The sequence below is a fragment of the Acetobacterium wieringae genome, from assembly GCF_026646375.1.
GTDB classification, from domain to species: Bacteria; Bacillota; Clostridia; order Eubacteriales; family Eubacteriaceae; genus Acetobacterium; species Acetobacterium wieringae_A.
The window spans coordinates 57672-173014 of record NZ_JAIPPU010000005.1; the positions used below are offsets into that span (position 1 = coordinate 57672).

Genomic DNA, 115343 nt, shown 5'->3' on the forward strand with positions numbered 1-115343 from the left:
TAATACTCTTCTCCATCCAGAGGGACTGAATACATCGAAGTATAAAGCACACCGCCGTCCATCAGTGCCTGCTTGATCGTCGATGGCAGTTTTGGAATCGATTTCACTTCCTGAACATGATAAGCCGGAGCTAATCCGGTTTTTTTCGGAGTATCATAAGGATCACTGCTTTCACTCACCGGACCACTCCAACGGGCCAGATAAGCAGTTGCCATAGAATAATTTCCCCCGTCTCCAGGATTTTTGTCAAAGCCGCTGTTCCACATCAGGTTATTTTCTGAAAAATCAACGGTTGTATCTTTTTTTAAATAGGATTCCAACGAAGCCAGGCTGGCAAAAGCCCAGCAACTGCCATAATCGCCCTGACTGCGAACCGCCGTAATCCGGCCCGTATCTCGAAGGTCAAAGGCGGCTGGCAAAGCTTCCGCCGAGGTGATCGCTGTATCAATCGGTCCTTCATTACGTTTTAGTGGTGGCGGGATATAACCCCGACCATAACCATCAATAGTTGATGTGTTAATGGTTCCCGCATTAACATCCTCCTGGTACTTAACAAAAGCCGGATTTAGTGAGGCCATACCCGGCTCGGTAATTTCTTCTTCTGCCCAGGTGGTACCCGGAATCAAAACTGTCAGCATTAAGCTGATCAGTAGTAATGACAGTAACTTTTTGAAATTGTCTTTCATTTTCACTTCGCTCCTCATTTAATTGGATCTCAATACGTTTGTTTCCCAGTCCCAGAATCCTTTCCATACTCAATTTTTTCAAGTAACTCATTGAATTTTTCGGTGAGGGTATCGACGTTGGTTTTTAATTCGTCATCTCCCGGAGTACAGTTCCCGGGGAAGCCATAGATACGTCCGCTTCCCACTTCCTTCAATAAATAAAGAATTTCTGCGATTTCCTGGGCATATTTGTTTCTAATGTTCGTAACTTTCTCCATTCTCTCCTCCTGCAATCGACTTATGTTTTTTGACACTGATTAGAATAATTTTATCCGCTCTGTTTAAAAAAATAACCGCCAGGTTTTTCGGCGGTTATTTTTTCTTGATCCAGAACCAGTGTCTTACTAATCAATACGATCATGATCAACCTCCCCTTATTCTACTCTAGGAAGTTATACCCCATAATCCAGTATATAAACACCCTACATCACTTCCCGGATTACATCGTATTTAGTGTCATCACTTTCGACAAAGCCTTCAACAGGGGATTTGATATTGGGGGCCTTGACATACTCCACAAAAGCTTGTCTTAATAAATCGGTAAACTCTTTTGGTAACTTGAGATTAGCGGCAATCGCATCTTTGGGAATATCCGGGGTTTTGGAAATAATCCGAATATCACTGAGATTCAAGCCGTCTGCTTCGGCTTCTTCCATCGCCTCGTTATAGGTGGCTCCAGCATCATACTCGCGCGACAGCACTGCTTTGATAACACTGTCATGGCTACCCAGATAAGCCGTTTTGCTGAAAATAGTATTCGGATTCAAACCTTCGGATTTAATACTATGCCGGGCATAAAGATAGCCGGAAGCACTGCCCTCATCAACATAGGCGAAACTACGCCCTCTTAGACCGCTTAAATTGGTAATACCACTGTCCTTGCGGGTGATAATACAACCATTGTAGGATACCTTTCCGTAAACTCTGGGGGTCACCAGCGGTTCAATGCCAATTTTTTCATGGGCATTAACGTAGGCAAAGGGTGAGAACCAGGCCACATCAATGATGCCTTCTTTCATGCCTTCACTGAGCGCATCGTAATCCTTGACGATCATCGTACGGACCTTATAACCGATTTTTTTGAAAACCGCATTTAAGATCGGCACATACATGGTTTTGATGTTCTCAGGCGAGGTAAAAGGATTAACTCCAAAAATTATTTCGTTTTTATTCTTATTCTTGGCCGTCAGTTTCTGTACACTACTGGCCATTTCTGAAAGCTTGGTGCAATAATTCAGCAACTCAATATTTTTTGACTTCTGCGTCACAATGGTGCTGATGGTATCGGTGGTCACCCGATGGGTCGTATCCACGGCATCTGACACCTTGGCAACCGATGACTGGATACCCTGGGAAGTATTCACTTGAACACTGGAAATGTCTTTGATTTCATTCATCGACAGATTCAGCTCAATCAAAACTTTCTGAATATCCTCGATGACGTCCCCGGATTTCTGGGCCGCCCCTTCAATATCTTTGGTTCGGGTGGTACACCGTTCAATTGCGCTATTGGAACGATCCACTTCAACAATTACCTGATTAACGATCTGTTCGATTTCGGTGGCAAAGTTGGCTGTACTGTCTGACAATCGTTTGATTTCTTCCGCCACTACCGAAAATCCCTTGCCAGCGGCTCCGGCTCGGGCGGCCTCAATGCTAGCGTTCAGTGCCAGCAGATTGGTCTGGCGAGAAATATCCTTAATATAGTCAACAAACTTGCTGATTTGCTTCGACGAACCGTCCAATTCATCGTTAATTCCCGAGGCCTGATTAACCCCATCAATCAGGTCCAACAACAGATCCGAAATGCTGCTGATGGTGGATCGGTTTTCGTTGAGCATTTCAACGGACCGGCTGGAGTTCTCTTCAATTCTGACAATATTTCCCTGAAGTTTACTGGACACCTGCGTAAAATGATTGATTTCCGAATTGATTTCATAGGTGCTGGAAGCATTTTCTTCACTGAGTTTGGCAATTTCATGAGCCTGGTCGACAATCGCATTAAAAACCTTGACATTTTCTTCGGAAAACCAACTCAACTTTTTGATGTCAAAATCCATCGTCTCAAGCAGCGAAAAAAGCTCACTGTTGACATTTTCTTTTTCCTCGTCGTCCAAGGTTTTTTCTTTATCTGTAATGGCGGTGAGCAACTCTAAAATGCTATTCATCGTAGCTTTGTTTTCGTTTAGTATTTCCACTGACAAGGCTGAGCTTTCTTCCAGACTCATCATGTTGCTTTTCAGTTCATCCGAAGCTTGGGCGATAGTTTTGACTTCCTGGTGAATATTTTCCAAATTGATTCCATTATTCGTTTCGTCCATAATCCTTCTCCATTCTTTTAATTCTTCATTCGGCTTTAAGCCCAGTTGCCATTTATAAAAACACAGATTTCCTGACCATCACCGGTAATTCCGGTAATTTCCAGATCATTGGTGCCGATCATAAAATCTACATGGGTATCAGACTGGTTACCACCTGCGGCAAGCAATTCTTCTTTGGACATTTTAACCCCATCTTTGATATTGGTGGGATAACACTCTCCCAGGGCAAAATGACAGGCCGCATTTTCATCAAACAAGGTATCATAAAAAAGGATCCCGGTATTGGAAATCGGTGAATCGTAGGGAACAAGGGCCACTTCTCCCAGCCGCCTTGATCCCTCGTCGGTTTCAATCAGGGTCTTTAAGTATTCTTCGCCTTTTTCAGCCTGATAATCGGTCACTTTGCCCTCATGAAAGGTCAGACTAAAATTCTCAATCAGGTTTCCCTGATAAGAAAGTGGCAGCGATGAAACCAAGGTCCCTTCAGCCCGGAAACAGTCTGGGGCGGTGAAAATTTCTTCGGTGGGCATATTGGCAAAAAAGTAGACCTGATCTGGAGTGAACTCTCCGCCCCCTTCCCAGATATGATTTCTGTGAAGACCCACGGTAAAATCAGTCCCCAGACTATTTTTATAGCGCAAGGCATCAAAATGAGCCGCGTTGAGACTTTGGCATTTTTTAGCCAACTTGATCTTATGGTCATCCCAAGCTTTAACTGCGTCACCTTCTCCAATGCGTACGGCCTCAAAGATGGCGTCCCAGAGTTTGTCCATCGCTTCCTGTTCGTAAAGTCCCGGAAATACCTTCATGGCCCATCTGGCCTCGGGGACCGCTGCGACACACCACTGAAATTCACTGTTCATCATTTTTTTATAATATGGCTCAAATGCCTTGGCTGAGGCCTTACTGCTGGTTTGCAGTTTTTCGCTGGCCACTCCTTTATAGGCTTCTGGATCATGGCCGACAATGGAAATGACGGCAGCTTTCTGCTCCGCATAATAGCGCCGGGATTCTGCCAGCCAATTGGGGATGTTGCCCAACACCTCGAGGCTGACGTGATCGTAACGCAAACGGCTGATTTTAACATCGTTCCAGAAGACGATTACATCCTTGGCGCCAGCCTTATAGGCCTCGCCTACAATCATCCGCCCAAACTCAAAATTCTCTACCGAACAATTCACCACCACCAATTGATCAGGCTGTACATTTGCTCCGGTACGAACAATCAGTCGGGCATATTCCCTTAGTTTCTCCATATGGTTCATCTATTTTCCTCTTTTTCTGTGGTATCGTAATAAAACAGGAAAGCCGTTTTTTTGTAGAAAGTCACCTTCCTGCACAAAACATCATAAAACTCGTTTTTGCCTATATATATCGTTTCTTTTTATGTGCACTTCTTTTCTTATTATGTACAGTTATGTTAAAAATTATATCACGTTCAGAAAATAATGAAACTAGAAAAATTTGTAAAATGCACTTTAATTTTAATTAAAGCGGGAGCAGTTTGTCAACGGCTGTCTTTGTAAAATGCTTTCAGATCATTTTTTACTGCTTCATTCAGATCATGCCAGCGGACTCCCCGTATAGCCCCTTCAAGAGCACAAAGACGATTATAGCATGCTGAAGAATTGATCGCCCGGATCTTGAGCCAAGCCTCGTGGCTGCCAACCGCTGCCAGATCCTCTGGCGTATTTATTCCCACTGCTTGCAGCTGCTTCTTTATTTCTTTGCCAATATTCGGTAATTTGGTCAGATTGACGTTTTCGGAATTATTTGGATTACTGTGGTTATTATCCATCATCTGCTGCTCCTCTTCTAATGCTATTTGCTACTGGCGAAATTGCTCACAACGTTCATGCCTTTTGGCAATTAATAATTAAGCTGTTTTTTCTCCATGGCCAGAATTATTGCCGGCCTAACGGGGGAATATCCGGGGTTCTTCTTCTCTTCTTAACAGCCGCAGTCCACCCAGAGCCAGGGCTTCCATTTCGTTTTCTCCCGGCAGACATTTTACTGGGCCCAGAAAGGCAATGTATTCCTTGATCATCATGGTGAGTTTCTCCGAATAGGCCATCCCGCCAGTAAGGATAATCCCATCGATGTCTCCTTTTAACACTGTGGCCATTTCGCCAATGCCTTTGGCAATCTGATAGGCCTGGGCTTCATAAACCTGCTTTGCCCTCTGATCACCAGACAAAATCCGTTTTTCAATAACCCGGATGTCTCCAGTACCCAAATGGGCTTTCAAGCCCCCCAGCCCCCGGATTTTTTTTAGCAGCTCAGCTTTTTTATAATCTTTCTCATAAATCAGCTCCATCAGGGCCAATAGGGGAATGCCACCTGACCGTTCTGGCGAAAAAGGGCCGGCATCATCGGCAATCACATCGATGATCCGTCCCTGTTTGTGAGCACTGATAGAAATTCCCCCACCCAAATGGGCGATGATCAGATTCACCTGTTCATAACTTCTTCCCATATCGCTGGCATATTTCCGGCCCATCGCTTTACTATTTAAAACATGGCAAAGGCTTTTTCTTTCAATTTCCGGAAAGCCGGTGATCCGAGCGACATCAGCCATTTCATCCGACGACACGGCGTCATAGATAAAAGCGGGAATCCCCAACGGCTCGGCAACCGACGCCGCCAGTAGGGCCCCCAGATTGGCTGCATGAGGCGAAAGCTGCCCACTCAGAATCAGATCTTTCATGGTCTGATTAATCAGGTAACCACCAGCATGGATCGGTGGTAACAAACCACCCCGGCCAACCACTACCGCCAGTTGATTGAGATCAAAGTGATGATCATGTATGATTTGTATTACCGTCTTTTTTCTGAACTCAAACTGATCGTTTACGGTTGTAAAACCCTCCAGCTCGTTACGATCATGTTCAACTACTTGGGAGAAAAGTTCGGCTTCATTTTCAAAAACCGCAATTTTGGTCGAGGTTGAACCTGGATTAATGGCTAAAATATAGTACGTCTGCATGAATCACCTTCCGCCTTGTCTGATGGATTTCTTTTTATTTTAAACCCAATTCTTACGTTATGCAAATTTTATTGTCAGCCTGCCCTGATCATATCTGGCACTTTGCACAGTTTTATTTAAAAAAACATCTGGTAAGGTAAAACAACGCTTTTCATTCTTAATTTGAATCATCAGTTCATTACCTTTTTGGCCCATATCCATGTCCCTCTTATCGGCAAAAGGAATGTTCAAAACAAATGCATAACCATCAATTTCTTTTTTCACTTCAAAAATAGTATCTTTAAATAAGACCCCCGCCGGATCGGTTTCACCAAAAATTTGCTCGGCGGCTCCCTGCAGAATCGTTTCACCGACTAATTCTCGATCCAGTAGCATCAGTGTAAAGACCGGCACCGGGGAAAAGCTCTCACGAATTTCCTGAAGCCCTTCTTCCTGAAGATTGATCCATTTGCTGAAATACCCGTCAAGAGCCACCGCCGGATAAACCTTGTTGACGATCACGGCATCAATCGTATAATTGTATAGATGCAGATAAGTAAAATTTCGTTTGGCTTCTTTGATGACAATCCGCTCCGGCGTGGTGACGATGCGGATGCTAAAAATTTCTTTATTGGTCATCAGCGCCTGCAGCTGGTATAGTTTTTCATTTAATTGCTCCACATCATCAAAGACATTATCCTCAGGCATCGGAATTTTCATAACTTTTTCAACCATCGGACCAGCCACTTTAACGGCCTTTTTTTTCATTGGCAACACGTTTTTAATCATATTGCCAAACATTTCCGGAAACTTCAATAATGACAGAGTTTCGCCAGTAGGCGCACAATCGACAATCAACACATCATACTGGTTTTCTTCAAAAATATCGATAATTTTAAACAACGCAAACAATTCTTCCAGTCCCGGAAAAACAAGCAATTCCTCGACTTCAATCCCCCCTTGAGCCCGTGCTGTCAACAATTCCTTCAGATAGTTTTTCATATTTCCCCAGGCACGTTCACCTTCCAGGATGGTATCTATTTCCAATCCCCAGAGCATATCACTGATCTTAACCGGAGTGTTCTCCAGCTTGACACCAAATGAATCGGCTAAACTATGGGCCTGATCGGTGCTCATAATCAAAACCCTTTTGCCTTCTTTGGCCAGTTTAACCGCCGTTGCAGCCGCAACGCTCGTTTTACCGACCCCGCCTTTGCCGGTATATAAAATAATTCGCATGTTTTTCCCCCTATTTTAATCTTCACGAAATCATACTAATCGATGGATACTTTTTTGACTGTTTTATCATGATCAGATTCTGTAGTTTTTTGCTGTTTCGTCGAGCTAACCGCTGCGCTAACATCCAACGCCCATTCCTTGGCCAGATCAACGACAATCCCTTTTACTTCCTTTTCGATCACCGTAACATGTTGAGCGATCGATGGGGACAGCAGGGACAAGAACGCATCCCGCTCATATTGCTTGGCCAGGATCATGTTTTTGATAAATTCACGGTTCATTATTAGACCTCCTCTTGATCTCTTGATAATCTTATTGAAAGGCAATGACCAAGGTACTCTGGTCAAATTTTGCCGAGCTGACAGTCATCCCTCTAAGACTATTGGGTAGCGGGATATTCCGTTTATAATTGCCGATTTTGACAATCACATCCGACCCGGCCAGATGAACGGCCACCGCATCTTTGGTAATATTTGGTAAAAAAAGTTTCAGTTCATATCCCTCTTTTGTTTGCTCATATTCTTCCCCTGCAATATCTGCTTTGATCGCAAATAACTCACTGCTGTCGGTGAAGACATCAGTACAGATCCGGTTGATGGCATCCAGCCCCAACAAATCAGTGTCATACCAGGGAATATAATACTTGGGAATTTGATCAAAACAAGCTTCAATTTCGGCAATATACTTTTTCTGGATGGTAATCCATTCTGCAAAAAAGGGGTTTTCGATTTCCCGGGGCAAGATCCGGTTGATAAAAATGCCATCGACATTGTAGTTGTAGAGCTTCATGTACATATAATTCCGTTTGGTTTCTGCCACCACCATTTTTTCCGGGATGGTCACCAACCGTACCGAGGATACTTCCTTGTTTTTTAACAGCTCCTGGAGTTCAATCAACTTCACATAGAGGGTTTCAATGTCACTCATAGCATGACGGTCAGGTAATTGAATTTTAAATAATGACTTTGAAACAGGCGACAAAATCCGCACCGCTACCTTGCCAACAGGAAAGAACTTATCCATATACCAGCACATCAGCTCTGGGAATTTAAGCAACGACAAGGTCTCTCCCGTCGGGGCACAGTCCACAATAATCCGCTGATAGTCGCTGTTATTGTATAATTCCTGAATTTTTAGTAAGGCGAACAGCTCATCCATCCCCGGCATCATCGAGAACTCATCCATTTCAGCACCATCCGGATTTATTGAGCTAATCATGTTATTAAAGGCCTGCATCAGATTTTTAAAATCCTTTTCCATGACATAATTCGGATCGATTTCAAGAGCATCAAGATTGTCAGCTACCGTAACCGCTTCTTTACCAATCGGATGATCAAACAAATCCCCCAGATTATGCGCCATATCCGTACTGACGATCAGCGTTTTTTGTCCTTGTTGTGCTGATTTAAGCGCATGGGCGGCCGCCACACTGGTTTTGCCCACCCCGCCTTTGCCGGTAAAGATCATTATCCGTTTCATAAAATTCCTCCTGTATTTTAATTCTTTTTTCGAATAGTTCGCTGTTCGAAGTATTTTATTGAAAAGATGCTGCCCGAAGGCAGCCGATTTATTCAATGGTAATTTTCATGATTTTTGAATTGGTTTCTGTTTTAACCGTTTTGTCGGTATCCTGATTGAGTATATCGATAACCTTATCCACCAGTTTGAATACCAGATTGACTTCCTCGGTGGTGAAGCTATCCATTATCAACTGTCCGAAACGGATCATCTCGGTGAGGATATTCCGGATCGACGCTCGGCCGACTTCGGTCAGTTTAATGGTGACCACCCGTTTATCTTCTGAGCTTCTTTCCCGAAGAACAACCTCCCGTTTTTCCATCCGAGCCACGATCCCTGTGGCCGTATTAAGCGGTACACTTAGATAATCAGCAATCTGGGTCATATTCACATCACTGCGTCGATACAAAAGCAGCAATACAAACACTTCATTCTTCGAGCAATTAAAAATTTCATTACCCCAGATCTCTGGTGATAAAAGATATTTTATTTTATCCAGGTATTCAAATATCAATGTTTCCAGATTGCCATTAAGACGGTTTTCCATTCAGCTGTTCCTTTATTATATATGTAAAATACTTCACTCTTCGAATTAATTTAATTCTACATCCGAAGTACTCTGTTGTCAACCCCTTTTTTCTAAAGTCCCTCTTGAATGACCTTGCGATTCTAGACCTTTCTCAAAATTTTCTTGCTTATTAAAGACCCTTTAAAGCTTGCGGGTTATAATGCAAAGAGCCGAAAGGAGTTACGATGAAATTTGGAAAATTCTTACTGATCACAACCATTGCCTTAGCCTCCCTTTTAGTGGGCTGCTATCCTTATGCCCGATACATTGAACCCAATCTCTTAATGGTTAATCGGGAAAACCTGGTCAGCAGCAAACTTAAGGCCCCCCTTAAAATCGTTTTTTTTGGTGATACGCATCTGGGTGAATTCAACGACAACGACCAGCTTAGGCAAATTGTCGAAAAAATAAATGCACAAAATGCTGACCTGGTTGTTTTTACTGGTGACCTGATTGGATCCAGTGGCGATTTCACCGTCAATCCGGATACAATCGCCCAGAGTCTGGCTGGAATCCACGCCACCTATGGCAAGGTTGCCGTTGTCGGAAATCATGAATATGCTTTATCAGATCAGTACAATTATTCTGATTTGATGAACGCTGCCGGTTTTGAGGTTCTCATTAATGACTGGCTGGATGTTTCCGAACTTAATTTGCGGGTGCTTGGCCTGGATGATGTCTACCGGGGTAATCCTGATTTGAATCTGACTGATGATGCCAGGGACGGCGCTTATAATATTCTACTGACCCATGAGCCAGATATTGTCGATGATATGAATAGTGATGCGGTTCAGCTGGTTTTGGCTGGCCATACCCATGGCGGTCAGATTTCACTGCCTTACCTCACCGAAAAAATTCTGCCCGCCAATGGGAAAAAATATGTCAAAGGCTTGTATGCAATTGGCAGCCAGGGACAAACCAACCTCTTTGTCACCAAGGGTACCGGCATGACCAAATTACCCTTCCGCTTTCTGAACGTACCTGAAATTGTCGTTATCGAAGTCAGTCCTTAACTTAATGATTGCTTTTGAGCATGAAGCTGTTTACGGATCTGTTCGACAATCTGCTCAATGGTGTAGTATTCTACCTCAATCACATTGATCGTTGTATCGTAGCCATCTGCTTTAATAATCTGGGGCGCAAAAATCAATCTGATTTTATTGCCAGCTTCATCGTTCCAGTCGGCTGTTGTTATTTCCCGTTTTAAACTTCTGAAAAACAATTCACTTTGCTTGTCATTCCAGGGCAGATAAAACCCTTCCCGATTCAGCGTTTCATTAATGTCTCTGACTCGTTTACCGATTCCTTTAATATTCTGTATCCGTTTTAACATCGCTACTCCTTTTCCAGCCCTGTTATTTGACTGTTTATAATTTTAAGCTTTTTTCCAGATCTTTACAATTTATTTTAGCTGGTATGCCTGATCCCATCGCTATTCGAATAACTTTAAAAAAACACCCTCGACGAGTGTTTTTTTGTATTGGTTGGTTTATTTAATCATTTTTCAAATTAAAAAATACTCTGTGTGGTTTCGTTGGTTATCCTGCATCTTCATATAAACATTAGGAAAATAAGCCCTTACTGCTTCAGGTTTTTCCTCCTGAGTCGTCACAATTTCCGGTTGATGAATTTCAATATGAGTCGACATTCCCCGTTTAATTTTTTGCAATTCCTCTCGCGTCATTTTTAAATCCGTCGCCAGTTTAACCTGTTTGCCAAACTGTATTTCTTTTCCCATCTGACTTTCGAGATTTTTAATGGCGGCTTCAAGTTTTTCCATTTGTTCTAACATTCCTGCTTGTTCACCTTTTTCTATCGGTTCTTCATTTTTTTTCTGACTTTTAACATTCCAGACTGGAAATGGTTTTCCAGCAATCTGGATAAAAAAGTTTTCATAAATTTGATCCAGATCCATACCATCAATCTTCAATGACAAATCATCAGTGTTCATCCAATTCGTCTGATAATAGTTTTGGCAATTGAACAGACCCGTTTGGGGATTAAGTGTCTGATGATCACAGCACCAGAGCTGCCCCCACTCTTCGTATCGAACCAGGAAGACTGCATATTGATCAATTTCACGGTTGATAATTTCAAGAATCGTGGAACTGACCGCCTGACGGTTTAGAATAATTTCGACGATGGCGATTTCTGCAATATTTTGCCCAGTTGGATGTGTTATTGTTTCGGGTGAAAGTGTATTGATCCAGATGATGCTACGAATTTCATCGGTGAAAAATTTTTTTGACGCGCTGTCGTTATTTAAATATTTATAAAACAATTCTTTGGGCAATCGCTTGTATACTTTGGAGGTTTCTGGCAAGTCAATCATGGCATCTCCTTCTCAAATTTTTTGTGTACTGATTATAAAGACAATAGCTTCTCTGTATATGTAATCGACTAACCGTCCAAAATACTTAGGTCTTTTTGAACAACTATCTGATAAACACCCCTTAATAAGCCATGCATACTTTTATCTACACTTTAGTGCCTTTTGCTCAAATTAGCTTTATACTTACCCATAAATCCCATTACTATTTATACTAATTCACCTTATCTGTTTCCACTCGTTTGTTTAAGCGCAATATTTATTGGTATAAAGTTATTAAGACTGTTAATTGGAGGCTAAATCAATGAAAAAGCTGCGTCTTATATTGTTCATATTCTTTACTGGTCTTTTTTGTTATCAGCTTTCTCCAGCGGTCTTCGCAACGACCAATGATCTGGGAATCTATTCCAAAGAAATTCTGATTGTTCAATCCTATCAACGGGATTATTATCATACTCGGGTTTTGGAAGAAGGTATTGAAGCAGTTCTTTTTGATTCCGGGGAAAAGGTTCGCATCCGGTATGAATTTCTGGATACAAAAAGCAGTCTTGATGCCAATAATTTTAAAGCCTTAGCTGAATTAATGGCTCAAAAATATCAGCAGGTTTCACTGGATGGTATTATCCTTTGTGATGATGATGCCCTGTTGTTTTACAACCAGTATGGCAAAACAATTTGGCCCAATACCATTTACGTCGTTAGTACTGGCATCAATTCTCTGAGGCCATACAGTCAGGGAATTCCGGGAATGGTGATTATTGAAGAACGACCAGATGTAGAAAAAAATATTGCGCTGGCTTTAGAGCAAAATCAAGCAAAAACTATTAAAACACTGCATTTTATTTATGATGAAACCACCACCAGTAACGAAATGCGCTCGGACATCGTGACCATGCTTGCTGAAAAATATCCAGAATATGAAAGTCAACACTACTTCGACAAAACACCGGAGGAGCTTAAAACAATCGTTGATAATAGCAGTGACACCGATCTGTTTTTCTATGTCTTGTATTCTCGGGATCGTAATGGTATAACCTACCATTATGATGAAGTTCCCCGTTACATTTTAAAAAACGCCAAAAATCCAGTGTATGGACTCTGGGATTTTTACCTTGGTACCGGAGTGGTTGGAGGCTATGTCGCTTCTTCATATAAGTATGGCGAAAGTGCCGCCAATACGCTGCTTGATCTCTGGGCAGGGGAATCCGTTTCGCCGTTGATTTATGAGGATGGTTCCCATTATCAATATATGTTTGATTATAACGTTCTAAAAACTTACCATCTTAGTTATATTCCGGAAGGTGCTACTGTAATTAATAGACCGGTTTCCTATTTTGAAAAAAACAGAAACCTGATTATTTTATTCGCAGTAATCACCGGGGTACTGATCACCATTATTGGTCTCCTCCTTTATGCCATTCGTGAAAAGAATAGCCTTAACCAAAAAACGGTCGAAATCGCTGATTTGAATCAAGAAATTGTGGATACCCAGAGGGTTTTGATTTCAAAACTGGGAGCTGTCATTGAAACCCGCTCGTTCGAAACCGCTAACCATGTTAAACGAGTCGCCCGGGTTTCTGCATATCTTGCCCAAAAATACGGACTCTCCGAGCGTGAAGTAACAATTCTCTCGGCGGTGTCACCGATGCATGATGTCGGAAAAATCGGGATCGGTGAAAATATCCTTCATAAGCCCGGCCGCCTTTCGGAGCAGGAGTTTGAAATCATGAAATATCACACCAATATTGGTTATGAAATTCTAAAAAGCTCCGAGCGAGAAATGCTCCGTTATGCTTCTCTGGTAGCTCTGGAACATCATGAAAAGTGGGGCGGCGGTGGCTATCCCAGCGGCAAATCGGGACAGGACATCCATATCTTTGCTCGAATTACAGCGATTGCGGATGTCTACGATGCTCTCCGCAGTATCCGCTCGTACAAAGAGGCCTGGTCCCAGGAATCTGCCTTAGCTTATCTCCTCGAAGAAAAAGGAAGATTTTTCGAACCCAAACTGGTTGATATTTTTGTAACCAATATAAATGAAATAGAGACCCTTCGCAGTACAACATCCGAGAATGAACTCAACGATTTCAGTCAAATGTATAAATATTTAAAGGAACAAATGATGGATGAAAAAACGGTTAATAGGGATCAGTAGTTCTTGTTTTGCAATTTTCCATTAATGGGTATTTTTTAACACTAGTAAAATTTTTAAGTTTTATTTGACTATTTCCGAATGCCATCCAACTATAGTTATTTCAAAATGAAAATAACGATGTTTTATCGTTATTTTTTCTTTTTTGCCATATCTTGTTTATTCATCTTGAAAAATAAACCTGTTAAATGTTACAATATGAGCCATATCATCCAGACTCCGGGAAAATACTGTATCCTTTAGTCGTTTCATGGTTAATCCCATCAAGATGTTTATATTTATAGAGGAGGCCGAGTTTTGCATTCAAACAAGAATTGGTACATTCACATCATCTCATACTTATGGGTTGCCGTTGTCGTTTCATCATTAGTGACACTGATTAATCTGTTTTTTTCCAATCTGGATCCCCAATCCTTTTTTGTGGAACGCTTTCTATTTCCACTTTTACTTGAGATCATTATCATTATTGTTTTAAAAAAGCTGATCAGCTTAAATACAACAGTTACTCCTTATTTTATCATCGTTGGATCTCAAGCCATGGTCACGATTCTGTTCATGGTCCATTATCCCGTATTTTACATAATGCTATCGCTTTTTTTGATGCCAGTACTTATATCGATTTTTTTCCTGAATCTCAAACTAATCGACTTTGCTTTTTATCTGACTTTTGCCATATTTATTGGCATGAAGTTATTGTTCCCACCCTTGTCAATGATGTCAGAAATCGAAGTTACAACGTTTTCCGCTATTCTGGTAAGCTCATATTTTCTCTCCAGAGAATTGACAAAACGATTTTCTGTCGTCTATACCGATATGGTTATCTCGGTGGAGAAAGAAAAAGAACTATTATATCGAAACATTTATATGGAAAAGCTCACAAAAATGGACTTGACCACAAATTTATATAATCATAAAACATTTCACGAGTATCTGGATGAGTTGGTTGCCCAATGCCGTAAACAACCCTTCAATCTTTCACTGGGATTAATGGATCTTGATCGTTTCAAAGGGATTAATGACCGTCAAGGTCATGGCAACGGGGATAAGGTTATTGCCACTGCTGCTGCCATCATACTTGATAACCTGGAATCCAATGATTTTGCTGCCCGCTACGGCGGCGAAGAATTCGCCGTTATTTTTACTGAAAAATCACCGGAAGCCTGTCTTGAAATTCTCGAACGAATACGAACCGATCTTGAGACGGCAGTTTTTGATACCATGCCGGATGAGGTTGTAACCATGAGCATCGGTTTTACCCCATACACCTCTGAAATGAGTAAAACTGACTTGTTCGAAATAGCTGATGCTAATTTGTATTTAGCAAAAAAAAATGGCCGTAATCAAATTCAATGTGTATCGTGATTCCAGCACTGTTTGATTATCTGGTCGTTCCAACTTAAAAAAACACTAACGACCACATCCTATTTTTAGCAGCAAAAAAAGACTAATGCCGATTCTACGCTTTTACCTGTAGAATCGGCCTAGTCCAAAATCTCTGTTGTCATCCGTTTGGATTCCTCCTATGATTTTTTATCAAAAACCTTCTTTTTCACTTATTCAAGTAAATTTCTCCAATTTTAGGATGCTCTTACTTTTAAAATTCGATTTGTTTGATACTCACCCGATTATTATTTACTAAATTCTTTACTTGATATTTTTGACTAAAGAACATTTTCTCATTTCCAATTTAATATCGGATATGGCTTTCAGAAACCGTGAGAACTTTTCTTTTTTCATTGATATTTTTCATTCATTGTTCATTTAATTCGTTGTGAGGTTACCTTCTGGTTTTAATTTCATTACAATCGGTTTTAAATTATTTAAACCAATTTCCCTTTGCCGCTAATTTATTTGATTTAACCAGTCTCGATTTTTTAAGTTGATACTGATTATCTCATTTATCTTATTGGCAACTTGAATCTAATTTACTTATAAATGATCAGTTGATCTTTGATTAACTGTATTATAGCACCTTTTTAAAATAAGTAAATAGATTTTTTGTAAACGTTTGTACAAAAATTATGAAAAATTTGTAAAGCCGATTTAAAGCCATTCTCATTGCTGGAGTACCAAAACCGTTCGCCACTTTTTTAAGCATTATTTAAGATCCTCATGAATGGATAAAACAGGGCACGGTGCTTCTGAAATGACCCGTTGGGTCACCGAGCCGGTAAAAAAGCGCTTGATTTTTGACATCCCCCGGTTGCCCATAACAATCAAATCAAAGCCTTCTTCCCGGGCCAGTTCTAAGATCTCAATGGATGGTTCCCCGGTTACCACTGATTTTTCCAGCTCAATCCCGGAAAAGTCAAATTCTGACACAATAGTATCCAGCATTTCTACCGCTCGTTCTTCCAGTTGTGACATAATCTCCATTTCGACGCCACCGGATGAAATGATGGATCCATCCACCTGATGCCAGAAATTCTGATTTCTACTATAACCGGTCACATGATTTTCTTCCACCACCATCAGCAGCGTCATTGCAAAATCATACTTTCGGGCAATCTCCAAAGCTTTTTTAAGAGCATTAATGGATGCCCTGGAACCATCGATGGGTACCAGTAATTTCATGATTCGATCCTCCTTTTTTCTTGTCCTGCAATAAATTATGATTCTTCTGTGCTTTGATGTTTCTCATTATACCCCATTTCGTTTTTCAAAAACAGCATGGTCATTAAAACGATAAACAACTAAATCCGGCTTCGATTCGTTTTAAATACTTTTTCAATATTTTTAAAATATCATTACTTTGATAGAAGCAAAAAAAGACTAAGACCGATTTTACATTTTTATTTGTAAAACCGGCCTAGCCTAAAATCTCTGTTGTCATCCGTTTGGACTCCTCCTATTGATTTTATCAAAAATCTTCTTAATCACTTTTTTAGTAAATATCGCCAACTTTTGGAATCATCTTACTCTTTAGATTGGATTGATAACCAATACAATCGTTTAGAAATCTTTTCGTCATCATCTTCACCGAATGGTATTTCCTGATCCCCAATGATCTTTGACTATTTCTACCAGAGTTGTTAAGGTTATTACCGCTCTTCATTTCGGAGCAATCTGTTTTCTCATTCAAATTTTTCCCACTGCCATTAAAACGAACAATTGACCATTTGCTAATATTTTACTTTAGTCTGGTAATTTTTATTTTTCTGGTGAGCTGTGCGATTATTTACTTTTCAATGATCGAAATCACTAAAATTTTAAAATGATTGATGATTTTTGATTTAGATATAGTATATCACGTTATTATAATATGTAAATAGATAAAGTGTAAATGTTTGTATAGCTTTTACGTACGTTCACATCAAGCCTGTAAATATGCATCAATTTTACTTTAAAAAATACACCATCCGCTTTTCAAAAACAAAACGGTGGTGTATTTAAAATGACTTCTCAAAACCAAGCGTTGATGCTTTTCCCGATTTAGGAGTTTTTTAGAATAATGCTGGAAATAATATCTGCTGCATCCTCGAAAGAATCACAGCTTTCTTCAAAATAATCATAAATACGAATTAGGGCAATGGTTTCGATATGATCCCGTTTATCTATAAATAACTGTCTTACCGAATGAACATAAAGGTCGTCGCCCTCATTTTCTAATCGATTGATGGTAATAATCGCCTCATTTAAAGCTTTTGGTTTCTTAAAAGATTTCAGTTCTTTGATCGCTTCATGCAGACACGTTGCACTTCTGACAATCAGATCCATAAACTTAAACATTTCCGGGGTAATCTTTTCAATCTGGAACATATCTAAATATTTGAGGATGTCTTCAAGCAGATCGATAATGGTATCCAACGCACAGGCAAGATTGATAATATCTTCTCGCTCAATGGGCGGTAGAAAATCACTGTACATAAATTCCATCATCTCATATTTGAGGTTATCCGCAGTTCGTTCCACTTCGTGAAGTTTGACCAGTTTCTTCTCCAAACTTTTAAGATCATAGTCCTGAAGCGTTTCATTGAGCATTTCGGATGCTTTCATAATCAAATTAGAAACAGCAACAAATTCCTTGTAATAGTTATACCCTTTTGTTTTTACTTTTTTTGACATAATGTCTCCCTTTTCAAGATAGTGTTATTTTAGAATATTTGCATAAAAACCCAGGCCATGATAAATCCGACCAGGCCACACCCCGGGAAGGTCAGTACCCAGGCTAAAAGCATCTCTCCAACTGTCGACCAGTTCACCGAGGAAAACCGTTTAGCGGCACCAACACCCATGATTGCTGTTGTTTTGGTATGAGTGGTACTGACAGGCAATCCGAAAACTGATGAAATCAGCAAGCAGATTGCTGCCGCAAGATCAGCACTGAAACCCTGAAAGGATTCCAACTTAACCATATCCATTCCAACCGTTTTGATAATTTTCATCCCTCCAATAGAGGTTCCCAGAGCCATAACCAATGAGCAAAGAATCATCATCCATACTGGAATCACAAAATTTGTAGCATCAGCATTCCCCTCTGCCAAAAATATCCCAAGCATGAAAATTCCCATGAACTTTTGTCCGTCCTGGGCACCATGCATAAAAGCCATGGCCGCTCCAGCGCCAATTTGACCATTTTTAAAAAAAACATTCGTCTGCTGTCGCGACAATTGTTTACAGATCAACATCACTATCTTTACGACCAGAAAACCCAGTCCAAACCCTAATAGTGTCGATGTCCCAAGCCCATAAACGACCTTAATCCAGGCCTCTCCGTTAATCCCGCTGATGCCTCCCTGTAAGGCAATCGCCGCTCCTGAGATTCCGGCAATCAATGCATGGCTTTCACTGGTTGGAATCCCGAAATACCAGGCGGCTGTCGCCCAGAGCACAATGGCAAAGAGAGCTGCGCACAAAGCGATGAGTGCATCATCTGAACCGCTGAAATTTACCATGTTGGCTACGGTTTGAGCCACCGTTGCATTGATGACTGTCATGACGAAAACCCCCAGGAAATTGAAGATGGCCGCCATGACTATTGCTTTTCTCGGCTCCATTGATCGGGTGGACACGCAGGTTGCAATGGCATTTGGCGCATCGGTCCATCCATTAACCAAAATTACCCCAAGGGTTAAAACTACGATGATGAGCAAAGCTGGATTGCCAGCGATGCTGCTGATAAAATCCGAAAAAGTAATTGTCATTTTTTTAAGAATACCCCGTTTCTCTCTACGCATTCAAAAGTTTTTTTTGAATGTCATACTTGACTGTTTTTTTGCCGTACTCATTCTACACCATAAGTTCCCAAAATAGAACGCTTTTAACATAAATTTAACATAGTTTTAATCTGACACTCCTTTAAAAACGTTTTTTGTTCATATTTTAATGTCTAAATGTGAAATACAATCGAGCTTTATGTGACAGTTTTATGATTTTGCATTTTCTGTTTTTTTTTGTTGTAATCAAAAGTAAATCATTGCAAAATTTATAATTAGGGTGTAAAATTTAAGTAACGAATTGTAACCGAATTAATTGGAATTACTGTAAATTAGGCCGATTATTTCTAAATTACTCATTAATCGATACGAAATTCATCATATTTATTAAACTGTGATCTGGGAGGATACTGGAAATGAAGTTTTATCGTGGTGTCTTTATTTGTTTTGTTCTAATTATAGCTCTGGGTCTTGTCCCGGTTGCTGTATTGGCTGAAGATAGTAATAATAGTGGAACAATGGTTACGACCATCGATGCCCAACCATTTGTCGAAACCCGGGAAATGCTCCCCGGTGATGTTGCCGTCGATCCCGGTTGGCCAGATGAAGCCTACCAGAATGATGGTATAACTAGTTCGTCGGTATTTTCACCTCGACTCAGTGCGCCTACTTCTGATAATGATTTCTACTTTTCTAAAAATATATTTTATCTGGCTGGCTATGGGATGCCAAACTGCACCGCATACGCCTGGGGCCGAGCCTACGAAATTCTGGGCAGCAAACCGAATTTAAGCAATGGTAACGCCAATGAGTTTTGGGATTATAACCTCAGAAGCGGTGCCTATCCCCACGGCAGCACTCCTGAAGTCGGCGCAATTCTCTGCTGGGACGGCAGTTCCTGCGGTCATGTTGCGGTTGTTGAAAAAATTGAAGGAAATAAGGTTACTGTTTCAGAGTCTTCATGGAGTGGTTCTTACTTTTATACCACCACCTTCACCGCTGGTACCGAAGACTCGGTTTCCGTGGGCGGATTCCAGGGCTATATCTATCTCGGCGATTTTGATCCGGAACCAGCTCAGGACACGACGCCACCAACCATCACCAACGCCCAGATTACGGATGTAACTGATGACGGTTTTACGATTACCTGTCAGGTTTCTGATGCGGACTCTGGTATTGCGTCCGTCCTCTTCCCCACTTGGACTGACGCCAACGGGCAGGATGACCTGGTCTGGCACCGGGCTACAATAGACGGCAACACTGCATCTTACCGGGTTTCATATAGCCAACATAACAACGAGCTGGGCACTTACTCTGTTCACGTTTATGCTTATGATGGTGCAGGAAATACAACTGCTACAGCGTTAAGTGTTTCCGCTCAAAAAAGTATTACCTGTTCCTACCAAACTCATGTTCAGGATTACGGATGGCAGCGTTGGAAAATGAATGGTCAAACCAGTGGTACTTCTGGAGAATCCAAACGACTGGAAGCGATTGAAATTCAAGTTGACAATAAGGGTTATGATCTGGGCATCGAATACCGTACCCATATCCAGAACATCGGCTGGCAGGATTGGAAACATGACGGTGAAATCAGCGGTACTTCCAATCAGGGGCTGCGCTTAGAAGCGATCCAGGTTCGCCTGACTGGTGCGGATGCTTCCCGTTACGATGTTTATTACCGGGTTCATGCCGAAAACATTGGCTGGCTGGACTGGGCTAAAAACGGCGGCAACTCCGGTACTGAAGGCTTTGGTTATCGACTGGAAGCGATCGAAATCATGGTTGTCCCGGCCGGTTCCCCGGCACCAGGATCAACCTTACGGGCCTTTGAAAGCAATAATTAACGAACTTAAAAGCACCTCAATCCGAGGTGCTTTTATCTTTTAACCCTAAACCATATGCCACGTTTATTTTTTAAACTTTTCTTTTAACTCCTCAATGGCTTTTTCGGCAGCTTCCTTAGTCATTCCATATTTTTCCTGAAGTTTATCGCCCAACACTTTGGCATTGCCTTTAACTGCTTCCAGATCTTCAGTCGTCAGTTTCTCCCATTTTACCTGAACATCCTCTTTCATCTGTTCCCATTTTTCTTCAAATGTGTCTTTATTCATTTTTTTCCTCCCTTGTATTTAAGTGTAATTATTTTATTCGCTTATTTACCCTACTAAAAGCAATCTAAACAGATCAACTGGTTCAGTCATTTATAAATCATACTACTAAAAAAACTTTAAAAGCACCCTTGACTCTCCCCGTGGAGGAGCATTTATACTGCAACATATACAAGAAATGATTGGAGGAAGCAATGGAAGACTGTATTAAAGTGAAAAATTTAAACAAATCCTATGGTAACCGGGTTGTGGTGAATAATTTAAGCCTCACCGTCAAAAAAGGCGAGGTGTTTGGTCTATTGGGCCCTAACGGCGCCGGGAAGTCAACCACCATCGACTGTATCCTGGGACTGAAGTCATTTGAAAACGGATCGGTGCGGGTTCTGGGGATGAATCCGCACACGGACCGAAAACGACTTTTTGAGCGAGTCGGGGTACAGCTGCAGTCATCCAGCTATCAGGGCAATATCCGAGTGGGCGAAGTCTGTGAGGAAATCGCCGCTCTTTACCAGTCACCTGCTGACTTCCGGGACTTATTGGTACAATTTAAGCTGGATCACTACGTCAAGCAGCCAGTGGCCAAACTCTCCGGTGGTGAAAAACAAAAGCTGTCGGTGTTGCTTGCGCTGATCCCTCAGCCCGAGGTGCTCTTTCTAGATGAACTCACAACCGGGCTCGATACCGTGGCCCGGCGGGAGGTCTGGCAGGTTTTAACGGCGCTTAAAGAAAACGGACTGACGCTGTTTCTCACCTCTCATTACATGGACGAGGTGGAGGTGCTCTGTGACCGGGTCTGTATCATTAACCGGGGTAAAGCCCTGGTAACCGATACCGTCCCGGAGCTGATTCTAAAAAGCCCATATAAACGGCTGGAAGAAGCCTATCTCTGGGTCATGAAGGAGGAAATCGCCATATGAAGAAATTCTTTACCCTACTCAAAATCGAAGGCAAACTGTCGCTGCGCTGCGTGGACAGCATCTTTTTCGGTATCTGTATGCCAGTGGGTATTATGATCCTAATCGGTCTGATTGTCGGACAAAACCCGGCACCCAACGATGCCGGGTACACCCTGATTCAAAGCTCCTTTGGGGCTCTGATCACCGTAGGAATCTGTGCCACGGCTTTTATGGGTATTCCCCTAACCATCGCCGACTATCGGGACAAGAAAATTCTCAAACATTTTTTTGTCACACCAGTGAGTCCAACTATGTTATTATGGGTCCATGCCGTTATCAATATGCTACTATCGATTGTTTCAGCACTGCTGATTTATACGGTCGCACGAATCTTCTTTGGATATGAAATCATTGGCGGAAAGCTCTCATTTATCGGATCTTACTTGCTGGTGATGGTTTCGATGTATAGTCTTGGACTACTCATTGCCAGCCTGTGCCGCACCGTTAAAACTGCTAACGTAGTCTGCAGCATTGTCTATTTTCCGATGCTGTTTTTATCCGGAGCGACCATTCCCTTTGAAATTTTTCCCCAACCGCTTCAGAGCCTGGCCAGTTTTCTGCCCCTAACTCAGGGTATTGCTCTGCTAAAATCAACAAGTTTGGGACTGGAAACCAGCCTACTGATTCCCCTGATCGTGTTAATTGGATCGCTGGTCATTGGCATTATTCTGTCAATCCGATTCTTTCGCTGGGAATAAGAAAGGAACGTAAATGAACGAAATCTATCAATGTCAACGCGTCGAAACTGTTTATTATAAGATCGGACTGTTTTCAAAAATCAACCGGGTCACCATCAAAGCGCTGCGCCACTATGACGAAATCGGCCTGCTGCCGCCGGCGTTTATCGAAGAAGCAACGGGCTACCGGTATTATACCTCGGCTCAACTCCCGGTACTCCACCAGATTCTGGCCCTGCGGGATATGGGCTTTACCCTGGACGAGATTAAACAAGTCCAGGGTGGGATTCCGGAAAAAAAACTGCTTCAAAAAAAGCGGCTGGAGCTCATTCAAAAAATCGCTGACGATACTCTTAGACTGGCTCAAGTAGAATCCTACCTGGCTAAAAAAGATACAGACACCGGCGATTATCACATCATTTTAAAAGACCTGCCCGAGGTGATTGTGGCATCCGTGCGAACGGTGATCCCAAGCTATGACTCTCTGTTTGATGTGGTGCCGTCGATGGGGGCCGAAATGGAACGACTGGGCTGTGTCTGTGCGGTTCCAGAATACTGTTTTAATATCTATCATGATGGTGAATACCGGGAAACCGATGTCGATGTTGAAATCTGTGAAGCCGTTACGGAGAAAAAAGTGGATTCAGAAATGCTGACGTTCAAAGTCATCAACAGGGTTGAGCAGGCTGCCTGCGTCCTTCACAAAGGCCCCTATGATGGCTTCCCCAAAGCCTACAATGCAATACTGAAGTGGGTTGAGAACAATGGTTATGAGATTACTGACAATCCCCGGGAATCCTACATCGATGGTGCCTGGAACAAGGATTCTGCTGAAGACTGGCTGACAGAAATTCAGTTCCCGGTGAGAAAAATCAGCTAACTTTTTTATTACATTTAGTGCTCGTTTAAGTGCTCACTAAAGAAAATTGATAGAATGATAGGATAAGATAGCGTTTATTAAATCACCCGATTGGAGCTGTTAAAATGAGGAGAACTCTTATCCTATCAAAACAACTGACCACCTTGGAAAAATACGAACAGAAATTTTTGAATCAGACTGACAGTCCGTTTATGAAATCAAATTTTACCCCATTGGTCAATAAAATTGAGCATAAAATACCAACCAGGCTGCAATCAACCCTTGATGGTGCCTTTTACGTGGGCTTTCATCTGGTCTTTGAAAAAGGCAGTTCGTTAATCGAAAAAACGTATAATAAAGAAAAAATAGCTGTCGAATACGATTTGTATAATTACGCGATTGAAAAATATATGAATCGAAAATATCTGACGAAGTTGGACAAATCGTCAAAGCACTCCCAAACCATCAATGAATCCATTGCCGCCATTGAAGGCGGTGTTCTGGGGTTGTTGGGGATTGGGCTTCCGGATATCCCCCTGTTTCTCGGCGTCATTGTTAAAACCATCAATGAAATCGCCTTGTCCTATGGTTTTCAATACACCACAGCAGAAGAAAAAGCCTACCTGCTTTATCTGATCTGCGCCGCCATGACCAAAGAAGATCTGCGCAAAGCCTATGATCAGAAAGTCGAGCGCTTGGGTCTGGATATTGACACCCACGCCCACAAAAGTATTGATCTGGAGGCGGTGATGAAGGAGACCTCCGATCTTTTATCCAACACCCTGTTAACCGCCAAGTTTATTCAGGGATTGCCGATTGTCGGCGTCATTGGTGGGGTGGTTAATCCCCTAATGATCAATAAAATCGGCAAGTACGCCCGGATCAAGTATAAGAAGCGTTATTTGCTTGGCAAAATAAAGACGACACCCCAGGCGCAGTCCTGACTACTTTATAAAATTTTTTACCATTCGTTATTTTATCTGAACCAGCACATAAAAGTCAGCATTATATATTGTCTCAACTTCTGATTTTTCAATGGCTAAAAAAATCGCTATCATCGAAATTTTTGCCTTATCATTTTCCACTGTAAACATAGCCTCGTCGGCATTCATATTATCTTTACTAACCTGGTAGCTGCCACCCTGGGATGTATCAAAATGATCGAACACTTCTTGCATATCAATCCGCATCAGTTCCTGACCATTTGTCTCAGTCAGCACCAACTCCCCAATCCTACCAGTTTTTTCACGAGCCAATGTATAGCTTTTTCCATTTGACTCAAAATTGCAGATTATCGGATCCATTCTATCATCCTGCATGTAGAAATTTGCCACTACAAAGGTATGATACCCAGAGATATCAATCGGCGACTGCGGATTTAGATTGAGATAAATTGATTCGGATCGATATGGGCCTTCCTCGTAACGATAAAAACCGAAAGTGTTATAAAAATCTTGATACAGATCAAAATCCTTGCCAAGAAAAGAAATTTCGTTGGTGTATTCCATCATGGCCAGATAGTTGATTGAATCAGAAATAATTTTTTTATCTACTTCCGATATTGAAGCGTTCGGGAAAACGGTATCGTCTTGGATCATACTATTTTCAACCAGCGTTTCGGTCAATCGACCAATTTGATTGGTGCGACTGATCGTAAAAGCATCCACTGGCGGAATAATAGAAAATACTGAAAAGCCGATCAATAGCGCAGCGATGATCCCATTTTTTCGCACTGGCAAAAAACACATCAGAATCCCGGAAATAGCTGCAAAGATACCAAAAATAATGACATAGTACCGACCATGAGTGATTCCTGTATCTTGAATCCGCAATGCTGAGGCAATAATCTGAAAGATAACAATGGGAACCAGGATTTTAGGGAAAATTTTACGGTACCATTTAGCAATTATATTTTCCAGATTACTGGCTAAAACATAAATCAATATGACTGCAATGGCGAAACCCACCAGCATCGGTTCCAGCCGGTTATCTGTCCAGAAATCTCCGGTGATATTTCTGGCAATATAAATAACCAGTATCACCGTGTAAACCGCCAAAAGCGGGATTATGATATAGGAAAGCAGCACCTCCAAAAATCTCGGACACTGACAGGATCGTGCCAGCTTTTCCCGGTTATACTCCCGTTGCTCCAGTGACCGATTTTTATCGGATACCCCCGGATAGAAGGGAATCAGCGACAAAAAATAAATCGGAGCAAAAAGTATTCCAACAATGTTCAAGATATGCAGATAGGCGTTTTCCGAAACCCGAAACAAAAGTAAATCAATAGCGGTAATAATCAGTGTCATCCCAATAAACAGCACTCCCGAAAAAAGGAGGGCATTAAAGAAGGCTTTAAAAGTTGCCATGAAGCTTTGGTTAAAGCTGAACTCGCTTTTAATAACCGGAACCCAGATATAAGCAATTAACAAGGCAAAAAGTGCAACCGAAGTGCGAATCCAGGTTTCCATGCTGGTACTGGTATACTGTCGTACAATCAAAAAATAGCCCAATGTCAATAGCAGACCTAAACCCATTGCGGCCAGCCGAGAGCTTATTTTATCAAAAAAACGCTCCCAGACCGCCTCGAGGGTAAACCCCAGAAAGGCTCCAACTAAACAGGTCAATAAATACCGGGTATAATCGGCGTCTTGCTCAATCGCCATGGTGTTAATCGCCGCCGCTACCACCAAAAAAATAACCGTCACCGGATAACGGGATAATGCTGCAACCAGACCACCTAATTTTTCTTTGATTTTATCCATCAGTTTCATCTCTGCTCCTAATCTAAACTTACTTGATACATCCAAAAGACCATTCGCCCTATCAATGATAATGATATTTTTTATATACCCTTCCTGGTTTGATATAATTAATAAATCCGGTATCTTTGTATAACCGTCTTTCTGACCTTTTTTTGATCCATTTTTCTTTGCACAAAAAAGTTCAATTGTTTTCATCCAATTGAACTTCTCAGCATGTTACTCGTTTGTTTTAAATAATTCAGTCAGAGGCACCGGGCGCTTGAAATAATACCCCTGAAATTCTTTGGGTTCAAAGGTCTTGATGATTTCAAACTGTTCCCGGGTTTCCACCCCTTCCACGGTGACCTCAAAGGACAGTTCATGAGCCATTTGGATCATTGTTTTTAATAGCTTGCGACTTTTTATATCTTCCAATCGTTTGGCATAACTCTGGTCGATTTTTAACCGGTCGATCGGCAGATTTTTGATATAATCAATGGACGCATACCCAGTACCGAAATCATCAAGGGTGATCAGGAATCCCAGTTCACGCAATTCAGACAAAATGGCAGCGCCATACTCTTTGTTTGCAATTAAAGCAGTCTCAGTTATCTCAATCTCCAGTAAGTGTGGCGGAATATGATAACGGTTGACAGCATCCAGCAATTTATACAAAATATCTCGACTGGCAAAATGCTGACCGGAAAAATTAATAGCAACCGGTATTTCTTTATTAACCAGATTATACTCGACAATGGACTGACAAACCCGCTCGATTACATAAAAACCAATGTTGATAATTTGACCAGACTGTTCGGCAATATCAATGAAATAGCCAGGCGATTTAAGTGAGCCATCCTTTTGTTGCCAACGGATCAACGCCTCCAGTCCCAACATGGTCGTTCCATCACTGGCATACTTGGGTTGATAATAAAGCACAAATTCTTTGGCTTCAAGTGCCGCTTCAATTTCATTTTTAATGGCATTTTCATGTAGGATATTATCCATAATTAATTGATCGTAGTGTGAGACGTTAATCAGAACATTATTGATCACCGGTGTAATTGCCAGCCGGCTCATTTGTAGTAGTTCTGAGTAGGACTCGGTCTGCAAGGGGTAATAGGCGATGCCGATTTTGTATTTGATAATGACCGTAAACAGATCTAACACCAGGGGCTTATCAAAAAAATTGATCATCTGGCAAATTAACTGTGATTCTTCTTTGTGAATACCTTCCGCCGCAATTAAAAAGTCGTTATTACTGGACAGACCGATCAGATCCCGTTCTTTTGTAATGCCTTCTAAAAATTCCGCAATACTTCTGAGAATAGCACTATAAATTTCTTTGCCATGGCTATATGTCAACTCATTGAGATTGGTAATGGTTAAATTGATAATGGTAATATCCTGCTCTTTCAAAAAATTGGTTTCCAGCAGTGTATTAAACCGTATTTCATTGAGCACACCGGTTAACTGGTTGTAATCCAGCAGATATGAAATCTTTTGATTGGCATTCATCAATAAATGAACATTCCGGGTCAACTCGTCCTGACTGATCTGTAGCTTCTCACTTTTTTGCTCCAGTTCCTTTTTTTGGCGATATAATTCATCATTGGCGTTTGCTAAGGCGAGGTGGGACTTTTTTCGAATTGTCATAATGATCAGCAACGCAGAAATAATGACTGCCATCAGAATCATAATAAAGCTGATCAGAATCACCTGATTCAAGGTCAAAACGTAATTGCTCTGCGGTTTATTAATGATGCTACTATTGGGTGGCAGACGCTCCTCGGAGAGATTAAATGCCTCCATGCCATAATAATTAAAAATTTTTTGTTGCACCGGTTCTTCAATAATCGGTAAGGATTCAATAGAACGACCTGCCGATAATGCCAGGATATCTTCTCCAATAATACGCCCGTGCTCATAGGGAGACACCACAAATCCACCAATTACCTGGTTGGTGATCGATGTTGAGACACCACAAAATGTCGGCAAATTCGAATTCTCCGACAACATATTGGTGTACTGATCGTGATTCAACACACCGAATGAACCCGCAGTATACAAGGCGGTGGACGCTTCATCGTATCTGGCTATTTCTTCCAATTGCTGGTCATAATCCTCTATTTTTATAAGATGCAATCCAAAGTTTCGTTGATCCTCCTCAAGATTATTGTACGCCGCCTCCATTTGTTCATAGGTGCCCTGGGTCGTTGTTGTATCTGCTCCACAAATCAATAGATCCTTAATTTGTGGCATAGCCGAACCCAACCACTCAAAAAACGCTTCATAGTCGACATTCTGAAGTATTCCCTTTACGTCATTAAAGGGTAGCTCCAAAGGCAGTCCCCCGTTTACTCCAGCAAATAAAACCGGAACGTTTGGAAAATGTTCATTCTTTAAGGATACAATCAATTCAAAAGCCGTATTATCGGTAACAACAATGGTAGCAATGTCTTTGGTTGCGTAATGTTTGATTTTTTCAATGGTGTTTTGATCCAGGGGATTATCACGATAGGCATCCAAATACTCCGTGTAAATAGTGTATTTGGTATCTGAAAGGTTCTCAGTAATGCCTTGGTGAAGCGAGTCGGTCCAGGAAAATCCCTGATTATATGAATGGATAATCAAAATATTTTCCCGGGAAGCCACATCATCACCATCCGTGGCATATACGCCTGAAATAGCCCTACCCGAAAGAAAGCAAAAAAGAACCAGCATTGCTAACGCTCTTATCCAGACCCTCCAACTCCGCTGTGAATAGTGCCTCTGTTTCATTAATGCCCTCCGTTATTCTCCACCACTGAAAATAGAATTATCGTATTAGTTCTTATACCCATTCTAAGCTTCAATAAATGCAAATTTCCCTATCAACATAGCTGTAACACGATAAATTTTTAGAGTTATTTGGTTTTTGCAATCAATAAAAAGACCAGCCTAAGCTGGTCTGAGGTTGTCGCTAAGCTACCGTACCGATCAATTGTTAATCTGTTGTTCGCTGCGGAATCGAACAGGCTATGCCATGTTCGCTCCGATGCGTAGGGTCTGACCCCTAGGTCACAACATGATGTAACAACTGTCGCTACTAGGTTATCTTTTTTGACAGTCTAAAACCAACCTAAGCTGATCCAAAAAATTAATTGATCACTTTTCAATATATGGGTTAACCGTTGAACCGGGTGCTGCACTGCCTTTAGGAACAATCTCAATCCGAATGCCCTCCAGTCGATAGCTAAAACCAGCGGTTCCGGCAGATTGACCATTACAAGCCCAACCCATCCAACCAATATTCTGAGCATGCACCTGGTAGTATACATCAAAAAGATCAGCATCGCTTCCGCTTAATTCGATGGCAATGGCTTCCAGTCGCAACGATTTTCCTTCGGTTCCGCTTAAAGCGCCATCAGCCACAAAATTCTGCCAGCCGATGTTCTGGACATGGGTTTTATACTTCACCCCCAGATCGTAGTTTTTTGTAATGGTATTGATCTCGATGGCCTCCAACCGCAGGGACTTCCCTTCGGTTCCGCTGACGGCTCCGTCCGCTACCACGCTCTGCCAACCGACATTTTGGACATGGGTGCGGTATTCAATGGCTGGTGCGACCTTTTCTTTGATTACATAATTGACAATGGACTTTTTAACGGTATTACCCTTATCATCCAGCACCTGCACCGACAAGGTATAAATTCCCGCAACCGTTGGCGTAAAGACCGCCGTAGCAGAGCTGCTATAATCCTGAATGGTCGTGGTTTGACCATTTATATCATAATAGAATCCGTATTGATAATCCCCTTCACCACCGCTGGCAGTCGCCGTTAACGTCAGTTGCGTTCCCAGTGTTTGTCCGGTTGGTTTATCAATCATAAACGTATCAATCGTTAACGGATTACTTGGAGTCACCCGTGACAGAGCAGCATCCAACTGAATCATCCCATAACCATAGTAATCATCTCGACCTTTGGCCCCAAAATCCAGCGCTGTTTCTTTCAGTAAGGATTCGACCTGGCTACTGGTCAGGGTATGATCTGCCGCCATTAAAACCGCACAAGCTCCGGCGGTGATGGGGCTGGAAAACGATGTTCCGGAGGATTCCTCATATGTCCCATCATGGGTGGTCGAATAAATCTTCTGACCTGGGGCACATAGATCAACCAAACTGTTGTGTTGTGAAAAATAGGCAATTTTATTGGTATTATCAGTAGCACCCACCGAGATGACATTATTGTACGATGCCGGAACTGCCAGCTCACCACTGTAATTGGCGTTATCGCCTTCATTTCCCGCTGCAGCTACCAGCACCTTTCCGGCATTGGCTGCATTTTCCACGGCAGTCCGCAAAGCTGCTGAAACCATATAACCGCCGAAACTCATATTAATCACTTTTACATCCGTTCGGGCCGCTGCTTCATACAAGGCCGCGCAAATATAACCGACATCCAGATTCCTGTCACCATCCGACAAGCCACCAACCCGATAGGGAGCTACCTTGATATTTGCCGTCCCGGTGATTCCGGCCATACCGATACTATTATTGGCCACTGCCGCCACACAACCCGAAACCAGGGTGCCATGTCCAGATAAATCCACCATCGCAGTGGTTCCTTCGACATAATCATAACCAGTTACCACATTATCGGCTAGATCCGGATGCTGCGTATTTAAACCGGTATCAATAACCGCCACCACCACGGTTTCTGAATTATTGACCTGATTCCAGGTTTCATCGGCACCAACTCGTTCAAACTGCCAGGCCTTAGACAAGTCGGGATCATTCGGTAGTGCTGAGGTTTGGAGATATGAATTTTTTTCAGCTACCAGAACATTGGGGTTTTCTGATAATTGAGCAACCAGGGCATCAACATCCGCCGATTTGGCCACTTCAATGATATCCACTTGTTCATTTAACGACTCACCACTCTTGATATCTCGAGTGGTCAAGCCAAGACTTCCGATGGTAGCCTGATCTTTATAAATAACAATAATTTGATCTGTGATATCTGAGCTGGCATCAAGATTTTCGACTTCATCCAGACTTTGAATGACCATGGTCTGGCCTTCAGCAAGAACCCCCAAAGGACATGAACTACCGACTAACACCATAACCAGCAGCAAGACCAGCGCTTTTTTAAATCTCATCAACGTTACCTCGATTGCTTTCTGAATATTTTTACCTGACTAACACGATTAGAAGATTGTCCCGACATTTTTTTTATGCTTGCCGAAAAAACCTTCTCAGGAATTTTTATTATTACTAAAATTATAACCGTAACGGAAGCTTTTATCAATCGTTAGTTATTTATCTCCTTGATGTATGTTTGATATTTCTTAATAATTTCTGAATTCCAAGTTTCGCTAAAGGTTTAAGGGGTATCATTCATCTAAGAGATAAACATCTCCCCTTTTTCTTTTCATTCCTAATATAAAAAAAGCAGCGCATCCATTCGGGATCACTGCTTTTTTTGTTGTGTTTTTCCGATTTTTCCTTGCTCAACCTGTCATTTGTTCTTTAAACTATGTTAAAATAAATTGATTATGACCAAAACCTCAGTGTGAAAAGGAGCAAAGCAAATGGCAATAGAAAAAGTACGAGACTATTTTAGTCAGTGGAATTTGGACGCTCGAATTCAGGAATTTGAGACGTCTTCGGCAACCGTGGAACTGGCCGCTCAAGCGTTAGGATGCGCTCCAGAGCGGATCGCCAAAACCTTATCCTTTAAATTGGAGGAGAAATGTGTGCTGGTCGTGACCGCAGGCGATGCGAAAATCGATAATGCTAAATTCAAAGCTCATTTTAAAACCAAGGCAAAAATGCTTACTCCGGACGAAGTTGATCGCTACATCGGTCACGGTATCGGCGGTGTTTGCCCTTTTGCTGTAAATGATGGTGTGGACGTTTATCTGGATCATTCGCTGCAGCGATTCGAAACAGTCTTTCCCGCCTGTGGCAGTAGCAACAGTGCCATTGAACTAACAATTGACGAGTTGGAGAAATATTCAAATAGTGTGGCCTGGTCTGATGTTTGCAAAAACTGGCAGCTTCAAGCTTAACGAAGTTTAAACTCGGTATTTAAAAAGCCCCCGATGATAACATCATCGGGGGCTTTTTTATAATCTACTGTATCTCTCTGTATTAATCTACGAAAATAAAAACATTACGGCAATACCGGCAATAACGCTACCGACGGCAATCGCCAAGGCTACAAATTTTTCATTTTTAACGTCGTCCAGTAATTCTTCTTCAGATTTATAAGTCACATGGGATGGTTTTTTTGTGGTCACCGACCGCCCCACATAAAGCCGGTTGCCCCGCTTATGAATTTCACCCAGGATATACATCGGCTGATTTTCTGGTAATATTTCTTCAAAAAAGCGATACCCTAGAAAACGGGAGCCCCGGGGATTTGAAAAGCTGAAATTAAAATTATCCCTGACCCAGTTAGAATCTGCCGATTCCATCCGGTTGCAACCGGGCATTAAATCCACATCAGCGCCAAAACTTGCCATATCGATATAAACTTTTTCATCAGAGCTGCTGTCTGAAAGATAAACTTCCACCGGACTCTTTTCGCTGGACAATGAAGTTTCTACCTTGTCGGTAATGGTTCGGGTATTGCCTTCATCATCCCGCTCGGTTCTGGTTTCCTCATGAACGGAAAAGACTTCGTTTTCATAATAAGCCACCGACCGCTGAGAAAATGGTGCCTCCACATCGCCCGATACACTGTGAAGGTGTCCCTTCACCTCGCTGTAATGTCGGTAATTCTCATCCAAACTGGATAAGTCCCCAACAATATCCAACACATCTTTTATGCAGGTCGTCTGCTGAAACTGAATTTCCTGCGCTTTCGCTTTGCTTTTTTTTAAAACGAAAACAGCATAGCAAATCCCTGCAATCATAACCAGTAATCCAAATATATATGCCATGATTCTATTCGATTCCTAATTCAGCTTTTAGCTTGGCCAATTCATCATCAACCGCAGCATTTTTTTCCAGGGCTTCGAATTCATCTTCCAAACTGGTGTTTTCGCCAGCCATTTCAGTAAATGCCTGGGCTTCTGCTTCTTTGGCGTTAACCTTCTGTTCCATTTTATCGAGCTTGGTGAAGGCACTGGTGCTATCGGTACTGTTTAAAGATGTGCTGACGCTTTTCTGCGCATCAGCCATTTTTGAACGGGCGATTAGCATATTCTGTTTCATCCGGGCTTCTTCGAGCTTCGCTTTCAGCTGACGCACCTGATCTTTTAACTGACCAACTTGCATGCTCATCGAGTCATAAGCTGCCTGAAATTGAGCCAGATCCGCATCGACACTGGTTTTTTGAGCCAGCGCTTTTTTGGCCAATTCTTCATTACCAGCCTTTAATGCTGTTTTTGCTTTGTCACTCCAGTCTGCTGAAGATGCTTTAGCGGATTCCAACTGTTTTAAAGCCTGTTTTTCACTGCCCATCGCTGCGCCCAAAGCCTGGGTGGCACTGTTTACCTGTGCTTCCATATCAATGATAATCTGTTTTACCATTTTTTCCGGATCTTCAGCCTTATCCAGCATGTCGTTTACATTCGCCTTTAACAAGTCACTTAGACGTTCAAAAATTGCCATTTCTTCCTCCTGCTATCTGTTTTTTTGTTTGAGGCATTAAATGCCGAGGTGATTTAAATTGTTTCCGATCTTCGCCGGGCTTCAATTCCGCCACCTTTTTAGGTATGTTTATCTTAACAAATCAGGGAAAATAAGTCTATTGCTTTTTTGTTTTAAGCGCAAATAAATACCACTTAATTTGCGGAAATCTCATTCGTAATCTTCCACCATTTTGGGGCCTGGTCATACCGATTGTCAATCTGCGAATGTAATTATCATTTCTGGGTATACAAATAATAATCAGGTAATTGTTTAAAAATTACAGAACCTGGCCGAATTCACCATTGATCAACCTGATAAAAACGGTTACACTACCAATTAATTCCTATCGTTTTTTTAATCATTGGATTCATGGATGATTACAGCGGATAATTGCGCTTCGACAAAAATCAAACTAAGCGCAAAACGTTTGCAATTACCTTAGATTATTATTTTAAAAGGAGTGGTGTAATGAAAAGCATTCGAACAAAACTCATGGTTTATTTTTCCGGACTGATTCTGGTAGTCTGCGCTATCTTTACCTTTGTTTCGATAAACGCCTTAACAAATGCAGTGGTGTCCGAAGCTGAGAAATCGCTGAAAACCCAGGCGCAAAATTCAGCAGATATCATCAGCAGTCGCAACGAACAGAATTATATTTATCTTGAAGGGATTGCTTCCCGGGATAAAATTTTTTCTGGTAGCGTCCCAATCAATGAAAAAATGGCGATCCTGAAAAATGATGTCAACAGCTCCAATCGCTTCCTGCGGATTGGTGTTTCTGATCTTAATGGTAACCTCTACCTGTCTGACAGCTACGGTGACCGGGGACAAATTGTTGATATTACCAAACGCGATTATTTCCATGCTTCCGCCGCAGGTGAGCGGGGCACCATGAATCCGGTGATCAGCGTCAATCCTGATGACAACGGGGCTTTAATCATGGCCTACTCAGTACCGATTTATGAAAACGGTGCTATCACCGGCGTTCTGGTTGCAGTAGCCAACGCCTGGTTTCTTAATGATATCACCGATTCGATGAAGTTTGGCGAAACCGGTTATACCTACATTGTCGATTCCTCCGGAACCATCATCTCTCATCCTGATCGAGATAATGTAGTCAACCAGATGAATCCCATTACCCTGGCGGAAACCGATGCCAATTTTAAAGAATTAAGCACCGCCATCGGGGCGGCCCTGGAACAGGAATCAACTGCATCAACCTATACCCTGGATAATCAGGAGTATTATATGGCCTCGTCAAAAGTTGATGGTATGGATTGGACCGTCATCCAAACCATTGAGTCAGATGAAGTTCTGTCAGCCTTGCCAAGTGCTATTTTAAATAGTGTCCTGATTTCGATAATGGTTTTGGCAGTCAGTCTGATCTTCTGTTATTTAATTTCTAAACGGATTACTGACCCGATTAAAAAGGTCAACCACATGATTAAAGAAATGGGCCTCGGTCATTTGAGTACCCGACTTAATATGGAATCCAAAGATGAAATTGGTGAGATGGCACTGGCCATGGATAATTTTGCCGAAAATTTGCAAACCGATGTCATTGAGGTGATGAACCAGATCTCTGATGGCAACGTTTCAGCTGACATTGACGTTCTTGATGCTCAGGATGAGATCAAACCGGCGCTTAAAAAGACTATTGAATCGATTCGGGGTCTGATTAGTGAAGCAACCATGCTCTCTCAGGCCGGGGTTGCTGGAGAACTCTCGACCCGAGGCGATACCGAAGCCTTCAAAGGCGGTTTTAAAGATATTGTTGTTGGTGTCAATAACACCCTTGACGCCGTTGTTGGCCCCCTTAATGTGGCGGCTGATTATGTAGAACGGATCGGCAAGGGACAGATCCCTGAAAAGATCGCCGCTACCTATAATGGCGATTTTAATACCCTGAAAAATAGCATCAATGCCTGCATTGATGGCCTGGGAGCCCTTAAAGAAAGCAATCGGGTTCTTGGTAAAATGAGTCTCAATGATTATTCTGAAACCATGCCGACGAATTATCTGGGTATCTATGCTGAAATCGGCCATTCCATTAATGATGTCCACACCCGACTGACCCGAATCGTTGAAATCTCCACCAATATCGCCAACGGGAACATGTGTGATCTGGAAGTATTATCAAAAATCGGTAAACGTAGTGACAACGATACGCTGATTCCCGCCCTTGTGGCCATGATTCAGAACATTCTTAACCTGGTCAACGAAACTGAAAAAATGGCTGGTATTGCCATTGAAGGTGATTTAGGCAACCGCGGCGATGTCTCCGGCTTCCCGGGTGACTTTGGAAAAATCGTTACCGGATTTAATCAGACACTGGATGCAGTGATTGCCCCCATTGAAGAAGCTTCGGCGACACTTACCCAGTTGTCCCAGGGCAATCTCCATACTCAAATGAGTGGCGACTACCGGGGTGACCATGCTCAGATCAAAGAAGCATTAAACCGTACCATCAACTTCCTAAACCAATACGTTAGTGAAATAACCAGCACCCTGGAAGAAATGGGCCGAGGTAACCTCAGCCAGGAAATCACCAGTGATTATCTGGGCGACTTCCAGGCCATTAAAACATCGCTCAATGATATTAATACCAACCTCAGCACAACCATGACCGACATCGATGTGGCAGCTGGTCAGGTTGAAGTGGGGGCCCGTCAAATTTCTGATGGTGGTCAGGCGCTGGCCCAGGGTACCACTGAACAAGCCAGCTCAATCCAGGAATTGACCGCATCCATCGAAGAAGTCGCCGGAGAAACCAAGAAAAACGCCATCCGGGCTAACGAAGCCAACGAGCGGGCCATTGAGGTACGCACCAATGCCGAAGTCGGCAACACGCAAATGACAAAAATGATTGCTGCCATGAGTGATATCAATATGTCATCCAATGATATTTCAAAGATTATCAAGGTGATCGACGACATTGCCTTCCAGACTAATATTCTGGCGCTGAATGCCGCCGTTGAAGCAGCCCGCGCCGGTCAGCACGGCAAAGGTTTTGCCGTTGTTGCTGAAGAAGTCCGAAGTCTGGCCGCCCGAAGCGCAGAAGCCGCCAAGGAAACCACGGGACTCATCGAAGGCTCAATCGACAAGGTTAACCTGGGCACAAAAATCGCCGACGACACCGCTATCAGTCTCAAGGAGATTCTTGATGAGATCGAAAAAGTAACCGGTCTGGTCGGTGATATCGCCCAGGCTTCCAACGAACAGGCTTCAGAAATCGCCCAAATTACCCAGGGTATCGAGCAGGTTTCCCAGGTGGTTCAGACCAACTCTGCGACTGCTGAAGAGAGTGCCGCCGCCAGTGAAGAGCTGACTGGTCAGGCTGAAATGCTAAAAGAAATGGTGGGTGCCTTTAAGCTTAAAACTGCCACCCAAACCACCTTTAAAGCTACTACGCCTTTAAAACCTGAGACCCCGGTTCCCGAACCTGCAGTGCAAATCCTTCTGGATGACATGGAAATGGATAAGTATTGACATCCGCTTCTTGATCATCCCAGAAAATTTTACTCACCCTAAAACTCATTCCAACCATAATTTAGCCCTGGCAATGCCTCAGGTTGTCCGATCACGACAGCCTGAGGTTTTTATGTGATAAGCATTTCTATTCTCCCAAGACATTTGTAGTTTAAATAATTATTTTATGCGCTTATGCTGTTACTGTTTTTCTGATTTGGGTAAATAAACCTCGAAAGAGGAATTATTTATCCGATATAAAGGGGGAATAAAAAATGCGCTGGATTCTTAATTTAAAAATTGGTACAAAACTGATTGTGAGCTTCATGATTGTGGCTCTAATTACCGGTGTTGTTGGTCTCGTCGGTATTATGAATATGCAGACGCTGCAAAATTCAAACAAACTTCTCTACGAAAAAATGACCTTACCAATTGCCGAGGTTGGTCAAATTTCCACATCCTACCAAAGGATGCGGGTGATCGTCCGGGACATGATCATCGAAAACAGTCCCGAGCTGATTCAGTCCAATGCTGACAAGGTTATTATCCGTAATGGCGAAATTGACGAGGCCGCCGCTGCTTTTGCAGAAACCATCGTCGACCCCGAAATGCAGGCCGTCTTTGATAAATTTGTAGAGGCCCGAAAAGTTTTAGCTCAGGAATTTGAGAAGGTCAAAGAACTGGCTATCCAGAATCGGGATGCTGAAGCCTTTGCCCTGCTTGCCGATACCGGTTCTTATGAAATTGCCGCATCTGCACAAATGGATTTAATTAATGAACTGGTACCGTTAAAGCTGGAAGAAGCCCAGCGAACTGAAGAAATGGATAATGCCACAGCCGATGCCGCCATGACTACCATGATAATCGTCACTCTTGTGGCCTTTGCGGTAGCGATTGCCTTTGGTTTAATCCTTCGTTCGATGATCAGCAAGCCCCTGCAACAGGCTAATCATATGATCAAAGAAATGAGTCTGGGACATTTCACAATACGCCTGAACATGAAACGAAAAGATGAAATCGGCGAAATGGCCGAATCCATGGATACCTTCTCCGATGACATTCAAACCGTTGTCATTGGCACCATGAACCAGATTTCCAATGGTGATGTCAGTACGGATGTAGAACCAAAGGATGCCCAGGATGAACTTTCACCAGCACTTAAACTGACCATTGAAACCATCCGTAATCTAATCAGTGAAGCCACTATGCTATCAAATGCAGCTGTCGCTGGACAATGGGAAACCCGTGGCGATGCCGATGCATTTAATGGCGGTTTTAAAGAAATAGTGGAAGGTGTTAACGCTACTCTCGATACCGTTGTCGATAAAATGGTCTGGTATGAAGCAATTGTTGATGCTATTCCATTCCCGCTTCATGTTACCGATAATGATATGAAATGGACCTTTATGAACAAGCCGTTCGAGGAGTTGATGATTGCTAATAATGTAATTAAAGATCGTACTTCCGCCTGTGGTATGGACTGCTACAATGCCAATGCCGATATCTGCCGCACCGAAGGCTGTGGCATTCGACGACTGGTTGACCAGGGCTTGAATGACAGCTATTTCGAATGGGTCGGACGGAGTAATAAACAGGATACCGCCTATCTCAAAAACAAGAAAGGTGAAAATATTGGCTTCGTCGAAATCGTCACCGATTTAACTCCGATTATTCGGGTTAGTGACTATACCAAAACAGAGGTGTCACGATTGGGCAACAATCTGATCCGTCTATCAGCAGGCGATCTGAACTTCGATCTGAATGTTGGTGAGCCCGATGAATATACCACTGAAGTCAGTGCACAGTTCCATGAGATTGGTAATACTCTGGGCGAGGTAAAAAATTCAGTGGACAACCTGATCAGCGATGCCACCATGCTGGCCGAGGCTGGTATTGCCGGCCGCTTGAATACCCGGGCTGATGCCAGCCGACATCAAGGCGATTTTGCCCGGATTGTCGACGGCGTCAACGCCACTCTGGATGCCGTTGTGGAACCGGTTCAGGAAGCATCGACGACCTTAAAGGAACTGGCCCAGGGCAACCTGAATACCGGTATGGTTGGTCACTATAATGGTGATTACTCTTTAATTAAAGACAACATGAATCAAACCATTGCTTTCCTGAAACGGTATGTAGATGAAATTACGATAACACTGGAAGAAATTGGTCGTGGCAATCTGGATCAACAGATTACCACTGAGTATCTGGGTGATTTCCAAGCCATTAAAACAGCTCTAAATGAGATCACCAGCACCCTCAGCAACACCATGACCGAAATCAACGTGGCTGCCGGCCAGGTTGACATGGGGGCCAAACAGATATCTGATGGTGGACAGGCCTTATCTCAAGGTACCACCGAACAGGCCAGTTCCATTCAACAACTGACGGCCTCGATTGAAGAGGTCGCTGGCGAAACCAAGCGAAATGCCATGAATGCCAATGAAGCCAATGAACTGGCTGTCAATGTCCGAGCCAATGCCGAAAAAGGAAATAGTCAGATGGCTACCATGATCGGAGCGATGGGTGACATCAATGATTCCTCAAACAATATTTCGAAGATTATCAAGGTAATTGATGACATTGCTTTCCAGACCAATATTCTGGCTCTGAATGCGGCAGTGGAAGCGGCCCGTGCTGGTCAGCATGGTAAAGGGTTTGCTGTCGTCGCTGAAGAAGTTAGAACCTTGGCCGCCCGAAGTGCTGAAGCCGCCAAAGAGACAACGGGCTTAATTGAAGGTTCGATCGATAAGGTCAGCGTCGGAACAAAAATTGCCGACGACACTGCCGAAAGCCTGAAAGAGATTCTCAGCCAAATTGACAAAGTTGCAGGCTTGGTTGGCACCATTGCCCGGGCCTCCAATGATCAAGCCTCAGAAATCGCCCAAATTACTCAAGGCATTGAACAGGTTTCACAGGTTGTGCAAACCAATTCCGCCACCGCCGAAGAAAGTGCCGCTGCCAGTGAAGAGCTTTCTGGTCAAGCTGAGATGCTAAAACATATGGTCGAAGCGTTTAAATTAAAAACCACGAGTGATTCCAGCAAAACTGCACGATCAGCTTCCAATTCCGCGGTAAAACCGGTTATCACTCCGGCGTCAGAACCAAGCATCATTCTTGATGATATGGATATGGATAAGTATTAACAGTTGTCACCTCACCATTTCGAGGCCTGGTTTATCCAAACCAGGCCTCATTTTCATCCGGGAAATCTGTTCTTGATTCAATACCGGCGACTCTAATTTTTTAGAATGTCCGATAAAACCATGTCGTTGACATGGTTTGTTTATCTTGATTATAATAAAAATGACTCCCCTCCTGATCATGACGCCAAGTTAAAGGAGTTTATATGAAAAAACTGATTGATAACCTTGTTCTTCTTTTTATTTTTACCGGTTTCTGGCTTATTTTAAATGAAAGTCTGGCTTTATCCCAGATTCTGGTGGGCCTGTTTTTTTCCTCAATCGCCCTATTTTTCACCAATCGTTATTTGCTGGAAAATGATTATCAGGGGTCTTATGGAATTAAGCCCGAGGTGCTTTTTCGTTACGCTATCTATTTATTTTTTCAGATTTACCGTTCCGGCTTTTTCGCAATTTTAAAAATCCTTAAGGGTGAGGATACTGTCAAGATCATTGAGTATGAAACCTGCATCCATAATGATCTGGGCATCTGTCTTTTGGCCAATGCCATTACCCTGACACCCGGCACAGTGACTCTTGGTAAAAATGGGCGATTGCTTCAAATTTTGGCTTTCGCCGATGAAAAGAGCCTTACTGATATTACCGAAGGAAAAAGCTGTTCCCCTTATGAAATGATATTAAGGAGTTTGGATCGATGACATTTTTAGAAACAGCCTTATTGATTATTGCCATCTATATTGTTCTGGTGCTTATCCGGGTTATTCTGGGGCCAACGATCTGGGACCGCCTGCTGGGACTAAATACTATTTCTGCAAAAATTATTATGTCAATCGTTATCCTGGCTCTAATTACGGATCAATCCTTTTTAATGGATGTGGCCCTGGTTTATGCACTTCTGGGGTTTATCGGTACGGTGCTGATTGCCCGATTCATTGAAAAGAAAGGAGACCTGTCATGATCGACTTACTAGCTAATCTGCTTATCACCGTTGCCCTTATTTTTATGGCACTGGGGGTCATTGGTCTGTTTCGTTTTAAAAATTTTTACTCCCGTATTCTTATTTCTGCCAAAATTGAAACGGTTGGTTTTTTAACGATCATGATCGGTCTCGTTATTTTGTCCGGATTCAGTTATGCTGCTCTGAAAATCATGTTAATTACCCTACTGGTAATGATCACCAATCCCCTTTCCACCCACGCCATCGCCCGATCAGCTTTTTTAAGTGGTAATACCATCAATCAGGATACCCGACTATGACAACAAATATCCTTCTGATCACTTTGGTTGTTCTGGCCATTATTGCTCTGAACACACAAAAATTACGGCGGGCGGTTGTCTATTTGGGGGTTTTTTCGCTCATCAGTTCTTTTCTTTATCTGCTTTATGGAGCCCCGGATGTGGCCATAGCCGAAGCCGTTATCGGTACGACCATCACGACCGTTTTATATCTGGTGGCACTCAAAAAATATCAGGTCTTCACTATTTATTTTTGTAGTGATCCAAATGATCCGAATAGACGCAACTTAACGAATAATTCCCCATTCATAAACAATCTTGAATCTTTTCTGATCAAACAAGAAATGGAACCTCAGATCATTTATTCTGAGAAACCCTTAAAGACCATTCTGACTCAGGATAAATTTGATCTGGCCATCTGTCAAACTAACCAGAAAACCTTGATTTATGGAAGTGTTGATGACTATCAGCTGGATGCCCTTGAAGATTATTTGTTGACAAACCATGGCGACCTGAACATTCATTTGATTCGCTATACCGAAGGAGACGATAATGAAGCGTAGAATTATAACCCTGATTTTTGCTACTACCCTTGCCGGTCTGGTTCTTTTTGTCAATCTTGATGCCCCACTGGTCGCCGCCCCAGAAATTGCCCGTTTTTATCTTGACCACTTCAACACCGATACCCATACCCAAAATGCAATAGCCGCAATTTATTTAAACTACCGGGTATTTGACAGTATCTTTGAAACCCTGATTTTGCTCGTCAGTGTATCCGCAGTTGTCAATTTATCCTGGAGGCGCAGCGATGACTGATAATTCTGAAATCATTACCCGGATGACCGGACTCTTATATCCCTTTATTTTATTATTTGGTTTTTACATTATTATAAATGGTCATGCCAGCCCCGGTGGGGGATTCCAGGGCGGGGCTGTACTGGCTGCAGTATTTATCACCCGGTATCTGGTCGATCCAAATCGGTGTATCCAACTCAAAACATTAAAAACCGCAGAAAAAATTCTTTTTGTCTGTATTATCCTTTACCCAACCTTTTTTTTGTTTTCTACCTCCGCCAGCCATACAGAACTAATGAATCTGATTTATCTTATCGCTATGAATTTTTTAATCGGTTTAAAAGTCTGCAGTGGTTTTACCATTATCTTTTTCCGATTTGTCTTTTATGAAGGAGGAATTTTATGATTGCGCTTAATGGTGAGACCATCAGTATTGTACTTTTTTTTGTGGGCGTTTACGGACTGATCGCCCGAAGAAACATCATCAAATCAATCATGTCCATCAGCATCATACAGGTGGCGATTATTTTATATTTTATTTGTACCAATGCAGTTCCTGGGAGCGTCCCGCCGATTGGTGATGTAGTCCAGACGCAACAGGTCGCCGACCCGCTTCCCCAGGCCTTGATGATTACGGATATTGTCATTGGCATCGGGGTGACAGCGGCGGGTTTAACACTATTTATTCATCTCTATCATCGCTTTGGATCAACCAACTGGCAAAAAGTTATGAAAAAAAGGAATCGCCATGATTAGTCTCCATTGGCTTATTTTATCACCGCTCATTATTGGCACTGCTGCAAAACTGATGCCCATTAAAACCGCCAAAAAAATCATGGTTCTCTTTCAGACCGCCTTATTGGCTGTTGTTACCATGATCTTTGTTGAGGTACGCCAAAATGGTCCGCTACTGGAAAACATCGGGAGCTGGCCAAATACCATCGGCATCACTCTAAGGGCAGATTTACTGGCCACTGCCTTAGTTTTTTTAAGCTGTTTTTTATTTCTGGCAATGATCATATTTGTTCACAATAAAAACTATGCCGACCACCTTTTCTTCTTTCTTTTTCTTGGCCTGGAGAGTCTGATTATAGGAATTTTCCTTTCCAATGACTTGTTTAACATTTTTGTTCTGATTGAAGCCGCCACTCTGATCATTACCATATTGATTATGTATAAGCAGTCAACTGTTGCTGTATACGATGGGATGATGTATTTTTTGATCAATGTGGTTGCTATGTCATTTTTTTTAATGGGTTTGGGAATGCTTTATAAAAAAATCGGCGTTCTTGATTTTTATGCTCTGGAAGCAGCACTCCGTCAGGTTAACAATCCCGCCAGCCTGATTCTGCCATATGCCTTTATGATCACCGCTGTTAGTTTAAAAGCTGCCTTGATGCCACTTTTCAGTTGGCTGCCCAAAGCTCATGGAACCCCCAGCGCCCCGTCAGTAGTTTCGGCTGTCCTGTCAGGCCTGTATGTTAAGACTGGCATTTACATTTTCCTCCGGTTACAGACCGCCTTTTCGCCCCTGATTGATACCTCTGAATTCTTTGTGATCCTCGGTTTTATCACCGCTATCGTCGGTTTTATACTGGCTTTAGCCCAAACTGATATTAAACTGCTATTGGCTTATTCAACAGTATCGCAGATTGGGGTTATTATGATCGGCATTAGTTTGAACAATCCGACTGCTTACTGGGGCGGCCTTTATCATCTGATGAATCACGCTATTTTTAAATCAACATTATTTCTCACAGCTGGGATGATCATCTCCGAGTACAAAACCCGAAAGATTAGCGAGATCCATGGTGTTTATTCACACATGCCCGCCGTCGGGGTAGCAACGATTTTATCAATTTTAGGGATCATTGGGGCGCCGCTGTTTAATGGCAGCATCTCTAAATTTTTGATCGCCGCTGGTGCCAGTGGTAGTTGGATCGAATCTGGTCTGATTCTGATCAATCTGGGAACCATAATCGTTTTTATGAAATATGGTCAGCTTCTGTTCGGCCATTCCGGCAAAAAAGAAGCAGCCAACTCCGATATTCTTGAGAAGGCCGTCGTATTAGCCCTAAGCATGCTGTGTTTTCTCGGCGGAATTTTTGGCAGTGACCTGATTGCCATCCTTTTTAAGATCAATTTGTCTATAAACCCGTTATCCGATGGTGAAAAAATGTTGCTTTTTGTGGGCTCAATTTTGCTGGGACTATTGATTTACCGCAGCTTATTCAAAAAAAGAAATCCGTTAGCTTTCATCCGTTCTTTTGAACTCGGTTTTAATGAAATCTGTCTTTCGATCACTTTATTTTTTGCCTTTATGGTCGTCTACTTAAAAATAACCCTTTAACGATATTTTGCAGTTTCAACCTGAATTTTAGCAACAATCTCATAACCCAGCGCCAGCTGACTCCCCAATAGCTCAATGGTCATGGGTCCCTGATGCTCGGTGGAAATGACTTTATGCACCGCACCGCGAATCAGCCCCATGCTGTAAAGCCTTTTTGACAGTTCTTCATCCAGACTTAACGCTTTCACAATAACCGTACTACCTATTCGACACATGGATAATGGCATATCTCTCTCCTCGTTTTTAATCGCTCGGATGATTCTCTTTCTGTCGGCTTACTTCGTTTAATGAGATCATCTAACAAAAACACAATTCGTCCATCCAGTAGCTGGGGTGATTCGTTAATGATTTCCTGAAATGCCAATTCATAGCTCAACGCTTCCCGGTAATTGCGCTTACTGGTCATGGCATCAAATACATCCGCCACGCCGACAATCCGCTGATACAGATGGATCTCATCCCCAATCAGATGCCTGGGATAGCCGCTCCCATCCAATCGCTCATGATGATTATGAACAATATCGATGCTCGCCTGGGGCAGCCATTTCTGACCGCTGAGTACCTGATACCCAATTTCTGAATGAGTTTTAATTACTTCAAATTCCTGATCACTAAGTTTGCAGGGTTTGTCCAGTATTTCCCGGGGAAGAAAAAGTTTGCCAATGTCGTGAAGCAAAGCGCCTGCCCCGATTTCGGTGATTTCCACTTCCCTTAATCCCAGCTCCTGCCCCAGACTCATAGCCACTAAGGCGGTTCGGATTGAGTGACCTGGCAGACAATTACTGGCACATTGAGGATTTCGGTATTTTTCCAGATCTATAAAAGATGTCAACTTTAGTTTGGCAATCATCCGCTTGAGAAAACTCCTGAAATTTTTGGTAAATAGTTCCTGTTTACCAGCCAAACGATAGCGCTGATCCACTTCGTTTAAATACCTGGAAAAAATATAAATATCTTGGGATGCTTTTTTTTCAGTCATCAAACTATCCTCTCCTCGTTTTGTCTCATTTAAATTGGGCGCTGGTAACCCGATTCTTGCCGTTTCTTTTTGAACAATATAAAGCTTCGTCGGCCTGATCCACCAGCATCGTCTGTTCTCCCCGGTTGAAGGCCACCGTAGAATGACAAACCCCGGCAGAAAGGGTTATCCGCATCGTCTGATGGTCAAATTCGAAAGGGTATTTCGCAACCGTTTTGCAAATGCGTTCGGCGATTCGCTGGCCAAAGGGTTGCCCCGTTCCCGGTAACACTATTGCAAACTCTTCCCCGCCATATCGTGTCCCAATATCTGAGCTGCGAAGCTGTTTTTTTATTATCTGAGAAACCTCCCGGATCACATAGTCTCCTGATAGATGGCCATAGACATCATTGACGGTCTTAAAATCATCAATATCCAAAAGAATCAGGGTAATTGATGCATGTTTTTCGGCAATCACTTCCAATGAGCTTGATGATTGGACAAGTCGGTCAAAAAATCGGTCGTCGCCCGGTACTCCAGTAATTGGTTTTTATATTCGATTTCTTCCATTGCATAGTGGTTTCGCTTGTAAACATCACTGATTAGCTGGTTCAATTCACCAACAAAAAAACTAAAACCCATCAGCAACACTCCCTGAATAAAAATGACACCTCCAGAAAAATAATTTGTCGAAATTCCCACCAACAGATAACCAAGCGACGCAAACAACCCATGTATGATACTTTTCGTACGATCATTCGACAGACTGGCCGTCAGGATAAATAGGCAAAGAATCGGCAGAACCAGGAAAAAAAGCTGTTCAGATAGATACTGCAGATGGAAATAAAAAGAACGTCCACAATACTTTGAAAATAACCACCTAACAAATTTTCCAGTTTCAGGATTTTCCCGATGGCAAGCAGGTAAAGTTCAAAACCAATAAAGATTCCATAAGTAATTAGCATGATCGTCATCATCCCTGTCATCTTCTGAGAAAAAAAATAATAAACCAGTACCAATAGCACCAATATGCAGTGTATACCCATATATATTTCAGTAAAGATCTGATCCTTTTTTGTATTCACCATTGTTAACTCCCGCATTTTTTATTAGTATAAACTAACATAAAGCCCAAAACAAAAAGTTAGTAATTGCTAACTTATTTTTTCAGTATATCACTGTGTTTTAATTTTATCAAGCTCTTTTATTGGTTATTGTACGTAAAACTGTTTAAACAATGATAATGCAGTTTCTATCAATCGCTCAGATTAAACGTATGATAGCCGCAAATCATAGCTTTTATTCTCTGGCAAAAGTCTGCTTATCTTTAACCATAAATCCTAAAGTTATTATAAACTATGGCGATATTAATAGTAAGAACGAATCAATACGATTCAAACCATCTCAGCTGAAAACCACATCGACCAACACGTCTCCCTTACAAAAAACTATTACTGGAAAACAGGAGGTTCATCAAATGAAGTGGATTCAAGACATTAAAACAAGCACCCGGCCATGGTTGGCATTCTTATCGGGCTTTGTGACCATCACTCCTGATGACCCCGATGAAACAGCAATTATTAACGATTACTTTGCGACTTACCTGCAAAACATTGCAGCGGACCAAATAAAATTGGTTTCTTGTGAAACAGAACAACTAAAACATGAAACCAATGAAGCGCCATCACAACACTCCGAAAAGTCATTGCGCACCTTGTCGCCCTTAAAACAGATCGGATAAAAAATGTCCTTTCAATATTGTAATCTGAAAGGACGTTTTTTAACTGTGCTATTTAAAATAAATGTTATTTTTGACCGAATTATGTCGATATAGTTTAGAGAAGCTCGTTACTATTATATTAAATAAGGAGGCTGTTATGAATACAAATGCAATTGATGCCAACAAGTCCTTGAATCAAGCGATTCAAACCAAAGGCGTTACTCAAAATGCTGATGTTAAAGTTGAACCCGAAGCTGCAGATAAGGTTCAGCCAGTTGTGCAAAAACTTGACTCCATTGAACTTGGCACAGCAACTTCACAAGACATCGGAACCTACACGGTCGACCGTAAAAAGATCAACGAAATCAAACAGGATTTCGCCCGTAACACGGAGTCGTTCAAAAAAATGGTTGAGACCATGATTGAAAAACAGGGCAAAAAAGTCAGTCAGGTTCTTAAAGATTTGGCAGAGGGAAAAGATGTTCAAATCACGATCGATTCTGAAACCCAGGCAGCAGCTCAGGAAGCGATTTCTGAAGACGGCTATTTTGGCGTCAACAAAACATCCGAACGAATTATTGATTTTGCTAAAGCCCTCTCCGGCGGTGATAAAAGCAAGATCGAAACCCTGAGAAACGCTTTTAAAGAAGGTTTTGAAAGTGCCAAAAAAGCCTTTGGTGGCGAACTCCCTGAGATCTCCCAGCAAACCTATGATAAGGTTATGCAGGGTTTTGATGATTGGGCCAAAGAAAAATAATATTGTAGCTGTAAAAATACTTTTATCCTGGAGCGATGCTCCTCTATCAACAAAAAGACAAGGAAAAATGCTTCCTTGTCTTTTCTTAGTCTTATCTTTTAAGTTTAAACCGTGATATCATTTCTTTTAGTAATTGCGATTGACCCGATAATTCTTCGCTAGCAGCGGCTGACTGCTCGGCTGTTGCGGTATTTCCCTGGACAACCTGGGAGACCTGATCAACCCCCAGTATACCGGTAACCACCAGAATCAGTGCATCAAAAAACGAGATCAAACTTAAGATCAGTCCCATATTTTTCCGGATTTATACTTGAAACGATTTTACCCTATTAATCCTGTCTTTACTCGGTTTCGTCTGAAAAGACATCACCATAGTCTGAGTTTTCACTGAGCACCTTTTCGGCATAGGAACAATAGGATACAATTTTTAGCTTGTTTTCCCGGGCGAACGCCACTGCCTTGGCCACAAGTCTGACTCCCAGTTCCTGACCTCTGAGGGCTTTGGTGACATAGACATGCTCAATAATCAAGCGTTGGCCTTCGAGATGATAACTTAATAAACCGACGGGTTCGTCTTCATTGACACCCATGTAAAACTTATTTTTCGCTTCATGAATGGTTTCCATTTAGTTCCTCCTTCTATCCTTAACTTTCAGCGACCACACGATTTCGCCCCAGACTCTTGGCCTGGTAGAGGGCCTGATCCGATCGGATTAGCAAGGCATCAATCGTTTCGTTTTTACGCAATTGGGATACTCCAAAGGAGCAGGTCTTATTTCCCACCTGTCTAAACACATGCGATTCAATCATTTCCCGAAGTTTTTCGGCCAGAACCATGGCCCCAGAAAGATCCGTATCGGTACAGATAATGATAAACTCTTCGCCACCCCATCGACCTAAAACATCGATTCTTCGGATTCCTTTGGCCAAAATCTCGGTGATCTCAGTTAATACTTGATCACCAACCTGATGACCAAATTGATCGTTTACTTTTTTAAAGAAATCAATATCCACCATAATAACCGATAAATCCTGTACCCTATCATCAGCCGCAGACTTTTGCTGCATTAGCACCTCATCAATCTTGCGACGATTATAAAGGCCGGTAAGCTGATCTTTAATGGCTAACTCTTTTAACTCTTCTTCCAACCGTTTACGCTCTGTTACATCTCGTTCCATATAAAGTACACCAATGGGATTGTTGTTATTATCCCGGAGAATATTCGCATTAACCTCACAATAAAAGTAACTACCGTCTTTTCGCACCATTAGATATTCAGCTGCTCCAGTTAAATTTCCCTTGATCATTTCGGTGACATAATAAATTGCCTTCTGATGATGGCTTTCATGAATAAATTCCAGAATATTTTTACCAACACATTCCGCCATGGAGTCAAGACCCCACATTGAATACGATTTTTCCGTTGCAAACTCCACGATCCCATCCATGGATGAAATCGCAATCCCATCTGGAGACGTCTCAATAATGGCTTTGAATTTTTCTTCGCTGGCTCTGAGGGCTTCTTCAATATATCGTCGTTCAATGATTTCATCCTGAAGCCGTCGATTGGTTTCGATGGTTCGGGCATGTGATTCTTTTTCTTCTGTAATGTCCCAATTCGTACCAATCATCCGCACAGCGTTTCCAACGTCGTCGTACTGCACCGTTGCTAAAGCACGAATAGTATGAATGGAACCATCCCGCCAGACCACCCGGAACTCAAAATGGTATTCTTCTTTATTTTGAATCGCCTGCTCTAACGCTGCGCTTAATTGTTCTAAATCATCCGGGTGAATCGCCTGTTGCCACATTTGTTCAGGGACACAATAGTTTTTTTCTGGTAGATCATAAAGCTCCAGCATTAAGTCATCAAAAAGCATTTGATTGGATAAAATGTCCCAATCCCAAATCCCAACCCGTCCAGCTCGAGTTGCCAGTGTAAGCCGGGTCGATGTCCGTTTTAGTTCTTCTTCAGCCTGCTTTTGCTCTGAAATATCTAGAAGGACGCCATTCCAAAGACTATCACCATTGTTCAACGGGGTTAACTCCGATTCGAACCGAATCCAACGGATCGCTCCCTCGATATAGCTACGCCCTTCCCAGCGAAAACTCTGACCACGCCTGGCAGCCCCTTTTTTTGCTGTTCTCAGCGACTTTCGATCCTCTGGATGAATGGCCCGGTCAACCGCATCGGTGTTTGCCAATACCTCAGCTACCGATAACCCGAGCATCTGGCAGAACTTTTCACTACAATATTCAAACCGGGTTTCGCCCGTACTTTTTCTGCGCATGGTATAGATCCCCACAGGAATCCGTTGTACCAGCTTATCATAGCGGGCGTTACTTTGGGCTAACGCCTGTTCCGCTTTTTTTGCATCGGTAACTGACCAGACATTTTCCATTAATAAGGTGATGTTCAATAAGTCACTTTCGACATAATCTGTCGCTTTATTGGCCAATCCCACCACCCCGACAATTTGCTGATTCTTAAAAACAGGAATTGTTAAAAAATTATTCAGTGGGACATGTCCTTTGGGATAACCTTTTTTGAGCGGATTTTTTTGCTGAAAATTGTTTATGACAATTGGACGTCGTTGGCGCACAGCTTCGCCCCAAATCCCGGTTTTATCCAACTGATAGATGGTCTCCATCTTTTCGAGATGACATGCTTCCATGACTTCTTCAGACCATGTATTTAAAATAAATTCTTCTCGGTCTTCATGATAATGATAGATGTATCCAACCTGACTGCCAGTGAGTTCGATGGCCTGGGTGAGTGCGTAATCCAAAAATTCCTGAATGGACTCCGAAGGATGTTTAAGAATATCGACCAATCGTCTTAATCGCTCTTCGCTGTCTTTATCGTCGCCGATGACTGTTATGGCGCTTCGTGTTTCTTTCTTATTCATAGTATCTTCCAGTCCTTTTGCAAAAATTCAACCCAGAAATGGCGTCCGTAAAATAATTGATAATCATTCTCTGCCTACGTTCATTATAAACAGGACAGGTAGAAATTACCATCATTTTTATTCGACTTGCCCATTTGTTTTCGTCATTTTTTGTTTGAATAGTTAATTACCCAAATCGATACCCATGTATCAACGATTTAAAATTTAACGGTAAATTAATAGAATTGCAAAAAAGTCGGATTTTTTATTCATCCGACTTTTTTGTTCTTGATTTTTAATAATTATTCCGCTGATTTTTCGAGCTCCATGGCCTTGATCCTTTTTTGGAGAGCGAGTGTCTGTTCAATCGTCTCTTCATCCAGGTCGTTAAAATCAATGTAGTCACCGGTGACGATATAAAAGACCGTTTCAAAAATATTGGTAGCATGATCGCCAATTCGCTCCAGATACGAACCGACAAAAATAAATACCGAACCCTGATGGATGTTTTTCGAATTGTCCATCATATAGGCCAGACATTCATGATGAATCTGGACATTAAGGGCATCAATCTCATCTTCCATATCCACCACTTCTCTTAAGCGACTGATGTCTTCATGAACAAAGGCAGCAATGGCCAACTTCAGCAACTTCTCAGCCAGTTCACAGGCCCTCGGAATATCAACCAGTCGCTTCATGTAAACCACTTCCGACAGTTCCAGCACCCGCTTGGAAATATTCACCGCTAAATCAGCAATTCGCTCCAGATTGGTGATAATCTTGTAGGTCGATGCCAGCCGTCGCAGATCCGTGGCCACCGGCCCCTGGGTCGCAATCACTTGACTGACTACCAGCTGCAGTTCAATCTCTTTGGCATCCACCAGATCATCCCGGTCGATGACCGATCGGGCCAGTTCACAATCCTGAGATTTTAGCGCATCCACCGAATCTGACAGCATTTTTTCAGTCATCGCCGACATCAGTAAGATTTCATCTTTAATCATTCGCAGTTCTTCATTATATCCAATTCGCATGTTCATTCTCCTTATCAACCGAAACGTCCGGTGATGTAATCCTCAGTCCGCTTATCATGGGGGTTTGTGAATATGATCGGTGTTTCATTGAATTCGATCACTTCGCCCATCAGAAAGAAGGCGGTTTTATCCGATATTCGTCCCGCCTGTTGCATCGAATGGGTGACGATAATAATGGTATAATCTTTCTTTAAACTGGACATCAGATCTTCGATCTTGGCCGTGGCAATAGGGTCGAGGGCCGAGGTTGGTTCATCCATTAAAATCACCTCCGGGTTCATCGCAATGGTTCGGGCAATACAGAGCCGCTGCTGTTGACCACCTGATAATCCCAGTGCCGATTTATTGAGTCGATCCTTGACTTCATCCCAGAGGGCTGCCTTTGTCAGGCTTTCCTTTACCAGAGCATCCAGTTGGTTTTTATCCTTCATTCCCTGACATTTCGGGCCATAGGCGATATTTTCATAAATACTCATCGGAAATGGATTGGGTTTTTGAAACACCATTCCCACTCGAGTTCGCAGATTGATGACATCAATTGGTCCGTTAATATCTTTTCCGTCAAAAAGAATCTCACCGTTAATTTTGACCGAGTCAATCAAATCGTTCATGCGATTGAGGCAGCGTAAAAAAGTCGACTTACCACAGCCAGAAGGGCCAATGAACGCCGTCACTTCCTTCTCCCGTATTTCCATATTGATTGATTTAAGAGCCTGAAAATCGCCATAGAACAAATCCAGGTTTTTAGTATTAAACTTTATATTTGTGTCCATATTACTCCTCATTTTTTATTAAAGACGTCCAACTTGTCAGAAGTGATCCGGGACAAGATGTTCAGTACAATAACAATGACAATTATGACTATGCCAATCGCACAGGCCAACTCGATGTTCCCTTCTTCCTTGGCCACATAATAGGCTTGTACCGTCAGGGTACTGCCCGGTGAAAAAAGCGTTCCGGGAATTTGCGCTACCGTTCCGGCCGTGAGTAACAAAGCAGCCGATTCTCCGACCACCCGGCCAATGCTTAGCAGCACTGCGGTCGCAATTCCTGGAACTGCACAAGGCAACACCACCTTGAAGATGGTTTGCAGCTTGGTGGCGCCTAGAGCCAGAGAGCCTTCCCGAAAGGCCATCGGCACAGTTTTCAGTGCTTCTTCAGTACTTCGGATGATAACCGGAAGTAGGATTATGGCCACAGTCAGACTGCCGGAAATCAATGAGATCTGTAAATTCATAGCGACTACAAAGAAGGCCATCCCAAACAGACCAAAAATAATCGACGGAATCCCTGCCAGACATTCCGCTGCGAAACGAATCGCATTCACCAGTCGTCCGGGTTTGGCATATTCGGTCAAGTAAATTGCTCCAAAAATACCCAGTGGCAAAGCCACAATCAGTGACAACAAGACCATATACAACGTTGTGATGATATTCGACTTGATGCCGCCACCAGGTTGAACAACTTTTATTTTCAATTCGCCTGATTCTGCTGAGATTGTTTTTGATACTTCTTCCAGCGTCATATCGCTAAAATCAGTGCCATTAATGCTCTGAAGAATATAATCGGTGCCAATAATGATTGCTTTACCGGTAGAATCAATGGCCCCGTTTAGCGGCGAGTCTTTTTCAATGTAACTAATCACAATCTGTTCCCGTTCGGTGCTGTGATTTTTATAAGAAACCTTGGAAATGGCAGCCCCGATATTTTCCACATAGATGGGGCCTTCCAGCAGTGTTTCATAGCGTTGATCATAGGGCTGCTTATTGTTCAGGTTTTCTTCATCAATGCTCAGTGGTACATCACCGGACTCCATAAAGGCATAGACGACCTTTTCATTATAATCCCGGGTCAAGAAATCCCAGTTTACCAGACTAATTCCCTTTACAAAAATGAACCCGACAATCGATAGCAAGACACTTAAGGTGATGCCAGTGGCCAGATAAATAATCCCTTTAACTAAACTATCTTTTGCTGTTCTTCCCATTTAACTACCTACCTTTGCCTTAATCAATTTATTGACAGCCAGATTGATGATCATAATAAAAATAAATAAGACCACCCCAGTTGAGTAGAGCAGCTCCTGGTGAACCCCGGAGGCGTAGCCCATTTCCAAGGCAATATTGGTCGTCAGTGGCCGGATCTGATCAAACAGACTGGTGGGAATCCCCGCAATGGGATTTCCGCAAACCAGCATCACTGCCATGGTTTCGCCAATAGCTCGACCAATCCCCAGAATTACCCCAGTCATAATCCCGGACCGGGCTGCCGGTACGACCACTTTGAAAATCGTCTGAATTTTAGATGCCCCCAGAGCATAGGAACCTTCCCGATATTCTTTCGGAACGGCGCTGATGGAGGTTTCAGAGATGCTGACCACGGTTGGCAAAATCATAATTGCCAATACCAGGATCGTCGCCAGCAACGATTCACCCTGAGCCATCGGAGAAATATTAAGTACATAGGGTACAACGATTCCCAAGCCAAAAACCCCATATAAAACCGATGGAATCCCTGCCAGTAGTTCCACTGCAAAGCGGATCTTTTTACCAATTCGGGAACTGGCCATTTCAGAAATATAAACAGCGGTAAGAATCGCTACTGGTACACCAATCAGAATTGCCCCAAAGGTTGCATAAACGGATCCCACAATCATATAAAAAATTCCGTACAGATTTGAACCCGGTCGCCATTCAACCCCGGTTAAAAAATCCCATAAAGGGTAACTGTTGGAAATAAAGGGTTTTAATCCATTGTAAAAAACGAAAGCTGTGATTGCCAAAACACTGACTACAGCTACGAAAGCACAGATCAAAAAAAAGCCTTCAATGATTTTCTCTTTTTGTTTCTTACGTTTAATTGCCTGCAAAATAAACGCTCCTTTTCATACCCACGCTGATTACTTGCTGTCATGGGATTATTTTAATGAAGAGAGACTCCTTTTCAGGAGTCTCAGTTTTTTGGTATTAAACTGCGATACCACCGTGTTCTTCTACGATCGCCTGCCCTTCGGTACTCATCAGGAAGTCAAGGAATGCCAGGGTTGCATCATCAACTTTTGACTCATCATACATAGCCAGGAATGGTCGTGAAATAGGATAGGTTTTGTTTTTAACATTATCAACGGTTGCCTTAACACCGTCGACATCAATGGCTTTAACGGTTTTATCTACGAAGGTTAATGAAACATAGCCAATGGCATTAGTATTTCCGGCTACCGTTGTCTGAACATTTCCGTTACCCTCTTTAATGGTGGCATCGGCTTTCAGTTTTTCTTTAAAACCAACCAGTTCTTCGACTGCATCTCGGGTGCCTGAACCATCTTCCCGGGATACTACAACGATCGGGGCATCGGCTCCGCCAACTTCGCTCCAGTTGGTAATTTCGCCCATATAGATTTTGGCGACCTGGTCTTTGGTCAGGTTGGTAACCGTATTGGCCGGGTTTACGACGATGGCAATTCCATCATAAGCAAAGATCAGTTCCGTTAAATTACCCTTTTCTTCGGTTTTTAATTCCCGGGAAGCACAGCCAAAGGAGTAGGTGCCAGCGGTTGCCCCTTTAATCCCATCTGATGATCCGGTTCCGCTGTAAGTGAACTTGGCATCCGGGTTCAATGCTGTAAATTCTGAACCAGCGGCATCGATAATTTTCTGAACAGAAGTGGAACCGCCACCGTTGATTTCACCAGAAACCGTCGCTTTCGTTGTAGAAGTCGATGTTGATCCTGATGATCCGCATCCTGCCAGGGTCAGCACGGTCGCGCCAACTAACAGTGATACTAAAACTCTTTTTAATTTTTTTGACATTTTTTTCTCCTTCAAATTTCCTTAATTTTCGTTGTTTGCATAGTTATCTTATCAAATAAAAAACCATAAAAGGTTTTGAGGAGGTAAAGAGATTGTTAACACTCTGTTAAATTGCAGGCGTTTAAATTTTTGTTTATACTTACAGAGTTTCAAAGCAAAAAGCAGACTGGCGATTCAGTCTGCTTTTTGCTTAATAAAATTTTTACTTTACTTTTCTAACCATTAAATTCTATTGAAAATTTCTTCAATTAAGGCTTTGAGTTCCTGGTACATCGCTAAACCCGTCAGTGGTGCCAATGCATCCAGCACACCCTGGTAATACCAAGCCTGCTTTTCCTTGCCTCTGACAAATATTTCCCAGACATCTTCGCCGATTCTGGCATAATCAGCTTTGACGCTTCTTAAGTTGGCCAGTTTATCAGCGCAGGCCAGCATCTGCATGTCACGGGTTGCTTCATTCTTTAAAAAATCGATGGTATGTTGCTTGCGTGCTTCCCAGGACAAGCGTTTATTTTCCGAATCGGAGGCGACCAGATCGGCAACGGCATCACCAAATTCCCGACGGATCGTTGTCAGACTGGTATCGGTATCTTCAACCGTATCGTGAAGCAGACCGGCCATGATCAGGGTTTCATTTTCTTGTGGATCCACGGCTTCACTAAGAATTTTGGCGACCTCAAAGGGGTGTGTAATATAGGGAACCTGGGAGCCTTTGCGGAAATGACCTTCATGGGCTTTGGCAGAAAATTCAATGGCTTTTGATATTGACATAGACCCTCCTTGATTTAAAATCTCTTCGAAATTGCGAAATGAACGCGCATCCAACCGTGCTTACTTTATGTGTAATGTCAAGCTTTCCTGGATAAATCACTACTAAAAAAGCTCAAACTTTTTTCTCAAACTTTTTTAGTATTTTATCATAAACCACTTGCATATGAGCTTCATTGACGTAATCAGTCAGTTGATCAATGGCGATCCATCTGACCCCGCTGTTTTCATCCGGTTTGATGGCCAGTGGTTCGTCCTCAGAAGCCAAAAGTAAATAGGCCACTGATAAATGTAAATGGGCCGAAACCGGCTGATTGTTTTTGAGATGACCAAAAACCGGTAAAATGTCCAATGAAATAATATTGTCAGACATCGCTGTCACCGTGCTTAATCCGGTTTCTTCTTTAGCTTCCCGGATTGCCACCTGAAGCAGATCCACTTCGCCATCAGCATGCCCTCCGGTCCAGGACCAGGACTGATAAATATTGTGGTAGATCATTAACAGTTTATCCCGTGACGGATTAAAAATCAAGGCTGAACTGGTCAGATGGGCAATTTTATTGTCCCGGAGCAAAACATCCGGATTATTATGAATAAATCGGATAAAGGTCTGTTGATCGGCCTGTTCCTGAGCTGATTCGGGTTTAAATGCGGTAATGGCGGTTAAATAATCCATGGGCTCCTCACGTAAAGCACTAAGGTTAATTAATAAAATCGACGGATCGGTTTTTTTCGGGCAATCGTAACCGGTTTATCTTCGGCGAGGGTTACCTTTCTCGGCCGTCCTTTGATGTTTCGGGTTTGCAGCTCTTTTAGCACCTGCGGGCCTTTGTTGTTAAGAATTTCCACGAAAGTGGAGACATCCAGGATCGTAATCACGCCGATATCCGCTGCTGTCATCCCCTTCAGATTGCAGAGCGTCCCGACAATATCGACCGGCCGCATTTTGGTCTTTTTACCGGCATTGATATGGATCTTGGTGATTTCCCGGCTCAGATCATGGGCTTTGTCCAGCTTTTCGACGGGTTTTTCCTGCAGCTTTGTAAGAAAGGCCGGTTTCATTGCATGAACAGTGGAAAGCGTCGGACATTCTTTTTCAATAATTTCTTTATCGATATAATTCTCAATATCTCGAAACAAGCGGCCTTCTTTTTCCGAAACCAGGGTAATCGCCTTGCCACTGGTGCCCCGACGGCCCGTCCGTCCGATCCGATGGACATAGGTTTCCTTTTCCCAGGGCACATCAAAATTGATAACCAGCGAAATCTCATGAATATCGATCCCTCGGGCTGCCACATCGGTGGCAATCAGATAGCGAAAGGCTCCCTTTTTAAACCGCTGCATGACCTGGGTGCGGTCATCCTGTTCCATGCCGCCGTGAATCTTTTCACAGGCCTTGTTATTTTTACCCAGCAAATTATAAATCGTATTGACCATTTCCTGGGTGTTACAAAAAATAATACAACTGTCCGGATTTTCCACCACCAGTATATCTTTTAAAGCATCCAGCTTATTGTCGTGACCCGTTTTATAAACGAACTGTTCAATCGCGTCCGTTCGTTTGGCCTCTGCTTCAATCTCAATGATCTGGGGATCATTCATGTATTTTTTTGACAGCCGCTGTATCTCATTTTCCAGCGTCGCCGAAAACAACATCGTCACCCGGTTTTTGGGCAATTCATTGATGATCTCCTCAACCTGATCGATAAAACCCATATTCAGCATCTCATCGGCCTCATCGATGACCAGAAAGTGGATCTCGTCAGTAATGAAAGTACCCCGCTCGATATGATCCATAACCCGGCCCGGGGTTCCCACCACCACATGGGTTTTCTGTTTCAGTTCTTTTTCCTGACGGCGGATCGGAGATTTTCCATAGAGGGCGGATACTTTAACCCGCTTGAAGCGGCCGATATTAAAAATATCTTCATGGACTTGCAGCGCCAGTTCCCGGGTAGGCGTCAGCACCAGGGCCTGTGGTTTGTTTTCTTCCCAGTCCAACAGTTCACAGATGGGAATTCCGAAGGCGGCCGTTTTTCCACTGCCGGTTTGAGCCCTACAAAGAATATCTTTTTTTTCCAAAGCAATCGGGATCACGGCTTCCTGAACTTTTGTCGGGTTTTTAAAATTGAGTTTTTCAATGGCTTTTAGGAGCTCATCACTGAGTTGGTACTGGTTAAACTTTTTATTTATCACTTTTTTCTACTTTCTATTTTTATTCTCAACTGAATCTAATCCATTTAAAAAGCTGTATCTACTGGGAATTTACAGAAGATACAGCTACTCTTACACTTGACAAATTATTATAATCTAAAATCAAATTATATGCAAGGTATGTTTACTAGATTATGATAATAAAATACTGTAGCTTTCAAACAAAGTTTGATAATAAATGTCATCAATGTCCCCATTTCCAGATTATTATTAGGTATTATTTTAAAACAAAGTTTGATAATAATCCGACTTTTTATTTATTTGTTTTTTCTATTTTAAAACAAAGTTTGATAATGGAAAAAAGAAAATCACAAATGCCTTTATATTAGGGATTGTGACCATCCTATTATCAATACTATATTTTAGAAAGGACAAAATTATTTTCAAACTATGTTTTAAAAAAATCAAGCCTACGACGTAATATTGGGAATTATGGTTTGATTTTGATCACTCTTTATTAAAAGTTACAATGATAATTGATGATGTTAGTTTCATATACTAACCCACATTTTTTACAAACAAAAAAACATGCTACTTTATACATAACAGGTTCTATCTAACATCATATTTGATGCGTAGTTCTTGGTGGCGGAGAAGGTCGTACTTAACGCAGCTTTTCGAAATCAATTTAATCCAATTCAATTCGATATTATATCATTGTACCAGCTATTTATTACTTCTATCGCATCCGGCCTGTCGTGAAAATGAGCTTTAATATGTTGCTTATTCAAAACATTAATCAAGCATAAAACATCTTTAGCTGTTCTCATTTTATGTACTTCTGACATTGTATAAAAAAAATTGAACTCATGCAAATTTTTAATTCTTTCTTCCATATAACTTTCTCCATGCAAAACCAGTCGATACATTAAACTTTCAAAATATTCACTATATTTTTGATCGCCCATTGATGCTAATAATTCTTGATCACATGAAACTGCTTCTAAAAACTCTTCTCATTACATTACCAATGACCAGATCATTATTTAGAGAATTACCAGACCCATAATCATAAATTAATTTTAATAGTTGATTGTACTCATTTCTGGAATATGGCATATCAGTTAAATTCATATCAACGAGTTCCAAAAGTAAAAAATCCGTTACATCTCGCGAAAATTTTATCTTAGCAGCGTCTTTTATTTCTTTAATCGCTTTATTTATATCATTAATACTTGATAAATCATGAGAAATCACAATCACTTTGCTATTTTCATTCCCTAATAAAACTCTTAGTAATCATTCCAGGCATCTTCTGTGATAAATACCCCACGCCGAATACGTATCAGTCGACCTTTTTTTACTTCCTTGTATAAATACGCACTTAGTATATTTTCACATACAACATCTTTTGTCAGAATCAATCCATCTTTTTCATAGATTAATGTTTCAAGTTTATTCTGATCATTCATCATTACCACCTTTTCATTTGCGCAATGATTATAACAGTATTAAAGGGTGAATGAAATTATAATTCATCTATACATATTATCGAAATAACCGCATTAAATATGCAAAAATTCTGAAATTAACCGCCCTGTGATATCATTCAATTCAGTTTTCTGGAGAAATCAAGGGTTCCCCTTCTTCATCAATGAGCTTAGTCAGCCCTCCTCCGAATTCATCATAATGATACAAATAATTTACTCCCGTTTCTGTATCCTCTATGATTTTACACCCCGATTTTTCTCCCATTAATTCATTTGTAATGATATTAAACCGACATTTCTTATGATTTTTTGATTTCATTTTCGTTTTGTTCTCCTTTTTACCATTTTGCTGAACTTCCTGGCACTACAAAAGTAGTTTTACTTAGTCAGTATGTTCTATAGAAAGGTATAAAAAAACACCTGCGGGAACATACTTCTGTCCCACAGATGTGCATAAACAAATCTGTTGCCGCCGAAACAGCCCGGCACCATGAACGGTGTATTGTTCATCGCCTGATCAGGTTGTACTATAGATTTACATGCAATGCAAAGAGATTTAATTTAATTAGTTTAATCTATTTAAAAATTTTTGTCAAACATATTTTGATTCAAAAACGATTAAACTGTTTAATCGTATCAATTCTCAGATGCCTTAATTATTGCCATTTCCAATTCAATTTCTAAATCAAAGCAGATTCTTTATATTCTGTTGCCACATTTGTTTCTCTTTTCAATCATGACTGTTTCTTTGATAAGAGTTCCTGAAGTTCCCTCAACATTTTAGTCTGATTTTTTAGTTCCTGCATCTGCTCATCCTGTAAAGTGCTGAGGTAAGTCAATGTTTTATGGTCTGTATCGGCTTTCGCTTCATTTTGAGCTTGGATTACATTCTGTCCCACCATAATGATGGGCAAAAGCACCAATTGCAAAACGGTTTGGGCAATATAAGTTACCCAAATAATGATATTATTTGCCTGGATGACCGGCGGCAGCATTAACAGATCTAGAATAAGAAAAGCATAAGCGCACCACATCGTGCCAACCCCGTTGGTAATCTTCACGGCAAGCCAGAAATTGAACCTGGCGATACCTTTTCGATCTTTGCTTATGATGTCATTTGGATGCGTGACATGGGGATGTTTCTTGAATTTTCTGATTGGCTCAGGTTTAAACCGTAAATTTGTAAGTTTTGGATTGGTTAAATGTCTCGTTTTTTTCATTGTGTTCACAGGAATTCCCCCTTTGATTTTATTCTTGAGTCGATTTCAGAAATTTGTAATCATTGAACAACGTTTCGTTTTAATCTTTTTTTTCTTCGTTTTTATCCAATCATTTTCAGTTAATTGCATTTTTCTACTCGTCTCAATTTTATTATATCAATACTTTATTTATTATTTGTTTATTTTATGATTGCCCTATTTAAAATTAAATATTCCATTATTTAAAAACATTATCATTCATTTTTAAACATTTATAATCAATAATTGTATCTAAATATCATCAAAAGCCCAACCTTGTAAATATTTTATCCATATTTTCGAGAAATGTGTTATAATCGTTGGATTGAAATTTAATAATCGACGATTATGGATTCATTTTAAATTTCTGGTCTTGTGTACTATCGCAACCCATGTATAGACAAATCTGCACCGCTTCATAAAACTTAGCGTTTTGTGAAAGATTTCCAAATGAGGTATCACTATTGAACAAGCGAAAAAAAAGTGTGATTGAAAACAGACGTACCAGCTCACTGTCCCCCCCCAAAAGAGAACATTCTAATCAAAAGAAAATAGCTCGCTCGGTAGCGACTCCTTCAAATCGCCCCCAAAAATATAAAAAAAACAAACGAAAAGGTGGTTTTAAGAAATTTTTTAAAACCATTGTGATGATTGTTCTCATTTTTGTTGGAACCTGTTTTGGTGTCAATGCGTTTTTTCTGGGAAACGTCAGTGACCTTCCCGGAACACTCAGTAATTATGGGATCAGCCCCGAAGCTGCTGCGATGGCCAAGCAGCATAAAATTGTTAATGTTGCAGTATTTGGTGTCGATGGCCGGGATGATGTTGATGGCAACCGTACTGATACCATTATGATTGCCTCAGCTGACTATGAACATAGTAAAATAAAAGTGACTTCCCTGATGCGTGACACCTATGTTTATGTGAATGACCAATATGGCTATGATAAAATCAATGCAGCCTATTCTTATGGTGGGCCAACGCTGGCGCTTCAATCCATTAACCAGAATTTTGACACCGCCATTACGGACTATGTGGCCATCGATTTTTCGGCCATGGTCTCCATGGTTAATGCTGTTGGCGGCATTACTGTTGACATTAAATCCCAGGATGAACTGGATTGGGTAAATGAATATCTGATGGATGTCAATGACAAGGTCAATACGACCTCACCCGATTTGTCCAAAATAGGTCCTCAGGTTGTTGACGGTTCACAAGCCCTGGCCTACTGTCGGGTACGTTATGTCGGTGACGGCGACTTTGATCGGACCCTTCGTCAACGAACAGTTTTTGAACAGGTTTTGTCTAAAGCGTTTAACCTTAACATATCCGATCAATATAAACTTCTAATGGGAACCCTTCCCTATGTGGAAACCTCATTGACGACACCGGAGCTCATCAAATATGCTGCAAACCTTGCACTGATGCCAAATAAGGATATTGAACAGAGTCGCCTGCCAACCGATGACGCAAATGCGCTGGAATATATTGATGGTGTTTCCTATGTCATTCCGAATACTCTGGTTGACAACATCAAAGCCTTTTACTCGTTTATCTATGAAACAGACTACATACCTTCAACAACTGCCAGTAATATCAGCAAAAAAATTGCTGCCACGCTTAAAAGTGCAAGTAACTAATACAGAAGAACCACCATAACGTGACACGCCTTACAAACATTCAGATATTTTGTTCATGTTTACTTGAGTTGATGTAACCCATAGGTCGAAAGGAATATTTATGCAGCAAAAAATCATCTTTGTGAGCCTCTTTCTAGCCTTCTTACTCGTTACCACTGGAGTGATTTACGGCTTTAATACCATTGAAATGGTTACGGCATCTGAACCGGATACAGCTAATCTAAATGTAAATAACAATTTAAATATTGATACCGTTAATATTGCAGTTTTTGGTATTGATGGTAGAAGTGATATCGAAGGTGATCGATCGGATACCATTATGATCGTATCCCTGGATTTCAAAGACGGATCGATAAAGGTCACTTCCGTCATGCGAGACTTATTGGTTCAGATTCCTGCAACTAAGAATACTAATCAAACATTTGATAAAATCAACGCTTCTTACGCCTATGGTGGCCCGGAGCTTACCGTAAAAACATTAAATCAAAACTTTGATCTTAACATCACCGACTACGTGGTTGTTAATTTTGATGCCATGGTAGATACCGTCGATACCCTTGGCGGTGTCGAAATTAATGTCAAAAATCAGGATGTACTCGACTGGACCAATAAATACATTGATGATGTCAATGATAAGGTTGGCAGAAAAGATCCCTACCTTACTGCCATTGGACCCCAAACTGTCACCGGAGTACAGGCTCTGGCTTATGCAAGAAATCGCTATAGTGATAATGATTATGAACGTACCCAACGTCAACGTGAGGTTGTTGGACAAATTGCTGAAAAAGCGTTTAAGGTTGATGCTCTTACAGGTGTTAAACTCTTAACCAAGGTTTACCCGTATGTTAAAACAACCCTTGCCATTAATGAAATCACCATTTATGCCAAGGCTTATTTAGCATCTGCCGATAAGCAATTCCTGGAGTTCCGTATACCTACAGACCAGTTTGTTCAGGATGACATGATTAACAATATTTCTTACGTGGTACCAACGAGTCTGGCCGATAATGCAATTGCACTCCATGCTTTTATTTATGGGTCTCTACAAACCTTACCAACCGACGGAACAACTTCAGCCACTGATAACAGTAGCAGTATGACTACAGCTATCAATTCCAAAAGTTCAACCAGCACTAGTAGTTCAGGCGATTCAAACAGTACCAGCGGCAGTGCATATGTAACCTATGTACCTACGGAAGGGCTTCTTAAAATCAGTGACGCCATTTCATACTATGTTGGCTACTAATGAAATTCAACCTTCAGCAGCATCATTAACCACAATTTTTCTATGAAAACCGTTTCTAAAGCAAAATAACACGAATAACACATGGTTTTTTAATGTTAAATTTTCTTTATCTATTTGACAAATAATGTTCCGCGTGTTACCCTCGACGTGGAAACAGAATAATTACGGTAGGTGAGGCTACCGTAGGGATACGGGTTGCTACCGCGGAGTAGTGGAGACACTATGAGAAGGTCAGCAGTTTATGTCGATTCAAGGCATAATCTAATGCAATTTCACTGCCCTACGATGCTAAAGCTTGAACGGATACAGTTTTTTGCATTTTTTTGTGCGGATTTTATCCCTTGCCGATTTATTTTGGCAAGGGATTTTTTTATTTGATATCCTTAAATATCTTAATTAAATTAAAGAAAAAAGGTGGTGAGAAGAATGGATTCAGATCATAGTAGCGGCATAGAACCTGAAAGGCGGAGTAGTAATGAATTTCAGAATAGCAGACTTTTCTGCATCTGTTCTTCCTTCCAGCCCCATTGAATAGATAAATAGCCTTTTTGTTTTATGTCTTTACTCCTGAAACACTACTGTCTAACGGCAAAATTTACATTACATAGGAGGTAAGACAATGAAAAAGAAAATAATTCAACCCATCATTAATTCGGTTTCCCCCATAACAGAAAAACTGATTCAGGCCAGTCGCATGGATGAAGCGACTCTTTTAAACGAAATGAATGCCTCAATAAGTGGCTATCGTGAAGATCAGGCCGAAACATTACGGGATCAATATGGCAGCAATGAAATCTCGCAGGAAAAACCGGAAACCTTGCTGTCAAGGCTGATTGGCGCATTTGTCAATCCATTCACAATTGTCCTTTTTGTCCTGGCAATGATCTCGGTCGTGACCGATATCATTCTGGTCGCACCGGAGGATCGGAACTACCGAACTGTCATCGTCATCGGCTTGATGGTGACCATCAGCGGATTGCTGCGATTTATCCAGGAAACCCGTTCCAATCTGGCCGCTGAAAAACTTAAGGCTCTGGTTTACACCACCGTGGCCGTTGAACGCCAGGGCGAAGGCAAAAAAGAAATTAAACTGTCTGAAATTGTTCCCGGCGACATTGTTTATCTTGCGGCCGGAGATATGATTCCTGCTGATGTCCGAATCCTCATATCCAAAGATTTATTTATCAGTCAATCCGCCCTCACTGGTGAAAGCGAGCCGGTTGAAAAATGTGCGACTGCTGGCAAATCGGTAGAAAATCCGCTGGAATTATCAAATCTTGCTTTTATGGGTACCAACGTTGTCAGTGGTTCGGCAACCTGTATTGTCCTGGCAACCGGGGATTATACCTGCTTCGGTTCCATGGCAAAATCAATCACCGGAAAAAAAGTGGTTACCAGCTTTGAAAAAGGCATCAATTCAGTATCCTGGGTTCTGATTCGTTTTATGATGTTTATGCTCCCAGTTGTGTTCTTTGTGAATGGCTTTACCAAAGGCGACTGGTTGGAAGCCTTTATGTTTGCCCTTTCGGTTGCTGTTGGGCTGACTCCTGAGATGCTGCCGATGATTGTCACCACCAACCTTGCCAAAGGCGCGGTAGCCCTGGCCAAGAAAAAAACAGTCGTCAAAAATCTCAATTCCATTCAGAATTTTGGTGCCATGGATATTTTATGCACCGACAAAACCGGAACCATCACTCAGGACAAGGTTGTTCTGGAATATCATCTTGATATCCATGGAAACGAAGACGAACGGGTCCTTCGCCATGCTTTTTTAAACAGTTTTTATCAAACCGGCCTGAAGAACCTAATGGATGTTGCCATCTTATCCCATGCTGATCATGAACCCTATACCTCGCTTCAGGAACGATACAGCAAGGTGGATGAAATTCCCTTTGATTTTAATCGTCGGAGAATGAGCGTGGTGATTCGGGATGAAATGAATAAAACCCAGCTTATTACCAAAGGAGCGGTGGAAGAAATGCTTGCTATTTCTTCCCACGCCGAATACAAAGGCAATGTGGAACCGATAACCGATGCCATTCGCAGCAAAATTCTTAAAACCGTTAAAAAACTGAATAAAATGGGAATGCGGGTGATTGCGGTGGCCCAGAAAAACAATCCCGCCGTTGAAGGTGTTTTCACCGTCGCCGATGAAACTGATATGGTCTTGATGGGTTACCTGGCTTTTCTGGATCCACCAAAGAAAACCACCCGGGCTGCCATCAAAGCCCTTAAAAAATATGGGGTGACAGTTAAAGTGCTCACCGGTGACAACGATGCGGTTACTCGCTTCATCTGTAAAAAAGTTGGTTTAAAAGTTGAAAATCTCCTGCTTGGCTCGGATATTGACCAAATGGACGATGCAAAGCTTGGGGTAACCCTGGAAACCACCAGTGTCTTTGCCAAACTATCTCCCCAGCAGAAAACACGAATTGTCCGGATTCTCCGAGAAAACGGTCACGTAGTCGGCTTTATGGGGGATGGCATCAACGACGCTGCCGCCATGCGGGAATCCGACGTCGGCATTTCAGTCGATACTGCCGTTGATATTGCCAAAGAATCGGCTGATATCATTCTTCTTGAAAAGGATTTGATGGTTCTGAAAGATGGGATTATTGAGGGCCGTAAAACCTTCGGGAATATCATCAAATACATTAAAATGACCGCCAGCTCCAACTTCGGCAATATGTTTTCCGTTGTTGCCGCCAGTGCGTTTTTACCATTTTTGCCAATGCTGCCGGTGCAGATTATTTTATTAAACCTCATTTATGATATATCCTGCATTTCAATTCCCTGGGATAACATGGATTCGGATTATCTAAAAAAGCCTCGAAAGTGGGAGGCCTCATCGATCGGAAAATTTATGATCTGGATCGGACCCACCAGTTCAGTATTTGATGTCATAACTTATATTCTTATGTTTTTTGTCATCTGCCCAGCTGTTACAGGGGGAGCGTATGGTGCCCCAGGTGTAGACAATGTCCTGTTTGCTTCACTCTTTAATGCCGGCTGGTTTGTGGAAAGCCTCTGGTCACAAACCCTTGTCATCCATATGATACGAACACCTAAAATTCCATTTTTCCAGAGTCGCGCTTCATGGCAGGTTTTGTTTACCACCACCATTGCGATTATTGTTGGAACCAGTATTCCATATACATCTTTTGGAGCATCTATGCGCATGTCCGGTATGCCACTCACCTATTTCCCATGGCTTTTCGGTATGATTCTATGCTATATGTTCCTGGCAACTTTCTTAAAAACAATGTATCGAAAACGCTACGGCGAATTACTTTAAGGAGAAGGAAAATGATAATAGGAAGCAATATCTATGTGGCTATCGGTTTATTTGGCACCTGTGGTTTGATGCTCTTAGGACTTTTTTCCACCTACCCGGCTGTGAAGGCTTTCGAAAAAGGCCGAAACTTTACTAAATGGTATATTTTCAGTTTTCTGCTTTTCCCTGCCGCCTTCATTGCATCATTTGTCATCAAGAGAAAACGAAAACGCCTTAAACGATCAAAAGATCTCAAACAATCAAAACACACACACAAGTAATTAAATTTGCATCCATCTACTAGTTTAGGTTGTGTAAAGTTTCTGCAAAAGTTGCATATCCTAAAAAAACCTGAAAAATAGTATGAAAAGTTGATCATTTTGTGGGCGAGTATAAAATCGCCATTGGCATCTTCAAAGCCATTAAGATGAACAATCTGATCAAGTTGATCACCTTTTAATAAAAAACAACTCAGAAATAATAAGAATTCTTTGCAAAAACCACATATTTTGTGGCTTTTGCTTTGCACTAATTGAGTCGCTAGTAATCCGCACAGTGTCAATAAAAAACCTCTTTCGGTACTGAATACTTAAAAAATCGGTTCCAATGCTATCCATTAATACTTCTAAGTATAAAACACCTTCTGAATGTTTGCGAGTGTTAATTGCATCAAACCTTAATTTTGTTTAATTCACTTGACGAAAACAGGTTTAATACTATAAATTAGAATTATCAAAATCATATTTGAAAAAGAGGTGTAGAAAATGAGTTATTCATCTAGGTCATCAAAGGGTAAACACTATAAAAGTGGAAATCAGGGAAGCAGTCACTATAAAAAGAAAGGACTGTTCGGAAATATGTTTGATATGCTCGGTTCTGGTTCCGGAAGCGGAAGACGTACCCAACATAATAATATGGGAAACCCTTCTCAAAATACCCAGACCAGTCACCAACCGACCAGTAATCAAAATATGACGGTATGCGGAAGTTGCAACGCCACAATTCCAGCGGGTTCAAAATTTTGTCTGCAATGCGGCCAAAAAGTAAATACCGCCGCATTCTGTTTAAACTGTGGTGAAAAACTGTCTCCCGGTGCAAAATTCTGTCTCAGCTGTGGTCAAAAAGTAAATCAGTAAACGGATGCTTTTCAATAATAAGTTAAACCTTATTGGAAAACAAATTGGCGGATATACCATATTGACCCTAGTTGGCCATGGCCGATATGGTATCTGCTATCTTGTAAATAACCGTAGCTTGACAAATCTTTAAAAATATATTACACTATAAATATCTCTTTGCACTGCATATTTAATAACAGTACAACCTGATCAGGCGATGAACGTTAATCCGTTCATGGTGCCGGGCCGTAACAACGGCAGCAGATTTAATTTTTAACATCTGTGGGACAGAAGTATGTTCCCACAGGTGTTTTTTTATACCCTTTTAAGAACATTGACTGCATTTTAACCATTTATGGAGTGACTTTGAGGCTATTAATTTTAAAGCCAAATAGGCTACAAATGGAGGTTTGATTTTGAAAGAATACACCACCAGTCCAGCAGGACTCACTACTAAAGAAGCGCTGCAGCGCCAGGAGCAATTTGGGAAAAATGAATTAACGCCGCAAAAAAAAGAGAGCTTTTTTCACAAGGTGTTGCATATTATTTGTGAACCGATGTTTCTCTTGCTACTCGTTGCCGCAGGTATTTACTTTATTCTGGGTGAACCCCGGGATGGTGCAATCATGCTGGTATTCGTTATCGGTATTATCAGTATTGATGTCATTCAGGAATGGAAAACCGATAAGACACTTAATGCCCTCAAAGATTTATCTGCACCCCATGTCAAAGTTATCCGTGATGGACAAGAATTAACCATTGCCAGTGTGGATCTTGTTCCCGATGATTTGATGATGGTTTATGAGGGCGTGAAAATTCCAGCTGATGGAATCGTTATCAAATGCAGTGATTTATGTGTCGATGAATCATCGCTTACCGGTGAAGCTGAAGGTGTTTGGAAAATCACAACCGAAAATGTTGAGCCGTCATCTGATTATTGGCGTAAAGATTATTGTTATGCCGGAACCCTTGTTACTCAAGGAACGGCAATGATCCAAGTTGACAAAATCGGCGTAACTACCGAATATGGAAAAATTGGTGCTAATGTGGCCTCTGCCCCGGATGAACCTACACCACTGCAAAAACAAACCGGAAGCCTGGTTAAACTTTGTGCTGGAATTGCCGCCGTTCTGTTTGCTCTTGTTGGAGTGTTCACCTATATCAACATACCTGATCATGCCTTTGGTGATCGTCTGATCGAAAGTATATTAGCTGGTATCACTCTGGCGATGGCGATGATCCCGGAAGAATTCCCGGTCATTCTTACTGTATTCCTTTCTATGGGAGCATGGCGACTTGCTAAAAAACAGTCTCTGGTTCGTAAACTGCCGGCTGTTGAAACCCTCGGTGCAGTCTCTGTTCTTTGTGTTGATAAAACCGGAACCATCACGATGAATCAGATGACAGTTCAAGATACCTGGGCAATTGAAGGCGAAGTTGATAATCTTTGTGAAATCATGGGACTTGGCTGCGAAACCGATGCCTACGACCCCATGGAAAAAGCTATGCTCAGCCATTGTGAAAAAGCCGGTTTTTCAAAAGAACATCTTTTTGGTGGTCAATTAATTACCGAATATGCCTTTACCAATGAATTAAAAATGATGGGTCATGTTTGGTACCATGATGATGAAATCATTATCGCCGCCAAGGGATCTCCTGAACGTATTCTCACAATTTGTGATCTTTCATCTGAAGAGCGTTTAGTCGTTGATGATAAGATTCTTGAAATGTCTGAGCAAGGTTTGCGGGTTATTGCTGTTGGTATGATGAAACCGGCAACCGAAGCCGATATTCCAGCTGAAATTACGGACTGTCATTTAACTTTATGCGGGTTAATCGGCCTTGCCGATCCACCTCGAGAATCGGTCAAAAATGATATTGCACTTTGTACTAAAGCTGGCATACGGGTGGTAATGATTACCGGGGACAATGGCATTACCGCTGCGAGTATTGCCAAGAAAATTGGCATGCCCAACTCCGATCATATTATCACCGGGGATATGCTCAATGAAATGACAGATGAAGAATTGTGTGAAAAGGTTAAAGACGTCAGCATTTTTTCCCGGGTTGTGCCTGAACATAAAATGCGAATTGTTAAAGCTTTTAAAGAAAACGGCGATATTGTTGCCATGACCGGTGATGGAGTCAACGATGCCCCAGCTTTAAAATATGCCGATATTGGTATTGCCATGGGTAAGCGTGGTTCTGAAGTATCGCGTGAAGCTGCCGATCTCATTTTAATGGATGACAACTTTTCAACCATTGTTTACACTGTGAGAGATGGCCGTCGCGTCTATGATAATATTCAAAAGGCGGTCGGCTACGTGTTCACCATTCATATACCCATTGCCTTTGCGGCATTGCTTGCCCCATTGCTTGGTGTAGGTCCCGGGAGTCTGCTATTATTGCCTCTTCATGTAGTATTGCTGGAGTTGATCATTGATCCAACTTGCTCCATTGTCTTAGAACGTCAACCTTCCGAAACCGATATTATGGAACGAAAACCGCGTGATCCCAAAGAGAAGTTACTTAATGCCAAAATTCTCTTAAAAAGTATCACCCAGGGTCTGGTTTTATTTGCCGCATCTTTTGGCACTTACTATTATGTTTTGGGACAGAATCCGGAGAATCCGGAACTGGCCAGAACGATGGGGTTTGCGATTATTATGCTGGCCAATCTTTTTCTTGTTCAAGTCAACAGCTCCGATCATGATTTTGCATTTCAGTCGATGAAACGATTGGCCAAAGATAAGGTGATGTGGGCGGTAAATATTGGAACTCTCGTTGGACTGTTTATTATTCTCTATACCCCAATCAACGTTTTCTTAAAGCTTACCCCCCTGACAATTAGTCAGTTCTTTATTGCTTTTGGAATTGCTGGCGTTTCGGTTTTATGGTATGAAATAGTAAAGCTTGCAAAAAAACAAAAGGCATGATTAAAAAACTTCTTCATACCATAAATGAACCGCCCCCTTACAAGTAGACTGTGGAGAAAATTAAACTTGTGCCGTCAATCACATTTTGTGGATTGGCGGCATGCTCTTGCTAAAGATCTCTGATAGTTCATGAATTCAATGAAGGGACATGAAATCCAGACTTTTTTTGGTATCAGCGATGATTGTAATTGTCGGTATAGATGTCTACGATACCAGTATTATCTTATCATAGGAGGCTTTTTTACTACATACGTTACACTTCCGTTTACCCTATTCTCCCTAGCACAGCTGGGGAGTAATATTTTAATTCAATTAACAGTTTGATTGATTAATCACATATTGGGGGTACACACAAAAAGAGAAAAAATACTGAAGATTTGACGAAAGCGAAGTTATTTAATGAAAATTAGTGTAATCTATTTTTTTATTATTGTTTTTGCCAATACTATCGGATCAATTTCCGGAATGGGCGGCGGCATTATTATCAAGCCGATGATGGATGCTATCGGTATGCATTCGTTGGTTGAAATTGCTTTTTATTCCAGTACAGCCGTTTTATCAATGTCAATTTTTTCCACCTGGCGACAATTTAAAAATCCAATCAATATAAATATAAAACTGGCTTTGTTTCTCTCTTCGGTGCCCTGATAGGCGGAATTTTAGGCCAATATATATTTAACCAGTTGCTGGAATTTCTTCCCGACGATTCAGCGGTTCAATTAATTCAAATTATTATAACCGTTTTGTCGCTGGTCTTTGCGTTGTTCTATACCATCAGTAAATGGCAATCCCTGAAGCTTGTCAACATGGTATTCTTCGTTCTTATTGGCGTATTCCTTGGTTTTCTGTCCTCCTTATTGGGTATTGGCGGTGGTTCCATCAACGTAGCGTTATTGATGTTCTGTTTTGGTATTCCTATCAAAGAAGCCACCGTGTATTCCATCATTACCATTCTTTTTTCACAGCTTTCAGCCTTAATCACCATGGGATTTACCATCGGCTATGATTTTTATGACCTAAGTTTGTTGTTATCCATTATTCCTGCCGCCATTATTGGCGGATTCCTTGGCGCAAAACTCAGCGGTATTCTGTCTGAAAAGATCGTTTTAAAATTATATCAACTTATCATCATTGCTGTGATTGTCTTAAATATCTGTAATGGGATCAAGCTGAACTAGCTCAAAGGTTGAGCTTCACTATTTCATCCTTTTAATAAAAAAGTGCCTACGGCCCATCAACACCCCTGCCCCTCAATCTTGAGGTTTTTTTGCTTTTCTTTATCTTTAATTTGTTGTAAAATTCAAGTATGCGTGTTTTTCAAAAGATTTTTTTGATTATTATGATCAAATTCTTGCTTAGCCACGTCGACCGGTTGTTGTGGAAAATATTGATAAAATGATTCACTGTGGTGATTTTTCCAGAGGTTTTGCTTTATACGGCTGTACTCAATGCGGTAAGTTAAAATCGGCACTGTGTTTTTACGATTCCTGAACAATTGCGCCTTTTCTTTTTGAAGGATCGGTCGCTGCTCTCTGATCTTTTCCATTCCGTCAGGGATGTCATCCTGCGCCTTTTTTCTCTCTCTTTGTCTTTTTTTGAGCTTTCCTTTTTTGTGTAATTTCTTATTAAATAAATAAAAAAACTGCTAATTTGGCTGTAATTGGCAGTGAAAAACTCACCGCTTCGCTCAGTCCCAGTAATGTAACTGAAACAACAGTTTCCTAGAATTCTAGCGATCCGACTATTGCTACTGTGGACTCCAATGGAAATATAAACGGCGTTAAAGCAGGTACTACGAACATTACCGCAACGACTGTTAACAACCTTTCTGCAACCTGCCAGGTCACTGTTTCTTCGACTAGCACTGAAAAAAGCATTTCTTATCAAACTCATGTTGAAAATGACGGCTGGATGGGCTGGACCAAAAACGGTGAAAGCGCTGGTACTGCTGGTTTGAGTTATCGTTTGGAGGGTATTCGAATTAAAATCGTGCCTAAAGGTGATCCTGCTCCCGGCTCAACAACTGAACCATTTATTAAATCCAAATTATTAACTATTCAGGATAAATTGGAAGTTACTTGGATCTCCGAAGCTTCGTACGTCAAATATGCTTTAATGACACTCCCTATACTGAGTACATTAAGAATCAATCTCCACGTTCAGGAACTTATTCATTAATAGAAAAGCCTGATGGTAAAATTGTTATTGACTTTGATTTTTATAGTTCTCCCATATACTCTGATATAACTGATGCCGCATCACTTTCTGATGGAGTGATTACAATTAGCCAATTTCAAATTTTATCGTTCTAATTAGATACTTCAAAGAACCCTTATTACATTTCAACTGAAGTTAAAAATTTTAATCACACTACCACAGTCGATGATTATGATAAAAAAGTCAATCTATATACTTAGACATGAGCTGAGCTTGAACAGTTTAGAATAAAAAGCTACGTCAAATACAATATGAAAAAACATTTGGAGGTTGATTAATGGTCTTATTTTCTGTGATCTTCTCGAACAGTACTGCAGATTGCTTGAGTTTTTTATTGCCATTATAACCAACCACCGCTTCTGTTTGGGTCAATGCCGCCCAGATCATAGATTCAGCAACTTTTGCCACTGGGATGCCAAATAGTCCTGGCAGCATCAGTCGCTCTGTCCACCCGGCGTCAGCTCCACGATTGAGAAATCCCGGACGGATGAATGCAATTCTCTCAAAACCAAGGGTCTGGACGTATTTTTCCACCTCCTGCTTAACTCGGTACATATTGACTTGACTATTTGATTCTTTTTCTGTCCCCTCTCCTGTAATGGTGCTGTAAAAATCGACTCCCGCCTGCCAGGCAAACTCTGCAAACCCCGTAGCGATACCAAAATCAACCGCACGGTAGGCATCCTGTTTATCCTTTTTAATTACATCATTAAAGGGCGTACCAATACAACAAAAAGCAGCATTACACCCTGCCGCTATTTTAGGATCGGCGCTGCTAATCTTCATCATATCGGTTATAATGTGCTGAGTTAGTTTTGATGAATTGCGATGCTCCATATTTTCTCTCCGCCCAACAGCCACAACGGACTCCACAAAAGGCGACGCGATCAGCGCATTGACTAGCGCCTTTCCAGTTGCACCAGTGTGTCCACATACCAGTGCACGAATCTTTTCTCCTTCTGTCTTTTCAGATTTTATTGTTCCATTTTCAATCTCGTTTAAACTCATTCTGTTTTTCTCCAATTTTCTAATTATTTTACCGCTTTGTCCACATCAAAACGTGACCGGACAAAGGGGTAATATACTAAAATCATTGATATATCCATATAAATGATTTCTTAAGCGATTCATAATATATCATAAAATTCCACATGAGTCAATATTGTCTCATGTGATTCTTTGTGTTATAATCTTTTTAACGTAGCGATATCATTTGATGTATCGCACCACCACTAAATAATGAAATGGAGAATATGAATATGAAAATTGCAATTTTAGGTACAGGTACTATGGGAACCGGTTTTGCCGAAGGTTTAATAAACGCCGGACATGAAGTTATCGTTTTTAACCGAACCGCTGCCAGAACAGAACCACTGGTGACATTGGGCGCAAAAGCAGTATTAACACCATCTGAAGCCATTGCCCAAAGTGATGCCAGCATCCTGGTTCTGGCAGATGGTAACGCAGTCCGGGAAACACTTTTAAATGAGACTACCCGTAGTGCTCTTGAAGGGAAAAAAATAATCAATGCATCCACCACCGATGCTGATGAGATCCTGGCGATTTCCAATGAAGTGGCCGCTTTGGGAGGCAGTCTTTCCGAAATATCGATTCTAGTCGGTGCTGAACAGCTTCGAGACCAAAAGGGCAACTTTTTGTTGGGTTGTGACCCATCTATGACTAGCTTCTGGAATGAAATTCTGACCAGCATAGGCACCTGTCATGCTGTGGGTGGTGTGGGTGATGCATCCAAAGCTGAAGCGCCGATGCTATTCGGCTCGATGTTTATCAGCATGACTGTAGCCTACTCTGCCGCACTGGCACTGAAATTAAATGTTCCGGAAGAAGTGATTACCCAACAGCTTTCGATGTTTGTTCCACACGTTGAATACATGCTGCCAAATATGATTGCCAGAGATTACAGTCAATGTATGGCCTCAGTTGATAGCTTTAAAGATGTTTCCACCGCCGCCATACGAGCCGCCAAATCAGTTAATCTGCCAACAAAAGCCCTTGATGCGATTCTTGAATTATATGAAGAAGCCGGAAAACGGGGGTTTGGTAGTCAGGATGGAACCGCTGTAATGGAAGTCTTGCTGGATAATCAGAATAACTAAACCGGTATCTTGTCAAATTAAGACTTTCTTGAATCATTTGAGCTGATATGTTATAGTGACAACAGTATACCATCAGAGGAGAAATAAAATGAATCCTGAAACCCATGAAAGTCAGCTTCTAAAACGCCTTGCCGTGGCAATGACCGAAAGTCCCCGCAGTACTATTAAAGAACTTGCCGAAGCAGTCGGCATCAGCAAGGCCACCCTGCACCGCTTCTGTGGTACCCGGGAAAATCTTGAACTGATGCTGATTGAAGCATCCCGGAAATCTCTTGATCATATTATTGACGTAGCCGAAAAGGACTTTGACGATTATCAGGCCGGTCTCCGGGAACTGATCCAGGCCCATTATCAAAACCGGGAATATCATGTTTTTTCCAGCAGCAACCAGGCCTGTATGACCGATGACTATTGGTTCGCTTACCTGAAAGCCATCGATGCTTTTTTTCTGAAAGGTCAAAAAAAAGGTACCTTTCGCCTTGAATTCGGTGTCTCTTTTTTATCTGAATCATTTATTTCCATTCTCTGTGGCATAATCGATGCTGAGCGCCGTGGACGGATTGCATCAATGGGTGCCGAAGTAATGATTGAAAATTTATTTTTAACAGGTGCATTGGAACAATAAAAAATCGGGCATCAAAAAAGCAGTCAGATTGACTGCTTTTTTGCGTGCTAGATTTATCGTTACTAATTATGTAACGCTCCAAATTAATCGAAATCTTTTATGACAGCTAAGATACTTCGTTGCCAGTTTTATTTATAAATCGAAAGAAAACCTGTAACGCCTAAAGAAGCCAGTGTTACCAGGATTATTGTCCAGATAATAATCCCAATACTCATCCAAATAACCAGCGAAATTTTTCGTGCACCCAATGAAATTCCAATAGCAGTCCCAAATAATGCTCCCGTAAGAATGGGCGCTAATAATCCCAATCCAACAACACCATATTTGTTCCAAACATCGTAAATTTTCCCTTTATCTTTATCTTTCCTTTTCTTCTTTTTTAATAGCCACTCACGAAGGCGACTACCAACACTGGCTACCAACACAACCCCAATAATTGCTCCTGTTATTGACGCAATCGCATTCAATACCGGATCTCCGTTATACCAGAAATATCATTGAGGTTTTCTATAAGGGAACCCGGCTTTGCACATCTACACCTTCAAAATACGTGATCTTGATTTTTTTCTTTCTATACCTATTTTTGTTTGAGTTTGTTCATCCAATTGAGTTCTATATATTATTTTTATTTCTTTTTCACTATTTTTAAAAAGGATACTATCATTAACCTTTTCTATAAGAACATTAAACTTTGAGTGTTCACAATTCCATTTGCCAGTTAATGCATCAATATCTAGCCATGAATCTAACCCTCGGATTTCAAATTCAGCTTCTTTTATATTCTGGATTATGTGATCCTCACTCAATTCAATTTCTTTGTTTGATCTAATACACTCTCTTTGCATTCAGTTTTGTCTTACCATCCGTCTCACTCTCTCTTCCAATTACTAATACTTTTATATTATCGTTTTCTATTACCGTCGAAAAAACTGATTTTCTCCCATTATGATGTCCATTAACTTCAAAATTCATTTCATTATTTTCAATAAGCAAATTACCTATAATTTTACTCTCCTCAAAATCCCACATACTATTCATTGAATATTTTTGCAAAGTGTTCCCTCCTGAATATCAGCGATTCTATGCCCTGTTTAATAAGTGATGTTTATTTTGCCTTTATAAGCAAAAATTGAAAATCAGATCTGGAAAAATATTTTGTATTTATATATTATTATACCGTATTCAATTACTTATTTGCCGGTTATCAAGAAAATCTACTCCTATTATAGTTATGAAAGTATTTAACAAGAGACCTCTCTGTATATCTCATTATTTATTTAATTTTTTTGCGGCCTTGTTCATGGGTGCAAGGTCACCCACGGGCTTTATTATAACCATCTACTCAGGAAGGAGGTGAGAATATAACAAAAAAAATACCGATAAAAACTACAAAAAAATGGAATAAGTCTTCCAACGCAGAACACCGTCGCGAAGAAGAAAAAAAGCGCATGCGTGCCGCATTTTCGGGTACAACAGAGGTTGAAGTAATTCCAGCAAAACCAAGAAGTGATAGAGAAACTGGGCAAAAAATCAGAGTTGCAGCTTACTGTCGTGTTAGTACTTATGAAGATTCGCAAGCAGGTAGCTTTGAATTACAGGTTCAGCATTTTCAAGAACTGATTACCAATACGATTGACTACGAGTTCGTTGAGATCTATTCTGACGAAGGTGTTTCAGGCACGTCAATGAAACGGCGTATTGGTTTTCAGCAGATGATCGAGGATTGCCATGCAGGCAAAATCGATCTGATTTTGACCAAAAGTGTTAGCCGTTTTGCAAGAAATACTCGCGACTGCTTGGAGATTGTACGTACACTGAAGGCCTTGAATCCGCCTGTTGGCGTCTATTTTGAAGCTGAAAATTTGAACACGATTGAGAGCAAAAATGAATTTACACTTGGTGTTATGAGCCTTGTCGCACAAGGAGAATCAGAACAAAAAAGTGCTGCAATGATCTGGTCAATTATCGAGCGCTTCAAGAAAGGTATTCCTATCATTTCTACGCATAATCTGCTTGGCTATGATAAAGATATTTTTGGGAAAATGATCATAGCCGAAGATGAAGCAGTTGTCATCCAGTATATTTATTCATGTTATTTAGATGGTTTATCGGCCCGTGAAATCGCTGAATTACTTACAGAACAACACATCCCCACAGCAAAGGGGGGTGAAGTCTGGAGCAGTAGTACCGTCCGCAATATTCTAAAAAACGAAAAATATTGTGGCGACGTTCTGATGCAGAAAACCTATACAGTGGACTGTTTTTCTCACAGAACTGTGAAAAATACCGGACAAAAACCACAGTATCGCCTGCGAAATCACCATCCCGCCATTATTCCACGAAACGAGTGGGATAAAGTACAGCATCTGTTACAGCACACCAGATCAAGATCACAAAAAAAGAAAAAACCGATTGAACAAAAATTCCGGGTTGCCTATATCAAAAGCGGCAAACTAAAAGGTTTTGCGATTATTGATCCACGCTGGAACAGATCTTCTATTGACAAATTTTTTGATGCGATCCAAATCAAACTCACAAACGAAAGGAACGAATAATTATGTTTAACGATTTTTCAAAATTCAAATTTGAGGTAATTGATATTACGATAACTGGTGCTCCTGATATAGTAATCAACATGAATGGCATCACTTTTACGGCTAAGCTGTTAGAAACTCTGGGTAATCCAGACTATGTGCGGCCTTTGATAGACCCTCATAATAAAGCGTTTGCCATTCAGGTTTGCAAGGAAACCGATGCCAAATCGATGCGTCTCAGAAAAAACAATCCTTCGGGCGCATATAGCTCCTCATGTTCAGTCGTTCGTCAAACGTTACGTCGTATGATGAAAAGCACATGGAAAGATTCGATGCGTTATCGCATATCAGGGGTACCATTTCCTGAAGTCAAAGCTGTCGTCTTTGACCTGTCAAAAGCGAGAGAACTGCCACCAGTCCATTCCGGCAAAAAGAAAAAATCAACACTTTAGTAGCTGAATTTCGCTACCACCACTGGCCAGCGTTTTCTAAAACGTTGGCCAAACTTCAATAAATACTGCATATTTCAACTGGTGGTTGACATTCACAATCCGGTCCACATAGCAAATTTCAAGTTGTAAGAAAATTTTACCTCGTTCCGTCATTTGTCTTTTTATCAGAACATATCATAGCAAGTTACCGTGTCACTATCAAACTTATATTTATTTAGTTGAATATGTAACCAATAAATTTATAAAGCTATAAATAATTCTATTAATCTCTGACTCTTTCATTCATTTTTATATCTGTCAAGTTCAAGGAGTATATGATAGATTATCTCCTGCTCTACACGATTTTTAGCTAGAATAAGTTCATAACATTGTGTGAGTATTCCTCTTTGAGAGGGATTTTCTATATCTATTTTTTCAAATAATTCTGAAAGTGAGATTCCTAATGCCCTTGTGATTTTTCCAATGCTTTCGATGGTGGGATTTTTCTCTCCTCTTTCAATTTGACCTATATAAGTCGGATGACAACTCGCTTTTTCAGCAAGCTTTTCCTGACTTAAACCAAGTTGCATTCGATAATTCCGGATTCGTTTTCCAAGTATCTTTACAATATCGTCCATTTAATCACTCCTTTCGGTATAGTCTATAAGTATTTTTTTTAGTTTTCTACATACTATTGATGTTTATTTCGGGACGTGATATACTATGATCATTCTTTTTTGTTTTTTCATACTTAACGTATAAATGTGCCTTTTCAATTAGGCTTTGAATATCCATAATTACTTTGTACTAAGACAGTCAATCAAACTGTAAACAGCGGATTTCAACATAAAATGATTAATGAGATGTCGCTCTGTGTCTCTATAAAGTGATGCATCTAGTTTTTGTGATTAACTGATATCACAAAAGTATATTTCACAAACGATTTTTGAAACAAAAAACCCTCTTGATTAATCATGTAACTCAATTAATCAAGAAGGTTTTATTATGGATCTAATACCGTGTAACAGAAAAGCCAACCAGAAAATAATCAGCCTATTTGTAGATGTTTATCATTTTTTATATAGGCTATCGTGAGGATTAAAATGAATACTAAAGAGCTTCACAAAAGCTTAGATCATCTGTCAGAAGATAAAATCAATGAACTTATATCTCGATATTATAACAACGAAAATGTGAATTCTTTACTCACTGAATTTGACATTGATGTAGGTCCTTCCAATTTATGTAAGTTATTCCCGCTAATTTTACATCCAGATTTTCCATGTCCAAATTGTGGCAATTCACTCTCATCCCAACCACAATCAAAGAGTAAAAGTCGAAGTGTTGACATTAATTTCCTTTTTTGTACGAATTGCGGCCACACTAATAATTCGACTAAAAAATGCCAATGTAATTATTGTTCAAACATTCGAAAAAAAGCGGAAGCACAACGAGAAGAAGTGAGACGATTAAAGGAATGTGAAAGAAAAAGCATTCAAGAAATTATAAAGAGAACTTATGATATCAACAATAATATACCTTATCATTTTGATGATTTAAGTTTTAGGCATAAAGTATATCTTAGCGCGATTTGCAAAGCATTGCTTGTCGAAAATTACTCTCCAGTCGCACAATTGTATCCCATGGAGCTTTTTGATCAAGCAAATCCCATATCCCCAACAGATGAGTATACAAAAAAGATATTTGTAGAACTTTGTCGACTGAATATACTGATACCCAGTCCAATTTCAGACGTGTTGGCTTTTGTCCAGGAGGATGAAAGCGGCAATTTTGATTATCCGAATAATTTTCCAAATATAATTTTTATTTCTAAAGTATGGTTTGTTATTAATATAACCTGTAATGAAGGATTTGATGCACTCATTCAAAAATTGTTACTTGGTGATTACTATAATCCTGAGGTGGATGCGGAAGAAGCACTTAAACTATGGCAAAGTATAGCCAAACAAGAATGTATCAATTATTTTGAATATCAATTGAATTCTGTTCAGTTCAATACAAATTTTGGAAAGAAAACAAATATTATCATTGAAAAGCTACTTGAAAATTTTTCTGTTTCCCAAATTTATGCACTGATTTGGAAAGAAGTTGCTAGCGCTTCTAAAGCTTTTCTTGAACATCAATACTCAAGAACATTTGCTAAAAATATCGCGATCAGCGGCGTTGAGCGCTATGGAGAACGTGCACTTGAAAATGGGTGGGATATTATAAAGTACTCTCGGAATAAAAGTGTTCCTCAAAGCATTTTAAGTGAAATTTTTTTTAATAACGTTCTCTCTTTGAAGGTTGATGGATTTAATCAAGTACCCAGTCTTGAGTTACTGTAATTACGTACTTATCTAGTAAATAACCCAATAAAAATGCGCACCTTTGACAAAACTAGTTCAAAAGGTATACCTTGGCAAGAACGGGAGCGTTTCAAGTTTTGTGTATTTGCGAAAATTGATGTAGAATTAGGTTGCGAGTTTCGGCCAGTTATTTCGCCAGGAATCGGGAATTTTAGGATATTTTTTGCCCCATTTTTTCTCAAATGTGCCAAGTTCGCTCAAAGCAGCATCTTCAGTTGGCAATGTTCATATATTTCCTCACACAGCGGCTCTTTCTTTGTTGGATAGATCCTCTTTGACGGGCAAAAACGTCTGCAGAGTCCACAAGCCGTACACTTTTCATCATTAAAATGAAAAACCGCCGGGGTATGACTTATCTTTTAGGCTGAATCCGTTAGACTTGCCACAATTTTTTCAAGACTGCCATAGCGCTGCACATATTCTTCACCTCCCCGAAGTTCTGGATATGCGACCTCAATGCCATTGGTAATCAAAAAGCTACGCACCGCCATTTCCTCACCAAATTCCCGGGCCTCTCGCAGATCCGTTTCATCGGGATGACCATCGGTATAATAGGGACCTTCCACAGTGGGATTGACCTTTCCACCAAACCAGTCTTCCCACCCCAGTACCATTAAGCCTTTTTCTTCTAGCAACGGAATCAGCCAAGCAAAAAATCCCCCGGTGAGGCTTGCATGGGTACAGAAAAAAAAATTGTTTTCCAGATGCATCCTTCAGCTCTCCCAGTAGCCGGCCAATGATTCCCAGCTCTTTCATGCACCATACCGGACAACCGATGCCAATCACATCGTAGGCGTTCAATACCGATGGCTCATCCAGATTGATCACTGGGAGCAGATCCACGGTCTCACAATTTTGGCTGAACCCTTTAAAAATGGCCTGAGCAATCCGTTTGGTGTTGCCCGTCTGCGAATAATATACAATTGCTGTTTTCATCTTTCCTCCTTCTCACAAAAATCCACAAATTCGATTTTACCATTCTCTGCCCAGCTGATACAGCTTCCGATAAATATCACCGCCAGCCGCTACAATATCTTCCACCGTAGCCCAGCGAAAATCCTGATACACTTTTTTCTCCAGCACCATTTTTTTCATCTGCAGTCGAATAATTAAACACCGGAATAACACCAATTCCTTAACTTTCCAATACCCGAACCAGTTACTTCCGCTACTTCAATTTTTTTCTAGCTCCAATTATCATGATGGGTTAAATCCTCACTACCATTTCAAATCGATCTAAACGTCCATACCACTTGTCATTGGCTTCGAATGTCTAAAAATACACCTTCATTGTCGGAATGAAAGATATCATCCAATCCCAACTCAACGAATTCAGCATTCGCTTTACCTTCTCTTTTATCCACTGACTCAAAATGTTTCCATAACTCACCAGTCTTGTTCATGCCCATACTGCCTTCTATTCAACTTTTTTACATAATCTTATGCTGACAATAAATATCACAATCAGATAAATCATTAATACCGCCGCATGCAGCATCATACTTTCAGGTGTTTCCCCGGTTGTCCGCAGTGCGATATTGGTATGTGTCAGCGGCAATAGATAAATAAACCATCGGAGGAGTTCCGGCATTTTGTCAATCGGGAAGAAGGTTCCACACAAGAATGACATTGGAGTAATCACGAAACTCATAAATTTTGACATGTCAGCATGGGAATTAATCAGTAATCCAATTAAAAATCCAAGCGCCGAAAAGACAAAACAGTTCAACAATGCAATAAAAATAAAATAAGGCGTAATAATCAAATCCGATGTAAAAATTGATACGATTACGGTAATTAATATACCGGAGTAAATCCCATAACAGGCACCGGCAATTATTTTCCCCAGTGCATAAACGGTCATATTGATGGGTGAGATCACGTAATATTCAAATGTCTTATAAAAAATACGCGAGATGTTAATTGAATTGGCGGTATTGTTAAAGCTTGTCATCATCGTGTTCATGGCAATGATCCCGGGAATAATGTAGGCCATATATGAAACCCCATTAATCTCCATGCCGCTTCCAAGTCCCCAACCAAACGCCACCAGATATAAGATGGGCGAGACTAAAAAGCCAATCGATGTTGCCCAGAATTTTCGTTTAAAAACAATAAATTCCTGCCATAGAATACCATATAATCCACTCATTATGCTTCCTCCACCCTTCTGTTCGTAAACTTCAGAAATACGTCTTCCAGATTCGACGGGCGGATGCGCACATCCCCTTCCAGTCCACCGGCATAAACATTGGCTTCTTCCCGTGATCTGAAAAACTCTTCCTGGGTTTCTCCATCTTTAAAATATTCGACTGTCACCTTGCCGACTTCTTCAATCAGGTTCCAGGGGGTATCCAATTTCAACAGTTTTCCTTTATTGATCAACCCAACCCGATCACATAAAACCTCTGCTTCTTCAATATAATGGGTTGTCAGCAGGACCGTTAAACCATTCGACTTCAATCGTTTTAAAAGATCCCACATCTTTCGTCTGGCCGATGCATCCAGCCCGACGGTTGGCTCATCCAGCAGCAAAATCTCCGGTTCATGAAGCAGGGCTCTGGCAATCATCAATTTGCGCTTCATTCCCCCTGAATATGTTTTAACCAGATCATCTTTCCGATCCGTCAAACCGGTAAATTCAAAAAGTTCCTCAATTTTCTTGCGTCGCTTTTCCTTACAGATGCGATACAATATGCCATGAACTTCCAGATTTTCCCAGGCCGACGTCTCATTTTCCAGATTATTCTGCTGTGGAACAACCCCAATTTTAGCTTTGATGACTGTTAAATTCCGATCAATACTTTCCCCGTCAATCACGATTTCTCCCGACGTTTTTGGCGTAATGGTACTGATCATGCGAACTGTTGTGGTTTTTCCAGCACCATTTGGCCCCAGCAAACCAAAAAACTCACCGTCCTTAATGTTTAAATCAAGATGATCCACCGCGGTTACAGTTTTGTATTCTTTTGATAAATTTTTTATTTCCAGCATTTTTTCCCTTCCTCCTCAAGCACATCAGGCCGAAACACAATTTCTATTTCGGCCACCTTTTGTTTTGAACTTTATTCGTATTGTTGAATCGCCCCCCCTTTTCCTATTCACTGAATCCTTCAATGTCACCCTCAATATTCATGTACATTCCGCGAAGCTTTTCAAGGCTTTCTTCTTTCGCCTTCCACATTCCCCGTTGCGCGGCTTCCAGCAGACGCTCGGTCATATTTTGAATGGCCCAGGGATTTACGTCCTTGATCCATTCCCGTCGTTCATAGTTAAAGAGGAAATTTTCACTGATTTTTTCATACATCCAGTCTTCAACAATATCTGAGGTCGCATCCCAGCCGAAAACAAAATCAACCATCCCGGAGATCTCCTGGGCGCCTTTGTACCCATGTTCTTTCAAACCATCAAACCATTTGGGGTTCAAAATCCGGGCACGCATAATTTTTGCCGTCTGCTCTTTGACGTTATTTAAACCCACGCGGGACGGATCACTGGTGTCTCCACAATAAGAATGTGGCTTTTCACCCGATTCTGTTCGTACAGCAGCAATCAATCCCCCATGATAATTATAGAAATCATCACTTTCCAGCATATCAATTTCCATTGATGATTCATTTTTAACCGTAATCTGCACCTTGGATAAACGTCTGGCAAAAACTTCAGTCACCCGTTTTCCATGCACATTTTTGCCATAAGCATGACCGCCCCAGAAGGTATAAATGTTACCCAGATCGGTATAGCTTTCCCAGTTTTTACAGTTAATCAGCTGGGTGACACCGGCACCATAGGTACCTGGCGGATCGCTGAAAATTCGCATTCCCGCCTCTTCCTGAGCACCTTCAAGACTGGCACCATTTTTAATCAGTTCCCGCACTTCATTTTGGAAATTCCGTTTTATAATATTTTCCTCATCCGATTCATCCAGACACGCAACCATATTGACCGCCTCTTCCACCGATTCAATCAGATTCGGAAAGGTATCACGGAACAAACCGGAAATCCGCAACGTTACATCAACCCGTGGCCGACCCAATTCTTCCAGCGGAATAACTTCCAGTCCGATCACCTTGTCCGAATTTTCCAGCCATTTTGGTTTGACGCCCAATAGGTAATAGATCTCGGCAATATCATCGCCGGATGTTTTCATGGTTTCGCCGGCATAAACTACAATGACCATCGTTTCCGGAAATTTGTTTTCATCCTTAACATAGCGGTCAATCATTTTCTGTCCCAGTTGCTTCCCAACTTCCCAGGCAGCCCGGGTCGGTACCGCGGAGGGATCAATGGCATAAAAATTCCGACCCGTTGGCAAGATGCTGACCCGTCCCCTTGTCGGTGCGCCTGAACCCCCAGGCGGTACGAATTTTCCATCCACTCCATTCACCAGATATTTCATCTCATCAGTCGTTGCCTCGAGTTTTGGCACAACCGTATTTTTGATGAATTGGAACACCGTTACCAGATCGTCCAAATCAAACGACTCTGCTGTTTCAAAATAGTTGCTCGATTTTTCTAAAACAAACGTCGGTTCCTGCTGATTACTGAAATAATCCGTCACCAGTTTCCGACTGATCGCTTCAATTTCATTGAATTTCATCAAATTGGTGATTCCCTGCTGATCAACTGCCTGCGGTTCGTTTTTAAGGACCTCATAATCATAGCCTTTCGCCCGACAGGTAGCCTGGGTCAATGAAGGAACCTTCCCATTGGACAAACGCAACAACGCACAAACCAACTGGTGTCGTTTTTCGTCAATCGGTGCCTTACCAAACATATGCAGACCATCTTTAATCAAGGTATTCTTGATTTCTTCAACCCAGGTATGCAGCTTTTCAACAAATCCCGAAAAATCGGTTTGCATTGCTGCAACAGTTAAATTCAGATCCTTCAGGTATTCACCTTCAATAACAATTTTCTCAATATTTTCCTGAACAAAACGCATCTTGCCGGCATCGGTACTTCTCGCCCGATAATACTGCTTAATCAGGTCATCCAACTCTTCCATTTCATCATAAGTTCCACTTAAGGTTAATGATGGAATTAAATGATCGAGGATCACTGCGCAGGAGCGCCTTTTCGCCTGAATCCCTTCACCCTCAACCGTAATGTTGTAGGGATAAAGATGAGGAATATTAGAAATGGCAATATCCGGATAACAGGCAGCTGACAGGCCGATTTCTTTTCCCGGAAGCCATTCCAGCGTGCCGTGAGTGCCTACATGTACAATCACATCAGCCTGAAATCCATACTTGATCCATTTATAAAAGGCAATATACTGATGAGGTGGCACAATATCGGTGCTGTGATAGACCTCGTCCGCTTTATCTTCATAACCTCTCGCCGGTTGCAGTCCAATGAAAATATTACCGTTAAGAATACCCGGTACTGGCATTCTGCCCTGATGAACCATATTTTCTCCCGGCGGTTCACCCCAGTCACGAATCATTTCCTGACGGCTTTTTTCATCCAGCGGCTCAAACCATTGGTTATAGTCATTCTTTTCGATGATCGCAATACTTCGCCCAATCGCCTGTTCTGCCGATAACCACCGGGTATCATTGTTGACCCCATTAATAATATTCCGGATGATTTCATCCCCGTTTTCAAAATCATAGGCGGTTGTAATCCCATTTTCTTTGAGTGCCTTAACCATATCAAAAACGCTTTGCGGCGTATCCAGTCCAAAGGCACAACCAATCATATCATTTCGCGGTGGCATATTATGAAAAAGGATGGCAACTTTTTTATCCTTATTATCCTTGTGTGACAACTTCGCCCAGTTAATGGCCAGTTCACATAGATTTGCAACCCGATCCGGAATCGGTTGATTGATTGTTTTTTCACCAATCTTATCCCGGATGATCGTGGAGTAGGCAAAGGTGAAACTGATGATCTGTCCATCAAACTCCGGATAATAGACGCTTCCGGGAAAGGACATATTATCAATCCCGCGAAGATTCTCCTGCCAGTCTTCATAGCTCTGATAGGTGCTGAGTCCTTTAATCACCGGAACATCGATGGTTTCGTAAATGCTTTTTTCAACAGTCTGCGAGCCGTCTCCCGGATCCGAGAGAATACTCTGAGAATGACTCATGGTATTGATGATGACATCCACGTTCCGATTGCCATCCGTTGTAAATACATGATCCACAACCCAGTGAAAGCCCCGGCATCCGATGGTCGGATCCGGTGCTGATGCCGAATAGACAGCCAGTGGATATGCCCCCTGCTTTTCAATTTCCACAATCAATGCCGCGATGTGTTCCAGATTATTTTCCTGCATTAACCGGCTATAAAGCAGAATGCCGATCACCGGTTTACTGCTCTTTGCGGCATCCTGCAGCGCTTCCTCAATGCTTAGTTCTTTACCGGGATAATAAATGCCCTCCCACTCGGCATGGGCGGGCTCCAGATATTCTAGTTTCAAGTATCCATAATAGGCCCCCAGGTATTTCAGCAGATTGATCGCATTATCTACGCGATAATCCATGACATAGCGCTGGATCGCTTCATATTCCATCTGTGAGATGCCGGATTTTTTTAATGCCAGCCGATTTTCCTCATCATAACCTGACCAGACGAAAAAGCTTTTTTTATTTTCAAATGTTTCCATAATTAAAGGATATGACTTAAACTGAATGAGACCGCCGTGCATAAAGATAAAAATGAAATCAGCCTTTCCCAGCGTTTCCATCGCCAGAAGCTGTTCATCAGATGATCGATCCATGCTACTGCTGTCCAGAAAATCAACTGAAATATCAGCTGTTTCTTTTTTTAATTGCAGTGCCGCATCCTTCATATGATAGGAGTGGTCCATCGGTGAATAGATAAAAATAATTCGATACATTATTGCTTCTCCTGCTCCATTTATTATACCAATCCCCATTCAATCTCGTTTGGGAATCCTGCTTTTTAAATTTTACTCAAATTTTCTGATTTGTAACAGCTCACTCTCTTTTTCTCAAATGATCATTCAAACCTTCAAGATCCCCTTCATTTATTTGGATTGGTTCATATTATTTTTTTACACATCCCGTGATTTTCATTGATCGGTACAAAACCATGTGCCTTGACGATCTTCTAGCATCAAAGAATGCCGCGCGCAATCTCAAACGCCGTTTTTTTGAGTACACAATCCAAAGAAAAGCTGTCCGGTTCACTGGCATTGATAATCAACCGTGACGGACAGCCCCCGGGACAAACCGCATGGTAAGTGCAGGTCTGACAGTATGCCGGCTCAGATTTCCCAATGGCAATGCTTTTCAACGATTGACTGCTGACATTTCCCATGTAATAATCCGGATGTTCAATCAGTGATCCGCAGGGATAGACATCCCCGTTTGGCAGCACAACATAGGATTGCCCACAGGAAGCGTAACAATAATTCTTACTGCATGTCGCTGTCGCAAGTCGCTGTTTGGCTTCCTGAATCTCCCGGATGACGATTTTTTTATCGGTAAGTTCATATAATTCCCGGGACGCCTCAGCCATTCCGGTAAGTGCGGTTCGCAACTGTTCCGGTGTCGCTTTCTTAATCGTGTCTGCATGATCTCTGGCACGACCGGTCTCCCGGAGCAGATCCAGTCCGATCCCGGCCACATTACCCAGATAGAAGGCAAAATTAACCAGCTTCGGAAGTTGTGAAACGTTGTGACTGGTTACCACGCTGTTTAAATTAATTTTGATGCCTTCATCAGCTAAACATTGAATCCCGGCGATGACTTCCCTGGTTTTTCCCCGGGAAAATTCATTCACATCCGGGGGGCCATCCAGGCTGACCCCTAAAGCGATTTTCATTTTTTTCAAGCCGGCGGCAATTTCTGGGGTAATGCAGGTGCCATTGGTCTGCATTTGAAAGGAGACATCATAGCCCTTTGTCTGAACATAATCAACAATCTGACAGACCAGTTTATAATTGAGCAAGGGTTCTCCCCCGGCAAACTGAACTTTCATAACACAATCTGAAAACAGATCCAGAGTCTGAGCAGCTGTCTCAAAATCCATATCCTCTTTGATATGGGTTGAACCGGCATAACAGTATTTACAGGCTAGATTACACCGACCCGTGGTCCACAAGACAATCAATACACGCTGTTTTAACATACTTTTGCTTCCTAACTGACCAATTCATTGACAATTTCTTCAATGCTGCCGATCCCAAACTGGGAATCATCAAAGGGTCGTTTGCGCATCCGATGCGGCAGGACAAAACCAGCGGCTTCTTTCACATCGTCTTTTGTAACTTCATTTCGACCCCGATAGGCGGCAATCGTCATGGCGGTTTTCATCATCACAATGTCGGCGCGATGACCATCCACCCCCAGAGACGTTGATATTTTTGCGATGGTTTCCAGGAGTTGATCGTCAAAGGTGACGGTGGGAAGAAAATCGATGGCTTTTTGTATCGTATCCGATAATTCAACCTGCTGCTGATTGAATTCCTGATGAAAAGCCTCTGATGCTTTTTCAAAATCCAGGCGCCGTTTAATAACGTCCACCCGCTGACTGATGTCACTCTCGCCAAAAACATCCACCACCAGTCCAAAACGATCCAGCAATTGTGGCCGCAAATCCCCTTCCTCGGGATTCATGGTGCCAACCAGGGTAAATTTAGCCGGATGGGTAAAGGAAATCCCTTCCCGTTCAATGGTATTCACGCCCATGGCGGCCGAATCCAGCAGAATATCGACCACGTGATCATCCAACAGGTTAACTTCATCCACATAGAGAATGTTGCGGTTGGCCTGGGCCAGAATCCCGGGTTCAAAGCGTTTTTCACCTTTTTTGATGGCATGCTCAATATCCAGGGTTCCCACCACCCGATCTTCGGTCGCACTCACCGGCAGGTCAATGACCTTCATTTTCGACTGTACAGTACTTAATTTGGCCCCTTTTATTTTTTCCAGGCAATCGGAACAGGCCTGATCGGCATTTGTGGGATCGCATGAAAACCTGCAGGTTTCAATTTGATCACGTTCCGGCAGCAAATCAGCCAAAGCCCGAACGGCGGTTGATTTCGCTGTTCCTTTTTCGCCGCGAATTAAAACCCCGCCCAGCGAGGGATTAATCACATTCAGTATCAGCGCCAGCTTCATTTTTTCCTGGCCAACGATGGCTGTAAATGGGTATATTTTTAGATTCTTTTTCATTATTTTTTCCTTTTCTTATTCTGATATTTATTCGATCAACCTTATAGGGACAGTCCCACCGCCGTTACCAGACTCATGGCCTGAAGTTCCTCAATCTGATAGCGGTCGGCGTCCATCTGTACGGCCAGTTTTTCGGCCAGATTGAGTTTAATAAAACTCTGATCTGTGTCAATCACAATGGCTTTGATTTTTTCTGCCCGAATTTTTTGCGCAGACTTCATGGCCTCCTCGAAGGGATCCATTCCCCTTTCGCTGTAGGTTGCCCGGCCATCTGATATTAGAACGATCACCGGCAGCATGTCTTTGTCTTTAATTTTTCCGGCTTTCACCACCTCATAAGCCATGTTCAAACCTGCTGCCAGAGGGGTTCTGCCCCCGGTGGGCATTGCCGTCAGTTTTTTTTCTGCCAGTTCCACGCTTCGGGTCACCCCCAGAACCATTTCAGAGGAGTGGTTTTTAAATGCAATCATCCCAACCTTATCCCGTTTCTGGTAGGCATCATTGAGCATGGCAATAATGGCACCTTTAACCACCTTCATCCGTTTGTTGGCACCCATGGAGCCGCTGGCATCCACCACAAAGATAATGGTATTTCCGGTCCGTTTCTCCCGGATTTTGACCCGGATATCGGATTTTTCAACGGCAATGGCCATCCCATTCTTTTCCCGGGTTTTCTGATAGGGTGCGGCGATGCGCAGGGTGGCGTCCAATGCGATATCCCGGACCTTCCCATTGACCGGACAGCGATTTCGCACATATCGCCCCTGAAGGGACGAGGTCACCATCAAGCTCCGTTTTCCGCTGCCTTTGGTAATGGTTCCTTTTTCACGTTCCGAAATCCACCGGGCAATTTGAAAAATCTGCTCCGGTGCATCCAGTGTTTCCGAATCACCCTGAAAAAAATCATCGTCACCATCAGTTTGATCATCATTAGGAGTTTCCGGTCTTTCAGCATCCGATTCCTGGTTTTCCTGAGGTTCATCACCTTGATCCTCCGACGGCTCAGAATGATTGTTCGGTGATTCCTGTCGGTTTTGCTGTTCTTCCGGTTCCTGACCGGATTCATTTGGCTCCCCTTGTTCCAGCTCTTCCTGTTGTTCTTCCGGTTCCGGTGGTGGCGGCGAAGACATTGGTTCGTTGTCATTTTCACGGACCCGGTGAGGCAGGGCAAATTTCGCTGCCTCTTTGATATCGGAAATATTCAGAACTTTTCGTGAATCCATGGCGGCAATAGCCTTTGCTGTTTCAATGATCACCAGCTCCCCCCGGTGACCGGCGCAATTGGCCTCATTCACGATCGTGGCAGCCAGCTGCATGGCATTCTCGGAAACGACAATCTTTCTCAAATCCTCTCTGGCTCGTTCGATCCGATTGCCCAGCACCACACTTTCATCCCGCCATTTTTCTTCAAATGCAACAGGATTCCGCTCATATTCAATCCGTCTGCGGATGATTTCAGAACGAACCCGGGTGTCCGTCTCCCCCGTCACTTCGACATACAGGCCGAACCGATCCAGAAACTGAGGGCGTAAGCCTCCTTCTTCCGGATTCATGCTCCCCACCAGTACAAAATTTGAGGCATGCCGGTATGACATGCCTTCCCTTTCAACAATATTAACGCCGGAAGACGCCACTTCCAGCAGGGATTTAGCAATGTGGTCGCTTAAGAGATTCACCTCATCCACATATAAGAGATTATTATCGGCTTTTTTCAGAATACCGGCTTCAAATCGTCTTTCGCCACTTTTAATGGCATGTTCAAAATCAATATTGCCAAGCAGACGGTCTTCCGTTGTGTTCAGTGGCAGCTCGACCAATTCGGTGCCGGCAGTCAGATTACAGACACCTCTGGCCAGGGAAGATTTCGCGGTTCCTTTTTCACCACTGATCAGAACACCTCCGATTTTCGGGTTAATCACATTCCATATTAGCGCATTCTTAATTTCCTCTTGACCAACAACGGCCACAAACGGAAAAACTGTATTATTCATAAATATCGACTCCTCTTAACCAATTGACTCAAGATTTCCTTCCATTTCCAGATATATTTTCTTGAGCTTTTCAACACTTTCTTCAGACGCATGCCACATCCCCCGTTGATTGGCTTCCAGCAATCGTTCCGCCACATTCTGGAGCGCCCAGGGGTTGACTTCGCGCATCCAATCAGCAGTTTCCTGATCAAAAGCGTAACGGTTGGCGATGGCCTCATACATCCAGTCATCAATGACGTTGGTGGTGGCATCCCAGCCAAAAGTAATATCCATCATGGCGGAAATCTGTTTGGCCCCCCGGTAACCATGGTTTTTTAAACCCTCGATCCATTTGGGATTATTAACCCGGGTTCGCATCACCCGGGAGGCTTCTTCATGGAGGCTCAGGGTTTCGATATGATCGGTGTCCGAGGTGCTGGGCACATAGGCCGGTTTCTGGGAGCCGCTGTGGGTGGTGATGGCGGCCACCATGCCGCCAAAATAATTATAAAAGTCATCGCTGTCGAGCATGTCAAATTCCCGGGTGGATTCATTCTTGACGGCCACATTGATCTTGCTGAAACGCCGGGTGAAGACCTCGGGCATTTTTTCACCATGGACATCCTTGCCATAGACATGGCAGCCCCAGGTGGTATAGACAGTGCCCAGATCGGTGACATCATTCCACTTCTGACTTTCCACGACATTTTTAGTGCCGGCCCCATAGGCTCCCGGCGGATCGCCGAAAACCCGCAATAAGGACTGACGCTCGGCCTGTTCCAGCGCGATCCCCTGTGCCACCAGTTCCGCCACTTCTGCCCTGACATGTTTCCTGATATAGTTCATCTCATCGGGCTCATCCAAGGCGGCAACCAGATTCACCGCATCTTCCACCCGTTCGATCAGATTGGGAAAAGCATCCCGAAATAAACCGGTAATCCGCAGCGTTACATCAATTCTCGGTCGTCCCAATTCTTCCATAGGGATGGCTTCAACCCCAATGACCCGATCAGTGTTCCCCAGCCAGACTGGCCGGGTTCCGAGCAGATAAAAGGTCTCGGAAATGTCATCCCCATAGGTTCGCATCGATTCGGTGGCATAAACCAGCATCGAGACACTTTCCGGATATTTCCCTTCATCCTTTTGATACCGCTGTATCAGCTGATCTCCCAATATCTGCCCGATTTCCCAGGACGGCCGGGACGGCATGGCACCGGGATCGACGGAATAGAAGTTTCTACCGGTAGGCAGAATCCCGGCGTTTCCCCGGGTCGGTGCCCCGGATGGACCCGGGGGAATAAATTTTCCGTGAATGCCATCGATAAAATGATCCATTTCATCGGTAATTTGCATCACCCGTGGCTTCACAAAGGTGCAGACATAATCCAATGTCTCTTTCAATCGTTTTGTCGGGTTACTGTCGTTAATTTTAAATGTGTCGATAATAGCTGCAACGGCTTTGGGATCGTAGTCCAGTTTTTCCAGTTCCAGAAAAATATCACGACCAATTTCATCCGCTTCAGTCAGCAAAATCCCATAGGATTTTCCATCACCGGTGGCTTTGTCCGGTTCTGCCAGTAAGGCTTCATGATCCAGTCCCAGCAAATCACAAACTCCATCCCGCAATGAAGGAATATTGCCGTTTCGGTTTCTGACCAGCATTTTCAGCATATTTCTGAATTTATCTTCTTGGGGAACCCTCCCGAAAATATGAAAGCCGTCATAGATATCACAAGCCTGAACGTTGGTGACCCATGAGTGAAATTCATGGATACAGCTATCAATATCCGTTTCCATTTGTTCAATGGTGATACCAATATCATCATGGAGGTTCATCTTAATGGCCAGTTCCTTGATTTCCTGCTGAATAATTGGCAGCTTTTTCGGATCAGCACTTTGAATGTGATAATACTGTTTCATCAGCTCATCCATCTCGGCCAGTTCATCGTAAACCCCGGCTTCAAACATCGAGGGCACCATATAATCCAGAAGGGTGGCATAGGTTCGTCGTTTGGCCTGGGTGCCTTCACCGGGAGCATTAATAATATAGGAGTAGAGATGTGGGATGGTGCCAATGCAGATATCACTGTAACAATTTTTAGACAGCCCCACTTCTTTCCCCGGCAGCCATTCAATGGTACCATGGGTGCCCACATGAATAATCACATCGGCCTCAAAAATCTTTTCGACCCAATTATAAAATCCGATGTACTGATGGGGACAGGGGATGTCAGTGCTGTGATACATCTCTTCCGCCTTGTCTTCAAAGGCCCGGGGCGGCTGCAGGCCAATAAAAACATTGCCATTGAGAATACCGGGCACCAGCAACTGATTGTTGACCGCCATAAAATCACCCACCGGTTCATCCCAGTATTTCACCAGATTTTCTTGAATCCGGGGAATAAACTGATCAAACCACTGCTGATACTGTGCTTTTTTAACCGTGTCGATACTTTTTTCAAGCATCGTTTCGGGTGAGGACCACCGGCCATCGTTGGTCAGCCCTTCGGTGATGCGTACGATGATCTCCTGTCCATCGACAAAATGATAGGCGGTCTGAATCCCGCAGACCTCCAGAGCATTCATCATCTCAAAAACCGAGACCGGGGTATCCAGTCCGGCGGCGCCGCCGATATTATCATTTCGCGGCGGATTATTGTGCAGAATGATAGCCACTTTTTTATCGGCATTGGCTTTATGACGGAGTCTCGCCCAATTATGTGCCAGCGTGACGATCCGGCTGACCCGCTCGGCAATGGGTTGGGAAACCCGTTTCGAACCAAGCGGTGTCTCCTCGTTTTCGGTAGTGGCAAAAGGATAGGCGATCACCTGTCCGTCAAATTCCGGCTGAAAAACGCAAAAACTCAAGGATAAGGTATCCAAGCCCCGGACCGATTCATCCCAGTCAGCAAAAGACTGCAGCGTCGTCATGGATTGTAAAACCGGCACCTTGAACAGTTCAAAGATGCTGGTTTCCTTTGGTTTTGAGCCATCACCAGGGTCCGACAGAATCGTCAGACTGAACGCCGTAGTATTGATGATGGCTTCGACAATCACCTGCCCATCCTTAATCATGCAGCGTTCCAGGACATTGCGAATCCCTTCGCAGCCAAGATCCATGTCCGGCTGCATGTCTGAATAGACGCACAGAGGATTGGCCCCCTGGTGTCTGATTTCCCGAATCAGGGCGTCAATGTGCACCAGATTGTTTTTCTGCATCAGCATCACATTGATGATAATCCCGATGGTGTGTTTCCCATTGGTTCGCAAGGCTTCCAGATAGGCGCTCTCATCGGTTGTATCCTGATCAGGATCATAGATGCCGCTCCACTGTGGCAGCACCGGTCCCGCAATTGGGTACCTGGTGCCACAGAATTGATTGGCAATCCATTTGATCAGATTCTCAAAATTATCGACACTGGTGGATTTGAAATATTTGTAAATGGTTCTGAAATCTTCCGGCATGATTCGACAATCCGGAAAGACTTCGCCGACCTCCTCTTCAATGGTAGTATTGATAAAAAAAGGTTTTTTCTGTTTAAAAGTTTCAAAATACGGATAAAAGGGTTTGAAAAATGACAGCGACCCATGGATATTAATAAAGATGAAATCCGCCTTTTCGGTGGCTGTCACACAAGTCTCATAAACCGCTTTTTCCTCAAGCGCCGCGGTATTAAACAGCTCCAGACAAAACTTTCCGGGATACTGTTTTTCAAGGTTGACCAGAGCCTCCTTAAAGGTTAAGAAAGGCTCCATTGGGGTCATAATAACAACAAGCTTCAACACTTAATTTTCCTCCATTAGTTAGCCACCGCTGGCATCAGTCGGAAGTGTTTAAATTGATAATCCGGATACAATTCCGGGTGGAAGATTGCGGCTAACTCAATATATTTCTGATCGATGGTATTGTAGGTACTCCAAAAATTATCGGTAATTTGCCACACCTTACCACTGGTAAGAACTGGGAGATCCTTTAAAATAGGAGCCTGATCGGTGATTGACTTAATATCCGGTCCGTATTTAGGCATCCCGCTGTTAATAAAAATATCGGCACCGGATAATCGACTGTACAATTCTTCCACGCTGATACTGGTCACTCCATCCTGTCCAACTCCGATATCTTCGAATAAGTATTCCGCCCCGGCATCACGCACCATTTGTGCGGCCTTGGAACCAGAATTTGATACATATACTTTTCCCATTGAAATAATCCCCCAGCCAACTTTCGGTTTTTCAGCGTTTGCCACCTTTGTTTTCATGGCATCAACATTTTTCATAGCGGTATCAAAGTATGCGGTTGCTTCTTTTTCCAGATTATAAAAAGCAGCGTAGTATTTAATCCATTCCATGGTGCCCCGGTAGTCTGTCTCGGTGCTGGATGCATCATACAAATAAGGGATATTGTTCTGGGTGAGCATGTCCATCAGTTTTTGCTGTTCGGTTCCCATCCCGGTGCTGGTAAAAACAATCTTCGGATCAAGGGATTGAATAATTTCATAATCATAGGTGGTACTGGTGGTGGAGTTGGAACCAATGTCTTTGATCTGTCCACTTAGCATCCGATTCTTCATGGCATCGAAATCCCAGTCTTCAGCTTTTTGTCTGACCCCAACAATGCTGTCAAACAATTTATCATCATCAAAAGCCCGTAAAAATCCAACCTGAGTGGTGCTGGTGTAAATCGCTTTATCAATGGGAATCGTAATCGATGGTAAATCCTTGTATTCTGCGGGTGCTGTCTGACCTTTTTGCAGCAGCAGCATTTTTTTGCCTTCGCCATCGGTGACGATTTTCATATTGTCCTTTAGGTACTGGATATTAAAGTTTTTTGCATATTCCAATTTTATGTTGTTGCCATCCTCACTCTTATAGCCGGCGTCCGCCGAGCTACCGCATCCTGTCAGCCCAGCCATCCCTGAAACCAACAGGGTCACAATCATGGCCAGTACCATTGAACGTTTAAACCAAAACTTCTTCATCTTGCTTTTCTCCTCTAATTCTCTTTTTAATTTATTTCATTTGTAACGGCAGCCATCGCGGTTGTCGTTACAAACGAATCCAACATTACTTTGATGCACGCATCTTTATTGATTGCGTCCACCGCCTGCCATTCCAGATCGGTTTCAATCTGATTTGACAGATTATTTAAAACCGCTTTACCGGCAATACTGACTTCCTCAATGGTTAAAAGACCCCAGGACAATTGATCTAATAAGTGCACATAAAGTGACGTTAATGTCACCAGTTCATCTTGACAATCCCATGTGTGAATCACATTAATAAAATCCGGCATGGATTTTTTATCATCCACAGTCAGCTCCCCATATTTATCAGCATAAGTGCTCTCGTTAATCCCATATCTTTTTAATCGTGCCAGTATGCTGTGCTGGCTTTTCTGTGTAAGCCCCATGTGTTTCGCTAACGACTCCGTAACGGTTGACATCACCAATCTCCCGATTAATTCCCCGAGTTTGCCATGTTTTCCGGCATAGGTCAGGGTATTTTCCGATTCAGAATTGGAAATAATCATGACATTATCCGTCCCGGACCCGGTGGCGATTCCCGAAGAATTCAGACTTCCTGCCAGCAATTCCTGACAGGCGGCGGTCTTTGCCTCGGTGGCGGTCACCATCGCCCGGGCCATGCACCCCGGGGTCATATTGCCACTGACAAAAACCATGATATTAATGGTACCCGGTCTCAGACTCACACTTTGTCCGTTTTTCTCATAACTGGTGGCTTTCTCCCCAACCCGCCCTCCATTAACTTCCAGACTGGCGGTTGAGATGGCCGACACCGTCAATTCGTCATAGGTTTCACTCTTCATGACCGCACTGTCCATAGAGACAATGGTTGCCATATAGGCGACAGTCTCACTATTTAGTCCCAGTTCTTCATTGATAAACCGTTTGATTTCCTCTTCCTGGCCAGGCTGACAATAGAGACAGGGTTTTCCCGGACCGGGGTTCACATCCCGATTAAAGATGGCGGTGAGATTTTCCTGATACCCGCCATTTTCCATGGCGGTACTCATCACTTTGCGTTTTCCCTCAAAAGGGACAACCAGGCAACGATTATACCGATGCGCCTGATCCCCGGTTGCTGTTTTTCCGATCATCATATATAGCTCTCCCTATTAATTTTTCGTGGTATGAAACCCAGAATTTCGGCCGGATTTTTACAGCAATGAATACTGTTTGCCCACTCGCCATAGCGATTGTCCATGTCGTTTTGTTCCGTGAGGGAGAACACTGTTTTTCCCATTTTAACCGCTTCAATAATCAGATCCACGTTGGATTGATTATTCTTTCCCACCGGAAAACCGGTATCAATGACATAATGAACCTTTGCCATTTTTGCCGCAGCAACCTCGTGTTGAGCCAGGCTGATCTGACTGAAAGATCTTTCTTCAATCACATCACAACTCAAAGCTTTTGCCACATGCAGATCAATATCATTGCTATGCAGAACGCCACAGTACATGCCGTAACCGGCTCGGGAAACTGCTCGATACACCCCCGTTCCAGTTCCGTTTCCCCCAGTAATGAATACCTCGGGGAAGACCGGGGAAGAAAATTCCAGACTTCCCAGTAATTCATTGTACTTTGCGCCTTCAATATTGTAGAGTTTCTGAATAGTTCCTTCTTCTATGATTTCTTCCGGTGTTCCCTGGGCTTTCACCTTTCCGTCCTCGATTAAGAGAATCTTCTGACATCCTTTAATCGCAATATCAATATCATGAAGCGACAAAATCACAGAAATGCCCTTTTCAAGACAGAGTTTTCTGAGAATACTGATGACCTCGACTTTGTGTTTAACATCCAGATGACTGGTGGGTTCATCGAGCACAATCAGTTCCGGTTCCTGAACCAGAGCTCTGGCAATCATCACCTTCTGTTTTTCACCATCACTCAATTCAAAATAATATCGGTTTTTTAAATGAAGCGCACCCACCAGTTGCAAAGCTTCTTCAACAATTATTTCATCGGTTTTTGATAGTTTTCCCATGATATTGGTATGTGGATAACGACCCATGGCGGCAATCTCAAACACCGTCAGTAAACCCAGGGATACCTGTTCAGTGAGAACGATCGCCATTTTTTTTGCCAGATCCGCTTTTTTGATCTTGCTGATATCCACACCGTTTATTTCCACAACCCCATTCACCGGCGGCTGCAATCCGGTTAAGGTTCTCAATATGGTGGTTTTACCCGAACCATTCGGTCCCAGCAGACAAATCAGTTCCCCTTTTCCGGCGCTGATGTTCACCTGTTCAACCACTACTTTTCTTTCATAGCCAACATCTAAATTTTTACTGGTAATTATTTGACTCATAATTCATTTCCTTTCGTTTTTCTTAACAGCAGATAGACCACAATGGGTGCCCCGATTAATGCGGTGATCACACCAAGCGGCAGTTCGATCGGTGCCATTAACATTCTGGCACATAAATCACACACCCCGGTCATCAATGCTCCGGCCAGAATAACCCCAGGTATTAAGATCCGATTATCCGATGTGCCAAAGGTAATTCTGACAATATGGGGAACTGCCAGCCCAACAAATGAAATGGGCCCGGCAAATGCCGTAATGGTTGCCGTTAAAATACTGGCAATGAGAATCACCACCATCCGAAAGGTTTTCATACTCAAACCCATTGAAATGGCATAGTTCTCCCCAAAAAGCATCGCATTCAACGGCTTGCTGAGAACATAGGCCAGGATAATAATTGGCACCCCAACGATGTACAAAAATTGTACCTGTGTCCAGGAAAATCCTGAGAAACTCCCCATGGACCACATCACAAAACTGTGCAGCTGCTCTTTATCCGCAAAGGCTGTGAGAATTCCGGTAATGGCATTGCAGATAAAACCGGCCATCATGCCGATAATCAACAGCGTTGTGATGCTCTTCACTTTTTTTGCAGCAATAACCACCGCAATCATCACTGCCATTGCCCCGGCAAAAGAACCGACAAACAAACCCATTGGCGTTATGGTACTAAAGCCAAATGTATAGCCTCCCAATAAGACCAGGCCGACGAAGAGACTGGCACCGGATGAGATACCCAGAATATAGGGTTCTACTATGGGATTTCTAAAAAAAATCTGAAGCAGCAGCCCGGATACCGCCAGACAGGCGCCCCCCATGATGGTTGCCAATACCCTGGGCAGACGAATGTTTAAAATAATCGGTCCATAGGTATTGTTGGCAACTTCCTGACCTGAGATTATTTTCAAAATGTCAGAAATACTGATATTAATGGAACCGACACTGATACTGTAAAGCGATACCAGGATGATTGAAATAAATAAGATGATCAATAAAATTATTTGTCTGCTTTTACGTTTCTGACTTGTTTCCATTTAAACTAATCGATTCATAATCTTTTGACTGTTCAATTATGAAGTCCTCCGTTCGAATATTATTTGAATTAAAAGATTTGTTTCAAATCTTCCCGCCATTCTGATTTTTTTAAATAATTTTTTACATAAAAAAACCTCATTATCTCTGAACAAGATAATGAGGCCGCAAAAAAGCATGCGCTTAAAAAACCTCCTCTATCGCTCGTAGAATCTGTGTTTGACAAAACAGGCAGGTCTCCTGGCTCAAGCGTCAACATTACCTTCTGCCTTCCCGTATTACTACAGTGGCATTCTTGAAGGAACTCGTCTCTTACAGTGGCGGGACCGCGTGGGATTTTCACCCATCTTCCCTTTTCACCGGCTCGTAATACAATGGATTACAGCCGACACCTGTTTTATTTATTTTTTTCAATTTAGTTTTCTATACTTTATGTTGTATCAACTACACCAAATCATTTAGTGAACATGACGGTGATGACTATCCGGAAGGTGAAAATGTTTATGCTCCAGACATTCATGGGTATGGGTATGGCTATGGCAATGTTCAGGGCTTCTTAATCGATGATCGGAATGCTGATGATGGTCCTCCTCATGTGTGTGTTTATGTTCATGAGTTTCAGGATCATGCATATGAGCATGTTCATGATTTTCGGATAAGGCCAGCCAACTCCCCAGCATCATAATCCCTAAAGCAATTAAAAACGATAGGGTAATTGGTTCTCGCAGTACCAGCCAGGAAATCAGCACCCCCATAAAAGGGGCTGCGGCATAATAGGCACTGGTCCGAGCAGCGCCTAATCCACGCTGGGCCTTGATATAAAAGTAAATACTGAGACCATAAGCGACAAAACCCAGAACCATGGCCAAAACAATCGCAAGCAGTGACCCTGATAATTCTCCCCAAATCGATGCAATGAGTAACGCCCCCATCCCTGAGCCAAATCCTTTTAAAATGACAATCTGGAGGGGATCTTTAAGCGAAATTTTTCGGGTACAGTTGTTTTCAAATCCCCAACACACACAGGAAAGCAAAACCAAAACCGATCCGATGGACAAATGGATTGACGAAGCATCAGTAAGCGTTAACAGGATACTTGCCAAAGAAATAAAACCGATGGCAATCCAAAGCCGCTTCCCGATGGCTTCCTTAAAAATAATTACGGCGATAACCGAGGTTGCCGCGATTTCAAAAGTCCCCAACAGGGCTGCCGTACTGGAGTTGGTCAAACTGATCCCATACAATAAGAAAATTGGGGCAGCAATATCCAGTAAGATCATCAGAATAACATAGGGCATTTCCCTTTTCGACAATCGGGCTTCTGTTACTTCAATTTTGCGGCTTTTGTTGAAAAGATGAATCACCGTCATTCCGATTCCTGCTCCAAGATACAGCAAAGCAGCTAAAAATAGCGGGTTCAATTCATTGATCAGCAGCTTGGAAAATGGCGTATTGACACCAAAAAGCAGCGCCGCCAGGAGTGCATATAAAACTGCGTAATTCTTCATTTTTATCACACCTTATGTTTTATAATCAGTTTCTTTAGTTATTGATTCCCCCCCATTATTTGACTTTATCTAATTCATCCTCACTTTTTTTTCTTTCCACGAATTTGCCCATCAGGAAGGCCATAATCCCAACGCCGATACCGGTTTGGATACAGAAAAACAGGCTTTGCATTTCGCCAGGAATTGGACCCCCAAGTACCGATTCCATCACTGGTGTAAACCAGGGTTCATAATTTCCGCCTTGAATTTCATTAACAACGACGCTTCCGCCACCATCAGCCCCTTCGAATTGAGCACCTGGTAGTGCTAATAATGGAACTGCAATAAGTACCAGTACCGCCAATAATAAACCGATCACTGTTTTTTTTGTTTTTGACATTATTTTGTACCTCCAGCTAAATATCCAAGATCTGTGAGTTCAGATGATGCATAGGTTTCCAGACCAATAATGATGACCACGGTCAGAATTCCTTCAATGATTGCCAGTGGCAATTGAGTCGGTGCGAACACCGCCAAAAATTTGAGTGAAGATGCTGCTATACCACCAGTCTCTGACGGATAAGCCATGGCCAACTGAAAGCTCGTTATAAGATATGTGAAGAAATCACCCAGCGCTGCGGCCAGAAAGATGACCACATGCTTGTTGATTTTTAACTTCAAGCCTAATTTATAAATACCAAAGGCAACAAACGGACCGGCAATGGCCATGGAAAAAGTATTGGCTCCTAACGTTGTCAGCCCGCCATGGGCAAGCAAAATTGACTGAAATAACAGAACAATCAGACCCAGGATGCTCACGGCAGCCGGTCCGAATAAAATCGCACCCAGTCCGGTTCCAGTCATATGGGAACAACTGCCGGTGACAGATGGAATCTTTAACGATGAAATCACAAAAATGTAGGCTCCTGCCATGGCCAGGATGGTAATTGCTTTACGGTTTTCATTTAATGTTTTCTTGATCGACAGATATCCGGCGACCAGAAATGGAATACATATTACTCCCCAAGCAATACAGAATGCCGGTGGTAGATAACCTTCCATAATGTGCATGGCATTGGCAACCGGGGTAGTCCCGAAAGCTAACGCGAGCACTGCAACAACAGCAACAAATCTTTTTTCTTTGACGTTCATAACTTCTCCTCTTAAAAATTATTAATAATTTCCAGCATTTCTTTGAATGCCTCGATACTTTTGGGATAAATTTTTTCATCCCTCAGTAATTTATTTTCAACCAGCAAATCATAAACATCCAGCATCATTGGACGTTTCAGATTTGCCAGTTTCAAAACTTTTTCATTCTGGAAAATCTCCAGAGGTGTTCCATCCGCAATGATTTTTCCCTGACAAAAGACAATGGCCCGTTCGGCCCATCGATAGGCAAAATCCACATCGTGAGTAGAAATCAGGATGGTTTTTCCTTCGGATCCCAGTTTAGCCAGAACATCTTCCAGCATTTCGGCATTAACGGGATCAAGTGCGGCTGTAGGCTCATCAAAAATAATAACATCCGATTTCATGGCAATGATATCGGCAATACTTACCCGCTTTTTCTCACCACCACTTAAATAGTGGGGCGCACGATCCTTAAACTCCAGAATATTCATATAGGTCAAGGCTTCATCAACCCGTTGCAGCACTTCCTCTTTTGGCAGCTTCAAATTCATGGGACCAAAACCAACCTCTGCCATAACAGTGGATGCAACGATTTGATTATCAGCATCCTGAAAAACAATCCCGATATTTTTCCGCAATTCCTTTAAATTCTTTTTAGTGATGGGTATGCCCCGATAACTGATTTCACCGTGATCTGGTTTGAGCACTCCATTGGCATTCAAAAAGAATGTTGATTTACCGGCACCGTTTGATCCAATCACAGCTATTTTTTCACCTGCATGGATGTTTACACTGACACCATCCAATGCTGGTGCGCCATTTCCATATCCATAATACAGATCTTTAATTTTTAATATGGGTTCTTCCATTTGATTTCCTTTCTAGTTTGTTAAATACCAAAGCAGGATCAAACCCGCCAGAAATCCTGTTGTGAAAACAAGCTGCGAAACTTTAACACTTCCAGTTTGTTCTAAAAAAACAAGATCCCCATCATAACCTCTGGCTTCCATAGCCTGATAGTAGGCTGTAGCTTTTTTCAAGGAGACAATCAGCATATTGCTGGCAATGTTTCCAAATGTGGAACAGGATGTTTTAAAATCGCAGAAACCTAAACGAGATTCAGCTGCATTTTTCATTTTTGTGTGAACATCCATCAGAATAAAAATATATCGGTAAATAATGTACATCAGTTCAACAATGAGTTTTGGTACATGAGCCTTTCTAAGCACCCCAATAATTTCGGAAGATGGCGTAGACAAGGCCATCATTTCCATGGCACTGATGGCCCCAAAAACTTTCAGGATTAAAAAGGCCATTGCCCATAATTTTGCCTGGGATGTGAATACATAACAAAAACCAAGATTCAGATTATACTGGCCAATGGGTTCGCTTGAAAAATCAATACCGATGGTAACGGTTCCCAGTAGAATAAAAGTGATTGGGATCATCAGTACCGAAATGTATGCACGCAGCGGCAATCCGCCTTTAACTACGGTAAGATAAGTCATCGCAATAATGACCGCAACCGAAACATAATGATTATTCAATACAATACATAGAAGCAATGTTAAAACCGAAAGCAATACTTTAAATGTGGGATTCCAGTGTCGAATTTTTGAGTTGTAGGCATAAAAATCAATGGATGAGCCTTCCCCGTGTTTGTGGTCGATTTTATGGTGATGATGTGGTTTTATTGCATTTGAGTGCATGTGTACTTCCTGCGGGACTTTACTTGAAATCATCTCATCGAGATAGCTTTTTATGATATTTTCCATCAGTGTTTTTCCTTTCTTGAACCGTCTGTTTTCTAGGCACGTCCGACAAATTCAATGATGTCGTCAACTGAGCTGTATTTATTGATACACTCTTCTTCCAGACGATCGATCAAAATAATTTTTATCCCCAGCTTTTTTGCCGCACTTATTTTGTCCACGACGCCACCCATATTACCGCTTTCCTTAGTTACCAAAATCCCCGCATGGCAGTATTTAAACAATTCCATATTTAACGCTTCATTATAGGGACCTTTGATTGCAATGATATTTTTGGGATTAAAGCCAAGTTTTTCACACTTACATAGGACCTTCCAATCCGGAAGTACTCTTAAAAATACCCGTTGTTGAAAATCTGGTATTTTTGTGAATGTTTCAATTTTATTGCTACCCAGCGTCAACAGAATATTCCCTTCAACGTTCATTAATTCTTCACAGGCTTCCCGATAAGTTTTAACTTTTATAATTCCGGGATCATCATACTCCAGTTTTTCTCTTTCAAAACGGACGTACGGTATTTGAGCCATCTTGCAGACATTCATGGCATTGCGGGTAATTTCTCTCGAAAACGGATTTGATGCATCGATTAAACATTTCGGTTTAATTGTTTCCAGTAAATGAGTAATCGTTTCCTTATTCATCTTTCCCTGATAAATATCCAACTGCTCAAATTCTTCCAGCATCCCACACCCCATTCGGGTTGTAACGGTCACGGCTGTGTCAACATTCATCTCCAATAGTCTCTTAATCACTGCTTTTGCATCTGTAGTCCCTGCTATTACCAATACTTTTGACATATACCACCCTTTTTCATTCACAAATTTTTCGATAAAAAAAACCACTATCTCGAAAAAGACAGTGGAGTTACAAAATGCCTGCAAAAAAAGCCCGCAAAAATAAACCTCCTCTATCTCTCGTAGAGTTTGAGTTATTAAAGCAGGCAGGTCTTCTGGCTCAAGCGTCAACATTACCTCCTGCCTTCCCAACTAATTGGTGGCATTCCTGGAGGAACTCTTCTCTTACAGCGGCGGGACCGCGTGGGATTTTCACCCATCTTCCCTTTTCACCGGCATGTAATACATTGGATTACTGCCGACACCTGTTTTATTAATTAAATTCAATTTTTAATTCTCACTTAATATACCAAATTTTTTTCGGTTTGTCACGTTATTTTTCAACTAGATTTTGCACCAATGATGTATCTTCTTTTTACAGCACTGCCGAAGCATAAACTGGCGCAATGTACTTCTCTTCCAAAATTCTTATATCAACCCCATATACCGTTTTAATATGCACATGATTCAAAACTGCTTTTGGCAAGCCTGCTGCCTCGACCTCGCCGGATTTCAATAAAATGATCTGATCCGAATAACGCATGGCCATATTTAAATCATGTATAACCATAATCACTGCCTTGTTCTCTTTTTCCACCATATTTCTAGCTAGTTCCATAATATCAATCTGATTTTTTATATCCAGAAAACTGATCGGTTCATCAAAAAGATAAAGATCCGGCTTTTGAACCAAGGCTCTTGCGATTAAAATCTTCTGTTTCTGTCCTCCGGATAATTCCTGGAATTGTTCATGCGCCAATTCCTCAAGCTCCAGATCCTTTAAAACCGCTAGAACAATTTCTACATCCATATCAGAGACCCGCCATTTGATATAGGGTCGTCTTCCCATCATGACCACATCCATGACTGATCCACTTAAATAACTGTTTGTGAACTGAGGCACATAGGCAATCCTCCTAGCCATTTCCCTTGCAGTCATCTTCTTTACATCTTTACCATCAAGTGAAATATTTCCACTGGTTGGGGTTAGAATTTTATTAAGACATTTTACAATCGTCGTTTTACCAGAACCATTAGGCCCAATAAGCGTGATAAGCTGACCGGGTTGGGCGGAAAAACTGATCCCTTTGACCACTAACATTTTTTTTGTGTAACCAAATTTCAGATCATTTACTGACAGTTCCAATTTACTTTCCTCGCTTTCTTACAATCAAATACAAAAAGAAGGGAACCCCAATAATTGATGTAACAATTCCGACTGGTAATTGAGTTGGGGCAATGATATTTCTCCCGATGGTATCAGCAATCAATAACAGCAGTGCTCCAACTAAAGCGGCTCCCGGAACCGAATAGCGAAAATCGTTACCAATCAACATCTTCGTTACATGCGGTGCCACTAAGCCAATAAAGCCGATAACCCCGGTAAAGGAAACTGCTACAGCTGTTAATAAGGTCGAAATTCCAAAGGACATCATCTTAACTTTTTTATAGTTCACCCCCAGACTGACGGCGGTCTCCTCACCCGCAGACATAATATTAAGATCCCAGGCAAACCACATCATCAAAATCATAGTAATTGTGATGGCAATCAGCATAATAATAATCCCTACCGTCGGCACCCCCGAAAGACTGCCCATCATCCAGAAAACAAGTTCCGGCAGATCTTTCACATCACTGAGGTATTTTACCAGAGAAACTAATGCCGAAAACAAATAGCCAATGGCCACCCCTGCCAAAATCAGGGTGCTTGAAGAATCACTGGCTACCTTTGCTACCCCATAAACCAGAAACATCGTAAGTACTCCAAACCCAAAGGCAAAAACCGGGATCAGAAACTCGCCAAAATTGAGAAAAGAAAAACTCGCTCCAAAAATAATGGCCAGTGATGCTCCAAAAGCAGCCCCATTAGAAACCCCCAATGTGTAGGGGCTAACCAGAGGATTTTGAAAAATCCCCTGCATCAGCAACCCGGCATTGGATAGGGCCATACCTACCAGAATGGCAGTAATAATTCGTGGTAAACGAATCTTGAAAACAATATCCCGTTGAATGTCGGTAATGGCATCATTGCGGACAAAAACATCCCCAATTACCTGAAGCACCGTTTGAAAATCCACCGAAGAGGCTCCCATCGTAATTGAAATGACGGCTGTCATAACCAGTGCAATACTCAAAAACACGATAAACAGGATCTTTCGGGATCGTTTATTCATGTAATTCAGTTTTGCCTGATCAATGTTCTGTTCCATGTTTTTCTTCTCATTTTTTGTCATTTTCATTTATAAGACACCATTACCTTTTATAGACTTCTAACGAATCTTCGTTTTACTATTTTGCGGGGTAGGCAAATATTCCAACTAAATCATCCCCATACAAGGTTTTCTGTAATTCTTGATGAACCTTGTTAACATCAACATCTTTAAATTGTTCCGGGTACATGGTTTTGGCCAGATACAACTCACCAATAATGCTGCCCAGTGCCGTTGTTCCCACATCACTGCTCAGCAAAATGACTTTTCCATCTTTTACGGCCTGTAAATTTGACCAGCTGGGTCTTGCGATTAAGGTATTATAAAAATCTTTAATCGGTGCTTCATCGGTCAGATCAAAGCCCATGATTTTCTTCGTGCTGCTGACCAGTTTGACAATCGCATCGGGATTTCGTTCCAGTACCCATTCATCACTGATTTCCGGATATTTAGCGGTTTCGGCGGCGGCAATGTTGATCCCACCGGCGGCGTCAATCAGAGCCTGTCCCCCGGCGTCCTTATTGACGGATTTATAGTCGGTATAACCTTCGTAATAAATGGTCGCCTTATCTTCTTCTTTCACGTTTTTTAATTTCTTTTCAATTAATTCCGCATATTTATCATGGAATTTAACAAACTCTGCGGCCTTTTCTTCATTTCCAAACAGAGCTCCCAAAGCCGTAACCTCTTCGGTTGCTTTGGACACATCCGTTAACTCAAGATAGATACATTTGATTCCGGCCGATTCCAGGAGTTGTTCGTTTTCCGGGGTCATATTGGCTGCGTAGGTAAATACGGCTTCTGGTTTCAGTTCCATAATCGCTTCAATATTCGGCTCATTCCATTTTCCAACCGTGGGAACCTCTACACTGGGGTCAGGGTTGGGAACGGAGTCGCCACGACCAATCACTGTTTTTTCTGCGCCAAACATCACCAAAATATCGGTTAGCCCAGAGTTATAGGTGACGATTTTTTCCAGTGGTTTTTCAATTGTAATCTCTCTTCCCATCGTATCGGTTACGGTAATGCCGTCTTTGGAATCCTTAGCCTTGGCATCCCCCTGACTGGAGCTACATCCCCCAAAACTAAACACCATCGCTCCCAATACCGCCATACAAAACAACCACTTTAACGCTCTTTTTCCATGTTTTTTCATTCTCGAACTTCTCCTCTTTCTATTTTCTTTTTTTTGCGCCGTGAATCTGAGACATCGTTTTCCTAAATTCCTCAAACTCATCGGCTTTTATTATTTCAATGGCTGAGCCCTGAAATTCACCGGTATCGGAACCCATATCTTCTTCCAGAAAACCTTCCAGTTCCAGATAGGAGTCCTGAATCTCTTCGATCATCCCCTCTTCAGGCTGCCACAGTCCGCGCTGATATGATTCCATCAGTCGCCTGGACATTTCCTCTAATGCCCAGGGATTGTTGTCTCTGAAAAAAGCTCTGTTTTCAGCATCGATAATAAATGTTTTGGTGATTTCATCAAAGATCCAATCATCCACCTCTTCGGTGGTTGCTTCCCAACCATAAACCCGACCAACCCGCTTACTGATATCCCCCGCGCCCTTATAGCCATGACGCTTCTGTCCTTCAATCCATTTAGGGTTGAGTAGTTTTCCTCTGACCACCCGGTTGATTTCTTCGGACAGGGTTCGGACTTCCACGTTGGTTACTTCCCGGGTATCGCCGTAATAGGTTTTTATATCTTTATTGGATAATTCTCTAGCGGCGGCGGTCATCCCGCCATAATTCCCGAAATAACAACAGCAACCCAACAGATCGTGTTCATCAGTCATCACCTTGTCATAGGTGATATCCACCGTTTTTAAGCTATTTTGAAGTTCGGTATAAGCCCGTTTTCCGTAGCTCTCCCGCCCATACGAATAGCCATTGTAATAGGTAAACAAATCGGTAATATCGGTTTGATCTTCCCAGGCCGAGGCATACACCATCAGGTTGACACCAGACATAAAGGTTCCTGGCTGTACCCCGAAAATTCTGGCGGTCGCTTCTTCCCAGGTGGTTTCCGGCTTTTCTGCAGTTATTTCCAGGGCATGTTTTCTGACATAATTTGCTTCCCGATCTTCATCTAGGCTGGCAACCGCCTGAATCGCATCATCTAACAGACTTACACAATTCTGAAAATTGTCCCGGAGAATTCCTGATATCTTCGCCGTCACATCGATTCTTGGCCGGCCCAGTTCGTTTAAGGGAATCACTTCAATTCCTTTTACCTTACCATTGGGTAGCCATTTGGGTTTGACCCCCAGCATATAGAACAGCTGCGCCATTCCTTCACCATCACCCCACATCACATCCGCCGCCATCCAATATATGGCCATGGTCTCAGGATAACGCCCTTCTTCATCAAAAAATTTCTGAATAACCGAATCCGCCAGTCGCTTGCCAATTTCCCAGGCCGCTTTTGTGGGCACGGTTTCCGGATCCAGGGTATAAAAATTCCTCCCGGTGGGCAGAATATCATCCCTTCCCCTAGTAATAATCCCGGCCGGGCCCGGAGACACGTATTCCCCGTTCATAGCGGCGATCAGAGAATCAATCTCTTTTGATTCTTCAATCCGACTGTCAATATCAATAATCCGCGCTTTGAACTGATTAATTTGATCAAGTGCGGCCGGATTTTTAATCACATAAGGTTCCGGCAAAGAAAAGCCGGCGGTAATGTCCTGACCGTTTAGAAAACATGCAATCATCTGCTTGCCGATGACGTCCAGATCAAAAAGGATTTGACCATTATTTTTACTAATCACTTCTGAAAAGGCTTCCGTCTGACTGAGCAGGGTTTTCAGTTCCACCCCGACCAACTGACCAATGACACTGCGAAGCGATGCCTGATCAATTCCCTCGTACCGAACGATGGCATTAAGCATTTCCACCCGGGCTTCCCCAGTGGGCAACTGGCCGAAGATATGCATGCCATCTTGAACCTGGGTGTTTTTAACCGTCGTCAGTAATTGATGGGCGGATTCCACCACCTGATCAAAATTGTTGTGGTAATCGTCCAGATTGATTTCTTTTTCGAGATTGTTTTTCGCAATCTCTTCAATCACCAGATGCTCCAGCAAATGCGCCTGGGTTTTATCGGCCAGCCGAACCTTGTCATACTGTTTTAAGAGGTTGTCCAATTCTTCAAGATCATCATAAAGACCACCCTGAGCCATCACCGTCTGCATATGATCAATAATGGTAGCTAATGCCCGACGCTTAGCAATCGTCCCTTCGGGCGGATTATCGGCATTATAAATATAGAGGTTTGGCATGTTTTCGATACAGATATCCGGAAAACAGCTATCCGAAAGACCCGCACCTTTGCCGGGAAGAAACTCCAGATTTCCGTGGGTTCCCACATGAATAATCACGTCTGCTCCGTAAATTCGCTCAAAATAGCGGTAGCTGGCCAGGTATTGATGGGTTGGCGCAATATGGGGATCGTGAAGGATTTTACAGACCTTACCGTCACACTTGGATCCGCTGCAGCCTCTTTTGGGCTGAACACAAACCAGTGCATGTTTAAAACTGACTCCCGTAACCAGCATCTTATCTTCATAAACCATGGCCGGCGGCAGGCCCTCTTCAGTTTCGCCAAAAGGCTCACCCCAACCTTTGATCATATTAATCTGGGCTTCCGCGGTGATCTCTTCAAACCATTGCCGGTACTGTTCTCGGGAGACAAAATCAATGACGCCGCCCTTGTTAACCATTTCCTTAACGGTTGTCCAGCGGAATTCGGAAATCGCCTTTCGCGCCATAATGGTTTTAATCAGACTATCGCCATCTTCGGGAATATCTTCCAGATCGTAACCCTGATTTTTCATGGTTTTTAGAATCCGAGCCACACTTTCCAGGGTATCCAGATTGGCTCCGCCCCCCACCGATGCTTCGGTGGAAGTACAGGGGTTATTATTTAAAATAAAAACGACTTTTTTATCCTTATTTTCTTTCTTTTTCAGCTCAATCCAATTGATCATCCGGCTCACCAGTTTTTCGCAGCGCTTGCCCACCGGAGTTCTCATATCAACCGCTGTGCTGCGATCTTCAGCACCAATAAATATCGGCTCAATCACCCCTTCCAGTTCGGGAAGGGCAATGCTCCATGGCAGATCGGCAATGGTTCCGTCTTTGCTCGCTTCCCATTCTTCAATGGACATCGAGGTTGAGCAAACCGGCTTGGCAATCGGACAGTTCAAACGCTTCATAATGGAACTGGGTTTACTTTGCTTGCCGTCATTGTTGGATTGCAGAAAAAATCCACTCATCCGGATCATCGCATCGATCACCGGTTTTCCGGCGGAATCAAAGCAGAACTGCTCCACTGCAAATTCCACTCCTTTAGCGCCTATTTCAGCATCCGGCCAGGAATAGGTATAGATCGGTAATGCCGAGTAACCCCGGTCTTCAATAATCCGAATCAGTTCTTTTTCAACTGCAATATCCTCATTGAGCCAGGTCGTTCTGGAGGCGATCACACCGATCACGCCTTTGGTCGATTTCCCCCGACTGGCAAAATAGTCCTGTGAGCTCTGAAAAACCGCCTCCGTGTCCGGATGAAAAATCCCTTCCCAGGGAATAAACATCGGTTCTTTATAGCCGTGACTTTCTCCCAGAACCTCGGTGATCATATACCGGATCATATTTACCAGGTTTTCTTTTCCGCTGTAATGGTAGTATTGATTGCAGTAAGCCGAATACTTGAGGGATTCTTTGTTTTTCACATGGCTCATGGCTTCCCCACCGACATAAACGATCGGTGTGATTTTTGCCGCAGCATATTCTTCAATTTCACCCCACACTGAATCGGACACCGTGACATTAAACAGAAATCCATCGGCTTTATCCATTTCTCGATATAAGGCCTCGAGGTCTGCTCTGCCATCGCCCAGTTCAGCGGCGGAATATATTTTCAGATTCACCTGGTCTTGTATATATGGAGTGATCATGCGGAGCCGGTTGGCTGATTTATGCCATAGAATTGCAATAATGGTTTTCATTTTCAGCCTGCCTTTTCTTCATTTAATACCGCATCTTCATCAATGATTGAATTGACCAGATCGATGTTAAAATTCTTTGTTTTTTCAAAGGGCAGTGATTTCAGTCGATGGAGGAATACCATTTCGACCACTGCCCGAATATCTTCCTGATCAACAAGTTCATGTCCCTTAAACGCCGCCATGGCTCGGGCCGCTTTCATCAGCGTCAAATCCCCCCGGTGACCATCAACCTCCAGGGCAATGGCGATTTTCGCGTTGGTCAGCAACAGTTCATCCGAGATGTTCACCTGCGGTAGCAACCCTCTGGCTTTAACAATCTGATCGCTGAGTGCTGTTTCCTGGGTCTGATAACGATGCAGAAATTCATGGGGATCCGCTTCAAAAGCGCCTCGTCTTTTAACGATGTCAATCCGCTGCGTCGGATCTTTGATCCCTTTGATATCGACAGAAAAACCAAAACGATCCAAAAGCTGAGGCCGCAGTTCTCCCTCTTCCGGGTTCATCGTCCCCACCAGAATAAATTGAGCCGGGTGCGAAAAGGAGATCCCTTCCCGTTCCACCGTATTCACCCCCATAGCCGCTGAATCCAGTAGCAGATCGACAATGTGATCATCTAAAAGATTGATCTCATCCACATAGAGAATACCCCGGTTGGCCTGCGCCAGTACCCCCAGATCAAACTTTTTCTTGCCATGCTGGATGGCTTCTTCAATGTCCAGAGATCCCACTACCCGATCCTCAGTGGCCGAAACAGGGAGATCAACAACCCGCATTTTATCTTTGACAACTTCCAGGGTTTCGCCGTTTTTCACCTTAGTCCGGCAATTTTCACACCAGGAGCCGGAATCGTGAGGATCACATCGAAACGGACAATCCTTTACCACCTCGATTTCCGGTAGCAGATTGGCTATCGCCCGAACGGCGGTAGATTTCCCGGTTCCTTTTTCGCCAAAAACTAATACCCCGCCGATTTTGGGATCGATAACGTTTAAAATCAGCCCCAGTTTCATTGATTCCTGTCCGATGATGGCCGTAAACGGATAGGTCATGTTTTTCTTCATATAATGTGTCATGCTGTTCCTCTTATACTTTCTACCATAGTTAAAATTTTGTCGCTGCTTAGTTCATCCATCGCGCGGTATTCCGAGTTCA

Annotated in this window: 108 protein-coding genes, 3 pseudogenes and 5 riboswitches (2 of these 116 cut by a window edge); of the genes and pseudogenes, 35 read left to right on the plus strand and 76 right to left on the minus strand. The window is 42.3% G+C overall.

All coding sequences use genetic code 11. The annotated features are described in order from the left end of the window. The 10 genes from Q7P33_RS06085 to Q7P33_RS06130 form a co-directional block, all read right to left on the minus strand. Window positions 1–686, minus strand: partial view of a lectin like domain-containing protein gene (locus tag Q7P33_RS06085; RefSeq protein WP_303868452.1) — the beginning only. 1216 nt of this gene lie to the left of the window's left edge; the window shows 686 of its 1902 coding nt (coding positions 1–686); its start codon is at window positions 684–686; the stop codon falls past the left edge of the window. 29 nt (window positions 687–715) lie between these two features. After that, window positions 716–943, minus strand: a complete 228-nt coding sequence (locus tag Q7P33_RS06090) for a hypothetical protein (protein ID WP_303868454.1) — start codon at window positions 941–943, stop codon at window positions 716–718. 204 nt (window positions 944–1147) lie between these two features. Beyond that, the gene (gene phnD / locus Q7P33_RS06095) at window positions 1148–3046 is read right to left on the minus strand and encodes a phosphate/phosphite/phosphonate ABC transporter substrate-binding protein (RefSeq protein WP_303868456.1); all 1899 of its coding nucleotides are present in this window, start codon (window positions 3044–3046) and stop codon (window positions 1148–1150) included. Window positions 3047–3081: 35 nt separating this feature from the next. Further along, complete coding sequence (locus Q7P33_RS06100) at window positions 3082–4311, minus strand: aminopeptidase (RefSeq protein WP_303868458.1); 1230 nt, start codon at window positions 4309–4311, stop codon at window positions 3082–3084. Between the two features lie 242 nt (window positions 4312–4553). Beyond that, window positions 4554–4847: a TfoX/Sxy family protein gene (locus Q7P33_RS06105; RefSeq protein WP_303868459.1), complete on the minus strand. Its 294-nt coding sequence runs from the start codon at window positions 4845–4847 to the stop codon at window positions 4554–4556. A gap of 114 nt (window positions 4848–4961) precedes the next feature. Beyond that, the gene (gene buk, locus Q7P33_RS06110) at window positions 4962–6032 is read right to left on the minus strand and encodes a butyrate kinase (RefSeq protein WP_303868461.1); all 1071 of its coding nucleotides are present in this window, start codon (window positions 6030–6032) and stop codon (window positions 4962–4964) included. A 57-nt stretch (window positions 6033–6089) separates the two neighbouring features. After that, window positions 6090–7250: an ArsA family ATPase gene (locus Q7P33_RS06115; RefSeq protein WP_303868463.1), complete on the minus strand. Its 1161-nt coding sequence runs from the start codon at window positions 7248–7250 to the stop codon at window positions 6090–6092. Between the two features lie 35 nt (window positions 7251–7285). Further along, the gene (locus Q7P33_RS06120; RefSeq protein ID WP_303868465.1) at window positions 7286–7531 is read right to left on the minus strand and encodes a hypothetical protein; all 246 of its coding nucleotides are present in this window, start codon (window positions 7529–7531) and stop codon (window positions 7286–7288) included. A 31-nt stretch (window positions 7532–7562) separates the two neighbouring features. Further along, complete coding sequence (locus Q7P33_RS06125) at window positions 7563–8729, minus strand: ArsA family ATPase (protein WP_303868467.1); 1167 nt, start codon at window positions 8727–8729, stop codon at window positions 7563–7565. An 88-nt stretch (window positions 8730–8817) separates the two neighbouring features. Continuing rightward, window positions 8818–9315, minus strand: coding sequence for a MarR family winged helix-turn-helix transcriptional regulator (locus Q7P33_RS06130; RefSeq protein ID WP_303868469.1), 498 nt, complete (start codon window positions 9313–9315; stop codon window positions 8818–8820). Window positions 9316–9521: 206 nt separating this feature from the next. On the opposite strand from Q7P33_RS06130, the gene Q7P33_RS06135 reads away from it, so the two are divergent. Continuing rightward, window positions 9522–10349 carry a metallophosphoesterase gene (locus tag Q7P33_RS06135; protein ID WP_303868471.1) on the plus strand — a complete coding sequence of 276 codons (828 nt, stop codon included), beginning with the start codon at window positions 9522–9524 and terminating at the stop codon, window positions 10347–10349. Here the strand turns inward: Q7P33_RS06135 and Q7P33_RS06140 are convergent. Then, a complete protein-coding gene (locus tag Q7P33_RS06140; protein WP_303868473.1) occupies window positions 10346–10669 on the minus strand; it encodes a hypothetical protein in 324 nt (107 codons plus the stop codon). The two genes, Q7P33_RS06135 and Q7P33_RS06140, sit on opposite strands and share 4 nt — an antisense overlap. A 171-nt stretch (window positions 10670–10840) precedes the next feature. Further along, the gene (locus tag Q7P33_RS06145) at window positions 10841–11668 is read right to left on the minus strand and encodes a DUF4391 domain-containing protein (protein WP_303868475.1); all 828 of its coding nucleotides are present in this window, start codon (window positions 11666–11668) and stop codon (window positions 10841–10843) included. Window positions 11669–11969: 301 nt separating this feature from the next. Here Q7P33_RS06145 and Q7P33_RS06150 point away from each other — a divergent pair, with 301 nt between their 5' ends. Together Q7P33_RS06150 and Q7P33_RS06155 are read left to right on the plus strand one after the other, a co-directional pair. Next, a complete protein-coding gene (locus Q7P33_RS06150) occupies window positions 11970–13820 on the plus strand; it encodes an HD domain-containing phosphohydrolase (RefSeq protein ID WP_303868477.1) in 1851 nt (616 codons plus the stop codon). A gap of 294 nt (window positions 13821–14114) precedes the next feature. Next, complete coding sequence (locus Q7P33_RS06155; protein ID WP_303868479.1) at window positions 14115–15179, plus strand: GGDEF domain-containing protein; 1065 nt, start codon at window positions 14115–14117, stop codon at window positions 15177–15179. 735 nt (window positions 15180–15914) lie between these two features. Here Q7P33_RS06155 and Q7P33_RS06160 read toward each other — a convergent pair. The 3 genes from Q7P33_RS06160 to Q7P33_RS06170 form a co-directional block, all read right to left on the minus strand. After that, the gene (locus Q7P33_RS06160) at window positions 15915–16391 is read right to left on the minus strand and encodes a universal stress protein (protein WP_303868481.1); all 477 of its coding nucleotides are present in this window, start codon (window positions 16389–16391) and stop codon (window positions 15915–15917) included. An 858-nt stretch (window positions 16392–17249) separates the two neighbouring features. Beyond that, window positions 17250–17882 (minus strand): DUF47 domain-containing protein, encoded by a 633-nt coding sequence (locus Q7P33_RS06165; RefSeq protein WP_303868483.1) that lies wholly within the window; start codon window positions 17880–17882, stop codon window positions 17250–17252. A gap of 29 nt (window positions 17883–17911) precedes the next feature. Continuing rightward, the gene (locus Q7P33_RS06170; RefSeq protein ID WP_303868485.1) at window positions 17912–18961 is read right to left on the minus strand and encodes an inorganic phosphate transporter; all 1050 of its coding nucleotides are present in this window, start codon (window positions 18959–18961) and stop codon (window positions 17912–17914) included. A 428-nt stretch (window positions 18962–19389) separates the two neighbouring features. On the opposite strand from Q7P33_RS06170, the gene Q7P33_RS06175 reads away from it, so the two are divergent. After that, window positions 19390–20820, plus strand: coding sequence for a GBS Bsp-like repeat-containing protein (locus tag Q7P33_RS06175; protein ID WP_303868486.1), 1431 nt, complete (start codon window positions 19390–19392; stop codon window positions 20818–20820). A 63-nt stretch (window positions 20821–20883) separates the two neighbouring features. Here Q7P33_RS06175 and Q7P33_RS06180 read toward each other — a convergent pair whose 3' ends face one another. After that, on the minus strand, window positions 20884–21087 hold the full coding sequence (locus tag Q7P33_RS06180) for a hypothetical protein (RefSeq protein WP_303868488.1): 204 nt from the start codon (window positions 21085–21087) through the stop codon (window positions 20884–20886). 191 nt (window positions 21088–21278) lie between these two features. On the opposite strand from Q7P33_RS06180, the gene Q7P33_RS06185 reads away from it, so the two are divergent. The 4 genes from Q7P33_RS06185 to Q7P33_RS06200 all read left to right on the plus strand — a co-directional run bounded on the left by Q7P33_RS06185 (window position 21279) and on the right by Q7P33_RS06200 (window position 24520). Then, window positions 21279–22001 carry an ABC transporter ATP-binding protein gene (locus Q7P33_RS06185; RefSeq protein ID WP_303868490.1) on the plus strand — a complete coding sequence of 241 codons (723 nt, stop codon included), beginning with the start codon at window positions 21279–21281 and terminating at the stop codon, window positions 21999–22001. After that, window positions 21998–22738, plus strand: coding sequence for an ABC transporter permease (locus Q7P33_RS06190; RefSeq protein ID WP_303868492.1), 741 nt, complete (start codon window positions 21998–22000; stop codon window positions 22736–22738). The genes Q7P33_RS06185 and Q7P33_RS06190 overlap by 4 nt, the downstream gene beginning before the upstream one ends. Before the next feature lie 13 nt (window positions 22739–22751). Then, on the plus strand, window positions 22752–23597 hold the full coding sequence (locus Q7P33_RS06195) for a MerR family transcriptional regulator (RefSeq protein ID WP_303868493.1): 846 nt from the start codon (window positions 22752–22754) through the stop codon (window positions 23595–23597). A gap of 104 nt (window positions 23598–23701) precedes the next feature. Further along, complete coding sequence (locus Q7P33_RS06200; RefSeq protein WP_303868494.1) at window positions 23702–24520, plus strand: EcsC family protein; 819 nt, start codon at window positions 23702–23704, stop codon at window positions 24518–24520. 27 nt (window positions 24521–24547) lie between these two features. Here the strand turns inward: Q7P33_RS06200 and Q7P33_RS06205 are convergent, their stop codons facing one another. The 3 genes from Q7P33_RS06205 to Q7P33_RS06215 all read right to left on the minus strand — a co-directional run bounded on the left by Q7P33_RS06205 (window position 24548) and on the right by Q7P33_RS06215 (window position 31462). After that, window positions 24548–26350 carry a DUF4153 domain-containing protein gene (locus Q7P33_RS06205; protein ID WP_303868496.1) on the minus strand — a complete coding sequence of 601 codons (1803 nt, stop codon included), beginning with the start codon at window positions 26348–26350 and terminating at the stop codon, window positions 24548–24550. A gap of 207 nt (window positions 26351–26557) precedes the next feature. Continuing rightward, entirely contained in the window at window positions 26558–29101 is a 2544-nt protein-coding gene (locus tag Q7P33_RS06210; protein WP_303868497.1) for a bifunctional diguanylate cyclase/phosphodiesterase, read from the minus strand. Between the two features lie 366 nt (window positions 29102–29467). Beyond that, a complete protein-coding gene (locus Q7P33_RS06215; protein ID WP_303868498.1) occupies window positions 29468–31462 on the minus strand; it encodes a S8 family serine peptidase in 1995 nt (664 codons plus the stop codon). A 432-nt stretch (window positions 31463–31894) separates the two neighbouring features. On the opposite strand from Q7P33_RS06215, the gene Q7P33_RS06220 reads away from it, so the two are divergent. Further along, window positions 31895–32374 (plus strand): YbaK/EbsC family protein, encoded by a 480-nt coding sequence (locus tag Q7P33_RS06220; protein WP_303868501.1) that lies wholly within the window; start codon window positions 31895–31897, stop codon window positions 32372–32374. Between the two features lie 87 nt (window positions 32375–32461). On the opposite strand, the gene Q7P33_RS06225 is transcribed toward Q7P33_RS06220, so the two are convergent. Next, entirely contained in the window at window positions 32462–33250 is a 789-nt protein-coding gene (locus Q7P33_RS06225) for a GIDE domain-containing protein (protein WP_303868503.1), read from the minus strand. Window positions 33251–33254: 4 nt separating this feature from the next. Further along, a complete protein-coding gene (locus Q7P33_RS06230; RefSeq protein ID WP_303868504.1) occupies window positions 33255–33923 on the minus strand; it encodes a PspA/IM30 family protein in 669 nt (222 codons plus the stop codon). Window positions 33924–34412: 489 nt separating this feature from the next. Between Q7P33_RS06230 and Q7P33_RS06235 the strand changes: the two genes are divergently transcribed. The 10 genes from Q7P33_RS06235 (at window position 34413) to Q7P33_RS06280 (ending at window position 44933) form a co-directional block, all read left to right on the plus strand. Then, on the plus strand, window positions 34413–37433 hold the full coding sequence (locus Q7P33_RS06235; protein ID WP_303868505.1) for a methyl-accepting chemotaxis protein: 3021 nt from the start codon (window positions 34413–34415) through the stop codon (window positions 37431–37433). Between the two features lie 254 nt (window positions 37434–37687). Continuing rightward, complete coding sequence (locus tag Q7P33_RS06240) at window positions 37688–40555, plus strand: methyl-accepting chemotaxis protein (protein ID WP_303868507.1); 2868 nt, start codon at window positions 37688–37690, stop codon at window positions 40553–40555. A gap of 203 nt (window positions 40556–40758) precedes the next feature. After that, a complete protein-coding gene (locus Q7P33_RS06245) occupies window positions 40759–41250 on the plus strand; it encodes a Na+/H+ antiporter subunit E (RefSeq protein WP_303868510.1) in 492 nt (163 codons plus the stop codon). Next, on the plus strand, window positions 41247–41510 hold the full coding sequence (locus tag Q7P33_RS06250; protein ID WP_303868512.1) for a monovalent cation/H+ antiporter complex subunit F: 264 nt from the start codon (window positions 41247–41249) through the stop codon (window positions 41508–41510). The genes Q7P33_RS06245 and Q7P33_RS06250 overlap by 4 nt, the downstream gene beginning before the upstream one ends. Then, complete coding sequence (gene mnhG, locus Q7P33_RS06255; RefSeq protein WP_303868513.1) at window positions 41507–41809, plus strand: monovalent cation/H(+) antiporter subunit G; 303 nt, start codon at window positions 41507–41509, stop codon at window positions 41807–41809. Before Q7P33_RS06250 ends, mnhG begins: the two co-directional genes overlap by 4 nt. Beyond that, a complete protein-coding gene (locus tag Q7P33_RS06260) occupies window positions 41806–42351 on the plus strand; it encodes a DUF4040 domain-containing protein (protein WP_303868515.1) in 546 nt (181 codons plus the stop codon). The genes mnhG and Q7P33_RS06260 overlap by 4 nt, the downstream gene beginning before the upstream one ends. Then, window positions 42341–42604, plus strand: a complete 264-nt coding sequence (locus Q7P33_RS06265) for a hypothetical protein (protein WP_303868517.1) — start codon at window positions 42341–42343, stop codon at window positions 42602–42604. Before Q7P33_RS06260 ends, Q7P33_RS06265 begins: the two co-directional genes overlap by 11 nt. Next, window positions 42597–42989: an MnhB domain-containing protein gene (locus Q7P33_RS06270; protein ID WP_303868520.1), complete on the plus strand. Its 393-nt coding sequence runs from the start codon at window positions 42597–42599 to the stop codon at window positions 42987–42989. Before Q7P33_RS06265 ends, Q7P33_RS06270 begins: the two co-directional genes overlap by 8 nt. Then, window positions 42986–43339 carry a sodium:proton antiporter gene (locus Q7P33_RS06275; protein ID WP_303868522.1) on the plus strand — a complete coding sequence of 118 codons (354 nt, stop codon included), beginning with the start codon at window positions 42986–42988 and terminating at the stop codon, window positions 43337–43339. The genes Q7P33_RS06270 and Q7P33_RS06275 overlap by 4 nt, the downstream gene beginning before the upstream one ends. Next, window positions 43332–44933 (plus strand): complex I subunit 5 family protein, encoded by a 1602-nt coding sequence (locus Q7P33_RS06280; protein ID WP_303868524.1) that lies wholly within the window; start codon window positions 43332–43334, stop codon window positions 44931–44933. Before Q7P33_RS06275 ends, Q7P33_RS06280 begins: the two co-directional genes overlap by 8 nt. On the opposite strand, the gene Q7P33_RS06285 is transcribed toward Q7P33_RS06280, so the two are convergent. The 5 genes from Q7P33_RS06285 to Q7P33_RS06305 form a co-directional block, all read right to left on the minus strand. After that, window positions 44930–45160, minus strand: a complete 231-nt coding sequence (locus tag Q7P33_RS06285; protein ID WP_303868526.1) for a FeoA family protein — start codon at window positions 45158–45160, stop codon at window positions 44930–44932. The two genes, Q7P33_RS06280 and Q7P33_RS06285, sit on opposite strands and share 4 nt — an antisense overlap. Next, on the minus strand, window positions 45136–45912 hold the full coding sequence (locus Q7P33_RS06290) for an HD-GYP domain-containing protein (protein ID WP_303868528.1): 777 nt from the start codon (window positions 45910–45912) through the stop codon (window positions 45136–45138). Before Q7P33_RS06290 ends, Q7P33_RS06285 begins: the two co-directional genes overlap by 25 nt. A 25-nt stretch (window positions 45913–45937) precedes the next feature. Further along, complete coding sequence (locus Q7P33_RS06295) at window positions 45938–46375, minus strand: GGDEF domain-containing protein (protein WP_303868530.1); 438 nt, start codon at window positions 46373–46375, stop codon at window positions 45938–45940. Next, window positions 46366–46533, minus strand: coding sequence for a hypothetical protein (locus tag Q7P33_RS06300; RefSeq protein ID WP_303868532.1), 168 nt, complete (start codon window positions 46531–46533; stop codon window positions 46366–46368). The genes Q7P33_RS06295 and Q7P33_RS06300 overlap by 10 nt, the downstream gene beginning before the upstream one ends. A gap of 131 nt (window positions 46534–46664) precedes the next feature. After that, window positions 46665–46979, minus strand: coding sequence for a hypothetical protein (locus Q7P33_RS06305; RefSeq protein ID WP_303868534.1), 315 nt, complete (start codon window positions 46977–46979; stop codon window positions 46665–46667). Window positions 46980–47368: 389 nt separating this feature from the next. Between Q7P33_RS06305 and Q7P33_RS06310 the strand changes: the two genes are divergently transcribed. Both Q7P33_RS06310 and Q7P33_RS06315 read left to right on the plus strand, forming a co-directional pair. Then, window positions 47369–47632 carry a hypothetical protein gene (locus tag Q7P33_RS06310; RefSeq protein ID WP_303868536.1) on the plus strand — a complete coding sequence of 88 codons (264 nt, stop codon included), beginning with the start codon at window positions 47369–47371 and terminating at the stop codon, window positions 47630–47632. Between the two features lie 136 nt (window positions 47633–47768). Then, a complete protein-coding gene (locus tag Q7P33_RS06315; protein WP_303868538.1) occupies window positions 47769–48368 on the plus strand; it encodes a hypothetical protein in 600 nt (199 codons plus the stop codon). 91 nt (window positions 48369–48459) lie between these two features. On the opposite strand, the gene Q7P33_RS06320 is transcribed toward Q7P33_RS06315, so the two are convergent. The 16 genes from Q7P33_RS06320 to Q7P33_RS06395 all read right to left on the minus strand — a co-directional run bounded on the left by Q7P33_RS06320 (window position 48460) and on the right by Q7P33_RS06395 (window position 61732). Next, the gene (locus Q7P33_RS06320) at window positions 48460–48660 is read right to left on the minus strand and encodes a hypothetical protein (RefSeq protein ID WP_303868540.1); all 201 of its coding nucleotides are present in this window, start codon (window positions 48658–48660) and stop codon (window positions 48460–48462) included. A 49-nt stretch (window positions 48661–48709) separates the two neighbouring features. After that, window positions 48710–48994, minus strand: coding sequence for a GNAT family N-acetyltransferase (locus tag Q7P33_RS06325; protein ID WP_303868542.1), 285 nt, complete (start codon window positions 48992–48994; stop codon window positions 48710–48712). Between the two features lie 19 nt (window positions 48995–49013). After that, complete coding sequence (locus tag Q7P33_RS06330; RefSeq protein ID WP_303868544.1) at window positions 49014–51278, minus strand: diguanylate cyclase; 2265 nt, start codon at window positions 51276–51278, stop codon at window positions 49014–49016. Window positions 51279–51559: 281 nt separating this feature from the next. Then, a complete protein-coding gene (gene phoU, locus Q7P33_RS06335) occupies window positions 51560–52291 on the minus strand; it encodes a phosphate signaling complex protein PhoU (protein WP_303868546.1) in 732 nt (243 codons plus the stop codon). Between the two features lie 14 nt (window positions 52292–52305). Further along, entirely contained in the window at window positions 52306–53064 is a 759-nt protein-coding gene (gene pstB / locus Q7P33_RS06340; protein WP_303868548.1) for a phosphate ABC transporter ATP-binding protein PstB, read from the minus strand. Between the two features lie 8 nt (window positions 53065–53072). Beyond that, window positions 53073–54278 (minus strand): phosphate ABC transporter permease PstA, encoded by a 1206-nt coding sequence (pstA, locus tag Q7P33_RS06345; RefSeq protein ID WP_303868550.1) that lies wholly within the window; start codon window positions 54276–54278, stop codon window positions 53073–53075. After that, window positions 54279–55160, minus strand: coding sequence for a phosphate ABC transporter permease subunit PstC (gene pstC, locus Q7P33_RS06350; protein ID WP_303868553.1), 882 nt, complete (start codon window positions 55158–55160; stop codon window positions 54279–54281). Between the two features lie 97 nt (window positions 55161–55257). After that, window positions 55258–56100 carry a phosphate ABC transporter substrate-binding protein gene (locus Q7P33_RS06355; RefSeq protein WP_303868555.1) on the minus strand — a complete coding sequence of 281 codons (843 nt, stop codon included), beginning with the start codon at window positions 56098–56100 and terminating at the stop codon, window positions 55258–55260. Window positions 56101–56322: 222 nt separating this feature from the next. Further along, window positions 56323–56871 (minus strand): HD domain-containing protein, encoded by a 549-nt coding sequence (locus Q7P33_RS06360; protein ID WP_303868557.1) that lies wholly within the window; start codon window positions 56869–56871, stop codon window positions 56323–56325. 112 nt (window positions 56872–56983) lie between these two features. Then, a complete protein-coding gene (locus tag Q7P33_RS06365; protein ID WP_303868559.1) occupies window positions 56984–57544 on the minus strand; it encodes an NUDIX hydrolase in 561 nt (186 codons plus the stop codon). A gap of 29 nt (window positions 57545–57573) precedes the next feature. Beyond that, entirely contained in the window at window positions 57574–59064 is a 1491-nt protein-coding gene (locus Q7P33_RS06370) for a DEAD/DEAH box helicase (protein ID WP_303868561.1), read from the minus strand. Between the two features lie 656 nt (window positions 59065–59720). Then, window positions 59721–59918, minus strand: a complete 198-nt coding sequence (locus tag Q7P33_RS06375) for a hypothetical protein (protein WP_303868563.1) — start codon at window positions 59916–59918, stop codon at window positions 59721–59723. Between the two features lie 91 nt (window positions 59919–60009). Then, window positions 60010–60285 carry a hypothetical protein gene (locus Q7P33_RS06380; RefSeq protein WP_303868565.1) on the minus strand — a complete coding sequence of 92 codons (276 nt, stop codon included), beginning with the start codon at window positions 60283–60285 and terminating at the stop codon, window positions 60010–60012. Between the two features lie 29 nt (window positions 60286–60314). After that, window positions 60315–60497 carry a type IV toxin-antitoxin system AbiEi family antitoxin domain-containing protein gene (locus Q7P33_RS06385; RefSeq protein WP_303868567.1) on the minus strand — a complete coding sequence of 61 codons (183 nt, stop codon included), beginning with the start codon at window positions 60495–60497 and terminating at the stop codon, window positions 60315–60317. A gap of 139 nt (window positions 60498–60636) precedes the next feature. Further along, window positions 60637–60831: a DUF6440 family protein gene (locus Q7P33_RS06390; protein ID WP_303868569.1), complete on the minus strand. Its 195-nt coding sequence runs from the start codon at window positions 60829–60831 to the stop codon at window positions 60637–60639. 115 nt (window positions 60832–60946) lie between these two features. After that, window positions 60947–61043: riboswitch (NiCo riboswitch) on the minus strand. 203 nt (window positions 61044–61246) lie between these two features. Continuing rightward, window positions 61247–61732 (minus strand): hypothetical protein, encoded by a 486-nt coding sequence (locus Q7P33_RS06395; RefSeq protein ID WP_303868721.1) that lies wholly within the window; start codon window positions 61730–61732, stop codon window positions 61247–61249. A gap of 482 nt (window positions 61733–62214) precedes the next feature. On the opposite strand from Q7P33_RS06395, the gene Q7P33_RS06400 reads away from it, so the two are divergent. The 7 genes and pseudogenes from Q7P33_RS06400 (at window position 62215) to Q7P33_RS06430 (ending at window position 73142) form a co-directional block, all read left to right on the plus strand. After that, on the plus strand, window positions 62215–63390 hold the full coding sequence (locus Q7P33_RS06400) for an LCP family protein (RefSeq protein WP_303868571.1): 1176 nt from the start codon (window positions 62215–62217) through the stop codon (window positions 63388–63390). Between the two features lie 100 nt (window positions 63391–63490). Then, window positions 63491–64636, plus strand: a complete 1146-nt coding sequence (locus tag Q7P33_RS06405) for an LCP family protein (protein WP_303868573.1) — start codon at window positions 63491–63493, stop codon at window positions 64634–64636. 156 nt (window positions 64637–64792) lie between these two features. Further along, a riboswitch (M-box (ykoK) riboswitch) is annotated at window positions 64793–64951 on the plus strand. A gap of 304 nt (window positions 64952–65255) precedes the next feature. Continuing rightward, complete coding sequence (gene mgtA / locus Q7P33_RS06410) at window positions 65256–67931, plus strand: magnesium-translocating P-type ATPase (RefSeq protein WP_303868574.1); 2676 nt, start codon at window positions 65256–65258, stop codon at window positions 67929–67931. A gap of 11 nt (window positions 67932–67942) precedes the next feature. Beyond that, window positions 67943–68191, plus strand: a complete 249-nt coding sequence (locus Q7P33_RS06415; RefSeq protein WP_303868576.1) for a hypothetical protein — start codon at window positions 67943–67945, stop codon at window positions 68189–68191. A gap of 483 nt (window positions 68192–68674) precedes the next feature. Then, complete coding sequence (locus tag Q7P33_RS06420) at window positions 68675–69046, plus strand: zinc ribbon domain-containing protein (RefSeq protein ID WP_303868578.1); 372 nt, start codon at window positions 68675–68677, stop codon at window positions 69044–69046. A 178-nt stretch (window positions 69047–69224) separates the two neighbouring features. Further along, window positions 69225–69321: riboswitch (NiCo riboswitch) on the plus strand. Between the two features lie 123 nt (window positions 69322–69444). Further along, a complete protein-coding gene (locus tag Q7P33_RS06425; RefSeq protein WP_303868579.1) occupies window positions 69445–71964 on the plus strand; it encodes a cation-translocating P-type ATPase in 2520 nt (839 codons plus the stop codon). Between the two features lie 465 nt (window positions 71965–72429). Next, a pseudogene (locus tag Q7P33_RS06430) lies at window positions 72430–73142 on the plus strand (sulfite exporter TauE/SafE family protein). A 122-nt stretch (window positions 73143–73264) separates the two neighbouring features. Here the strand turns inward: Q7P33_RS06430 and Q7P33_RS06435 are convergent. Next, complete coding sequence (locus Q7P33_RS06435; protein WP_303868581.1) at window positions 73265–73510, minus strand: hypothetical protein; 246 nt, start codon at window positions 73508–73510, stop codon at window positions 73265–73267. Window positions 73511–73701: 191 nt separating this feature from the next. On the opposite strand from Q7P33_RS06435, the pseudogene Q7P33_RS06440 reads away from it, so the two are divergent. Both Q7P33_RS06440 and Q7P33_RS06445 read left to right on the plus strand, forming a co-directional pair. Next, window positions 73702–73797, plus strand: a pseudogene (locus Q7P33_RS06440) (Ig-like domain-containing protein); the annotation flags it as partial. A 42-nt stretch (window positions 73798–73839) separates the two neighbouring features. After that, entirely contained in the window at window positions 73840–74142 is a 303-nt protein-coding gene (locus Q7P33_RS06445) for a hypothetical protein (protein ID WP_303868723.1), read from the plus strand. A gap of 279 nt (window positions 74143–74421) precedes the next feature. Here Q7P33_RS06445 and Q7P33_RS06450 read toward each other — a convergent pair whose 3' ends face one another. Then, on the minus strand, window positions 74422–75189 hold the full coding sequence (locus Q7P33_RS06450; protein WP_303868583.1) for an NAD(P)H-binding protein: 768 nt from the start codon (window positions 75187–75189) through the stop codon (window positions 74422–74424). Window positions 75190–75440: 251 nt separating this feature from the next. Between Q7P33_RS06450 and Q7P33_RS06455 the strand changes: the two genes are divergently transcribed. Both Q7P33_RS06455 and Q7P33_RS06460 read left to right on the plus strand, forming a co-directional pair. Next, on the plus strand, window positions 75441–76298 hold the full coding sequence (locus Q7P33_RS06455) for an NAD(P)-dependent oxidoreductase (RefSeq protein WP_303868585.1): 858 nt from the start codon (window positions 75441–75443) through the stop codon (window positions 76296–76298). Window positions 76299–76386: 88 nt separating this feature from the next. After that, a complete protein-coding gene (locus Q7P33_RS06460; RefSeq protein WP_303868586.1) occupies window positions 76387–76923 on the plus strand; it encodes a transcriptional regulator NfxB in 537 nt (178 codons plus the stop codon). Window positions 76924–77051: 128 nt separating this feature from the next. Here the strand turns inward: Q7P33_RS06460 and Q7P33_RS06465 are convergent, their stop codons facing one another. The 3 genes from Q7P33_RS06465 to Q7P33_RS06475 form a co-directional block, all read right to left on the minus strand. After that, a complete protein-coding gene (locus Q7P33_RS06465) occupies window positions 77052–77390 on the minus strand; it encodes a small multi-drug export protein (protein ID WP_303868588.1) in 339 nt (112 codons plus the stop codon). Between the two features lie 66 nt (window positions 77391–77456). Beyond that, window positions 77457–77768, minus strand: coding sequence for a hypothetical protein (locus tag Q7P33_RS06470; RefSeq protein ID WP_303868590.1), 312 nt, complete (start codon window positions 77766–77768; stop codon window positions 77457–77459). Continuing rightward, a complete protein-coding gene (locus tag Q7P33_RS06475) occupies window positions 77749–77976 on the minus strand; it encodes a hypothetical protein (RefSeq protein WP_303868592.1) in 228 nt (75 codons plus the stop codon). The genes Q7P33_RS06470 and Q7P33_RS06475 overlap by 20 nt, the downstream gene beginning before the upstream one ends. A gap of 395 nt (window positions 77977–78371) precedes the next feature. Here Q7P33_RS06475 and Q7P33_RS06480 point away from each other — a divergent pair, with 395 nt between their 5' ends. Continuing rightward, a complete protein-coding gene (locus Q7P33_RS06480) occupies window positions 78372–79478 on the plus strand; it encodes a recombinase family protein (RefSeq protein ID WP_303868594.1) in 1107 nt (368 codons plus the stop codon). A gap of 2 nt (window positions 79479–79480) precedes the next feature. Beyond that, window positions 79481–79909 carry a hypothetical protein gene (locus Q7P33_RS06485; RefSeq protein WP_303868595.1) on the plus strand — a complete coding sequence of 143 codons (429 nt, stop codon included), beginning with the start codon at window positions 79481–79483 and terminating at the stop codon, window positions 79907–79909. A 278-nt stretch (window positions 79910–80187) separates the two neighbouring features. Here the strand turns inward: Q7P33_RS06485 and Q7P33_RS06490 are convergent, their stop codons facing one another. Then, window positions 80188–80526 carry a helix-turn-helix domain-containing protein gene (locus tag Q7P33_RS06490; RefSeq protein ID WP_303868597.1) on the minus strand — a complete coding sequence of 113 codons (339 nt, stop codon included), beginning with the start codon at window positions 80524–80526 and terminating at the stop codon, window positions 80188–80190. A gap of 465 nt (window positions 80527–80991) precedes the next feature. Here Q7P33_RS06490 and Q7P33_RS06495 point away from each other — a divergent pair, with 465 nt between their 5' ends. Beyond that, the gene (locus Q7P33_RS06495; RefSeq protein ID WP_303868598.1) at window positions 80992–82236 is read left to right on the plus strand and encodes a hypothetical protein; all 1245 of its coding nucleotides are present in this window, start codon (window positions 80992–80994) and stop codon (window positions 82234–82236) included. Window positions 82237–82454: 218 nt separating this feature from the next. On the opposite strand, the gene Q7P33_RS18030 is transcribed toward Q7P33_RS06495, so the two are convergent. The 28 genes and pseudogenes from Q7P33_RS18030 to Q7P33_RS06625 form a co-directional block, all read right to left on the minus strand. Continuing rightward, on the minus strand, window positions 82455–82613 hold the full coding sequence (locus tag Q7P33_RS18030; protein ID WP_369693289.1) for a 4Fe-4S binding protein: 159 nt from the start codon (window positions 82611–82613) through the stop codon (window positions 82455–82457). A gap of 3 nt (window positions 82614–82616) precedes the next feature. Further along, on the minus strand, window positions 82617–82967 hold the full coding sequence (locus tag Q7P33_RS06500) for a hypothetical protein (RefSeq protein ID WP_303868600.1): 351 nt from the start codon (window positions 82965–82967) through the stop codon (window positions 82617–82619). 61 nt (window positions 82968–83028) lie between these two features. Continuing rightward, window positions 83029–83193, minus strand: a pseudogene (locus tag Q7P33_RS18035) (flavodoxin family protein); the annotation flags it as partial. Between the two features lie 36 nt (window positions 83194–83229). Further along, complete coding sequence (locus Q7P33_RS06505; protein ID WP_303868601.1) at window positions 83230–83352, minus strand: hypothetical protein; 123 nt, start codon at window positions 83350–83352, stop codon at window positions 83230–83232. A 161-nt stretch (window positions 83353–83513) separates the two neighbouring features. Continuing rightward, window positions 83514–83666 (minus strand): hypothetical protein, encoded by a 153-nt coding sequence (locus Q7P33_RS06510; protein WP_303868603.1) that lies wholly within the window; start codon window positions 83664–83666, stop codon window positions 83514–83516. Window positions 83667–83674: 8 nt separating this feature from the next. Then, the gene (locus Q7P33_RS06515) at window positions 83675–84409 is read right to left on the minus strand and encodes an ABC transporter permease (protein ID WP_303868605.1); all 735 of its coding nucleotides are present in this window, start codon (window positions 84407–84409) and stop codon (window positions 83675–83677) included. Continuing rightward, window positions 84409–85251 (minus strand): ABC transporter ATP-binding protein, encoded by an 843-nt coding sequence (locus Q7P33_RS06520; protein WP_303868607.1) that lies wholly within the window; start codon window positions 85249–85251, stop codon window positions 84409–84411. Before Q7P33_RS06520 ends, Q7P33_RS06515 begins: the two co-directional genes overlap by 1 nt. A gap of 103 nt (window positions 85252–85354) precedes the next feature. Continuing rightward, window positions 85355–89107, minus strand: a complete 3753-nt coding sequence (cobN, locus tag Q7P33_RS06525; protein ID WP_303868609.1) for a cobaltochelatase subunit CobN — start codon at window positions 89105–89107, stop codon at window positions 85355–85357. Between the two features lie 239 nt (window positions 89108–89346). Continuing rightward, window positions 89347–90363, minus strand: a complete 1017-nt coding sequence (locus tag Q7P33_RS06530; RefSeq protein ID WP_303868610.1) for a radical SAM protein — start codon at window positions 90361–90363, stop codon at window positions 89347–89349. Between the two features lie 11 nt (window positions 90364–90374). Beyond that, window positions 90375–91409 (minus strand): ATP-binding protein, encoded by a 1035-nt coding sequence (locus tag Q7P33_RS06535; protein ID WP_303868612.1) that lies wholly within the window; start codon window positions 91407–91409, stop codon window positions 90375–90377. Between the two features lie 41 nt (window positions 91410–91450). After that, window positions 91451–93400, minus strand: coding sequence for a VWA domain-containing protein (locus tag Q7P33_RS06540; protein ID WP_303868614.1), 1950 nt, complete (start codon window positions 93398–93400; stop codon window positions 91451–91453). Between the two features lie 15 nt (window positions 93401–93415). Next, window positions 93416–97165, minus strand: coding sequence for a cobaltochelatase subunit CobN (gene cobN / locus Q7P33_RS06545; RefSeq protein ID WP_303868615.1), 3750 nt, complete (start codon window positions 97163–97165; stop codon window positions 93416–93418). Window positions 97166–97179: 14 nt separating this feature from the next. Then, window positions 97180–98358 carry an ABC transporter substrate-binding protein gene (locus Q7P33_RS06550; protein WP_303868617.1) on the minus strand — a complete coding sequence of 393 codons (1179 nt, stop codon included), beginning with the start codon at window positions 98356–98358 and terminating at the stop codon, window positions 97180–97182. Between the two features lie 26 nt (window positions 98359–98384). Next, entirely contained in the window at window positions 98385–99500 is a 1116-nt protein-coding gene (locus tag Q7P33_RS06555; RefSeq protein WP_303868619.1) for an adenosylcobinamide amidohydrolase, read from the minus strand. Beyond that, window positions 99497–100714, minus strand: a complete 1218-nt coding sequence (locus tag Q7P33_RS06560) for an ABC transporter ATP-binding protein (protein ID WP_303868621.1) — start codon at window positions 100712–100714, stop codon at window positions 99497–99499. The genes Q7P33_RS06555 and Q7P33_RS06560 overlap by 4 nt, the downstream gene beginning before the upstream one ends. After that, the gene (locus Q7P33_RS06565; protein WP_303868623.1) at window positions 100711–101745 is read right to left on the minus strand and encodes an iron ABC transporter permease; all 1035 of its coding nucleotides are present in this window, start codon (window positions 101743–101745) and stop codon (window positions 100711–100713) included. Before Q7P33_RS06565 ends, Q7P33_RS06560 begins: the two co-directional genes overlap by 4 nt. Window positions 101746–101955: 210 nt before the next feature. Next, window positions 101956–102154, minus strand: a riboswitch (cobalamin riboswitch). 47 nt (window positions 102155–102201) lie between these two features. Beyond that, window positions 102202–103251 carry a DMT family transporter gene (locus Q7P33_RS06570; RefSeq protein WP_303868624.1) on the minus strand — a complete coding sequence of 350 codons (1050 nt, stop codon included), beginning with the start codon at window positions 103249–103251 and terminating at the stop codon, window positions 102202–102204. A 55-nt stretch (window positions 103252–103306) separates the two neighbouring features. Beyond that, a complete protein-coding gene (locus tag Q7P33_RS06575) occupies window positions 103307–103630 on the minus strand; it encodes an energy-coupling factor ABC transporter substrate-binding protein (protein ID WP_303868626.1) in 324 nt (107 codons plus the stop codon). Continuing rightward, on the minus strand, window positions 103630–104382 hold the full coding sequence (locus Q7P33_RS06580) for an energy-coupling factor ABC transporter permease (protein ID WP_303868628.1): 753 nt from the start codon (window positions 104380–104382) through the stop codon (window positions 103630–103632). Before Q7P33_RS06580 ends, Q7P33_RS06575 begins: the two co-directional genes overlap by 1 nt. Window positions 104383–104393: 11 nt before the next feature. Beyond that, complete coding sequence (locus Q7P33_RS06585; RefSeq protein WP_303868630.1) at window positions 104394–105233, minus strand: energy-coupling factor ABC transporter ATP-binding protein; 840 nt, start codon at window positions 105231–105233, stop codon at window positions 104394–104396. A gap of 12 nt (window positions 105234–105245) precedes the next feature. Then, window positions 105246–106106, minus strand: a complete 861-nt coding sequence (gene cbiQ, locus Q7P33_RS06590; RefSeq protein ID WP_303868725.1) for a cobalt ECF transporter T component CbiQ — start codon at window positions 106104–106106, stop codon at window positions 105246–105248. A gap of 65 nt (window positions 106107–106171) precedes the next feature. Beyond that, entirely contained in the window at window positions 106172–106933 is a 762-nt protein-coding gene (gene cobK / locus Q7P33_RS06595; RefSeq protein ID WP_303868632.1) for a precorrin-6A reductase, read from the minus strand. Between the two features lie 124 nt (window positions 106934–107057). Continuing rightward, window positions 107058–107254, minus strand: a riboswitch (cobalamin riboswitch). Between the two features lie 91 nt (window positions 107255–107345). After that, window positions 107346–108116 carry an ABC transporter ATP-binding protein gene (locus tag Q7P33_RS06600; RefSeq protein WP_303868633.1) on the minus strand — a complete coding sequence of 257 codons (771 nt, stop codon included), beginning with the start codon at window positions 108114–108116 and terminating at the stop codon, window positions 107346–107348. 1 nt (window position 108117) lies between these two features. Next, on the minus strand, window positions 108118–109209 hold the full coding sequence (locus Q7P33_RS06605; protein ID WP_303868635.1) for an iron ABC transporter permease: 1092 nt from the start codon (window positions 109207–109209) through the stop codon (window positions 108118–108120). A gap of 49 nt (window positions 109210–109258) precedes the next feature. Further along, window positions 109259–110335 (minus strand): ABC transporter substrate-binding protein, encoded by a 1077-nt coding sequence (locus Q7P33_RS06610; protein WP_303868637.1) that lies wholly within the window; start codon window positions 110333–110335, stop codon window positions 109259–109261. 19 nt (window positions 110336–110354) lie between these two features. After that, complete coding sequence (gene cobN / locus Q7P33_RS06615; RefSeq protein WP_303868639.1) at window positions 110355–114191, minus strand: cobaltochelatase subunit CobN; 3837 nt, start codon at window positions 114189–114191, stop codon at window positions 110355–110357. A 2-nt stretch (window positions 114192–114193) separates the two neighbouring features. Then, window positions 114194–115264, minus strand: a complete 1071-nt coding sequence (locus Q7P33_RS06620) for an ATP-binding protein (RefSeq protein WP_303868640.1) — start codon at window positions 115262–115264, stop codon at window positions 114194–114196. Continuing rightward, on the minus strand, window positions 115261–115343 hold the end of the coding sequence (locus Q7P33_RS06625; RefSeq protein ID WP_303868643.1) for a VWA domain-containing protein. It continues 1813 nt past the right edge of the window; 83 of the gene's 1896 nt are visible here — the last part of the coding sequence; its start codon lies off the right edge, out of view; the stop codon is at window positions 115261–115263. Before Q7P33_RS06625 ends, Q7P33_RS06620 begins: the two co-directional genes overlap by 4 nt.

Excerpts from the sequence above, each read along its gene's own strand:
- Q7P33_RS06090 (WP_303868454.1), bottom strand. The coding sequence starts at position 943 with ATGGAGAAAGTTACGAACATTAGAAACAAATATGCCCAGGAAATCGCA.
- phnD (WP_303868456.1), bottom strand. The coding sequence starts at position 3,046 with ATGGACGAAACGAATAATGGAATCAATTTGGAAAATATTCACCAGGAA.
- Q7P33_RS06100 (WP_303868458.1), bottom strand. The coding sequence starts at position 4,311 with ATGAACCATATGGAGAAACTAAGGGAATATGCCCGACTGATTGTTCGT.
- Q7P33_RS06105 (WP_303868459.1), bottom strand. The coding sequence starts at position 4,847 with ATGATGGATAATAACCACAGTAATCCAAATAATTCCGAAAACGTCAAT.
- buk (WP_303868461.1), bottom strand. The coding sequence starts at position 6,032 with ATGCAGACGTACTATATTTTAGCCATTAATCCAGGTTCAACCTCGACC.
- Q7P33_RS06115 (WP_303868463.1), bottom strand. The coding sequence starts at position 7,250 with ATGCGAATTATTTTATATACCGGCAAAGGCGGGGTCGGTAAAACGAGC.
- Q7P33_RS06120 (WP_303868465.1), bottom strand. The coding sequence starts at position 7,531 with ATGAACCGTGAATTTATCAAAAACATGATCCTGGCCAAGCAATATGAG.
- Q7P33_RS06125 (WP_303868467.1), bottom strand. The coding sequence starts at position 8,729 with ATGAAACGGATAATGATCTTTACCGGCAAAGGCGGGGTGGGCAAAACC.
- Q7P33_RS06130 (WP_303868469.1), bottom strand. The coding sequence starts at position 9,315 with ATGGAAAACCGTCTTAATGGCAATCTGGAAACATTGATATTTGAATAC.
- Q7P33_RS06135 (WP_303868471.1), top strand. The coding sequence starts at position 9,522 with ATGAAATTTGGAAAATTCTTACTGATCACAACCATTGCCTTAGCCTCC.
- Q7P33_RS06140 (WP_303868473.1), bottom strand. The coding sequence starts at position 10,669 with ATGTTAAAACGGATACAGAATATTAAAGGAATCGGTAAACGAGTCAGA.
- Q7P33_RS06145 (WP_303868475.1), bottom strand. The coding sequence starts at position 11,668 with ATGATTGACTTGCCAGAAACCTCCAAAGTATACAAGCGATTGCCCAAA.
- Q7P33_RS06150 (WP_303868477.1), top strand. The coding sequence starts at position 11,970 with ATGAAAAAGCTGCGTCTTATATTGTTCATATTCTTTACTGGTCTTTTT.
- Q7P33_RS06160 (WP_303868481.1), bottom strand. The coding sequence starts at position 16,391 with ATGAAATTACTGGTACCCATCGATGGTTCCAGGGCATCCATTAATGCT.
- Q7P33_RS06165 (WP_303868483.1), bottom strand. The coding sequence starts at position 17,882 with ATGTCAAAAAAAGTAAAAACAAAAGGGTATAACTATTACAAGGAATTT.
- Q7P33_RS06170 (WP_303868485.1), bottom strand. The coding sequence starts at position 18,961 with ATGACAATTACTTTTTCGGATTTTATCAGCAGCATCGCTGGCAATCCA.
- Q7P33_RS06175 (WP_303868486.1), top strand. The coding sequence starts at position 19,390 with ATGAAGTTTTATCGTGGTGTCTTTATTTGTTTTGTTCTAATTATAGCT.
- Q7P33_RS06180 (WP_303868488.1), bottom strand. The coding sequence starts at position 21,087 with ATGAATAAAGACACATTTGAAGAAAAATGGGAACAGATGAAAGAGGAT.
- Q7P33_RS06185 (WP_303868490.1), top strand. The coding sequence starts at position 21,279 with ATGGAAGACTGTATTAAAGTGAAAAATTTAAACAAATCCTATGGTAAC.
- Q7P33_RS06190 (WP_303868492.1), top strand. The coding sequence starts at position 21,998 with ATGAAGAAATTCTTTACCCTACTCAAAATCGAAGGCAAACTGTCGCTG.
- Q7P33_RS06195 (WP_303868493.1), top strand. The coding sequence starts at position 22,752 with ATGAACGAAATCTATCAATGTCAACGCGTCGAAACTGTTTATTATAAG.
- Q7P33_RS06200 (WP_303868494.1), top strand. The coding sequence starts at position 23,702 with ATGAGGAGAACTCTTATCCTATCAAAACAACTGACCACCTTGGAAAAA.
- Q7P33_RS06205 (WP_303868496.1), bottom strand. The coding sequence starts at position 26,350 with ATGAAACTGATGGATAAAATCAAAGAAAAATTAGGTGGTCTGGTTGCA.
- Q7P33_RS06210 (WP_303868497.1), bottom strand. The coding sequence starts at position 29,101 with ATGAAACAGAGGCACTATTCACAGCGGAGTTGGAGGGTCTGGATAAGA.
- Q7P33_RS06215 (WP_303868498.1), bottom strand. The coding sequence starts at position 31,462 with ATGAGATTTAAAAAAGCGCTGGTCTTGCTGCTGGTTATGGTGTTAGTC.
- Q7P33_RS06220 (WP_303868501.1), top strand. The coding sequence starts at position 31,895 with ATGGCAATAGAAAAAGTACGAGACTATTTTAGTCAGTGGAATTTGGAC.
- Q7P33_RS06225 (WP_303868503.1), bottom strand. The coding sequence starts at position 33,250 with ATGGCATATATATTTGGATTACTGGTTATGATTGCAGGGATTTGCTAT.
- Q7P33_RS06230 (WP_303868504.1), bottom strand. The coding sequence starts at position 33,923 with ATGGCAATTTTTGAACGTCTAAGTGACTTGTTAAAGGCGAATGTAAAC.
- Q7P33_RS06235 (WP_303868505.1), top strand. The coding sequence starts at position 34,413 with ATGAAAAGCATTCGAACAAAACTCATGGTTTATTTTTCCGGACTGATT.
- Q7P33_RS06240 (WP_303868507.1), top strand. The coding sequence starts at position 37,688 with ATGCGCTGGATTCTTAATTTAAAAATTGGTACAAAACTGATTGTGAGC.
- Q7P33_RS06245 (WP_303868510.1), top strand. The coding sequence starts at position 40,759 with ATGAAAAAACTGATTGATAACCTTGTTCTTCTTTTTATTTTTACCGGT.
- Q7P33_RS06250 (WP_303868512.1), top strand. The coding sequence starts at position 41,247 with ATGACATTTTTAGAAACAGCCTTATTGATTATTGCCATCTATATTGTT.
- mnhG (WP_303868513.1), top strand. The coding sequence starts at position 41,507 with ATGATCGACTTACTAGCTAATCTGCTTATCACCGTTGCCCTTATTTTT.
- Q7P33_RS06260 (WP_303868515.1), top strand. The coding sequence starts at position 41,806 with ATGACAACAAATATCCTTCTGATCACTTTGGTTGTTCTGGCCATTATT.
- Q7P33_RS06265 (WP_303868517.1), top strand. The coding sequence starts at position 42,341 with ATGAAGCGTAGAATTATAACCCTGATTTTTGCTACTACCCTTGCCGGT.
- Q7P33_RS06270 (WP_303868520.1), top strand. The coding sequence starts at position 42,597 with ATGACTGATAATTCTGAAATCATTACCCGGATGACCGGACTCTTATAT.
- Q7P33_RS06275 (WP_303868522.1), top strand. The coding sequence starts at position 42,986 with ATGATTGCGCTTAATGGTGAGACCATCAGTATTGTACTTTTTTTTGTG.
- Q7P33_RS06280 (WP_303868524.1), top strand. The coding sequence starts at position 43,332 with ATGATTAGTCTCCATTGGCTTATTTTATCACCGCTCATTATTGGCACT.
- Q7P33_RS06285 (WP_303868526.1), bottom strand. The coding sequence starts at position 45,160 with ATGCCATTATCCATGTGTCGAATAGGTAGTACGGTTATTGTGAAAGCG.
- Q7P33_RS06290 (WP_303868528.1), bottom strand. The coding sequence starts at position 45,912 with ATGACTGAAAAAAAAGCATCCCAAGATATTTATATTTTTTCCAGGTAT.
- Q7P33_RS06300 (WP_303868532.1), bottom strand. The coding sequence starts at position 46,533 with ATGGGTTTTAGTTTTTTTGTTGGTGAATTGAACCAGCTAATCAGTGAT.
- Q7P33_RS06305 (WP_303868534.1), bottom strand. The coding sequence starts at position 46,979 with ATGGTGAATACAAAAAAGGATCAGATCTTTACTGAAATATATATGGGT.
- Q7P33_RS06310 (WP_303868536.1), top strand. The coding sequence starts at position 47,369 with ATGAAGTGGATTCAAGACATTAAAACAAGCACCCGGCCATGGTTGGCA.
- Q7P33_RS06315 (WP_303868538.1), top strand. The coding sequence starts at position 47,769 with ATGAATACAAATGCAATTGATGCCAACAAGTCCTTGAATCAAGCGATT.
- Q7P33_RS06320 (WP_303868540.1), bottom strand. The coding sequence starts at position 48,660 with ATGGGACTGATCTTAAGTTTGATCTCGTTTTTTGATGCACTGATTCTG.
- Q7P33_RS06325 (WP_303868542.1), bottom strand. The coding sequence starts at position 48,994 with ATGGAAACCATTCATGAAGCGAAAAATAAGTTTTACATGGGTGTCAAT.
- Q7P33_RS06330 (WP_303868544.1), bottom strand. The coding sequence starts at position 51,278 with ATGAATAAGAAAGAAACACGAAGCGCCATAACAGTCATCGGCGACGAT.
- phoU (WP_303868546.1), bottom strand. The coding sequence starts at position 52,291 with ATGCGAATTGGATATAATGAAGAACTGCGAATGATTAAAGATGAAATC.
- pstB (WP_303868548.1), bottom strand. The coding sequence starts at position 53,064 with ATGGACACAAATATAAAGTTTAATACTAAAAACCTGGATTTGTTCTAT.
- pstA (WP_303868550.1), bottom strand. The coding sequence starts at position 54,278 with ATGGGAAGAACAGCAAAAGATAGTTTAGTTAAAGGGATTATTTATCTG.
- Q7P33_RS06355 (WP_303868555.1), bottom strand. The coding sequence starts at position 56,100 with ATGTCAAAAAAATTAAAAAGAGTTTTAGTATCACTGTTAGTTGGCGCG.
- Q7P33_RS06360 (WP_303868557.1), bottom strand. The coding sequence starts at position 56,871 with ATGTCAATATCAAAAGCCATTGAATTTTCTGCCAAAGCCCATGAAGGT.
- Q7P33_RS06365 (WP_303868559.1), bottom strand. The coding sequence starts at position 57,544 with ATGGATTATTTAACCGCCATTACCGCATTTAAACCCGAATCAGCTCAG.
- Q7P33_RS06375 (WP_303868563.1), bottom strand. The coding sequence starts at position 59,918 with ATGGAAGAAAGAATTAAAAATTTGCATGAGTTCAATTTTTTTTATACA.
- Q7P33_RS06385 (WP_303868567.1), bottom strand. The coding sequence starts at position 60,497 with ATGATGAATGATCAGAATAAACTTGAAACATTAATCTATGAAAAAGAT.
- Q7P33_RS06390 (WP_303868569.1), bottom strand. The coding sequence starts at position 60,831 with ATGAAATCAAAAAATCATAAGAAATGTCGGTTTAATATCATTACAAAT.
- Q7P33_RS06395 (WP_303868721.1), bottom strand. The coding sequence starts at position 61,732 with ATGAAAAAAACGAGACATTTAACCAATCCAAAACTTACAAATTTACGG.
- Q7P33_RS06405 (WP_303868573.1), top strand. The coding sequence starts at position 63,491 with ATGCAGCAAAAAATCATCTTTGTGAGCCTCTTTCTAGCCTTCTTACTC.
- mgtA (WP_303868574.1), top strand. The coding sequence starts at position 65,256 with ATGAAAAAGAAAATAATTCAACCCATCATTAATTCGGTTTCCCCCATA.
- Q7P33_RS06415 (WP_303868576.1), top strand. The coding sequence starts at position 67,943 with ATGATAATAGGAAGCAATATCTATGTGGCTATCGGTTTATTTGGCACC.
- Q7P33_RS06420 (WP_303868578.1), top strand. The coding sequence starts at position 68,675 with ATGAGTTATTCATCTAGGTCATCAAAGGGTAAACACTATAAAAGTGGA.
- Q7P33_RS06435 (WP_303868581.1), bottom strand. The coding sequence starts at position 73,510 with ATGGAAAAGATCAGAGAGCAGCGACCGATCCTTCAAAAAGAAAAGGCG.
- Q7P33_RS06450 (WP_303868583.1), bottom strand. The coding sequence starts at position 75,189 with ATGAGTTTAAACGAGATTGAAAATGGAACAATAAAATCTGAAAAGACA.
- Q7P33_RS06455 (WP_303868585.1), top strand. The coding sequence starts at position 75,441 with ATGAAAATTGCAATTTTAGGTACAGGTACTATGGGAACCGGTTTTGCC.
- Q7P33_RS06460 (WP_303868586.1), top strand. The coding sequence starts at position 76,387 with ATGAATCCTGAAACCCATGAAAGTCAGCTTCTAAAACGCCTTGCCGTG.
- Q7P33_RS06470 (WP_303868590.1), bottom strand. The coding sequence starts at position 77,768 with ATGCAAAGAGAGTGTATTAGATCAAACAAAGAAATTGAATTGAGTGAG.
- Q7P33_RS06480 (WP_303868594.1), top strand. The coding sequence starts at position 78,372 with ATGCGTGCCGCATTTTCGGGTACAACAGAGGTTGAAGTAATTCCAGCA.
- Q7P33_RS06485 (WP_303868595.1), top strand. The coding sequence starts at position 79,481 with ATGTTTAACGATTTTTCAAAATTCAAATTTGAGGTAATTGATATTACG.
- Q7P33_RS06490 (WP_303868597.1), bottom strand. The coding sequence starts at position 80,526 with ATGGACGATATTGTAAAGATACTTGGAAAACGAATCCGGAATTATCGA.
- Q7P33_RS06495 (WP_303868598.1), top strand. The coding sequence starts at position 80,992 with ATGAATACTAAAGAGCTTCACAAAAGCTTAGATCATCTGTCAGAAGAT.
- Q7P33_RS06500 (WP_303868600.1), bottom strand. The coding sequence starts at position 82,967 with ATGCATCTGGAAAACAATTTTTTTTTCTGTACCCATGCAAGCCTCACC.
- Q7P33_RS06505 (WP_303868601.1), bottom strand. The coding sequence starts at position 83,352 with ATGAAAAAAATGGTGCTGGAGAAAAAAGTGTATCAGGATTTTCGCTGG.
- Q7P33_RS06510 (WP_303868603.1), bottom strand. The coding sequence starts at position 83,666 with ATGGGCATGAACAAGACTGGTGAGTTATGGAAACATTTTGAGTCAGTG.
- Q7P33_RS06515 (WP_303868605.1), bottom strand. The coding sequence starts at position 84,409 with ATGAGTGGATTATATGGTATTCTATGGCAGGAATTTATTGTTTTTAAA.
- Q7P33_RS06520 (WP_303868607.1), bottom strand. The coding sequence starts at position 85,251 with ATGCTGGAAATAAAAAATTTATCAAAAGAATACAAAACTGTAACCGCG.
- cobN (WP_303868609.1), bottom strand. The coding sequence starts at position 89,107 with ATGTATCGAATTATTTTTATCTATTCACCGATGGACCACTCCTATCAT.
- Q7P33_RS06530 (WP_303868610.1), bottom strand. The coding sequence starts at position 90,363 with ATGTTAAAACAGCGTGTATTGATTGTCTTGTGGACCACGGGTCGGTGT.
- Q7P33_RS06535 (WP_303868612.1), bottom strand. The coding sequence starts at position 91,409 with ATGAAAAAGAATCTAAAAATATACCCATTTACAGCCATCGTTGGCCAG.
- Q7P33_RS06540 (WP_303868614.1), bottom strand. The coding sequence starts at position 93,400 with ATGAATAATACAGTTTTTCCGTTTGTGGCCGTTGTTGGTCAAGAGGAA.
- Q7P33_RS06550 (WP_303868617.1), bottom strand. The coding sequence starts at position 98,358 with ATGAAGAAGTTTTGGTTTAAACGTTCAATGGTACTGGCCATGATTGTG.
- Q7P33_RS06555 (WP_303868619.1), bottom strand. The coding sequence starts at position 99,500 with ATGATGATCGGAAAAACAGCAACCGGGGATCAGGCGCATCGGTATAAT.
- Q7P33_RS06560 (WP_303868621.1), bottom strand. The coding sequence starts at position 100,714 with ATGAGTCAAATAATTACCAGTAAAAATTTAGATGTTGGCTATGAAAGA.
- Q7P33_RS06565 (WP_303868623.1), bottom strand. The coding sequence starts at position 101,745 with ATGGAAACAAGTCAGAAACGTAAAAGCAGACAAATAATTTTATTGATC.
- Q7P33_RS06570 (WP_303868624.1), bottom strand. The coding sequence starts at position 103,251 with ATGAAGAATTACGCAGTTTTATATGCACTCCTGGCGGCGCTGCTTTTT.
- Q7P33_RS06575 (WP_303868626.1), bottom strand. The coding sequence starts at position 103,630 with ATGTCAAAAACAAAAAAAACAGTGATCGGTTTATTATTGGCGGTACTG.
- Q7P33_RS06580 (WP_303868628.1), bottom strand. The coding sequence starts at position 104,382 with ATGAACGTCAAAGAAAAAAGATTTGTTGCTGTTGTTGCAGTGCTCGCG.
- Q7P33_RS06585 (WP_303868630.1), bottom strand. The coding sequence starts at position 105,233 with ATGGAAGAACCCATATTAAAAATTAAAGATCTGTATTATGGATATGGA.
- cbiQ (WP_303868725.1), bottom strand. The coding sequence starts at position 106,106 with ATGATTTCAAGTAAAGTCCCGCAGGAAGTACACATGCACTCAAATGCA.
- cobK (WP_303868632.1), bottom strand. The coding sequence starts at position 106,933 with ATGTCAAAAGTATTGGTAATAGCAGGGACTACAGATGCAAAAGCAGTG.
- Q7P33_RS06605 (WP_303868635.1), bottom strand. The coding sequence starts at position 109,209 with ATGAAAATGACAAAAAATGAGAAGAAAAACATGGAACAGAACATTGAT.
- Q7P33_RS06610 (WP_303868637.1), bottom strand. The coding sequence starts at position 110,335 with ATGAAAAAACATGGAAAAAGAGCGTTAAAGTGGTTGTTTTGTATGGCG.
- cobN (WP_303868639.1), bottom strand. The coding sequence starts at position 114,191 with ATGAAAACCATTATTGCAATTCTATGGCATAAATCAGCCAACCGGCTC.
- Q7P33_RS06620 (WP_303868640.1), bottom strand. The coding sequence starts at position 115,264 with ATGACACATTATATGAAGAAAAACATGACCTATCCGTTTACGGCCATC.